This window comes from Pseudomonas sp. X4 (genome assembly GCF_040784925.1).
GTDB classification, from domain to species: Bacteria; Pseudomonadota; Gammaproteobacteria; order Pseudomonadales; family Pseudomonadaceae; genus Aquipseudomonas; species Aquipseudomonas putida_Z.
On record NZ_CP160798.1, the window covers coordinates 1,153,431 to 1,265,438 of the forward strand.

Below are 112,008 nucleotides of genomic sequence, written 5' to 3' on the forward strand. Positions count from 1 at the left end.
TTCGCTCCAGACGGGCAAGGGGAGCACTCATGCAGCCACCCGTTCGTTGTTCAACGCGTTGTTCAAATCAACATCCTGAAAGACTGTTTGGCTGTGGCCCGCCGCGATGTGCGGCGAATCTCCCGATCCCTGAGAACACAGCCTATGTCAGAAATGCATTCGGCGCTGCCTGCTGGCCAGCGCCGATGGGTATCAATGGATCAGACCGACCCGCGACAGGTTGGGCAGGTGGCTGAGCTTGGGCTCTGGCCAGCTCATCCACACCGCGAAGGCCTTGCCGACGATGTTCCGGTCCGGAACCATGCCGTGCAGTTCCTTCGGGATGTTCGGGTCATCCCAGTAACGGCTGTCGTTGGAGTTGTCGCGGTTGTCGCCCATCATGAAGTAATGGCCTGCCGGCACGGTCCATTGCTGGTCCGGCGGCATGCGGTAACGGCTCATTTCCTTGCGGATCAGGTGTTCGGCCTCGCCGAGCTTTTCCTTGTACAGCTCGGCGCTGCCCAGGGTGCCCGGCTCGGTGCCCACCAGTTGTTCGGCAATCGGCTGGCCGTTGACGAACAACCGCTTGTCGCTGGTGTAGCGCACCTGGTCACCCGGCAGGCCTACCACACGCTTGATGTAGTTGACGTTCGGGTCGCTCGGGTAGCGGAACACCATCACATCACCGCGTTGCGGGTCACCCACCTCGATGACCTTCTTGTCGATCACCGGCAGGCGAATGCCGTACGAGAACTTGTTCACCAGGATGAAGTCGCCCACTTCCAGGGTCGGCTTCATCGACCCCGAAGGGATCTGGAACGGCTCGACCAGGAACGAACGCAGCACCAGCACGATGAACAGCACCGGGAAGAACGACTTGCCGTACTCGACCAGCAACGGTTCCTTGCCCAGGCGCTCGACCACCGCCATCTCGGGCTGGCTGACGCTGCCCTGGTAGTTGGCGATTGCCGCACGCCGGCGCGGAGCCAGGAACAGCAGGTCGATCAAGCCCAGCAGGCCGCAGACGAAGACGGCGATGACTAGCAACAGCGGGAAATTTAGCGACATAGGACCTAGCTATCCAACCTGAGCACGGCGAGGAAGGCTTCCTGTGGAATCTCCACGTTACCCACCTGTTTCATGCGTTTCTTACCGGCCTTCTGCTTCTCCAGCAGTTTCTTCTTACGGCTGACGTCACCACCGTAGCACTTGGCCAGTACGTTCTTTCTGAGCGCCTTGACGGTTGTCCGCGCGATGATCTGGCCGCCGATAGCTGCCTGGATCGCTACGTCGAACATCTGCCGAGGGATCAGCTCCTTCATCTTCTCGGTCAACGCACGGCCTTTGTAGGCCGCGTTGTCGCGGTGCACGATCAATGCCAGGGCATCGACCTTGTCGCCGTTGATCAGTACATCCAGCTTGACCAGGTTGGCCGACTGGTAGCGATCGAAATGATAGTCCAGCGAAGCATAGCCGCGGCTGGTGGACTTGAGGCGGTCGAAGAAGTCCAGCACCACTTCGTTCATCGGCAGGTCGTAGCGCACCTGCACCTGGCTGCCGAGGAACTGCATGTCGCGCTGCACGCCACGCTTCTCGATGCACAGGGTGATGACGTTGCCCAGGTGTTCCTGCGGTACCAGGATGGTGGCAGTGACGATCGGCTCGCGGAAATCGGCGACCGCCGAGACGTCTGGCAGCTTCGACGGGTTGTCGACGGTGATGGTCTCGCCGGTTTTCAGTTCCAGCTCGTAGATCACGCTTGGCGCCGTGGTGATCAGGTCCAGGTCGTATTCGCGCTCCAGGCGTTCCTGGATGATCTCCATGTGCAGCATGCCGAGGAAGCCGCAACGGAAGCCGAAGCCCAGGGCGTCGGAGCTTTCCGGCATGTACTGCAGCGACGAGTCGTTCAGGGTCAGCTTCTGCAGCGCATCGCGGAAGTCCTCGAAGTCGTCGGAACTGACCGGGAACAGGCCGGCGTAGACCTGCGGCTGGATCTTCTTGAAGCCTGGTAGCACTTCGACCTCAGGGGTCGAGGACAGGGTCAGGGTGTCACCGACCGGGGCACCGTGGATGTCCTTGATGCTGGCAATGATGAAGCCCACTTCGCCAGCCTTCAGGTCGGCGGTCTGGGTGTGTTTCGGGGTGAACACGCCCACGCTGTCGACCAGGTGCACCTTGCCGGTGGACTTGACCAGGATCTTGTCGCCTTTCTTGACGCGGCCGTGGCGCACGCGCACCAGCGAGACCACGCCCAGGTAGTTGTCGAACCAGGAGTCGATGATCAGTGCCTGCAGCGGCGCCTCGATATCGCCTTCCGGCGCGGGGATGGTCTGCACCAGGCGCTCGAGCACCTCGTCCACGCCCATGCCGCTCTTGGCACTGCAGGCCACGGCGTCGGTGGCGTCGATGCCGATGATCTTCTCGATCTCGTCCTTGACGCGATCCGGATCGGCCTGCGGCAGGTCCATCTTGTTCAGTACCGGCATGACCTCAAGGCCCTGCTCGATGGCGGTGTAGCAGTTGGCTACGGACTGGGCCTCGACGCCCTGGCCGGCATCCACCACCAGCAGCGCGCCTTCACAGGCCGCCAGCGAACGCGAGACTTCGTAGGTGAAGTCGACGTGGCCGGGGGTATCGATGAAGTTCAGCTGGTAGACCTTGCCGTCCTGCGCCTTGTAGTTGAGCGTGACGCTGTGGGCCTTGATGGTGATACCGCGCTCACGCTCCAGGTCCATGGAATCGAGCACCTGGGCTTCCATCTCGCGTGCCGACAGGCCACCGCACATCTGGATGAAACGGTCGGCCAGCGTCGACTTGCCATGGTCGATGTGGGCGATGATGGAGAAATTGCGGATATGACTCAAATCACTCACGGGTCAACACTCGAAAAGGCTGCGAGCCGGACGCCCGCCGAAAAATAGCCGGGAATTGTACCTTAAGCTGCCGGGATATGGGAGATTCCTCTATCGGGCTGTACACAGCATTCGCCCCTGCAATTGTGAACTTTCATGAAAAAGGGCAGCCGAAGCTGCCCTTTTCTCCTTGCCAAGCCGCTTATTCAGCCAGCTTGAAGGTAATGAAGCTGGCACGGCCCTGACGCAGCACGCGCATCGACACCGAACGGTTCTTCGGCAGTTCCTTGGCGATTTCGGTGAATTCCTTGGCCGAACCGATGGCCTGGTTGTTCAGGTGGCTGATCACGTCACCCGGGCGCAGGCCGATCATCGCGGCCGGGCCATCCTGGACTTCCTTGATGACCACGCCACCCTTGAGCTCCAGGGCTTTCTTCTGCTCGGCGGTCAGGTCGGCCACCGAGACGCCCAGGCGGTTGCTGCTGCGCTCGGCGCTGCCTTCGGCGCCGGTACCGATGTCGGCATCGTCGTCCGGCAGTGCGCCAACGCTGATGTCGAGGTTCTGGCGCTTGCCGTTGCGGATGATCTCCAGCTTGGCCTTTTCGCCGTCCTTGAGGCTGCCGACCAGGTGCGGCAGGTCGGCCGACATGACGATCGGCTGGCCGTTCATGCTCAGGATCACGTCACCCACCTGCAGGCCGCCCTTGGCTGCCGGGCCGTTTTCCAGCACCTGGGCCACCAGGGCACCGGCCGGCTTGTCCAGGCCGAACGACTCAGCCAGGTCCTTGTTGACCTCCTGGATCACCACGCCCAGCCAGCCGCGGCTGACCTTGCCGTCTTTCTTCAGCTGGTTGGAGACATCGATCGCCACATCGATCGGGATGGCGAACGACAGGCCCATGAAACCGCCGGAACGGGTGAAGATCTGCGAGTTGATACCCACCACTTCGCCGTTCATGTTGAACAGCGGGCCACCGGAGTTGCCCGGGTTGATGGCAACGTCCGTCTGGATGAACGGTACGTAGGTGTCGTTGGGCAGGGTACGGCCCTTGGCGCTGACGATACCTTTGGTCACCGAATGGTCGAAGCCGAACGGCGAACCGATGGCCAGTACCCACTCGCCCACTTTGAGCTTCTCGGAATCACCCAGCTTGACGGTCGGCAGGTTCTTGCCCTCGACCTTGAGCAGGGCCACGTCGGTGCGCGGATCGGTGCCGACCAGCTTGGCCTGCAGCTCGCTGCGGTCCGATAGGCGGACGATGATCTCGTCGGCATCGGCTACCACGTGGTTGTTGGTCAGCACGTAGCCATCGCTGGAAATGATGAAGCCCGAACCCAGCGACTGGGCCTCGCGCTGGCGGTCGCCACGCGGCGAACGCGGCTGCTGCGGCATGTTGCGCTCGAAGAACTCGCGGAACATCGGAGGCAGGCCTTCCAGGTCGGGCATCTGCCCGGCGGCCATGCGGCGGTCCGGCAGCTTCTGCTTGGTACTGATGTTGACCACGGCTGGCGAGGCCTGCTCGACCAGGGTAGTGAAGTCCGGCAGGGCTTCCTCGGCCTGGGCGCTGAGCACCTGGCCGAGCATCAGCACGGCGGCGAACATCGATAGGTAGGATTTCAAGCGTGGTATTGACATACGGCTCCCGTCACAACGAGCGGTAGTTTAGAAAGGCCCCTGCACAAAGCAGGAAAGGCCAGGCTCCAAGAAGCCTGACCTATAGAAAATTTGCCGATGGATTGCAAATGACAATGCTTTAATTTCATTTCAGAGGCATGTCCGCACGCCTTGGCATGGCCCGCACGCCAGGCCCGCAAATGCGCGCCATCACTGGCGCGCCTGGCCATCCTGGGGGCGCATCGACAGCGCCACACGCTCTGCGGTACCCAGCGGAATCTCGCCGACCACAGTGACCATCACCTTGCCCTTGGGCGTGTTCAGCCGACGCGAGACCGCCGAAGTCGGGCCAAGCTGGGTGCGCATGTCGGTCCCGCCCTCATCCTTTACCAGCTCGAGGAACACCGAGAAGCGCGCCAGGCCATCGTCGTACATCAGGCTGCTGACCGTGCTGTCATTCTTGGGGTCGCGGCGTACCGAGCTGTTGACCAGTTCGAAACCAGGCGGCAGCCAGTCCGAACGCCAGCCGGCGACCGTGTCATTGGCGGCAGCGGCCACATGCTGCACCGGCTTGCACGCAGCGCTGGCGCGCAGGTCGTCGTCGCTGGGTGCTTTGGTATCGAGACGGATCATCTGGAAGCGCTCCAGCAACTGCCCCTTGTCGTTGACCATCAACGAGCGCAGCGGCAGGCCGGTAGCACGGTCCAGGTGCAATTCGAAGGCATAACGGTGCTGGTCGCGCGGGGTGAGCGTCACGATCACGGCATCGCGCCCGGCGACCCGTGACTTGCCCGCCACGCTCAAGTCATACCAGCCCATCAGTTTCAGCGGATCAAGCACACGCTGCGCGGCGTCCGGGGGCGTCGTCACACCACTGACCAAGACCCCGCTGACGCACTCTACCTTGCCATCCACGCGCACGATCTCCTGGGCGGCGCCATCGAGCTGCAACAGCCGCTCGCTGACCTTGCCGTCGTCGACCCTGTGCCAGATCTCGTGGGAAGAGAAGCTGCCGTTGCGTTCGTAGACAAAAGAGCCTTGGTAGCTCTGCTTTTGCTCGGCCTGTGCCAGCTTGCTCAGCCACTCGCTCGCCTCGGGCGAGGAATTGGCCGCCAATGCTGGCACCGTCATGCAGCTGCCAATCAGCAGCGACAGGAGAGGTAGCGCGCGCATGATCCTCCTTACTTAACGGTTTTCCAGGCTGGCGGCGCGGGCATACGGCAATGCGGTTTCAGTGCCCTTGAGCGCAGATTCCTGGGCATGCTGGCGCAGGTAACCTGGCAGACGCTGGTCCCAGCCGGCCTGGTTCTGCAGCACGCCGTTGGCCATCGGCCCGGTCGGTTGCTCACTGCTCTCACTATAGCCTGCCAAAACGGCCGGGCCTTGTGCTTGTGGCACAGTCAGGCCTTGCTGGGCAGGTTGCTGGGCAGCAAGCTCGGCGCCAGTGATCTCGTCCTGGTTGTACATGCGCACACCGGCCAGCACCGCTACGGTGACCGAGGCAGCTACCGCCAGGCGGCCAATGCTGCGCCATGGCCCTTTCTTGGCCTTGGCCGGCACGGCTTCGTCAGCCAGCGCTGCAGACACCGCCGAGGCGATATCCAGGTTGGGCAGCAGCAGCTCCTTGTGCATGGCTGCGCGGGCAACCTGGTAACGCGACCAGGTGGCACGGGTTTCAGCATCGTCTACGGCGTTCAACACACGACGCAGTTCAAGCTCGTCCGCTTCGTTATCCATCACCGCGGACAGCGATTCCTGCAAAGCTTCACGACTCATGGCGGTTCCTCTCTTGGCTGTCGCCGCTGTCTCAGGTTTCCTGCAGCAAAGGTTGCAGGGCTTTGTCTATGGCCTCCCGAGCGCGGAAGATTCGAGAGCGCACGGTACCCACCGGACATTGCATGACACTGGCAATGTCTTCGTAACTCAGCCCGTCGAACTCGCGCAGGGTCAGTGCCGTGCGCAGGTCTTCAGGCAGTTGCTGGATGGTGCGATGGACAGTGCCTTCGATTTCATCCCGCAACAACGAGCGTTCTGGGGACTCGAGATCCTTGAGACCATGATCGCCGTCGTAAAACTCCGCATCCTCGGAGCTCACATCACTGTCTGGCGGCCGTCTTCCACGGGACACCAGGTAGTTCTTCGCCGTGTTGATGGCGATGCGGTACAGCCACGTATAGAACGCACTGTCTCCGCGGAAGTTGCCAAGCGCACGGTAGGCCTTGATGAAGGCTTCCTGTGCTACATCCTGGGCCTCGTGGGTATCGTGAACGAACCGCACGATCAACCCGAGAATCTTGTGCTGATACTTCAGCACCAACAGATCGAAAGCTCGCCTGTCACCGCGCTGAACGCGCTCGACAAGCTGCTGATCCTCTTCCTGGGTTAGCATGAACACTCCTCAGTGAACTCGAAGGAGCGTTGCAACAGCCATCGTTCAGGCTTGCAACCATAGACTCGGGCTTTGCGCAAAAGTTCTCCCCTCCAAGCAAGTTTCCTGCAGCCCTTGGTCGGGTTGCACGGAAGACGCGGCACGGTCACGGCCGGCTACGTCGATAATCAGGTTTCGAGTACGCAGGGACAGCCCGGACAGGCCTGCCGCCCTGCGTCGCCGCGGCAAGTTGTGGCGCGTGGGCAGCCTTCATAGGATTTCCGGCCATGTCGGAAAGTTCCCACAAAGGTTGTCGCGACCAGGCAAGTGGCATGGAAATTGGCCACCAGGGGCTGCTATAAAGGCAACCCGGCCAGCTTTAACGATAGTTTCACAATGCCATCGGCGCGTGACTATTGTGCCGCGCCCCTTCCAAAGAATACTAGTGTCCCGACATGAGCCAACAATTCCAACATGATGTCCTGGTGATCGGCAGCGGTGCCGCCGGTCTCAGCCTGGCACTGAACCTCCCCAGCCACCTGCGAGTCGCCGTGCTCAGCAAGGGCGACCTGGCCAACGGCTCGACCTTCTGGGCCCAGGGCGGTGTCGCGGCAGTGCTGGACAATACCGATACCGTGCAGTCGCATGTCGAGGACACCCTCAATGCCGGCGGCGGCCTGTGCCATGAAGAAGCTGTGCGCTTTACCGTCGAGCACAGCCGCGAAGCCATCGAGTGGCTGATCGAGCAAGGCGTGCCCTTTACCCGCGACGAGCATTACAGCGTCGACGACGGTGGCTTCGAGTTCCACCTGACCCGCGAAGGCGGCCATAGCCACCGGCGCATCATCCATGCCGCCGACGCCACCGGCGCAGCCATCTTCACCACGCTGCTGGAGCAGGCCCGCAAACGCCCGAACATCCAGCTGCTGGAGCAGCGCGTGGCAGTCGACCTGATTACCGAACGTCGCCTCGGCCTGCCCGGCGAGCGCTGCCTGGGTGCCTATGTGCTCGACCGCAACACCGGCGAGGTGGACACCTTCGGTGCGCGCTTCACCGTGCTGGCCACTGGCGGCGCGGCCAAGGTCTACCTGTATACCAGCAACCCCGATGGTGCTTGCGGCGACGGCATCGCCATGGCCTGGCGGGCCGGTTGCCGGGTGGCGAACCTGGAGTTCAACCAGTTCCACCCGACTTGCCTGTACCACCCGCAGGCCAAGAGTTTCCTGGTCACCGAAGCCCTGCGCGGCGAAGGTGCCCTGCTGCGCCTGCCCAATGGCGAGCGTTTCATGCCACGCTTCGACCCCCGCGAAGAACTGGCCCCGCGCGACATCGTGGCCCGCGCCATCGACCACGAGATGAAGCGCCTGGGTGTGGACTGCGTGTACCTGGACATCACCCACAAGCCGGCCGACTTCATCAAGAGCCACTTCCCCACCGTGTACGAGCGCTGCCTGGCCTTCGGCATCGACATCACCCGTCAGCCGATCCCGGTAGTACCTGCGGCGCACTACACCTGCGGCGGAGTGATGGTCGACGACCGCGGCCATACCGACGTGCCGGGCCTGTATGCCATAGGTGAAACCAGCTTCACCGGCCTGCACGGTGCCAACCGCATGGCCAGCAATTCGCTGCTGGAATGCTTCGTCTATGGCCGTGCCGCCGCGGCCGACATCCAGGCGCACCTGGATGAAGTGGTCATGCCCAAGGCCCTGCCCGGCTGGGACGCCAGCCAGGTCACCGACTCGGACGAGGACGTGATCATTGCGCACAACTGGGACGAACTGCGGCGCTTCATGTGGGACTACGTCGGCATCGTGCGCACCAGCAAGCGCCTGCAGCGAGCGCAGCACCGCATTCGCCTGCTGCTGGACGAAATCGACGAGTTCTACAGCAACTACAAGGTCAGCCGCGACCTGATCGAATTGCGCAACCTGGCGCAGGTGGCCGAGTTGATGATCCTGTCGGCCATGCAGCGCAAGGAAAGCCGCGGACTGCATTACACCCTGGATTACCCGGGGATGCTGGACGAGGCCAAGGACACCATTCTCAGCCCGATCTGAAATCGGCGTCGCGGCCTTCGCGGGCCCGCCCGCTCCCACAGGATTCCCACTGCCTTGCAGGCTTGCGCAGTACCTGTGGGAGCGGGCAAGCCCGCGAAGAAGCCAACTCGGTATGGTTTTATACCCGGCTCACCCCTGCCCACCTGCGCCGGCTGAATTTCAACCGCACCCGCAAGCGCCTGTGCTCATCAGCCCCCAGCGCATCCCGTGGCACGCATTGGCTCTCCCCCAACCAGCGCCCCGCCCGCACAAAGCGCAATACCACCAGCGCCGGCAACGCCACGCTGTCCCGGCACAAGCGCACCGGCTGCCAGCCACGGGCACGGCTGAACACCTGCCAGCCGCGCACATCACGGCGCAGGCCAACAACGGCATGCTCATGCGTCAGCAGAATACGTCGGGGAATGGCCCAGCCAGCGTGGGCAATACAGGCGGCGACAACAGCAAGGGCCGACCACCCGGTCAGCGGGCTCGCCCATACGGCAAACCACGCCAGTACCTGGCACCCCAGGTAGGCCGCCAGCAGCAGGCGCGAGCCTTGCCAGCGGCACTCGAAGCACTCACTTGGGCTGGACACGGTCCAGGATGATGCGAACCATGCGCTGCAGCTCCGGGTCTTCGGACTCGGTGCGCTCCATGAACCAGCCGAACATGTCCTGATCCTCGCAGCTCAACAGACGCACGTAGAGTTCGCGGTCGGTTTCGTTGAGCGTGGGGTAGACTTCCTGGGTGAAAGGCACCAACAGTACGTCCAGTTCCAGCATGCCGCGGCGGCTGTGCCAGAAAAGCCGGTTGAGTTCAGTTTGTTCGACCATGGGGCCCTCCTCGAATGGCCCGCCAGTATACAGCCAGGCGAGCGAAGCGACACCGGGCGTTGGTCTAGTCACCTACCTATTTTGTTACCGGCGTTCTATGATGGCCGCCAGTCTTTAGCCACCGCGATGACCCATGGCCGATTCCGCTTTCTTCTGCCCCCTGTCCCACGAGGGCATACTCGCCGTCCGCGGCTCCGATGCAGGCAAGTTCCTGCAAGGCCAGCTGACCTGCAACATCAACTACCTCAGCCCGGAACACGCCAGCCTCGGCGCCCGCTGCATGGTCAAGGGGCGCATGCAGTCGAGTTTCCGCATCCTGCCCGAAGGCAACGGCTACCTGCTGGCCATGGCCAGCGAGCTGCTCGACGCCCAGCTGGCCGACCTCAAGAAGTACGCCGTGTTCTCCAAGGCGACGCTGACCGATGAAAGCGCTGCCTGGGCACGCTTCGGCCTGCAAGGCGGCGATGCGGCGCTGCAGGCCCTGGGGCTCGATGTGCCTGCGGCAGCTGGCAGCACCATGCGCCACGACGGGTTGATCGCCATTGCCGTGTCCGCTGGCCGCGTGGAGCTGTGGGCACCGGCAGACAAAGCCGACAGCGTTCGCCAGGCGCTGGCCGGCGCACTGCCTGAAGGTAGCCTCGACAACTGGCTGCTGGGGCAGATTCGCGCCGGGATCGGCCAGGTAATGGGGCCGACCCGCGAGCTGTTCATCCCGCAGATGATCAACCTGCAGGCCGTCGACGGCGTCAGCTTCAAGAAAGGCTGCTATACCGGTCAGGAAATCGTTGCCCGCATGCAGTACCTGGGCAAGCTCAAGCGCCGCCAGTACCGCCTGGCACTGGACCAGCAGGCCATTCCGGCCCCGGGTGCCGAGATCTTCTCGCCCACCCATGGTTCGTCGGTTGGTGAAGTGGTCATTGCTGCCAGCAACGGCACAGGCTGCGAACTGCTCGCCGTGCTCAGCGCCGAAGCGGTGGAAGACGACAACCTGCACCTGGGCAGCCTGGAAGGCCCACGCCTGCAGGTGCTGACCCTGCCCTACGAACTGGACCGCGACCGGGAAATCCAGCGTTGACCAGCCTGCCCCGCCTACGTGGCGGGGCCGCACCACCACTGCGGTAGACACGCCCATGAACAAGCTGGCCGAGATGGTTCAAGCACAGTTGCTCGATGCCATCGAAAAGGATGACCTGGTCCTGCCGACCCTGCCCGAGGTTGCCTTGAGCATCCGCGAGGCGGCGGAAGACAGCGAGATCAGTGTAGCGGCCCTGAGCAAGGTGATCGGTCGCGATGCGGCCCTTTCAGCGCGCCTGATCAAGGTCGTCAACAGCCCACTGCTGCGCGCGGCGGTCGAGGTCACCGACCTGCACACCGCCATCACGCGGCTGGGCATCAACTACAGCTGCAACCTGGCCATTGGCCTGGTGATAGAGCAGATTTTCCACGCCCGGGCGCCGGCGGTGGAGCAGAAGTTACGTGATATCTGGGCCAACAGCCTGGATGTGGCGGGCATCAGCTACGAAATCTGCCGCCGCTTTACACAGCTCAAGCCCGACCAGGCCACCCTCGGCGGGCTGGTCAACCAGATTGGCGCACTGCCGGTGCTGATCTATGCCGAAGAGCACAACGAACTGCTGTCCGACCCGGTGTGCCTGCATTATGTGATCGAGCAGATCCAGCCGGTGCTGGGCGACAAGATCCTCAAGGCCTGGGAGTTTCCGGAGCAACTGGTCAACCTGCCGAGCCAGGTGCAGGACCTGGACCGGCAGACTGACAAGATCGACTACATCGACATCGTGCAGATCGCCCGCTGCATCAGCCAGCGCGGGCGCCACCGGCCGCTGGCAGCACTACCGGCATACCGCCACCTGGGCCTGCCGTACGGCACCGAGCTTGAAGTGGGTGAACTGATCGAGGCGCGGAGCATGTTGCGCTGACCGGTGTCAGCCTGTGCCGACCTCTTCGCGGGTAAACCCGCTCCCACAGGTATAGCGCAGCCTTCAGCAGCGGCGCGGTCACTGTGGGAGCGGGTTCACCCGCGAAAGGGCGGTACAGGCAACACATCAATCCGCGATAAAACTCACCCGCACCCGCAACCCGCCCTTCGCACCGTCATGCAGGCTCACCTGTGCCAGGTGCGCCCGGCAGATCTCGCCGACAATCGCCAAGCCAAGCCCACTGCCCTGCGCACTGCGCCGGTAGAAGCGCTCGAATACCCGCTCACGCTCAGCCTCGGGAATCCCCGGCCCGTCGTCCTCCACCTCAAGCACCGCCGGCGCCAGCACCCGCAAGATCACGTTGCCGCCAGCCGGCGTATGCGCCAAGGCATTGTCCACCAGGTTGCTCAACAGCTCGTTGAGCAGCGTCGGCTCCCCCTTCAGCCACACCGGCGCCTCGGCCTCCAGGGCCAGCGCCACCCCGCGCTTGTGCGCCAGCGGTGCCATGGCCATGCCCAGCTCACGAGCCAACTGGCTCAGGTCCAGGCGCTGCGCCCCGCCTTCGGCAATCGCCCGCGCACCGTTCTCGACCCGCGCCAGCGACAGCAGCTGGTTGGCCAGGTGGGTCAGCCGGTCAGTGCCTTGGGCCGCGGACTCCAGTGTCTGCCGCCACTCCTGCGGCTCGGCCGAACGCAAGCCCAGCTCGACCCGCGCCTTCAGCGCGGCCAGTGGCGTACGCAACTCGTGGGCGGCGTCGGCGATGAACTGCGCCTGGCGCTCGAACTGGCCGCGCAAACGCTCGGTGAAATGGTTCAAAGCCCGCACCAGTGGGCCCAGCTCACGCTGCACCTGCACCACCGGCAAGGCCCGTAGGTCGTCCGGCTGGCGCTCTTCCACCGCCGTGCGCAGGCGCTCCAGCGGCCGCAACGCGGCACTCACGGCAAACCACACCATCACCAGCGCGCCCAGTGCCAGCATCCCCAGGCGCAGCAGGGTATCGGCCATCAGGCCACGGGCCATGCGCACCCGCGCTTCCTCGGTCTCGGCCACACGGATCTCCGCCATGCCGTTCATGTTCGGCTCGCTCACCGGCTTCAACAGGCTGACCACGCGCACGTCCTGGCCCAGGTAGGTGGCGTTGTAGAACCGCGCCAGCGCCGGGTAATCGTCGGTACGCGGTGTGCCCGGCGGCGGCGCTGGCAGGTTCTCGTAGCCGGAAATCAGCCGCTGCTGGATGTCCAGCACCTGGTAGTAGATGCGCCCGGCACTGTCGTAGGCGAAGGTGTCCAGGGCCACGTAGGGCACATCCGCGCTCAGCGAACCGTCACGCTGGGACAGGCCTGCGGCAATGGTCCTTGCCGAGGCCAGCAGGGTCCGGTCGTAGGCGGTGTCAGCGGCCTCGCGGCCATTCCAATAAGCGCTCAGGCCACTCGCCAGCATCAACACCACCAGCAACAAGGCCAGGTTGCCGAGCAAGCGCCCGCGCAGGCTGCCGTTGTCACGCATCGCGGTGCTCGAGCAGGTAGCCCAGGCCACGGAAGGTGACGATGGCCACCGGGTGGCCGTCGAGCTTCTTGCGCAGGCGGTGGATGTAGATTTCGATGGCGTCGGGGCTGGCTTCTTCGTCCAGGCCGAACACCTGGGCGGCCAGTTGCTCCTTGCTCATCACCCGGCCCGGTCGGGCGATCAGCGCTTCCAGTACGCTCTGTTCGCGCGAGGTCAGGGTCAGGTTTTCGCCACCCAGGGCAAAGCGCCGGGTGTCCAGGTCGTACACCAGCGGCCCGCAGCTTTGCTGGCGCTCGCCACCGAGCACGCTGCGCCGCAGCAGGGCCTTGACCCGTGCCTCCAGTTCGGTCAGCTCGAACGGCTTGGCCAGGTAGTCGTCGGCGCCCAGGTTCAGCCCGTGGACCCGGTCCTTGACGTCACTGCGCGCGGTCAGCATCAGCACCGGCAGGGTCTTGCCACGGCCGCGCAGGCGCGCCAGCACCTCGAAGCCGTCCATGCGCGGCAAGCCGACATCCAGCACGGCCACGGCGTATTCCTCGCTGGCCAGGGCCAGGTCGGCGGCCACGCCGTCATGCAGCACATCCACGGTCAGGCCATGGCTTTTCAAGGCCTGGGCCACGCTTTCGGCCAGTTGCAGGTGGTCTTCGACCAGCAGCACACGCATCGGATTCTCCCTGCTCGGGTGGGACGGTGGCGCGGAGTGTACCGCTGTCGGCAGGCCTGTGAAGCCCTGTCGACAAACCTTTCACGCTGAAAGGTTAGCGAAAGGTTGGTTACCTAGCATCGCACCACGGTCGCCCTTCGCGCCGAAAAAAGCACCAGCAAGGTGCAACGAATAAGAACAATAAACGGAGCCATCAGTGATGCTGTCATCGCAGCCGCAGGCGTTCGCGCCTACCCGTTCCTTTGCCGCACGCCCCTCCGCCATCGCCAGCGCCCTTGCGCTTGCCGGTGTCGCCCCGATGAGCCAGGCCGCCTTCTTCGAAGACAGCACGGCCACCTTCGAAACCCGCAACATGTACTTCAACCGCGACTTCCGCGACGGCACCAGTGCGCAGCAATCCAAGCGCGACGAGTGGGCCCAGGGCTTCATGCTCAACTTCGAGTCTGGCTACACCGATGGCACCGTGGGCTTCGGCCTGGATGCGCTGGGCATGCTCGGCATCAAGCTCGACTCCAGCCCCGACCGCACCGACACCGGCCTGCTGCCGACCCACGATGACGGCAAGGCCGCCGACGAGTACTCCAAGCTCGGCCTGACCGGCAAGGTGAAGGTGTCGCAGACCGAACTGAAGATCGGCACGCTGATCCCCGAACTGCCAACCCTGCAGCCCAACGATGGGCGCATCCTGCCGCAAACCTTCGAAGGCGGCCTGCTCACCTCGAAGGAGGTCAAGGGCCTGACCTTCACCGGCGGCCGACTGGACAAGGCCAAGGACCGCAACGACACCAACTGGGAAGACCTGGCCCTGAACAACAAGAACGGCCGCTTCGGTGGCTCGTTCAGCGCCGACAACCTGGACCTGGCCGGCCTCGACTACCAGTTCACCGATCGCATCACCGGCAGCTACCACTTTGCCCAGCTCGACGATATCTACCGCCAGCACTTCATCGGCATGGTCGCCACCCAGCCATGGGGCCCGGGCACCTTCGGCGCCGACCTGCGCCTGGCCGTGAGTGACGACGCTGGCGCCGCCAAGGCCGGCAACATCGACAACACCACCGTCAACGGCATGCTCAGCTACGCCCTGGGCGGGCACAAGGTCAGCGCCGCCTGGCAGCAGCTGTCCGGCGACAGCGCCTTCCCGTACGTCGATGGTGCCGACCCGTACCTGGTCAACTTCGTCCAGATCAACGACTTCGCCGGCGCCGACGAGCGCTCCTGGCAGGCACGCTACGACTACAACTTCGCCGCACTCGGCGTGCCCGGCCTGACCTTCATGACTCGCTACATCAGCGGCGACAACGTCAGCCGCGCGGCCGGCGGCGAGGGCAAGGAGTGGGAGCGCAACACCGAACTGAAGTACGTGGTACAAAGCGGCCCGTTGAAGAACGTCGCCGTGCGCCTGCGCAACGCCACCTTCCGCTCCAACTTCGCCCGCGACGCGGACGAGGTGCGGCTGCTGGTGAGCTACAGCGTGGCGCTGTGGTAACCCCATAGCGATAACTTGATAACAACAACGCTCACGGAGATAGACGATGACCTTTTCACTGCGCCGCCTCGTCCTCGCTACCGGCTGCCTGCTGTTGGCCGGCAACGCCCTCGCTGCCGAACCGAAACGCCCCGAATGCATTGCCCCCGCCTCGCCCGGCGGCGGCTTCGACCTGACCTGCAAACTGGTGCAGAGCGCTCTGGTGCAGGAAAAGATCCTCACCAAGCCGATGCGCGTCACCTACATGCCCGGCGGTGTCGGCGCGGTGGCCTACAACGCCGTGGTCGCCCAGCGCCCGGCCGATGCCGGCACCCTGGTGGCCTGGTCCAGCGGCTCGCTGCTGAACCTGGCCCAGGGCAAATTCGGCCGCTTCGACGAGAACGCGGTGAAATGGCTGGCCGCAGTCGGCACCAGCTACGGCGCCATCGCAGTGAAAAGCGACTCGCCCTACAAGACCCTCGACGACCTGGTCGCGGCGTTGAAGAAAGACCCGAGCAAGGTGGTGATCGGCTCCGGCGGTACCGTCGGCAGCCAGGACTGGATGCAGACCGCCCTGATCGCCAAGGCCGCCGGCATCAACCCGCGTGACCTGCGCTACGTGGCCCTGGAAGGCGGCGGCGAAATCGCCACGGCGTTGCTGGGCGGGCATATCCAGGTAGGCTCGACCGACATCTCCGACTCCATGCCGCACATTCAGAGCGGCAACATGCGCATCCTCGCGGTGTTCTCGGAAAACCGCCTGGACGAGCCCGAGATGAAAGACATCCCCACCGCCAAGGAGCAGGGCTACGACATCGTCTGGCCGGTGGTACGCGGTTTCTACCTGGGGCCAAAGGTGAGCGACGAGGACTACGCCTGGTGGAAACAGTCATTCGACAAGATGCTGGCCTCGGAAGACTTCGCCAAGCTGCGTGACCAGCGCGAACTGTTCCCCTTCGCCATGACCGGCGCAGAGCTGGACGGCTATGTGAAGAAGCAAGTGGCTGACTACAAGGCACTGGCCAGGGAGTTTGGCCTGATCCAGTAACACTGGCCGGAGTTACCACAATCCCTGTGGGAGCGGCCTTGTGTCGCGATGGGCCGCACAGCGGCCCCTGTCTCAGCCGATGCGATGCTTCAGACAGATCGCAGTGGCAGGTTTTGCGGCCGCTTCGCGCCCGATCGCGACGCAAGGCCGCTCCCACAGGATTTGCATCTCGCTTGAGTGATCCCAACGAGGATTCCTTCATGATCCTGCAACGCATCTTCGCCCTGGCCCTGCTGGCGGTGTGCGCCGCCCTGGCCGTGATGGCCTGGCCTTACCAGGCGGCGTTTTCCTATGAACCGGTGGGCCCGCGCGCCTACCCGCTGTTGATGCTCGGCCTGCTTTGCCTGGGCCTGCTGTACCTGGTGTTCCGCCCCACGCCCATCGTGCGCAAGGACGACGAACCGGAACTGGACCGCGAAACCCTGATCAAGATCACCGCCTGCGTCGGCCTGCTGATCGTTTTCGCCAGCACCTTCGAAGCCTTGGGCTTCATCCTCAGCGCCATCCTGGTCGGTGTGCCCATGGCCCGCCTGTACGGCGGCCGCTGGCTGCACAGCGCCATCGTGGTGGTGGGCATGAGCCTGTTCCTCTACTGGCTGTTCGACCGCGTGATGGACGTGCCCCTGCCCCTTGGCCTGCTGAGCGTACTGGAGAACTGACACATGGATACCTTGAGCTACCTGGGCCAGGGCTTCGGCGTCGCCCTGTCCCCCTACAACCTGGTCACCGCCCTCTCCGGCACGCTGATCGGCACCGTGGTCGGCCTGCTGCCGGGCCTGGGCCCGATCAACGGCGTGGCCTTGCTGATTCCCATCGCCTTCGCCCTCGGCCTGCCGCCGGAGTCGGCGCTGATCCTGCTGGCGGCGGTGTACCTGGGCTGTGAGTACGGTGGGCGCATCAGTTCGATCCTGCTGAACATCCCCGGCGAAGCCTCGACCGTGATGACCACCCTCGACGGCTACCCTATGGCCCGCAATGGCCTGGCTGGCGTAGCGCTGTCGCTGTCGGCCTGGAGTTCGTTCATCGGTGCGCTGATCGCCACCTGCGGCATGGTGCTGTTTGCCCCGCTGCTGGCGAAATGGGCAATCGCCTTCGGCCCGGCGGAGTACTTCGTGCTGATGGTGTTCGCCATCGTCGCCCTCGGTGGCATGGCCGGCGACAAGCCGCTGAAAACCTTCATTGCCGCACTGATCGGCCTGTTCCTGTCGGCAGTCGGCATCGATGCCAACAGTGGCGTGTACCGCTTCACCGGCGACAGCGTGCATCTGGCCGACGGCATCCAGTTCGTGGTGCTGGTGCTGGGCCTGTTCTCCATCAGCGAAATCCTCCTGCTGCTGGAAAAGACCCACCATGGCCACCAGGCAGTCAAGGCTACCGGGCGCATGCTGTTCAACTTCAAGGAAGCGGCCTCGGTGTTCGTGGTCAACATCCGCTGCGGCCTGCTGGGCTTCATCATGGGTGTGCTGCCTGGCGCCGGTGCAACACTGGCCAGCGCCGTGGCCTACATGACCGAAAAACGCCTGGCAGGTGACAAGGGCAAGTTCGGCAAGGGCGACGCCCGCGGCCTGGCCGCCCCGGAAACCGCCATCGGCGCCTCCTGCTGTGGCGCCCTGGTACCGATGCTGACCCTGGGCGTACCCGGCTCGGGCACCACTGCGGTTATGATCGGCGCACTGACCTTGTACAACATCACCCCGGGCCCACTGCTGTTCGAACAGCAGCCAGACATCGTCTGGGGCCTGATCGCCTCGCTGTTCATCGCCAACATCATGCTGGTGATCCTCAACATCCCGATGATCCGCATCTTCACCCGCATCCTCGCCGTGCCGAACTGGGCGCTGGTGCCGGTGATCGCCATCATCACGGGGATCGGGGTGTACGCCGTGCATGCCACCACCTTCGACCTGTTCCTGATGGTCGGCATCGGCATCATGGGCTATATCCTGCGCAAGCTGGACTTCCCGCTGTCGCCGATCCTGCTCGGCTTCATCCTCGGTGGGCTGATGGAGCAGAACCTGCGCCGGGCGCTGTCGATCTCCAACGGCGAACTGGGCATCCTCTGGTCGAGCCCGATCAGCATGTCGGTATGGGTGCTGACCATTTGCATGCTGACCCTGCCGCTGCTGCGCATCTGGCGCAAACGCAGCCAGCAGCGCCGGGCGATGGCCGATGCCTGATCGCTCGTTGCCGTTGTTTGTCGCGACCGGGCTGGTCGGCCTCGCTGGCGGTTTTGCCGCCAGCAAGGTCGGCTGGCCTTTGCCGTGGATGGTCGGCTCGTTGCTGGCGATCATCCTGGTGCGCTGCCTGACACCCTGGCAGCTGCCGGAAATCCCCAATGGTCGCAAATGCGGGCAGTGGATCATCGGCATCGGTATCGGCCTGCACTTCACCCCGGCGGTGATCGAGCAGGTGGCCAGCCATTTCGCACTGATCTTTTTCGGCGCGCTGTTCACCACCCTGTCCAGCGTGATCAGCGTATGGCTGTTGCGGCGCACCGGTGAAGACCGTGCCACGGCGTTCTTTGCCAGCATGCCGGGCGGTTCGGGGGAGATGGTCAACCTTGGCGCGCGCAACGGCGCGGTGCTCAGCCAGGTAGCGGCGGCGCAGAGCCTGCGCGTGCTGGCGGTGGTACTGTGCGTGCCGGCGCTGTTCAAGTTCCTGCTGGGTGACGGGGTACCGCTGAATCACACCGGCAGTGTGAGCTGGGGCTGGCTGGCGCTGATTGCGCCGCTGGGCGTTGCCGTCGCCCTGCTCTGGCAGCGCTTGCGCCAGCCCAACCCGTGGCTGTTCGGGCCATTGCTGGTGGCAGCCACCGTGAGCCTGGCGGGCAACCTGCAGATAACCCTGCCCAATGGCGCCAGCCAGATCGGCCAGTGGTTGATCGGCAGTGGCCTGGCCTGCCACTTCAACCGCGCGTTCTTCCGCCGCGCACCGTCGTTCCTGGGGCGTACCCTGGTGGCCACGGCGTTGTGCATGGCGATTGCCGGCAGCGCCGCTTGGGTATTGAGCGTCATGACCGCGCTGGATCTGCGCTCGCTGACATTGGGGATGATGCCGGGCGGAATTGCCGAGATGAGCCTGACGGCAGAGACCCTGCAACTGTCGGTGCCGCTGGTGACGGCGCTGCAGGTGATGCGCTTGTTGTTCGTGCTGTTTCTGGCAGAGCCGTTGTTCCGGGTGTGGAACACCAACTCGGAATAATCGCGCCGCCTGCTTCGCGGGCTTGCCCGCTCCCACAGGGATAGCACCTGCCTTGAGGGCGGTGCAGTACCTGTGGGAGCGGGCAAGCCCGCGAAGCAAGCGACGCGTTCTTTCAGGTGATCACAGCGGTGGCAACGCCCAGTTGATCGGCGCCAGCCCGCGCTGCTGGAGGAAACTGTTGGCCCGGCTGAAATGCCCGCATCCCAGGAACCCACGGTAAGCCGACAACGGCGATGGATGCACCGATTTCAGCACCAGATGCTTGGTCCCGTCGATCAGCTTCTGCTTGCTTTGCGCATGCGAGCCCCACAGCAGGAACACCACGTTCGGGCACTGCTCGCTGACCACCTGGATGACCCGGTCGGTAAAGAACTCCCAGCCCTTCTTGGCATGCGACGCGGCATTGGCGCGCTCCACGGTCATGGTCGTGTTGAGCAACAGCACGCCCTGCTCGGCCCAGCTCTGCAGGTAGCCATGGTTGGCAATCGGGATGTTCAGGTCGCGCTGCAGCTCCTTGTAGATGTTGACCAGCGACGGTGGCGTGGCCACGCCCGGCTGCACCGAGAAGCACAGGCCATGCGCCTGGCCCGGCCCGTGGTACGGGTCCTGGCCGAGGATGACCACCTTCACCTGGTCCAGCGGCGTCGAGTTGAGCGCATTGAAGATCAACGGCCCTGGCGGGTAGATCTCTTTGCCGGCGGCGTACTCGCCGCGCAGGAACTCGCGCAGCTGATGCATGTAGGGCTGGTCGAATTCGGCGCGCAAGGCGGCCTTCCAGCTGGGTTCGAGTTTGATGCGATCGTCGTCAGTCATGGGGCCTTCCATAAACAATGGCGCGACACTAGGTAAGCCCTTCCCGCTTGTCAAACGATCCGACCGACGACCGGCATGTTCGGCCAGGCAAGCCATACTTGTCCGATGACTTGCGCGAGGTAGTCCATGACCATTCATTGCGAGGTACTCACCGGCGCCGATGGCGCCCGCATCGGCATCGCCACCCTGGATGCGCCCAAGGCGCTCAATGCCCTGAACCTGCCGATGATCGAGGTATTGGGCGAACAGTTGCACGCCTGGGCTCGCGACCCCGGGATCGTCTGCGTGCTGCTGCGCGGCAACGGTGCAAAGGCCTTCTGCGCCGGCGGTGATGTGCGTGCGCTGGTGCAGGCCTGCCGCGACCACCCCGGCAGCGTACCCCCGCTGGCCGCCACCTTCTTCGCCGCCGAATATCGCCTGGACTTTTCCCTGCACACCTATCCCAAGCCGCTGCTGTGCTGGGGGCACGGGCATGTGCTGGGCGGCGGCATGGGCCTGCTGCAGGGCGCCAATGTACGTATCGTCACCCCCAGCAGTCGGCTGGCCATGCCCGAAATCAGCATCGGCCTGTACCCGGACGTGGGCGCCAGCTGGTTCCTTGCCCGCCTGCCGGGCAAGCTGGGGTTGTTCCTCGGCCTGACAGGCGCGCCGATCAATGCCCACGACGCCTTGGACCTGGGCCTGGCCGACCGCTTTCTGGGTGAGTACCAGCAAGAGGCGCTGATCGAAGAACTGCTGCAACTGAACTGGCAGGAACAAACTGCCCTGCAACTGAACAGCCTTCTCAAGGCCGAACAGCACCGCGCCTGCGCCGAGTTGCCCGAGGCCCAGTGGCTGCCGCGGCGACAGGTGATCGATCAGTTGCTCGACGTAGCCGACGCAGCCGCCGCCTGGCGTGCGCTGGAGGGGCTCAAGCACCACGACGACCCGCTGCTGGCAGATGCCGGCCAACGGTTGCATGAAGGTTGCCCGCTGACCGCACACCTGGTGTGGGAACAGATCCGCCGGGCACGGCACCTGTCGTTGGCGCAGGTGTTTCAGATGGAGTACAGCATGAGCCTGAACTGCTGCCGCCACCCGGAATTCAGCGAAGGCGTGCGTGCGCGCTTGCTGGACAAGGACAACCAGCCGCACTGGCACTGGCCCGATGTGGCGCAAGTGCCGGCGGCGGTGGTGGAGGCGCATTTTGCCAAGGTGTGGGAGGGGCGGCATCCGCTGGCGGATCTCGGGTAGCGTCGCGAAAGGGGCGCACCGCGCCCCCGATTTTCAATTCATCTACCGCTGCCAGTTCCTTCCTTGCCCATGCCCACGCCGCCCGTCCCCGCGCCGGTCACCATCCCCCCGCCCGTTGGAGTGCCAACGGTCATTCTGGTAGCGCTGGCTGCCACCGCGATAATCATGACGGTCCCGGTCGCGCCCATAGTCATACCGCTGGCGGTTGCCATAGTCATAGCGCGGGTTGCCATGCCACTGCTTCATCCCCGGCTGTGGATGAGACCGGTAGTGAGGCGCAGGCGCCGAGCGGTAGTAGTAACGCGGCGCCGGCTGGTAGTAATAGCGCTGTTGCGGCGTTACGTAATAGCGGTCATAGCGGTAATAATCCGGTGACACATAACGGTCGGAATAGTAGTGGTCCGATCGGTAATAGCCCCCGCTCTCGTAGTACGGAACGCAGGCGGAAGTCATCAGCCCCAGCAGGGCGATCAACAGGATTCGATAGGACATGGCGGCCTCCTGGACCGCTGGAGTGCCCGAACAGCGGCGCTGGCGAGCATCGATGCGAAATGCGATCATCGACATTGAATAAGACAGTGCCGCCAAGGTGCAGTGCCATTTCTGCAACAATTTGATACAAGTGAGCGGCAGCCATGCCCGATAACCAGCACTGCCCCGCTTGTGGCGCCCTCAACCAGTGCAGCCTGGCCGACCCGCGCCGGGCCACCCAGGCCTGCTGGTGTTACAGCGTGACCATCGACCCTGCCGTGCTCGAGGCCCTGCCCGCCGCGCTACGCGACAAAGCCTGCCTGTGCCCGCGCTGCGCCGCCGTCGAAGAACAACTTCGCTCCCCCGCTTCCGACTGACCGTTTGCAATGCGCCTCGACCGTTTCCTCGCCAACCTGCCCAGCCACAACCGCCAGCAAGTCCGCCTGATGCTGGCGCAACGCCGTGTGCGGTTGGATGGCCAGGTGGTCAGCGACCCGCTGGCCGAGGTGCGTGAATTCAGCCGGGTGGAGCTGGACAACCAGCTGCTGCAGGCTGGCCGCCCGGCGCGCTACCTGATGCTGCACAAGCCCGCTGGCTGCGTCAGCGCCACCCAGGACCCGCAACACCGCACCGTGCTCGACCTGCTGCCAGCCGCGTTGCGTGAGGACCTGCACATTGCCGGGCGCCTGGACTTCAACACCACCGGCCTGATGATCCTGACCAACGATGGCCAATGGTCACGGCGGCTTACCCAGCCCACGACCAAGCTGCCCAAGCACTACCTGGTGGAAACCGAGGACGAGATTGGCGAGCACTATGTGGCCAAGTTCCTGGAGGGTTTCTACTTCGCCTTCGAAGACCTCACCACCCTGCCCGCCCAGCTGGACATCCTCGGGCCGCGCCAGGCACGGCTGGCGATCGTCGAAGGGCGCTATCACCAGGTGAAGCGCATGTTCGGCCATTTCGACAACAAGGTGGTGGGGTTGCATCGGGAGAGCATGGGGGCGATCCGGCTGGACCCGGGGTTGGCGCCAGGGGCGTTTCGTGAGCTGACGGCGGATGAAATAGCGACGGTCTAGTCAGCCTGTACCGGCCTCTTCGCGGGCACGCCCGCTCCCACAGGTACACCACAGGCCTCCGGGCTGGAGTGACCTCTGTGGGAGCGGGCGAGCCCGCGAAGAGGCCGGAACAGACAGATCAGGGTCGTCATACGACCGCTCAGCGACAAAAGTCACATTTTCCCCCGAACGGCACTTGCGGGATCCCCGACCCACTGCTTGAATCCAAATCGTCAGTCTGCATGTGACTACCAAGTCACACCCGCAGTCGAAGACACCTTTTGCCGGCCACCCAGGGCCTCGATGCCTTGGGGCACGGCAAATTGCCCGCCAAAAACAATACCGTCGACGCAAGTGCCAAGGATCGACACAGGGCCCCCCGGTATCTCTTCAGGCAAATGCCTACCTGTCATAAAGAACGTGCACCCTAGGTGACGCGAATACCCTTTTTGCGCCAGGAGTCGATGACATGAGGCCAGAAATCGCTGTACTTGATATCCAAGGTCAGTATCGGGTTTACACGGAGTTCTATCGCGCGGATGCGGCCGAGAATACGATCATTTTGATCAATGGCTCGCTGGCCACCACGGCCTCGTTCGCCCAGACGGTACGTAACCTGCACCCGCAGTTCAACGTAGTACTGTTCGACCAGCCATACGCGGGCAAATCCAAGCCGCACAATCGCCAGGAACGCCTTATCAGCAAGGAGACCGAAGCACATATCCTCCTCGAGCTGATCGAGCACTTCCAGGCAGACCACGTGATGTCGTTCTCGTGGGGTGGCGCAAGTACGCTGCTGGCGCTGGCGCACCAGCCGCGGCACGTGAAGAAAGCTGTAGTGAGTTCGTTCTCACCGGTGATCAACGAACCGATGCGCGACTACCTGGACCGTGGTTGCCAGTACCTGGCCGCCTGCGACCGCTATCAGGTCGGCAACCTGGTCAACGACACCATCGGCAAACACCTGCCGTCACTGTTCAAGCGCTTCAACTACCGCCACGTAAGCAGCCTGGACAGCCACGAGTACGCGCAGATGCACTTCCACATCAACGAGGTGCTGCAACATGACCTGGAGCGGGCGCTGGATGGTGCACGCAATATCGACATCCCGGTGCTGTTCATCAACGGCGACCGCGACGAGTACACCACGGTCGAAGATGCGCGGCAGTTCAGCAAGCACGTGGGCCGCAGCCACTTCAGCGTGATCCGCGACGCAGGCCACTTCCTGGATATGGAACACAAGGCCGCTTGCGAAGACACCCGCAGCGTCATGCTGGGGTTCCTGAAGCCAACCATGCGTGAACCTCGTCACCGTTACCAGCCTGTAAAACAGGGGCAGCATGCATTGGCCATCTGAGCAGCTCGGCGTCCTGTGGTTGAGACCCGCAAGCCAGGGGGCGCCGACAAGCTTTTTTATAACTTGGGCTTCTAATTCGTTGAGGGTTCTGGTAAAAAGTGCTGCGCAAACGCGGGTATAGTTTAGTGGCAAAACGAAAGCTTCCCAAGCTTTAGTTGAGGGTTCGATTCCCTCTACCCGCTCCACATCGCATTCCCGCATGACGTTCCCGCAACGTCATCGCTGTCAAAAGGAGCCCAGGTTCCTTTTTTCGTTTCTCCCCCTCCCTTTGATCTGCCCCATGGCCATTTGCCTGCCGATCCGCTTCAATGCGTGGATGGATTCGTGAAGCATTTCGAAAGGACGACGCATGTTTCTCTCCCGCTGGCTACCGGGCCTTGCCAACCTGCTGCACTACCGCCGAGAGTGGTTCCACGCCGACCTGCAGGCCGGCCTCTCGGTGGCAGCGATCCAGATTCCCATAGCCATCGCCTACGCGCAGATCGTCGGCCTGCCGCCGCAGTACGGCCTGTACGCCTGTGTGCTGCCGATGATGGTCTACGCCCTGATCGGCAGCTCGCGCCAGTTGATGGTCGGCCCTGACGCCGCCACCTGCGCGATGATCGCTGGCGCCGTGGCGCCGTTGGCCATGGGCGAGCCGCACCGGATTGCCGAACTGTCGGTGATCGTCACCTTGCTGGTCGGGGTAATGCTGATCGCGGCCGGGGTGGCCCGGGCCGGGTTCATCGCCAGCTTCTTCTCGCGGCCTATCCTGATCGGCTATCTCAACGGTATCGGCCTGAGCCTGATCGCCGGGCAGTTGTCCAAGGTGGTGGGGTTCAAGATCGAGGGCGACGGCTTCATCCTCAGCCTGATCAACTTCTTCCAGCGCCTGGGTGAAATCCACTGGGTGACGCTGCTCATCGGCCTCGCCGCACTGGGCCTGCTGATCTGGCTGCCACGGCGCTACCCCCGCCTGCCTGCGGCGCTAACGGTAGTGGCGCTGTTCATGCTGCTGGTCGGCCTGCTCGGCCTCGACCGCTTCGGCGTCGCCATTCTCGGCCCGGTGCCTGCCGGCATCCCGCAGCTGGCCTGGCCACACAGTAACCTGGCAGAAATGAAAAGCCTGCTGCGCGACGCCCTGGGTATCGCCACCGTCAGCTTCTGCAGCGCCATGCTTACCGCACGCAGCTTTGCCGCCCGGCACGGCTACGCGATCAACGCCAACCACGAATTCGTCGCCCTGGGCGTAAGCAACCTGGCTGCCGGCGTTTCCCAGGGTTTTGCCATCAGCGGCGCAGACTCGCGCACGGCGGTCAACGACATGGTCGGTGGCAAGAGCCAGCTGGTGGGCATCATCGCCGCGCTGGTCATCGCCCTTATCCTGCTGTTCTTCACCGCGCCGATGGCGTGGATCCCGCAGGCCGCGCTGGGTGCCGTGCTGCTGATGGCCGGCTGGGGGCTTATCGACATCAAGTCGCTGGGGCACATTCGCCGCCTGAGCCGCTTCGAGTTCTGGCTGTGCCTGCTGACCACGGTCGGCGTTCTGAGCCTGGGTGTGCTGCCCGGCATCGTGTTTGCCGTGACCCTGGCGATCCTGCGCCTGCTGTACAGCATCTATCAGCCCACCGACGCGGTGCTGGGCTGGCTGCCGGGCACCGAAGGCCAGGTGGACATCCGCAAACACAAGGATGCCCGCACCGTGCCAGGCCTGGTGGTGTACCGCTTCGACGACGCGATCCTGTTCTTCAACGCCGACTACTTCAAGATGCGCCTGCTCGAGGCGGTGCAGAGCCAGGACCAGCCCAAGGCCGTGCTGTTCGATGCCGAAGCGGTAACCAGCATCGACGTCAGCGGCATCGCCGCCCTGCGCGAAGTGCGCGACACCCTGGCCGCCCAGGGCATCTTCTTCGCCATCGCCCGCGCCCGCGGCACCTTCCTGCGCATGCTGGTGCGCTCGGGGATGGCCCGCGAGATGGAAGACAAACTGCTGTTCGGCTCGGTGCGGGCGGGCATTCGCGCCTATCGGGTTTGGCGTAACAGGAGTCGTAGTGTGAAGGTGACTGAACAAGGCTGACGGGCGAGTTGATGCCACAAATTTGCCTCCTACAGAGAAAAGGACTACTCGGCATTCGGAAAGGGATGATGGGCTAGCGACAACCTTGTTCGCTAGCCTCGTTTTCCCGCTCTGAAAACACGGCCGGGCACTCCCTTATCTGTAGCGCTGGATAACCGGCAGCTACGCCAATGGCGTACACTCTGCTATGCTTTTCACTGAAACAACCTTGTTCACCAAACGAGTCAGAGAACTCCTTGATGATGACACCTATCGCTTGCTGCAAGTCAGGCTCATGGCTTCACCTGAAACAGGAGACCTGATTGAGGGAACCGGTGGCCTACGCAAAATACGAGTGCCCGCTAACGGGCATGGAAAACGCGGTGGTGCCAGGGTTATCTACTACCACTTCATATCCAGATCACAGATAGCCATGCTCTACATCTACGGCAAAAATGAGCAGCCCGATCTGTCCAGCGAGCAGCGCAAGGCATTGAAGTCCATCATTGAACACTGGAGGCATGCATGAACCGCTTTTTTGACGAACTGATGGAGAGCGTTCAACAGATGGACGACATCGTCCAGGGCAAGTGCGCGCCGTCTCGCGAATTCGCAATCGATGCTCTTCAGGTACGAAGCATCCGCAGGGCAACAGGGCTTTCACAAGTACGCTTTGCCGAGATGATCGATGTTCAGGTCGCCACGCTGAGAAATTGGGAACAAGGCCGACGAGAACCGACCGGGCCAGCCAAGGCATTGTTACGTGCGATACGCAACGATCCAGATCATGTACTGAAGGCCCTTGCTCACTGACATAGGCCCGCCTGACCAGCATGATCACCTGTGGCAGACTGTTCAGCGCTTTGGCCGCTACAAACCGTCCGCCTGCAACCATTCAGTATCCCAACCTCTCCAGCATCACCACCTCAGGCTCCGCCGGACGCTGATAGAACCGTAGCAACGCCCCCGTGCGGTTGGTAAAGATCCCGTCGACACCTGCCTTCATCGCCTTGTCGAAGTCCACCGGTTCGTCGAGGGTGTACGCATGCACCAGCAAATCCCGCGCCTGGCTGGCCTGGTTCATCCAGGGCTGGATCAGGTCGGCATAGCTCTGTTCGCCCAGATGAGTGCGTATGGCAGAAGGCCCCGTACCGACCGCACCGCCCTGCCTGGCCTGATCGAGCCAGCGCAGGAACTCTGCCTGGTCCTTCGGCTGCTGACGGGCATAGAACGCGGCCTTGTCGGTTTCACCCGAGTCAGCGAAATCCTGCCCGGAAGCGGGCTCGATGGTTTTTGTCCCCACCCACAGCAGGAGTACCTTCGGCACCTGCGGCATGGCCTCGTGCAGCAACGCCAGGCTGTTGCGGTCGAAGGTCTGCAACACCACACGGCCTGGCTGGTCGAGCCAGCCGCGGGCTGCGAGGCGCGCCTTCAGGTCCTGCTCGATACCCGGGAACTGCTTGGGGACCTTGGTCTCGATGTACAACCCGGGGTGCCGCTCGGGGTTGCCTTCAGCGATGTCGATGACCTCGTCCAGGGTGAGGATCGGCAGTTTGCGGAAAGAAGCCCGGGCACGCGCCGGGTAGGCCTGGTTGAACCAGCTGCCAGCATCCAGCGACTTCAGCTCGGCGAGCGTGAAGGCGCTGACCGGGCTGTCCTTTCGCTCTGGGAAGCGCTCGGCGACATCGCTGGTACGCGACAGCACATCGTCATGGACCACCACCAGCACGCCGTCACTGCTGCGTTGCAGGTCGAGTTCCAGGTAGTCGGCGCCCTGGTCGCGGGCCAGCAGGTATGCAGGGGTGGTGGATTCCGGGGCATCGTACGAGGCGCCGCGGTGGGCGATCACCGCCGGGTGCGCAATGCCGTGGGCGGTGGCCAGGGCCTTGCCATTGCTGGCGGAAGCGGCCGACACAGTGAACAAAGCGGTCAAAGCCAAGAAACTGAACATGGGATTGCGCATGGATAAGTCCTTTATCGTCCTGTGAACCTTGCGCTGCCTGTTCTGGCCCCTTCGCGGGCACGCCCGCTCCCACAGGTACTGCACTGAATTCAAGGGCACTGCAATTCCTGTGGGAGCGGGCGTGCCCGCGAAGGGGCCGGCATTGCCGACACAAGGCCCTTGCCTGGATACAACCCTCGCACACCTTGCATGACATGCTAAAGTCGCCCCCGTTCCCGCTCCACCCAACGGACCCCAGCATGCCCGCACTAGACGCCACTCTCACCCCCTGGCCGGAACTCGCCGCCCGCCACCCTTGCGACGCCCTGCTGCTGGGCAACGGCGCCAGCCGCGTGCTGTGGAAGCCGTTCGGCTACTTCTCGCTGTTCGAGGAAGCGCAACGTGCCGGCCGCAAGAAAGGCCTGGCCGTGAGCGATCAGGCACTGTTCAAGTCGCTGGGTACGGAACTGTTCGAGCCGGTGCTCAGCGCCCTCAACACCACCGTGCGCACCAACGCCGCGCTGGCCATCAACTCCACCGCACCGCTGAACCGCTACTACTCGATCAAGGAAGCGCTGATACACGCCGTACGCACGGTGCACCTGCCGTGGCCACTCATGCCGGCCACGACCCTGGCAACCCTCAACCAGGCCCTGCGCGGCTACCGCAGCGTCTACACCAGCAACTACGACCTGCTGCTACCGTGGGCCGTGCAACACGCACCGCACGGCTTCGCCGAACTGTTCGACGAGCAAGGCTTCTTCGACGTGCGCCGCACCAACGGCGAAGGCACGCGGGTGCTGCATCTGCATGGCGGCCTGCACCTGCTCAAGCTGCCGGACGGCACCACCCGCCAACGCAGCGCCGACAGCGCCGAACTGCTCGATGGTTTTGCCGTGAACATCCCGGGCGAAGTGCCGCTGTTCGTCAACGAAGACCGCAGCGACGAGAAACTGCGCGCCATCCGCAACTCTGACTACCTGGGCTGGTGCCTGGGGCAACTGGCGCGGGAAAGCCAGGGGCTATGCCTGTTCGGGCTGCACCTGGACAGCAGTGACCAGCATCTGCTCGAAGCCATCCGACAGGCCCGGCCGATGCATCTGTCGATTGCCATACGGCCGTTGAGCGAGGCATCGGTGATCAACCAGAAGCAGCATTTTGTCGACAGGTTCGGGGATATGCCGGGGGCGGTGCTGCATTTCTTTGATGCCAGTACGCATCCGTTGGGGCAAGCAGCGTTGGCTATTGAAGCACCACTCACCCACAGGTGAAGTGGACCAATTGGGGGCCGCTTTGCGGCCCATCGCCGGCAAGCCAGCTCCCACAGGGATCGCGCAACGCCTGAATTCTGCGCGGTACCTGTGGGAGCCGGCTTGCCGGCGATGGGCTGCGTAGCAGCCCCGTTTACGCTATCTGTCAGGCATCAAGGCGCCGACGCGGTTGTCACCTGCACGGCCGGGCCAACTGCAACCGGCTCGGGCATCGCTACATCGCCGCCCAGCTGGCGGATTTGCCGAATCTGCTGGACCCTGTTCAGGTTTTCCCAGGCGACGGGATAGTGCCCCGGCGACAACTCGATCGCGCTGCGGAAGAACTGCTCAGCCACATCCAGCTTGCCTTCCACCAGGCAGACATAGCCGACATCATTGCTGGCCTCTGCACGCTTTTCGACCTGTTCGAAGGCAGACACCGCTTCTTCATAGCGCCCCATGCGAGCCAGCAGCAACCCATAGTTGCGCCAAAGCGGTTTGTACGTGCCGTCGTAGCTCACACCACGTTTGTACCGGAGCTCGGCATCGGCCCATTGCCCGGCCATGTAGTAGGAGTACCCCAGGCTGTTCTGCACCAACGCCGAATGTGGATCGATGAGCTCGGCCAGGCGGTAGTAGGTCTGCGCCTCGGCGAAGTTGTCGGCCAGATCCGCGAGCACCCCCAGCCCGTTGTAGGCCTTGAGTGGTGACTTGCTGTCGACCCTGAGCGCAGCCGCCCCTGTCTGGGTATTGGCTGGGTCCTTGGCAAAGCGTTTCTGATCCACGGCAACTGCCTTCAAAAGCATCACCTTGGCTTGCTCATGTTTACGCATGGACAGGTTCAGCAGGCCCATTTCCGTCAGGGCATCGGGGTTTTCAGGTGCCTTGCTCAGTACCTCGGTGAAGGCCATCTCGGCAAGCTGGTTATTGCCCCGTTCGCGGTGGATACGGCCAACCCAGACCAGGGCTTCTTGACGTTCGGGCGCCAGCTCAAGGACGCGCAGGTACTGGTACAGCGCCTGGTCCAGGTCACCGGCCTGGTAAGCCATCGCCGCCATCTGCATCGCCTGGTCGGGCGAGTTGCTTTGCGATTGCACTTGGTAGAGCACCGAATTGCCACCGGAGTAGACAGAACGCACCCCATTCAAGTCTGGCCCTGTGCTCTGGCAACCCGAGAGCACGGCGATCATGGTCAACAGCAAGCTGATCCTGTTCATGTCATGGATTCCCGAACGTTTTAAGTATCCCGATGATCACCGGGCCGATGGCAACCAGAAAAAAGCTTGGCCACAAACAGAAAATTAGCGGAAAAACCAGCTTTGTTCCGATTTTCGCGCCCATTTCCTCGGCGGCCTGCATGCGCCGGTCACGAAACTCCTCGGCATAGATGCGCAAGGTGGCCGCTACGCTGGTACCGAAGCGGATGCTCTGGGCCAACAGGCTGACCAGACCCTGGATGTCTTCCAGGCCGGTGCGGTCCGCCAGTTGTCTGAGCGCTTCGGTACTGGAAATGCCGGCGCGGATCTGCGCATTGACCAAGGCCAGTTCCTCGGCCAGCTCGGCCTGGCTGACCGACATTTCTTCAGCCACCCGCTCGATGGCCTGGGGCAACGCTAGGCCCGACTCCACGCAAACCACCATCAGGTCCAGGGCATCAGGGAAGGCTGCACGCAACCGACCTTGCCGAGCATTCTTTCGCTTGTCGACATAGATTGCCGGCAGAAGCCATCCGACGGCCGCTCCCATGGCCACCAATCCCATGCCCATCATCAGGGAAAGGTTTGGAACCAGTGGCAGTACCAACAGCGAGACGCCTACCAGCAGCAACGGCAACAGCAAACGCACCGCCCAATACACCTGTACCGCCGACGCCGAACCATAACCCGCGTGGGTCAACAGGGTTCGAGTAGCCGACACCTGCCCATCCGTAGACGGGGTAACGCGCCGACCAACCCGCTCCAGTAGAAGCTGAAGGTTGCCTGGCGCCTCTCGCCCGGCCGCAGCGCTGGAGTGATCACGCTTGATCAGTGCAAGACGACGCTGCAGTGGGCTCTGCAAACCCTGCACCAGTAACGTCACAGTGATAACGGCAATGACCGTGCTTACCCCGATCGCACCGACGATCAGCAAGCGTGCCAATGCCTCGTTGTCCGTCACCCCACTCAATAAACCGAGCAAATAGTCCATGACCGACGCCCCCATGCGAGAACTGCCTAAATCTGGATACGGATAATCTTACGAATCCAGAAAATCCCCACCAACATGGAGCCAAAAGCCCCCATGACCAACTTTTGCCCAGTAGGATCCTTGATCAGCATCGTCAGATAATTTGGGCTCGTGATAATGATCGCTGCCGCCAGCAGGAAGGGAATGGCCACCAGCACCCAAGCCGACATACGCCCTTCGGCCGACATTGTCTTGATCTTGCGCTGAAAGCGGAAACGCCCGCGTATCAAATTGCTCAAGCGCTCCAGTACCTCCGTCAGGTTGCCGCCAGTCTCACGGTGAATAAGGATCGAGGTGACCAGCATCATCACTGTCATGCTTGGCATCCGCTCTAGCAGGCCAAGCATGGCCCGGCGCACATCATTACCGTAGTTGATATCGGCGAAGGTCAGGCCAAACTCATGCGCCACCGGCCCCTTGTGCTCATCTGCCACCAGACGCAGGGTTTCATTAAAAGGGTGCCCGGCGCGCAATGCCCGGCACATAGCTTCCAGCGCATCCGGCAAGCCCTCTTCAAACTTGGCGAAACGCTTGCCACGGTCACGGGTAATTTTCAGCAGCGGCAGCCAGAACGCCACGAACGCTGCCGCCAGCGCCAGCCACCAGTAAGGAAAGAACATCCAAGCCAGCATCCCGGCAGCAGCTGCCAGCGCCAACCCCAGCAGTAGTACCCGATAGGCCCGGTACTCATGCCCGGCCTGCTCGATCATTTGAGTCAGCGTCGCCATGAAGGGCAATTGCTCGAGCCGCGCCTCCAGCGGCGACAGGCGTGTCAGGTATTTCTGCCGCAGCACGGTCTGCATGTTCGGCAGATGACTTGCCCGCTCCAGGAGCACAAGTCGACTGCGGATACGCTTGCGTACCTTGCCCGCCTCGCCGAACACTGGCACTGCCAAGCCTTGGCTGAGGAGAAACACGGCAACGAACACCATGCCAAGAAACATCAGGATGAATTCACCGGGTATCTGGCTCATGGCTGACGAGCCTCCATCCATTCAGGCCTGAACATCGTCAGCGGCAACTCGATCCCGCGCTTGGCCAAGGAATCGCGAAACGCTGGGACCATGCCGCTTGGCCGGAAGTCACCTAGCACCTGGCCCTGCTCGCCCACACCATTGCGGACAAAAGAGAAGATCTCGGTCATGGTGATGATTTCACCCTCCATGCCGTTGATCTCCTGCACGCTTACCAACCGTCGCTTGCCGTCTTCCTGCCGCTCCAACTGGATCACCACATCGATGGCCGATGCGATCTGTTGACGCATGGCCTTGATCGGGAACGTGGCACCAGACATCAAGACCATGTTCTCGACGCGACCCAATGCATCGCGCGCGGTGTTGGCGTGGATGGTAGTCAATGAACCATCGTGACCAGTGTTCATCGCCGTCAGCATGTCCAGCGCCTCGGCGCCACGCACCTCACCGATCACGATACGGTCCGGGCGCATCCGCAGGCTGTTGCGCACCAGCTCACGCTGGCCCACCTCGCCACGTCCCTCGATGTTCGCCGGCCGTGTTTCCAGGCGCACCACATGTGGCTGCTGCAGTTGCAGCTCGGCTGAGTCCTCGATGGTGACGATGCGCTCGTTATGGGGAATGAAACTGGACAGCACATTGAGCATGGTGGTCTTGCCGCAGCCGGTGCCGCCGGAGATCAGCACGTTCAGCCGCCCCCGCACGATCGCCTTGAGCAGCAACGCGATGGCCGGCGTCAGCGCGCCCGCCTGGATCAGGCTATCGGTATTGAGCAGGTCCACCGCAAAGCGGCGGATCGAGATACTCGGCCCGTCGATGGCCAGCGGCGGGATGATCGCATTGACCCGTGAACCATCCTTGAGCCGCGCATCTACCAACGGCGACGACTCGTCGATACGCCGGCCGAGGCTGGAGACGATGCGGTCGATGATGTTCAGCAGGTGCTGATCATCGCGAAAACGCACATCGGTGCGCTGCAACTTGCCGAACCGTTCGACATACACAGAGTCATGCCCGTTGACCAGGATGTCGGACACCGTATGGTCGGCCAGCAGTGGCTCCAGCGGGCCAAGGCCAAGCACTTCGTCGGTGATCTGCTTGATGATCAACTGGCGACTGGCAGAGCTCACCGGCGCCGAATGCTCATCGAGCAGACGCTGGCAGATATCGCGGATCTGCCGCACGGCCTCGGCCTGCTCGAGCGAATCGAGCAAGGACAGGTCCATGACCTTGAGCAGTTGCTGATAGGTCTTCTCCCGCCACTCGGCTTCCACCGATGTGACCTGGCTTTTCGTTTCAAACAGAACATCCGGTGCCGAATGTTCCCACGCCATCAGCGCCTCTGCCGGGTCCTTCGCGCCTCCACCCTGCTTCGACGGCGTCGATGCCTCGGGGGTGGCTGCCTGTTTGCGCAAACGGTTACGGAAATCGCTAAGCATGGTTCACCCCCGAAAAACACGCTTGAAGGCGCGTTTGAACAGTCCGTTTTCAGTGTCCACCTGCTTGCCAACCAATTCCTCGGCCAGCCCACGCAGCGCCTGGGTGATCGCGGAGCGAGGTGCTTGCAGACCTAATGGCACACCTGTGTTCTGGCTCTGGTTGATGACGCTGAAGTCATTCGGCAGTTTCACGATATTGGTGCAGCGCAGCGCCTCGCCGATATCCTTGAGGCTGACCGGTGCCGCCTTGTCGTAGCGGTTGACCACCACCTCCAGCTGATTGCCGCGTACGCCCAGGTCATCGCGCAGAATGCGCGCCAGGGAACTGGCGTCGCGCAGGTGGTTGACGCTCTGCTGCACCACGACGTACACCCGGTCGGCCTGCTCCAGCACCGAAGCGGTGATGTGATCGATCTGCCGCGGCAAGTCCGCCACTACCCAGTCATAGTTGGCCCGCGCCAGTTGCAGCAGCGCATCGAGCTGTTCGGCCTGGACATCCTGCGGCAGGCACAGCTCATTGGCGCGACTGCCAAGCACATGCAAGGACGGGCTGAAATGGCTGCAAAAGCCGCGCAGTGCAACACCATCCATTTCTTTTATCTGCTGCAACACGTCCAGTTGGCTGTGCGACTGCGCCACATCCAGATGATGCGACACGCTGCCAAACTGCAGGTCCAGGTCAAGCAACAGGGCGTTGCCCTTGAGGCTGAGCTGATGCGCCAGGTTGCAGGCCAGCACCGTGCCGCCGGAGCCACCCTTGGCATTCATCACCGCGACCAGTTTGCCTGTTGCCGTGCTGTTGGTCTGGGTTTCCAGGACCATACGGTTCAAGGCAGCGATAAGCTCCGTGGCAACGATGGGCTCCGGCAGAAAATCGCGCGCACCGGCCTGCATCGCCAGGCGCATGCCTTCCCGATCGTCCAGCAGGCCGCACACCAACAGCGGCGGGCGCTCATGGGCCGGGCGTTGCAACAGGGCCGCCAGCTCCTCACGCCACAGCTGGCCAACGCGCAGCAGCAAGAAATCGGGCATCCGGTCCAGCCCGTACAGAGGGTCGCAATGCCCATTGCTCACCTGGCGAACATTCACCTCCAGACCCGAGATGCGCTGACAGATTTCTTGCAACTGACGCAAGGCCAAGGCGTCCGAGCTGCTGATCAACAGACGCATCCCGGGCTTGATGGAGGTAGCGGATACGGAAGACTCCCTTAGATTCAGCATGGCGTGATCTCCGGTACGACATCCGCCTCGGTATGACGCCCGAGGCTCTCGCGAGGTAAGGTCGCCTTGAATACTGGCAAGGTAATGGGCACGCCAAACCCTGGAATAAACAGGCTGAATTGAAAGTTCTGCAGCGTCAGTTGGACATAGCGGACAGCGGCAAACCCGGTGGCACTTACCAGATCACCGGGGTTGGCGACCTGTGCACCGTTCTTGTCCAGGTAACGCAGAGTCAGATCCGAGGTGTCCAGGTCGGCCAGCAGGCTGCTGGCACCACTGTCGCCCGCAGTGTTGAATATCGCCCTGCGCAGCACCACCGGATCGCTGATATTGCATACCGCTGCCAGCCGTGCGCCACGCCGAACGGACTCATTCAGCACGTTCACGGTGTAGTACAGCCGGCCTATTTCAAGCACCCCGAACAACAGCGTGAACAGCAACGTACCAACGATGGCGAACTCCACCACGTAAACGCCCTGCATGCATCTGCGCTTCATCACAGTGCCCTCATCACGGTGGTGGCGACCAACGGGAAGTTCAGTGCCGTGCCGTTGCCGATAAACGCCGGAATACCGCTGGCTATCAGCGGGGAAAAGACCGCGCTGATGGTCACCTGCACGTGGTCGTTGGTGCCCGCCACCTTGGCCACCTGCACGGTGGTATTGGCCGGCATCCCGGTCAGGCTGCAGGGCGGCGCGGAAGGTGCACCGTACACCGCCACTTTCTTGGTCATGCACTCGAGGTCGGCGCTCACCTCGACCTTGCCAAGGGTCGAGTTCCAGGCCTGGCTGGCGACAAAGCGCGCTGCATCCCGGCTGCCCTGCAGCAGACTGTTGTACTGATAGAGCATGCGGCCAAATTCGCCAAAGGCCAGCAAGGTCAGGAGCAACAGTGGCAGAGTGATGGTGAACTCGACGATTGCCACCCCTTGCTGACGCTGCGCACGCTTGAGCCGATAAAGTTCCATGACACGCTCCTAGGAGTCGGTGCTCGGTGTGCCACTGCCACTGATAAAGGTTTTGTACAGCTGGATGATCTGCGGGCCGGAATCGTCTTGCGGTGTAGGTCCTGGCACGCCGTCACCCTCGCATTGCTTGACGAACTGGCCGAAGATCTGCGAATCCCCACCTGAGTTGTCGGCAGGCTGCACCACATAGAAACAACCGAAACCGATCACCGGTATCGACGATGCCCCCGAGTTCTTGCCCGAGCAGTCGCCCATTACGATTTTCAGTATCCGCCGCTCGAAAACCCCGTTTGACTGGCACCCCGTTCCCCCGCCTGCAACACATGCGGCACTCTGCGCGGCATAATCGTTGTAATCGAACAGCGGCGTGCCGCCAGCAGAGAGATTGCCATTGTTCGAAGTAACAGGCTGGCCTTGCTGTTCCACTCGCGGCGGTGTGGCGCTGTCGTTGTATTTCATCTTCGGGTTGTCATAGGTCGTCACCAGGTCGGGCGGATAGTCCGTCCCCTTGAACGACCCTGTGTAGTCGCCGAAGCGCGTATTCAAACCTTGAACGGAAGGCCCAACCGTATTACCTGGCTTGGTGTCGACGTTTTCCCCGACATTGCGACAAACCGAGCCGCCGCCGGCCATGAGTTCGCCAACCTCCTTGCCGCCCGAGCCAAAATCAAGCAGCTGAAAATTGCCTGGACCAATCGGGTCGCTGTTCTTGGCGGCTGACTTCAATACCTCCAGATCACCGAAGCGATAGCCCCAGAACATGCCTGCTTCCGGGTTGTATTGAGCCGGATTGCCACACACCAGCAGCGGCGCAAGATCGCATGGGCTGGTGGGACTCGGCCCGGCGGTGGCAATCGCCGTCACCTGCTTGGATCCTAAGGTGCCTGAACCAAATGACTGGGCGAAGTTCCAGAAAAAGCCCGCCAGTGAGTAATTCGATACCGAGACCCGCACATAGGTGGCATTGGCCGGCCCGGGGAAGGAGAAAGGCCCATAGACATTGTCTGCCAACTCCACCACGGCAAATCCGCCAGGGTTGCCGCCGATTGCCGTCAACAGCTCCGTGTTGCCAGCGGCCTTGGCATTTTCGTTAAGGGTGAAGAGCGCGGCTGCTCGCGTGGTACTGGCGGCATTGCCAGAGCCCATCACCTGGCTCAGGGTCTTGGCGCCACTGAGGGCGGCGGCGTCCACGGCATTCTGCAGTCGAGTCTTGTTCAACAGCACGTGACCGCCATCGAGCACCAACGCTGCCATCATCAGTATCGCCAACAGGGCGATCACGATGATGACAGTTACTGCCCCCCGCTGTTGGCCTGGCGGCGCGGTGAACATCCGTTGGGCTCGAGGAGTCATTGTCACGCCCTCAATCAGCGAGTTGAATCAGTGACTTGGATCTGGATCGGCTGACCGATCTGCTGCGCTTCACCAGTCGTCCCCCGGTAGCTATTGATCACCTTCTCCAGCAAAGGCCCGTCAGAGCCAGCAGCCGGCACTTCAGTGCCTGGGTTGGCGGCTACCTGCTTGTCGGCAATCTGCTGGTAGGTTGTCTGGTAGACGCTGTAGCCCAGCGGGCCAACGCGCCCTTCGTCGTACGACATGCAACCCGACAACCCCGATAGCAGCGCGCAACACACGATCATGCTTCTCATGCTGATTCTCTCCGATCAATTCAGGTCATGGCCAAAGTTGCCACCGCTGACACCGAGGCTGACGGGCACCGCGCGCCCCGGCTCACTGCCCTTGGTCTTGCCGAGCAGGTAGAAGTCCAGGTCACTGGGCTCGACGAACTTCTCAGTGGGCAGGCGCACCGCCTTGGCATCCACGGGCTTGGCGAGGTGCGGCGTCACCAGGATCACCAGTTCGGTTTCACCGTTGATGAACGATTGGCTGCGGAACAGGTGCCCGAGTATCGGCAGGTCCCCCAGACCCGGGAAACGGCTGACGAAATCGCGAGTGTTTTCGCTGATCAAGCCGGCGATGGCAATGGTCTGGCCATTGCCCAGTTCGACCGTGGACTCTGCGCTGCGCTTGGTCAGCGACGGAATAACCTGGGAAACTCCATCGCCCAGGATGCTGCTGAGGCCCGTGTCGAGTACCAGCGAGTTGGCGTTGGAAAGCTCGCTCACCGAGACATTCAGGTTGAGGTTGATACGCCCGGAGTCGAGCACTACCGGCAGGAACTTCACGCCGACACCGAATTCCTTGTATTCGATGGTGATGCCATCATCCTCGGTGATCGGCACAGGGAACTCGCCACCGGAAATGAACTCCGCCTGCTGGCCGGTCAGTGTGGTGAGGGTGGGTTCTGCCAGCACCTTGGCCGAACCATTGTCCTTGGACGCTTCAAGCACCACGTTGAACAGGAAATCGTCGGACAGGAACTGGGCGAACAAGCCTTTGCCGCCACCAATCAGCGAACCTGGCGAAAGGATCGACCCGCCGCCTGGAGTCAGGCCCAGTCCTTGACCATTGTTGAACCCGCCACCGCTCCAGTTGCCGGATGATCCAAGGGCATTGAAGCGCACGTTAAGGTTCTTGATCAGACTGCGCTGCATCTCTGCCACTTTGACTTCCAGCATCACCTGCTGGCTGCCACCGACGCTGAGCAGGTTGATCACTTCCAGCGACTGGGCCGGGGCCGCCTCGGCGGCTTCACCCTTGCCTTGCACCACACTCGAGGTTTGCGCGGCATAGGTCTTGGCCACTTTCATCGCTGTGTCCATGGCCGCGGCGCTGCGCACCTGGCCACGCAGTACCAGCGCGCCCTGGGCGCTGAACACCTCGATGTTCTCCTCGGGCAGCAGCTGGTGCAGTTTGGTCTTGAGCCCGGTGAGGTCATGCACGACCTCCACATCCATGGTCTCGATCAAGCGGTTGTTGCTGTCCCACAGCAGCACGTTGGTAGTGCCCAGGGAACGGCCGAGCAGGTAGAGCTGGGTCGGGCTGGTGATCAGGATATCGGCGATATCCGGGTTGCCGACCGAGATTTTCCTCACCGGCGTACGAGCACTGATCGTCCGCGACTTGTAGATGGGCACCTGGACCATGTTGGTGTTGGCCGCCGGCATGGCGCTGTATCCCGATCCCGGTTCTGCAGCCTGCGTCACACCGACGAACAGCAGCTGCGTACCCAGCCCGCACAACAGGTACATCCCTAGTCTCTGCAAAGTATTCATGCATAACTCCTTGCGAGGTATTCTTGTTCCTGCCGAAGGTTAGCCATTCGGACGCCAGCTGCTTTAGAACCGTGCTTTCGCAACTTCAACTTCAGTCCCGCGGATGATGGTGACCGAGCCACCTTCACTACTACGATTTACCACCGGTCTCGGTTGGGGTTTGAATGCTGGCGTTGCAGCCTTCACCGGCTCGACAGCGGCTACGGCTGGCGCCTGCTTCTGAGCGTCCAGCGGATTGCGCAGGGCCAGTTGCAACTTGCCTTCGGATTGCGCCCTGACCAGCACCTCGGCCTCTTTGGCCGACATTTCCAGGGTCACGGCACGTACCACCACCGGCTGGGTCTTGTCCGTCCCCGCAGTCTGGTCCACGGCCAATACCCGGAGGTCCTGGAGAATGGTTCTGGACTCAGCGTCATTACTACCGCCATTGCTTTGCTTGGTAGCCAGAACATCGACCCGGTTACCCGGCAACAGGAACCCGCCCACCCCGACCACGTCATCCACACGCACCGAAATGGCGCGCTTGTCTGGAGCAATCAGCGAAGCCAGGGTACTGCCACCCAGGTGTTCGGCCAGGCGAGCGCTACGCAGCACATCGCCGCGCAACAGTGCAAAAGTGGCAATCTTGCCAAGCACCTTTTCATTGCTGTCAAAGGCATCATCAGGTACCGCATCCTTGGGCATGCGCACGATGGCGACTTGCTGCGCCTCGATCATCTGCCCGAACGGGATCTCCACCGTGGCGACCACCACGTTCTTCATGTTGTCATCCGGGGCGGCGTTGAGCCGACCATTGAGCCAGTTGTTGGCCATCAAGGCGGCACCAAGTCCCAAGGTCAGGGAAACGGCAACCAGGGTCAGCGTACGGACACTCATGTCTGCATCTCCTTATCCAAGGAAGTCGATCTGCACGAAGTAGCTTTGCCAGGCCCATTTCAGCTCCTGAGGCGACAGCGGACCATCGCCGCCCAGGTAACGCTGGCGGTCGAGCGCCATGTTCAGCAGGTCGCGAGGGTGGCAGGGCACCAGCGGCACGCCTTCGGCCTCGTACAGCGCCTGTAACGCGTAACGCAACAGCAGCGGGTCGTAATCCAGGCCCAGGCGTTCGCATTCCTGGCGCCAGATGCGTTCGTACTCATCGACTTTCAGGTAGCTGAACTGCAGCTTGTAGCCGATACGTCGCAAGAAGGCTTCGTCGGCCAACTCCAGCGGGTTGAGGTTGGTGGAGAACACAAGCACCAGATCGAACGGCAGCTCGCAATGGCGCCCGCCACCCAGGTTGAGGAAGTCGCGCTTCTCTTCCATCGGCACGATCCAGCGGTTGAACAGTTCGGCCGGGGCCATGCGCTGGCGCCCCATGTCGTCGATGATGAACAGGCCATTACTGGCCTTGAGTTGCAAGGAGGCCTGGTACTGACGGGTACTGGGATCAAAGCGGACGTCCAGTTGCTCCATACCCAACTCACCGCCAGTGATCACAACCGGGCGTTTGCAGCGCACCAGCCGACGATCGATTCCTTCGTTGAGCAACAAGCTGGTAGATTGGCTTTCTTCCTCCAGGCGCTGATGCACCTGGGGGTCGTATACCTCGATGACCGACTCGTTGATCTCGATGGCATGGGGTACCCAGATGGCTTCGGCGAACAGGCGGATCAGGCGGCTGCTGACGTAGGTCTTGCCGGTGCCTGCGGGGCCATAAATCATGATGGCGCGTCCGGAGTTCAGCGCTACCCCTAGCTGGTCCAGCATGCTCTCCGACAGCACTACGCCCGCAAATGCCTTGTGCATGTCCTGCGTACTGATGCGGCCATGGTGAATGGTCTGCAGCTTGAGCAGGTCACGATAGGCACTTACCGGGAAGGGCGCCGCGCCGATGTAGCCGCTGCGCGCCAGTGCATCACGGGCGGTACCGCGGCCCCGCTCTGTCAGGCCGTAGCGCAGCACCTGCCCCCCCGTTTGCACACCGACCTGGCCCAGTACTTCAACGCGGCCATCCTTACGCAGAAAGGCCAGTACTTCCTCTACCACTGCGCCGGTCAATGCCAGACGCTCCACCAGGCGCGACAAATCCAGCGTACCGGCGTCATGCAGGTGCTTGCACAACAAATCACCGAGAAAGCTTTCCGCCAGGCCAGTCTCGCGGACTGTACGTGGCTGAGGTGCCAGGCTCTGCACTGCGTCCTTGTCACAGGCGCAGACACCACTGTCTCTTAATGCGTGCATTGTTAGCCTCCCAGGCTATAGGCCAAGCGGTTGCCAAAAAAGGCTGACAATGGTTCCGGACAGTATCGCGACGGAATAAGGGAATGGTTTACCCGCCACCTCATCCGTCCTCGGCGCAAAATATGCCTGCGCCGTCAAGATCAACCAGTAGCGTTCTAACGTCTGTTTCAACTGTCCGCGCAGGAGCACTATCAACATCCCGCACACTCCGCCGGCAATCAAACTAAGAAGTGCTGCTGAAAGTGCTTCAGGCGGTGCAAGAAAGCTACAGACCATAGCCATCAGTTTGACGTCGCCGGCCGCCATGCCCCCCAGCGCATACATTGGAATAAATACGGTAAAACCGATAACCATGCCCAGCACACCATAACCCAGCCCGGCAAGTTCTGCGGAGTAAACCTGCCCCGCCAACCCCAACCCCAACCCCAGCAAGACCAGTAAGTTGGGAATGCGGTGGTTACGAAGGTCCCCGACCACCGCAATACCCAACAACCCTAGCAGCACGACAATGGCGAACAGAGACTCTGCTGACATTGCTGCATCCCCCTTGGGGCTTAATTAAGAATTGGTTTAAGGGGCTGCTGTGCCTCCAAGCGCAGTGATCAGCCCGTTGATTTTTCCCTTGACTGCAGTTCCCAAGTTGGTGAACGCAGTAATAAGGGCGAGGGCAACCAACCCGCCTGCTACCGCATACTCCACAACAGTCAGGCCATCTTCATCTTTGACGAACTTCAGGACCGAATCCTTGATAGTTTGCAGATTCATTTCGCTCACCTCGCTAAGGACATTATTTTTCTTCCCGGGCAGTGGTGTTTTGCACTACCTGTTGCGAATCCTAGTCAGAGGGTGACAGCAGTGGTTAGGAGATTTTTGCGAATCGCTAGGACTTTTTTGCGGCCATTGGCCAGCATCGAAAAGGTGGGCGAAGACACCAGTAAACCAGGCAGGAAACCCGAATATGAGAAGCACTTTCGTACGCATTTGCAGCCGGCTCAGGGAAGGGTTCTGGCACGTTTGTTCAAAGCCGACAAGCGGTCGTCATGATCAAAGACCAGCCTGACTGCGGAACCTGTCTAACATCAGGGTTTTACAAAGCGCATAGAACCACTTAAGCCAAAACGATCTAAGGTAATAACCAAATTGATCGGCGACTTAATAGTGTTTTGACAATACTGCTGCTCGTAGGGAAACTCCCCAGCATAAGGTTAAGTCACGATGTCTAACCCGGGCACAAAGCCGCTGTTGTTGTGGTTCGATCTGACACGCGATCATTCCACCGACGCGCTGATGGCACAGTTCAGTCATGTCTGCGATTGCAAACTGGCGAAGGCCGTGGCGCATTCCGAACGCCAGCAGGCAGACATGATCTGCATGCATTTCGATCGCCCCGACACCCTCAACCTCAACCTGTTGCTGGAAGTGAAGCGCAACTCACCGTCAATCCCGGTCACCATGTTCACCGTGCAGCACTCCGAAGAGTTGGCCGTCTGGGCCATGCGTTCGCGGGTCTGGGAGTATCTGGTATTGCCGCTGACAAGCGGTGAGAAAAGTCGCTACATCGATGTCCTCAAGCAGCTTTGCGACATACGCCGCGCCAGCAAGGCCTCAGGCAATGCGCAGCGCATCGATCACCTTCCCTCCCTGCCGGACAGCATTCGCCTGACCGGCGAACACCACAAGCACCAGGCGCTCAGCAAGGTCATGCCGTACATCGACCAGCACTTTCGCGAATGTGTCGATCAAAAGGACCTCGCGCAGCGCTGCGGCATGACCACGGCCCGCTTCAGCCGCCTGTTCAAGGAAGTGAACGGCGTTGGGTTTCTGGATTACATCCTGAGCAAGCGCATGAACCTGGCCATGGACCTGCTCGTCAACAGCCAGATGCCGATTACCAGCATCGGCTATGAGGCAGGCTTCAAGGACCCGTCCTACTTCGCCCGCACCTTCAAGCAGGTGAGCAACTGCACGCCCAGCGAATACCGCCAGGCCCGCCAGCTCGAAGCGGCGGCCAGCGAAACCGAGCCCCTGAAAGATACGAATGCGCCACTTCTGGATAACGTGTTACCGAGTGCGGCGTTTCACAAGAGCCGCTGAAGAATCACACGCCAGGCAGCAACCCGTCCCCTCGCAACAACGTCTCCAGGCAATGCTCCTGCACCCCATAGAACGCCTTGAGCTGCCCGATCTTCTCCAGCAACGCGCCGTTGTCCCCTGCCTGGCGCCGCTTCACCGCAAGAATCATCTTGTTCTTGTTGGTGTGCTCCAGCGAGATGAACTCGAACACCTTGGTCTCGTACCCGCAGGCTTCCAGGTACAGCGCGCGCAGGCTGTCGGTCAGCATCTCGGCCTGCTGGCCCAGGTGCAGGCCGTACTGCAGCATCGGTTGCAACAACCCCGGGCTGTGCAGTTGCGGGCGGATCTGCTTGTGGCAGCACGGCGAGCACATGATGATCGCGGCGTTGCAGCGGATGCCGGTGTGGATGGCGTAGTCGGTGGCGATGTCGCAGGCATGCAGGGCGATCATCACCTCGATGGCCTCGGGCACCACGCTACGCACGTCACCACACTGGAACTCCAGGCCCGGATGCTCCAGACGCAAGGCGGCGGCATTGCACAAGTCGACCATGTCCTGGCGCAGCTCGACGCCGGTTACCTGCGCTTCGCGGCCCAGGCTGTTGCGCAGATAGTCGTGCATGGCAAAGGTCAGGTAGCCCTTGCCAGAGCCGAAGTCGGCTACCCGCAGCGCCTGCTCCGCCGGCACCGGGGCGCTGGCCAGGGCGTGGTCGAAGACTTCGATGAACTTGTTGATCTGCTTCCACTTGCGCGACATGGACGGGATCAGCGCGCCTTGTGCGTCAGTCACGCCGAGGTCACGCAGGAATGGCCGCGACAGCTCCAGATAGCGCTTCTTCTCGCGGTCATGGCCGCTGCTGCTGGCAGCTTCGCGCGGTGCCTGTGCGCCGTGGCGCTGGAGCATGGGCTTGCCCTTCTTGCTGAAGGTCAACTGCACTTCACCGTCGGCGTCGAACAGGTGCGCATTGCGGAAGCTGTCCGGCAGCAACTCGGCGACCAGCGCCTGGGCCTGATCCAGCGCCAGGTTGCGGGTGATGTCGCGGGTCTGGTGGCGATAGACCAGCGACAGGCACGGCTGGCCCTTGACCTGCAGCGGCTTGGCAATGATCCGTTGCAAGGTCTGGTCGGCACCGACATGGCGCGCCAATACCAGTTTGACCAGGGTATTGCCATGCAGGGCGGCGTTCAGCAGGTCGAGAAACTGGGTGCGCGCATCCGGCGCGGATGGGGCAGAAGAACTGGCGGACATGGAAAAACGGTGCCTCGGATAGCGGGGAGCGCATGGCGCAATGCGCGCATTCTACAGGGTGGCTAACTTCCTGTGGGAGATCGCCCAGTCCTTTGGGCTGCGCTGTCGCGTAGAGAACTGAATTCACAAGCGGTACGCGTACCCTGTGGGAGCGGCTTTAGCCGCGAAGAATCCAACTCGGTGCAGGGCACCGGCTGCGCCGGTGTTCGCGGCTAAAGCCGCTCCCACAGAGTCCCCGCTAATTCAATGAGTTATGTGCAGTTCTAAGGGCGCGTCAAGCCATCGGGGTTCGGCTCAATCGAGAATCACCAACCGGTTGGGCAACTCGTTACGTGCATGGGTAGGCGGCACATGCTCGCTGAGCAGTTCGCCGCACGCCTCGATGCACTCGACAAACCCCTGCAAGGTGCGGCCCTGGCGTACCTGTTCGGCAAAGCGGGCGACGATGGCCGCGCGGGCGGTGGCATCCAGGTGGTGCTCGATGCCGCGGTCAACCAGGATCTCCACATGCCGCTCCGCCTCGCTGACGAAGATCAGTACGCCCGTGGCACCAGCAGTGCGCTGCAGGTTCTGTTCGCGAAACTGCTGACGGGCCAGGCGCGAGGCGCGCCAGCGGCGCAGGGTCCGGGGGATCAGCCAGCCGGCCAGGCGTGGGCTGCGCAGCAGCAGGCACAAGCCGACGAACAGCAGCACATTGGCCACCAGCAAGCCACGCACTCCGGGCCAACCCAGCAGCCAGTGCAACAGGGCCGGCACGGCCAGCGCCAGCACGGCGGCCCAGAACAACGGCCAGTAGGCGTAATCATCGGCCCGGCGGGCCAGCACCGTCACCAGTTCGGCATCGGTGCGCCGTTCGGCACGGGCAATGGCTTCGGCGATCTGGCGCTGATGGTATTCGTCGAGGGGGGTCATGCCGTCGGTCTCTTGAGCGTTCTTATAGTTGTTGTCCCGGCATTCGGGGCTTCGTCCGCAGGCGACATATTCAGGCATAATCCGCCGCTGGAAGAAATGCCTGCAAATCGTACAACAATAGCCGCCTGAAAACTTCGGCCGCGCGCGTATCACCGTGGATACGGCAGAGGCCCCACAACGGAATTGATGATGAAACTGTCTTTGCTGGGCCTGGCCATGGGCCTTGCCAGTCAGGCGGCCCTCGCCGCCCCCTCCGCCCCGCCCCTGCAGGACAAGCAGGCGTTCATCGACCATCTGATCAGCCAGATGACCGAAGCCGAGAAGATCGGCCAGCTGCGCCTGATCAGCATCGGCCCGGAAATGCCCCGCGACAAGATTCGTGAGGAGATCGCCGCCGGCCGCATCGGTGGCACCTTCAACTCGCGTACCGCGCCCGAGAACCGGCCGATGCAGGACGCTGCCATGCGCAGCCGCCTGAAGATCCCGATGTTCTTCGCCTACGATACCGTCCACGGCGAACGCACCATTTTCCCGATCGGCCTGGGCATGGCCGCGACCTGGGACATGGACGCCGTCGCCAAGGTCGGCCGCACCGCCGCCATCGAAGCCGCGGCCGACGCCCTGGACATGACCTTCGCACCGATGGTCGACATCGCCCGCGACCCGCGCTGGGGCCGCACCAGTGAAGGCTTTGGCGAAGACACCTACCTGACCTCGAAGATCGGCCAGGTGATGGTCCGCTCGTTCCAGGGCAGCAGCCCGGCCAATCCCGACAGCATCATGGCCATCGTCAAGCACTTCGCCCTGTATGGCGCGGTGGAAGGCGGGCGCGACTACAACACGGTCGATATGAGCCTGCCGAAAATGTACAACGACTACCTGCCGCCCTACCGCGCCGCGCTTGACGCTGGTGCCGGCGGGGTGATGGTGGCGCTGAACTCGATCAACGGCGTGCCGGCCACCTCCAACACCTGGCTGATGAACGACCTGCTGCGCAAGGAGTGGGGCTTCAAGGGCGTGACCATCAGCGACCACGGCGCCATCCAGGAGCTGATCCGCCATGGCGTCGCCCGCGACGGTCGCGAAGCCGCCAAGCTGGCGATCAAGGCCGGCATCGACATGAGCATGAACGACACCCTGTACGGCGAAGAGCTGCCAGGCCTGCTGAAGTCTGGCGAAGTGACCCAGGGCGAACTGGATCAGGCGGTGCGCGAAGTGCTGGGTGCCAAGTACGACATGGGCCTGTTCAAGGACCCGTACGTGCGCATCGGCAAGGCCGAAACCGACCTGAAGGACTACTACGGCAACGACCGCCTGCACCGCGATGCCGCGCGTGACGTGGCGCGCCGCAGCCTGGTGCTGCTGGAAAACCGCAACCAGACCCTGCCGCTGAAAAAGGCCGGCACCATCGCCCTGGTCGGCCCGCTGGCCGATGCCCCGATCGACATGATGGGCAGCTGGGCTGCCGACGGCAAACCAGTGCACTCGGTGACCGTGCGCGAAGGCCTGCGCCGCGCCGTGGAGGGCAAGGCCAAGCTGGTCTACGCCAAAGGTTCCAACGTCACCGGCGACAAGGCGATGTTCGATTACCTGAACTTCCTCAACTTCGATGCCCCGGAAATCGTCGACGACCCGCGCCCGCCCGCGGTGCTGATCGACGAGGCGGTGAAGGCGGCGAAGCAGTCCGATGTGGTGGTGGCAGTGGTGGGTGAATCCCGCGGCATGTCCCACGAGTCGTCGAGCCGTACCACCCTGGAAATCCCCGCCAGCCAGCGGGAGCTGATCAAGGCCCTGAAGGCCACCGGCAAGCCACTGGTGCTGGTGCTGATGAACGGCCGCCCACTGTCGATTGCCTGGGAACGCGAGCAGGCCGACGCCATTCTGGAAACCTGGTTCGCCGGTACCGAAGGCGGCAACGCGATCGCCGATGTGCTGTTCGGCGATTACAACCCGTCCGGCAAGCTGGCCATCACCTTCCCGCGCTCGGTCGGGCAGATCCCGATGTACTACAACCACACCCGTATTGGCCGGCCCTTCACGCCGGGCAAGCCGGGCAACTACACCTCGCAGTACTTCGAGGAGCCCAATGGCCCGCTGTACCCGTTCGGCTATGGCCTGAGCTACAGCAGCTTCGAACTGTCGGGGCTGAAGCTGTCGAACAAGGACCTCAAGCGTGGCGACACGCTGGAAGCCAAGGTGACGGTGAAGAACACCGGCAAGGTGGCAGGCGAGACCGTGGTGCAGCTGTACCTGCAGGATGTATCGGCATCGATGAGCCGCCCGGTGAAGGAACTGAAGAACTTCCAGAAGCTGATGCTCAAGCCTGGCGAATCGCGCACGTTGAGCTTCCGCATCAGCGAAGAAGACCTGAAGTTCTACAATGGCCAACTGCAGCGGGTTGCCGAGCCAGGGGAATTCAATGTCCAGGTCGGGCTGGATTCCCAGGCGGTGCAGCAGCAGAGCTTTGAACTGCTGTAACTGACCGGTTTGCCTGTACCGGCCCCTTCGCGGGCTTGCCCGCTCCCACAGGTACTGCACAAGTCCATCGGGCTGTGAATCTCATGTGGGAGCGGGCAAGCCCGCGAAGAGGCCGGCCCTGATATCCCATTCATCCGGATCCGCCCCATGCCCTTTTCCGTTCGCGCCCTGCGTCTGGGGCTGATCACCCTGCTGATCGTGCTGGGCACCGCCCTCAGCGCCGGCTGGGCCATGCACCAGGCCAAGCGCCAGGCCATGGAAGCCGACGCCCAGCGTGCCAGCCAGCAGCTGGGCCTGTACGCCAATGCCCTGCACACGCTGATCGACCGCTACCGCGCCCTGCCCGCCGTGCTGGCGCTGGACCCGGAGCTGATCGCAGCCCTGCGCGGCCCGGTCAGCGAAGCGGTGCAGGACGCCCTGAACCGCAAGCTCGAACGCATCAATGGCGCCGCCAACTCCTCCACCCTCGAACTGCTCGACCGCACCGGCCTGGCCATCGCCGCCAGCAACTGGCGGTTGCCCAGCAGCTACGTGGGCTCCAACTACGGTTTTCGCCCCTATTTCAAGCAGACCCGCAGCCAGGGCAGTGGTCGCTTCTACGCCGTGGGCGTGACCAGTGGCGTGCCGGGCTACTTCCTCGCCAGCGCGGTGAACGACGAGCATGGCCGCTTCCTCGGCGCCATGGTGGTGAAGCTGGAGTTCCCCGAGCTGGAACGCGAGTGGCGCCAGGGCAGCGACATCCTGCTGGTCAGCGATGCCCGCGGCATCACTTTCATCGCCAACCAGGACGGCTGGCGCTACCGCGAACTGCAGCCACTCAATGGAGCCGACCGTGCCGAACTGGCCGAAACCCGTCAGTACGACAAGCAACCGCTGGTGCCGCTGCAGCACCAGGTGCTGACCCGCTTTGCCGCCAACAGCACCCTCAGCCGGGTGCAAGGCCCGGAGGGCAGCGCCGAATACCTGTGGGAAAGCCTGCCGCTGGAAGGTGAAAACTGGACCTTGCACCTGCTGCGCAAGCCGCAGGTGGCCGCCGACGGTCGCAATGCCGCCCTCGGCGCCGCCGCCGTGTGGCTGAGCCTGGTGTTCGCTGCGCTGTTCGTCAGCCAGCGCCTGCGCCTGGCCCGCCTGCGCCAGCGCAGCCGGGAGGAGCTCAAGCGCCAGGTCGAGGAGCGCACCCGTGAGCTGCGCACCGCCCAGGAGGGGCTGGTGCAATCGGCCAAGCTGGCGGCGCTGGGGCAGATGTCGGCAGCCATGGCCCATGAAATCAACCAGCCGCTGACCACCCAGCGCATGCAGCTGGAAACCCTGCGCCTGCTGCTCGACCATGGCCGACATGACGAAGCACGCCAGGCACTGGAGCCGCTGGAGCAGATGCTCACACGCATGGCCGCGCTCACCAGCCACCTGAAAACCTTCGCCCGCAACAGTCCGGTCGGCCTGCGCGAGCGCCTGGACCTGGCCACGGTGGTCGACCAGGCCCTGCACCTGCTGGAAGCGCGCATTCGCAGCGAAGAAGTAGAAGTAGCCCTGTACCTGGCGCGCCCGGCCTGGGTGCGCGGCGATGCCATTCGCCTGGAGCAGGTGCTGATCAACCTGCTGCGCAATGCCCTCGACGCCATGGCCGACAAGCGCTACAAACGCCTGGAGATCCGCATCGAGCCCGACGGCGAGCTGTGGCGCCTGAGCGTGCTGGATTCGGGTGGCGGCATTGCCGAGGCCGACCTGGCCAAGGTCTTCGACCCGTTCTTCACCACCAAGCCGGTGGGCGAAGGCCTGGGGCTGGGCCTGGCCATTTCCTACGGCATCGTCCACGAGGCCGGTGGCCAGCTGCAGGCCGAAAACCTGCCTGGCGGCGCGCGCCTGAGCCTTACCCTGCCCCGTGACCTGGAGCCTGTATGTTGAATTCAGTGATCGTCGTCGATGATGAAGCCAGTATCCGCACTGCGGTCGAGCAATGGCTGAGCCTGTCCGGCTTCAGCGTGCAACTGTTCGCCCGCGCCGAAGAATGCCTGGCACACCTGCCACAGCACTTTCCCGGAGTAATCATCAGCGATGTACGCATGCCGGGCATGGATGGCCTGCAGTTGCTCGAACGCCTGCAGGCGGACGACCCCGACTTGCCGGTGATCCTGCTGACCGGCCACGGCGATGTGCCCATGGCAGTGGAAGCCATGCGCAGCGGGGCCTACGACTTCCTGGAAAAACCCTTTACCCCGCAGCACCTGCTGGGCAGCCTGCGTCGGGCCCTGGAAAAGCGCCAGCTGGTCCTGGAAAACCGCAGGCTGCACGAGCAGGCCGACCTCAAGTCACGCCTGGAAGGCACGCTGCTTGGCATGTCCCAAGGCCTGCAACAGCTACGCCGGCAAGTGCTGGACCTGGCCAGCCTGCCGGTCAATGTGCTGATCCGCGGCGAAACCGGCAGTGGCAAGGAGCGCGTGGCCCGCTGCCTGCACGATTTTGGCCCGCGCGCCGGCAAGCCGTTCGTCGCCCTCAACTGTGCAGCCATCCCCGAGTCGCTGTTCGAGGCCGAGCTGTTCGGCCATGAAAGCGGCGCTTTTACCGGTGCCCAAGGCAAGCGCATCGGCAAGCTGGAGTACGCCAACGGCGGCACGGTGTTCCTCGACGAAATCGAAAGCATGCCACTGGCCCAACAGGCCAAGCTGCTGCGGGTGATTCAGGAACAGAAGCTGGAGCGCCTGGGGGCCAACCAGAGCATCAGCGTCGACCTGCGCATCATTGCCGCGACCAAGCCCGACCTGCTCGAAGAAGCCCGCGCCGGGCGCTTCCGCGAAGACCTTGCCTATCGCCTGAACGTGGCCGAGCTGCGCCTGGCGCCATTGCGTGAACGGCGTGAGGACATTCCACTGCTGTTCGAGCACTTTGCCCGTGCCGCCGGCGAAAAGCTTGGCCGCGCAGCCCCACCACTGTCGGGCGCGCAACTGGCGCAGCTGCTGTCGCACGACTGGCCGGGCAACGTGCGTGAACTGGCCAATGCCGCGGAACGCCATGCGTTGGGGCTGGGCTCACCGAACATCGAGGTGGCGCCTGCCGGGCAGTCGCTGAGCGAGCAGATGGAAGCGTTCGAGGCGCAATGCCTGCGCGCGGCGCTGCGCCAGCACGGGGGCGCGATCAATGCTGTGATGGAAATGTTGCAGCTGCCGCGGCGCACGCTGAACGAGAAGATGCAACGGCATGGATTGGTGCGCGAGGACTTCATTGGGCGGGAATGAGCGGAAATCCGCCTATCGCGCTTGGTCGCTAAGCAAATAACCGCTCATTAGCAGGATTCTTTTGGGGCTGCCTTGCAGCCCTTCGCGGGCACGCCCGCTCCCACAGGGAAACGCGAAGAGTCAGACATCACGCGGTCCCTGTGGGAGCGGGCGTACCCGCGAAGGGGCGCGCAGCGCCCCAACTTGAAGCCCAACGCACCCATTTGGCACACCTTCTGCAATTGCCTTGGCAAGCTGCGCCACGGCGCGCTCCACAAAAACAACGAGAAGGTATCCCTGATGGATAATGCCACCTCCCTGCCAGCCGGGGCGGCCACCGCGCCTGCCACAGAAAAAACCACCGCCAGCCGCCTGAAGTCGATCTTCAGCGGGTCCATCGGCAACATGGTCGAATGGTACGACTGGTACGTCTACGCCGCATTCTCGCTGTACTTCGCCAAGGCCTTCTTCCCAGCCGGCGATTCCACCGCACAATTGCTCAATACCGCCGCGATCTTCGCCGTGGGCTTCCTCATGCGCCCGATCGGTGGCTGGCTGATGGGCCTGTACGCCGACCGCAAAGGCCGCAAGGCCGCATTGATGGCCTCGGTGCTGCTGATGTGTGCAGGCTCGCTGGTCATCGCCCTGACCCCGGGCTACGAAACCATCGGCGTCGCCGCGCCAATCCTGCTGGTCATCGCACGCCTGCTGCAGGGCTTGTCGGTGGGTGGTGAATACGGCACCTCGGCCACCTACCTCAGCGAAATGGCCAGCAAGGACCGCCGTGGCTTCTTCTCCAGCTTCCAGTACGTGACCCTGATCTCCGGCCAGCTCATCGCCCTGGCGGTACTGATCGTCCTGCAACAGACCCTGACCACCGAGCAGCTGTATGCCTGGGGCTGGCGCGTACCGTTCGTGATCGGTGCGCTGTGCGCCGTGGTGGCCCTCTACCTGCGTCGCGGCATGGAAGAAACCGCCTCCTTCACCAAGAAGGAAAAGGCCAAGGAAAGCCTGATGCGCACCCTGCTGCGCCACCCCAAGGAGCTGATGACCGTGGTCGGCCTGACCATGGGCGGCACCCTGGCCTTCTACACCTACACCACCTACATGCAGAAGTACCTGGTCAACACCGTGGGCATGAGCATCAGCGACTCGACCACCATCTCGGCCGCCACGCTGTTCCTGTTCATGTGCCTGCAGCCGGTGATCGGCGGCCTGTCCGACAAGATCGGTCGACGCCCGATCCTGATCGCCTTCGGTGTACTCGGCACCCTGTTCACCGTACCGATCCTCAGCACCCTGCACACCATCCAGACCTGGTGGGGCGCGTTCTTCCTGATCATGGCGGCGCTGATCATCGTCAGCGGCTACACCTCGATCAACGCCGTGGTCAAAGCCGAGCTGTTCCCCACCGAAATCCGCGCCCTGGGCGTGGGCCTGCCGTACGCCCTGACCGTGTCGATCTTCGGCGGCACCGCAGAGTACGTGGCCCTGTGGTTCAAGAGCGCCGGCATGGAGAGTGGCTTCTACTGGTACGTCACCGCCTGCATCGCCTGCTCGCTGCTGGTTTACGCGACCATGAAGGACACCAAGCAGCACTCGCGGATTACCACTGAGTGATGCTGGCCTGGCAGTACTGAAAAGGGGCGCTCCAGTGCATGGGGCGCCCCTTTTTTGTGATACGCGGCAGCCTGTGAGCCGATTGACGGCCTTATTCGGCTCACAGAATGAGCCGAATAGCGCTATTATTCGGCTCACAAGATGAGCCGAATAGCCGGCTCATTCGGCTCATGGGACGGATCATGAATAGCCCCTTATGGATCTGGCAGCAACCTGCCTGGCCACGCTTCACCTGGCAAAACGAAGCCATCGCGCCAACGCTACGCAATTGCATCGACATGCAAGGACGCCTGCTGGGCAAGATCGGCAGCGTCGATGCACTCAGCGAGCGCCAGAACATCCTCGATACGCTGCTGCAAAACATCGTCACCTCTTCGGCAATCGAAGGTGAGCAGTTGAACGTGGGTTCTGTCCGCTCTTCCCTAGCTCGCCGGCTGGGCATCGAGGAGCAAGGACCTACCAATGCCCGCAGTGAAGGGCTGGCGGAGCTGATGCTGGATGCAACGCAAGGGTATGACCGACCGCTGACCCTGCAGCGCCTGTACACCTGGCACCAGTGGCTGTTCCCACTGGCACAAGGCGCCTTGAGCAAAGCGATACTGGTCGGCCAGTTGCGTGATGAAATGCCCATGCAGGTGATCTCCGGCCGGCTCGACAAGCCTACCGTGCATTTCGAAGCACCACCGCGCGATGGCCTGGAAGCCCAACTCAACGAGTTTCTCGACTGGTTTGCCAACAGTCGCGATTCCACCAGCCTGGACCCACTGCTACGTGCCGGAATCGCCCACTTCTGGTTCGTCACCCTGCATCCGTTCGACGATGGCAATGGCCGTCTGACTCGGGCAATCACCGACCTGGCGCTGGCGCAAGGTGAGCGACAGGCCATTCGTTTCTATGCCATGTCTGCCAGCATCCTCGAAGACAGGGCCGGATATTACCAAGTGCTGGAGAACAGCCAGAAAGGCGACCTGGATATCACCCGCTGGCTATCCTGGTTTCTTGCTACCCTGCTGCGCAGCCTGGAACAGGCCCTGGCCAATATCGACCGGATACTAGCCAAGGCCAGGTTCTGGCAAGCACATCGCTCAGATGGTTTGCTGCCCGAACAGGTAAAGGTGCTCAACAGGTTGCTCGATGGCGGCCCCCGAGGATTCGAGGAAGGCATCAACGCAGCGCAATACCAGGCGGTGGCGAAGGTATCAAAGGCCACTGCGACCCGCCACCTGTCCGATCTGCTCGACAAGGCCTGCCTGGTTCGCCTGCCTGGCGGGGGCCGCAGTACCCGCTACCGCATCAACACTCAGGACATCTCCAACGCCTGACGCGGCTCACGGCGCTGGTACCAGGTGGCCATCAGCACCAGTACCAGCAACACCCCGCCCAGCACTGCCGAAGAGCCGACCGTGCCGAAGTCTAGGCCGCCCTTCTCGTGGGGCTTGGTGAGGAAGTCGCCCAAGGTGGCGCCGAACGGGCGGGTAAGCACGAACGCAACCCAGAACAACACCACGCCAGGGATGCGTGTCCAGTAGCGGGCCACCACTACCAAGGCGATGGCACTGCCGATCAACAGTGCGCCACCGGCAAAACCGAGCCCCGAGTCATCGGCCAGGTAATCGCCCAGCGCCGTGCCGAGGGTGTTGGAAAACAGGATCGCCACCCAGTAGAACAATTCGCCCGTGCGGTTCTTGATGCGGGTGACATCCAGCGGGTTGCCGCTCAGGCGCCATACCAGGAAGGTCAGCAGCAGGATGCCGATTAGGATGGCCGAACCCGCGGCGTAGCCCAGGCCCAGTGTGCGGTCCATGAAGTCGGACATGGTAGTGCCGGCGGTGCTGGTGGAGAGGATCACCAGCCAGTACAGCATCGGGTGGTAGCGGCGCGAGTACAGCTGGCCGAGCAAGGTCAGCAGGAACACGCTGATCAGCAGCAGCGAGCTGAGGGCATAGCCGATGTTCAGGGTCATCGACAGCAAATCACCCGCCGTTTCGCCAAGGGTAGTAGCGCAGATCTTCATGACCCAGAAGGCCAAGGTGATTTGCGGAAGTTTGTTCATTGTTGTGCCGCTCCGGTTTGAGGTGCGGCGATGGTGCTGAGCAGCATTTGAAAAATCGGTTGGTGATGTATGAAAAATGCGTTGAGCAGCCTTCAATGACAGATTTTTCATCCTTAACGCCCCATTAATTCCACCCCCTCAAGCTGCAATGGCTGTCAGAACGTCGGCGCATGGGCAGACACATCCTGAGCCAGAACCGCTGCCAGAGCCCCAAGATGCGCGCCAATACATATCTAATTATTCGATTTTTAAGCGCTATTATTTGCGCTTTTTAATCAAGTTAATCGGCGTAGGATTAAACCCATAGAAACAAAACAACCTCAAGAACCCCTGGAGCAACGACCATGAAAAACAAACTGATCCTCACCCTGGCCCTCTCGGTTTTCGCTGCTGGCGCCTTCGCCGAAGATGGCTTCAACCGCACCAACGCCCACACCTTCGCAGCGACCCAGAGCCAATCCGCTGCCTACGCCGAAGATGGCTTCGACCGCACCGGTGGCCAGCGCTTCGCCGAAGACGGCTTCGACCGCACTGGTGGCCAGCGCTTCGCTGAAGACGGCTTCGACCGCACCGGTGGCCAGCGCTTCGCTGAAGACGGCTTCGACCGCACCGGTGGCCAGCGCTTCGCTGAAGACGGCTTCGACCGCACCGGTGGCCAGCGCTTCGCTGAAGACGGCTTCGACCGCACTGGCGGCCAACGTTTCGCCGAAGATGGCTTCGATCGCACCAACGCCCACCGCATCAGCTGATCTCTGATGCGAGCACCCAGCCCGGCTTCGGCCGGGCTTGATCATTTGCAGGCGGGCACAGGCTTGGCACACTAGGCGCCTTGTCCACCAGGAGGTAGGGCCAGCAAGCCCAGCACAGATGTATTACTACGAACCCGCCAAAGGCCACGGCCTGCCCCACGACCCGTTCAACGCCATCGTCGGCCCCCGCCCTATCGGCTGGATCTCCTCACAGGACCGCGAAGGCCGCCTGAACCTGGCGCCCTACAGCTTCTTCAACGCCTTCAACTACATTCCGCCGATCATCGGTTTCTGCAGCGTCGGGCGCAAAGACAGCCTGAACAACATCGAGCAGACCGGCGAATTCGTCTGGAACCTGGCAACCCGCCCGTTGGCCGAACAGATGAACCAGAGCTGCGCACCGGTTGCCGCCGAGATAAACGAATTCGAACTGAGCGGCCTCACCGCCAAGCCGTCGAGCATCGTCAACGTGCCGCGTGTCGGCGAAACCCCGGTGGCCTTCGAGTGCAAGGTCAGCCAGATTGTCCAGCTCAAGCGGGCCGACCAGGAACTGGTGCCCAGCTGGCTGATCCTGGGTGAAGTGGTGGCGGTGCACATTGCCGAGCACCTGTTGAAGAACGGTATCTACGATACCGCTGCTGCCGAGCCGATCCTGCGTGGCGGTGGCCCGGCAGACTATTTCGAGCTGGGCAACCTGTTCAAGATGGCCCGCCCGCCGGCCTGATCACCAGATCAGCTCACCCTCTTCGCTGACGCCCTGCAAGCGTTGCAGCTCGGCCGTGGCCGCTTCATCGGCGGCCACGGCGCCCTTGAACACCTGGCCGTCGAGAATCTTGTGAAAGCGCGGCGCGCCGCCCATGCCCAGGGCCTTGACCGCGATGGCCGCGTTGTAGCCCCCACCTTCCACCGGGACCATCGCCGAAACCGCTTCGAAATGCGGGAATTCTCTACGTGCCATGTTGCTATCTACCTGGTTGATCAAGGGCAGCATCTTACCCTATTCACCTGTACCGGCCCTATCGGCGGCAAGCCAGCTCCCACAGGTACTGCACCGCCCTCAAGACCTGTGATAACCCTGTGGGAGCTGGCTTGCCGGCGATGAGGCCAGAACAGGCAATAGCTCAATCAAAGGTATGCAGATCCAGGCTGCTGACCACCTGTTCCTGCACCAACTCACCAAACACTTCCAGCGTCGGCGAAGCAAAGTAGCCAGTCATCGCCTGCTGGTCTTGCCAGCTGCCACTGAGCAACCATAAATCGGCATCAGCCTGCGAACGCTGCACCGTGAAACTCAGGCAGCCCGGTGCCCGCAACGAGGGCTCGAGCAGATCACGCAGGCGCGCGCCCAGCTCCGCCGAGCGCCCGCTGCTGGCACGGATGAAAGCAAGGTGGGTGACCGGTTGTGTCGGGGTCATTGCACAATCTCCTTGAAGCAGGCGGACGGAAAAGCCAGGCTGCCAAGGTTAGGGCCTCACCCGCGCGACGCGTTAGGCCATTACTGCTCGCCGATTGCCTGATCCTGCAGCGCGGCAGGATCAGGCAATCGGCGTGCAGCTTTTGACTAGCGCCCGCCATTGCCCAAACCTATGCTGCGTCGGTCAGCAGAGGAAAGCCATAATGACCACCGCCACGTCCATCGACCCGAGCCTGGAACTGCAACGCCAGGAGCTGGCCGAGCTGATCCGCCGCCACGCCGGGGAGCCCCACGGCCCGGCATCGGCCATCGATGACCTGTACCTGGTGCGCTACACCGAAAACGTGCGCTCGGTACCCACCCTGGCGCAACCCGCGCTGTGCATCCTCGCCCAGGGCAGCAAAAGCCTGTTCCTCGGTGACGAGCAGTACGCCTACGACCCGCTGCACTACATGGTGGTCTCGGTAACATTGCCGCTTAGCGGCGTAAAGCTCGACGCCAGCCCCGAGCACCCGAGCCTTGGCTTGCGCATGGACCTGGACCCGGCCGAAATCAGCCAGCTGATCGCCGAAAGCGGGCCGATGCTGGTGCCCAACCGGCCTTCCGGTCGTGGCTTGTACGTGGAAAGAACCGATGCCGCGTTGCTCGACGCCCTGCTGCGGCTGATACGCCTGCTGGACACCCCTCGCGACATCGCGATGCTCGCGCCGCTGTTCCGCCGGGAGATTCTGTACCGCCTGCTGCGCGGGCCGCAGGGCTATCGGCTGTACGAAATCGCCTTGGCCAACAGCCAGACCCACCGGGTTTGCCAGGCCATCACCTGGCTCAACCAGAACTACCAGCTGCCTTTGCGCATCGAGGACCTGGCGAGGGAGGTCAACCTCAGCACCTCGACCTTGCACCACCGGTTCAAGGCCGTGACGTCGATGAGCCCGTTGCAGTATCAGAAGCAACTGCGCCTGCAGGAGGCGCGGCGCTTGATGCTGAATGACGGGCTCGAGGCGGCGGTGGCGGCCTACCGGGTGGGGTATGAAAGCCCGTCACAGTTCAGCCGTGAATACAGCCGGCTGTATGGCGCGCCGCCGATTCGTGATGTGGCGAGGTTGCGGGCGACTGCTGGCTGAGTTTGGCTTTGCCTGTGCCGGCCCTTTCGCGGGTGAACCCGCTCCCACAGGTTTTGCACAGATACTGAAAACTGTGCAGTACCTGTGGGAGCGGGTTCACCCGCGAAAGGGCCGGTACAGGCAATAGCTTCACTTCAACCCAACACAGCCCCCTGCCACTGATTCTGGTCAACCTGGATCAAGGTCGGCCCCTTGCGCTCCACTGCCTGCCCCAACGCCACCTGCAACTGCGCCACATCTGCCACCTGCTCCGCCGCCGCGCCCAGGGCCCGCGCCACACCGATGAAGTCCGGCGTATGGATATCCACCCCGACTGGCTCGATGGCCCGGTTGACCATGTACTTCTTGATTTCCTCGTACCCCTGGTTATTCCACAGCAGCACGATCAGCGGCACCTGCGCTTCCACCGCGCTGGCCAGCTCCGGCAAGGTGAACTGCAAACCGCCATCACCAATCAGGCACACCGCAGGCGCACGCTCACCGACCTGCTCCGCGCTGCCCAGCCAGGCGCCCATGGCCGCCGGCAATGCATAACCCAAGGTGCCGTAGCCGGTCGAGGCATTGAACCAACGGCGTGGCTGGTCCATGTCCAGGGTCAGGTTGCCGGTGTACACCGGTTGGGTCGAATCGCCCACCAGAATGGCATTGGGCAGGCGCTCGATAATTGCATTCAGCAAACGTGTCTGGCTCAGAGTCGGCTGGTCCCAACCCGCCGCCAGTGCCTGGCGCAGCTTGGCCACCCGGGCCGCGCCCCACGTACTTTCACGCACGGGTTGCGGCAATGCTTGCAAGGCGCCGAGCAGCGCCTCGGCGGCCAGTTCGGCATCGGCCACCAGCGACAGCTCCGGCAGGTAATTGCGCACGGTCTGGTCCGGGTCGATGTCGATGCGCAACAGGCTGCCCGGGATCTCGAAACCACCTTTGAAGGTGACGTCATAGTCGGTTTCGGCCAGTTCGGTGCCGATCGCCAGCACCACATCGGCCTCGGCCACCAGCGCCCGCGTGGCTGGCAGTGACTGGGTCGAGCCAATCTGCAGCGGGTGGCTGGCCGGCAGCAGCCCCTTGGCATTGATGGTCAGCGCCACCGGCGCCTGCAGGTATTCGGCCAGGCGCGCCAGCGCAGCGCCAGCGGCCAATGCGCCGCCCCCGGCCAGGATCAATGGCCGCCGTGCATTGGCCAGGCGCTCGGCCATCTGCGCCACGGCCTGCGGCGCTGCCCCCGCCCGGCTGCTGCGCACCACGCGCCCCGGCAGCAGGTGATCGGCCGGTTCGACCAGCACGTCGAGCGGGATCTCGATATGCACCGGGCGCGGTCGGGCGCCTTCGAATACGGCGAATGCCCGGGCCAGCACCTGCGGCAGGTCATCGGCACTCATCAGGGTGTGGGAAAACGCCGCCACACCCGACACCAGCGCTGCCTGGTTGGGCAACTCGTGCAGCTTGCCGCGGCCACCGCCCAGCTGATCGCGGGCCTGCACGCTGGAAATCACCAGCATCGGGATCGAGTCGGCATAGGCCTGGCCCATGGCGGTGGTGATGTTGGTCATGCCCGGGCCGGTGATGATGAAGCACACCCCGGGCTTGCCGCGGGTCCGCGCATAGCCGTCGGCCATGAACCCGGCCCCCTGCTCGTGGCGCGGGGTGACATGGCGGATGGACGAGCCCGCCAGGCCGCGGTAGAGCTCCACGGTATGTACACCAGGAATGCCGAAGACATGGTCAACGCCATAGCCTTCAAGGAGTTTTACCAGTACTTCGCCGCAGGTTGCCATCGGGTTTCACCATGAATCTCGGTTGGGTTATGCCCCTATTGGACCCAGCCACGGCTATCGCCACAATGCAAAAAAACACATACTAGCCATGTCCTGCAATCATGGCTCAGCACAATGAAACGCCTCCCGCCCTTGCCCGCCCTGCATACCTTTCTGGTAACCGCCCAGCACTGCAATTTCACCCGTGCCGGGCAGCAGTTGCATATCACCCAGGGCGCCGTCAGCCGACAGATCGCGGCCCTCGAAGAGCATCTGGGTTATGCCTTGTTCCAGCGCCAGGCCCGTGGGCTGAGCCTGACCCGTGAAGGCCAGGACTGGCTGCCAAGGGTGCAGCAGGTGTTCGCGCTGATCGAACAAGGGGTGCGCGAGGTGGGTGGGCGCAGCACTACCTTGCAGCTCAAGGCACCGACCTGCGTGATGCGCTGGCTGCTGCCACGCCTGATGGAATGGCAGGCGCTACGCCCGGATGTGCCTGTAGAGCTGACCACTACGGTGCAACATGGAGTGGACTTTCGCCGCGAGGGTTTCGATGCGGCGGTGGTGTATGGCGATGCGCCGAACCATGGGCTGCGCGTGCGCAAGCTGTTCGATGAGCAACTGACGCCGGTTTGCGCGCCGTCATTGCGCCAAGGGCCGGTACCGTTGCAGCAGGTCGAAGACCTGGCGCAACACATGCTACTGCACCCGTCGCGGGATGAGCATGACTGGCGGTTGTGGCTGCAGGCAGCCGGGGTGACGCTGGGCACTCAAGGGCCGAAGCAGCATTTCGAGACACTGGACATGGCGATGGCCATGGCCTCGCAGGGCACCGGCGTGGCCATCGGCGACTGGTCGCTGATCGGCGATGACTTGCGCGGGGGGCGGTTGTGCATGCCGTTTGCGCTGAAAGTGATGACCGGCAAGGGGTATTACCTGGTGAGCCAGGCCAAGAGCTTGCCGCCGGGGCTTGTGGAGTTGCTGGATTGGCTGGAACACCAGGCCAGCCAGTGAGGGCCTCTTCGCGGGCACGCCCGCTCCCACAGGTACAGCACAGATTCCAAGACCTGTGCTTTACCTGTGGGAGCGGGCGTGCCCGCGAAGCAGGCGACTCAGTACCCGACCGTGAACCGCTGCCGCGAGTGCTGCGGCTTTTCCAGTTCGTCGAGCATGGCAATCGCGTAATCGGCAAAGGTGATCCAGCTCTTGCCATCCGCGCCGATCAACAGATGATCCTTGCCCAGCTTGTAATGCCCGCTGCGATCACCTTCAACGAACTCCGCCGACGGCGACAGGAAGGCCCAGTCCAGGTTCGGCTCCCGTTGCAACGCTTCCAGAAAACGCACCCCGGCAGTGGCCTCGGCCTTGTATGCCTCGGGGAAGTCCGGGCTGTCGATCACCCGATGTCCCGACGGCAGCAACAGGCTGCCGGCCCCACCTACCACCAGCAGGCGCTTGACCCCGGCCCGCTTGACCGGCTCGATGATGGCGTGTGGCTCGATGGTAGAGAAATGTGCCGCACTCAGCACCGCATCCACACCCGCGACCGCCGCTTGCAAGGCCGCGCTGTCCTTGGCATCCAGCGCCTTGACCGTCACCCCGTCCCGCCCCTGCAACCGCGACGGGTCGCGGGCGATGGCCAGCACACTGTGGCCACGGCGCAGGGCCTCTTCCAGCAACTGGCTGCCAGCGCGGCCAGTGGCACCGATGATTGCAATCTTGCTCATGGGATACTCTCCATCAGTTGAACGGAATTACCACTTCATCTCGCCCTTGGCGACCTTGGCCCCCAGCTCCAGCGAGCTTTCATCGGCCAGCCCTGGGTAACGTTGCTTCATCGCCGCGATCAACGCACCGGCGTCTTTCGCCTTGTCGGTCTCGGCATCGAAATCACAAATGTACTTCGCCGTGAAACGCACGGCCTCCAGCGATCGGCTGCTGTCCCCCAGGTAATGCCCGGGGATGACCGTGCGCGGCGCCAGCGCTTCGATGTGCGCCAGAGTGCCGAGCCAGTCGGCGTGGGACTTGGCCGTTTGCGTGTCGGCCATCCATACATGAATGTTCTCTGACACCACCACGCCACCGACCACCGCCTTGATCGACGGGATCCACACAAAACTGCGGTCAGGTTGCGGGCCGTCGAGGCCGACCACCTCGAGGGCCTGCCCTTCCAGCGTCAGGCGGTTGCCTTCGAGCACTTGCGGCAGCACCAGCCGCGCCGGCTTGTCCGCGCCCATCTGCGGGCCCCAGTAGGCCAGCTTGGCATCCATGGTCTGGCGGATATGGGCAACCGTGGCGGCCGACGCCAGCACCTTGGCCTCGGGGAAGGCATGGGTCAGGGTATCCAGGCCGAAGTAGTAGTCCGGGTCGCCATGGCTGATGTAGATGCTGGTCAGCTGCTTGCCGCCTGCCCGCAGGCGCTGCACCAGCTGCTCGGCCTGGGCCTTGCCGAACTGGGCATCGACGAGGATGGCGTCGTGCTCGCCGCTGACGATCACCGAACTGACCGGGAAGATCGCCTCATGCCCGGGGTTGTAAACCTCCAGCCGCAAGGGGTCGGCAGCCAGCGCCGGGCCGGCCAGGGTCACACAGGCCAGCAGCAGGCCACGCAAGGGAGTGAAAAGAGACATCGCAAACGCCCGTCAGATGAACAATGCCCAACAGCTTAGTTGCCCAATCCGTGCCAAAAAATGCGATGCTCGAACATAGTTTGTTTCTGAAACCGGGCAAATCATGGACCGTCTCAACGCCATGCGCGTTTTCGTCACCGTCGTCGACCTGGGCAGCCAGTCGGCGGCGGCGGATCATCTGCAACTGTCGCGGCCGGTGGTGTCGCGCTACCTGGCAGAGCTGGAAGACTGGGTTGGCGCACGGCTGATGCAGCGCACCACACGCAAGCTCAGCCTCACCGCCGCCGGCCAGGAAACCCTGCCCCGCTGCCGGCAACTGCTGGAACTGGCCGGCGACCTGCAGGCCGCGGTGCAGCAGCCGGATGACGCGCCCAAGGGCGCACTGCGCATCAGCGTCAGCACCTCGTTCGGCCAGGCCCAGCTGGTGGATGCAGTGGCCGCCTACGTCCGGCGCTACCCCGGAGTGAAGGTGGAACTGCAGATGCTCGATCGCACGGTCAACCTGGTGGACGAGCGCATCGACCTGGCCATCCGCACCAGCAATGACCTGGACCCCAACCTGATCGCCCGGCGCCTGAGCGTGTGCCGCTCGGCAGTGTGTGCGGCACCGGCCTACCTGCGCGAGCACGGCACGCCGCAACGGGTCGAGGAGCTGAGCCGGCACAACTGCCTGACCCATGCCTACTTCGGCCACAGCCTGTGGCATTTCGAGGTGGCCGGCCAGCAAGTCGCCGTGCCAGTGGCGGGGAACATCAGTGCCAACGAGGCGATGACACTGCAGAAGGCGGCGCTGGCCGGCGCAGGTATCGCCATGCTGCCGACCTACCAGGCCGCGGAGGCCCTGCGCCGGGGTGAACTGGTGCGCCTGCTGCCCGAAGCCAGCCCACGCGAGCTGAACCTGAATGCGGTATACACCTCACGCAAGCACATGCCGGCGACCTTGCGCAGCATGCTGGATTTTCTGGTGCAGCGGTTCAAGGACGAACCGGAGTGGGATCAGGACTTGTAAGGCCCATGTGGGAGCGGCCTTGCGTCGCGAAAGGACCGCGCAGCGGTCCCGGGATCTTGGCCACATCAAATATTGTCGGGGCTGCTACGCAGCCCTTTCGCGACACAAGGCCGCTCCTACAGGGATGGCGTTGTCACTCCTCGACGCTCATGTATTCCTTGGCCCAACGGATGTAGTCCTCGGGCTGGGTGTAGGTGTGCGAGAGTTCGGTGGCGCTGAGGTTTTCCGACTTGTTCTGCTGGCCGCGCTGCAACCGCAGGCAATCGTAGGTGGCCTTGATCGCGGCAAAGTAGGCGGCGTGACCATCGACCACGATGCGCACGCCCAGGCGTGCCAGGCGCTCGTCGTCGCGCAGGCTCGGGTTGCCGTAGGTCACCAGCATCAGCGGCACCGTCAGGTGCTCGGCAATCTGCTCGAGTTGCTCGAAGTCCTTCACCCCAACCATGCAGATACCGTCGGCTCCGGCCTTCTGGTAGCTCTGGGTACGCACGATGATTTCTTCGGTGGTGAGCACGCCAGCGTTGGTCCGGGCAATTATCGACAGCGACGAATCGACCCGCGCCTCCAGCGCCGCACGGATCTTGCCGACGCCCTCTTCAACCGGGATCAGGTCGGTGGACTTGCGCCCGAACTGGGCAGGCAGCAGGGTGTCCTCGATGGTCAGCGCAGCCACGCCGGCGCGCTCCAGTTCGATGACCGTGCGCATGACATTCAGCGCGTTGCCATAGCCGTGGTCGGCGTCAGCCAGCACCGGCAGTTGCGCCACGCGACCAATACGGGTGGCCTGCTCGACGAACTCGCTGAGGGTGATCAGGGCGAAGTCCGGTGCAGCCAGTACCTGCAACGAAGCGACCGAACCACCGAGGATGCCGACCTCGAAGCCCAGGTCTGCGGCAATGCGTGCCGACATCGGGTCGAACACCGATGCGGTGTGATAACAGGAACCTGAAGCGAGCAGCTCGCGGAAGGCAAAACGCAGATCTTGATGGGAAGCCTTGGGCATGATCACTCCGCAAAATAAGTTGAAATTCGAACGGTAACTACCGACCCCTGTAATCGGGTCTACCTGGCCTGTTCCAACCGTCGCCATCTGGGCGGTCATGCTCGACATGCAGGCAGAGGAATAAAAGGTGTGGGAGACAGCGGCGCGAAAACCTGCGGCATAATGTTGCACCAAGCTGGTGCAAGCCCCCGGTTTTCAGCCTCTGTGGCATACCAACGATATCACGCAGCCATGCAGCACTGGATGAATGCGCCAATGCCGATCTTGCATAGGGGATGCAGATAGTACATAGGAAGCTACCTAACTCAGGTTACAATCCGGGGACTTCATGCTGGCCTCTTCGCGGGTAAACCCGCTCCCACAGGGACCGCGCCGTCCTCAGGAGCGACACCGGACCTGTGGGAGCGGGTTTACCCGCGAAGAAGGCCGCCACCGTCATACAAGGTATCCCCGTGACCGCCGCCCTGCCCCCCACCACCCTGCGCAACGTGCTCACCGCCCTGATGTTGGCGATCTTCCTCGGCGCCCTGGACCAGACCATCGTTGCCGTCTCGCTGCCGGCGATCTCGGCGCAGTTCAACGATGTCGGCCTGCTGGCCTGGGTCATCTCCGGCTACATGGTGGCGATGACCGTGGCCGTGCCGATCTACGGCAAGCTGGGCGACCTGTACGGGCGGCGCAGGATGATCCTCACCGGCATCAGCCTGTTCACCCTGGCCTCGATCGCCTGCGCCCTGGCACAGGACATGCAGCAACTGGTGCTGGCCCGGGTACTGCAGGGCATTGGCGCCGGCGGCATGGTCTCGGTGAGCCAGGCGATCATCGGCGACTTCGTGCCCCCGCGAGAGCGCGGCCGCTACCAGGGCTATTTCAGCAGCATGTACGCGGTGGCCAGCGTCGCCGGGCCGGTGCTGGGCGGCTGGCTGACCGAATACCTGTCATGGCGCTGGGTGTTCTGGATCAACCTGCCGCTGGGGCTGGTTGCACTGTGGGCGATCCGCCGCGTCCTCGGCGGCATGCCGGCGCAGCGCCGCGAGGCGCAGGTGGACTACCTTGGCGCCGTGCTGCTGATCCTCGGCCTGGGTAGCCTGTTGCTGGGCATTACCCTGGTCGGCCAGGGCCACGCCTGGGCCGACCCGGCCGTGCTGGCCCTGTTCGCCTGCGCCGCGCTGGGCCTGGTGCTGTTCATCGCCCATGAACGCCGCTGCCGGGAACCACTGCTGCCACTCGGCCTGTTCGGCAACCGCGTGGCGGTGCTGTGCTGGGGCGTGATCTTCTTCGCCAGTTTCCAGTCGATCTCCCTGACCATGCTCATGCCGTTGCGCTACCAGGGCATCACCGGCGCCGGTGCCGACAGCGCGGCCTTGCACCTCCTGCCGCTGGTGATGGGGCTGCCCATGGGTGCCTTCACCGGCGGGCGCATGACCAGCCTGACCGGGCGCTACAAGCCGCAGATCCTGGCCGGCGCACTGCTGATGCCGCTGGCCATTTTCGCCATGGCGCTGACCCCGCCGCAGTCGGCCTTGCTCAGTGCACTGTTCATGCTGCTGACCGGCATCGCTTGCGGGCTGCAGTTCCCGACCTCGCTGGTAGGCACGCAAAGCGCGGTGGACAGCAAGGACATCGGCGTGGCCACCAGCACCACCAACCTGTTCCGCTCGCTGGGCGGGGCCATGGGGGTGGCGTGCATGTCCAGCCTGCTGCTGGCGCTGCTGCACCAGGGCGGGTTCGAGTCGCTGGGTAATCCGTTGCTGGGGAGCCTGAAGGCCGGAGAAGTGGACCTGGTGACACAGGGGCGGTTGCTGGAGACGTTCCGGCAACTGTTGATGGGGAGTGCCGGGGTAGCCGTGCTGGGACTGTTTGCAGCGTTTGCATTGCCCGACCGGCAACTGCGCGGACGCTAGAAGCTACGCGATCTCTGTGGGAGCGGCCTTGTGTCGCGAAAGGGCCGCGAAGCGGCCCCAGGATTTCAGCAGTGATGCACAAATTGCCGGGGCTGCTGCGCAGCCCTATCGTGACACAAGGCCGCTCCCACAGGATCGGTGATTTGTTCAAGGTCATCCGAAAGCATTAATCCCCCCTTAACACAAAGGGGTAACACTCCCTCACAATCCTTAACAAAGTGTCATTTGCGCAGAGCCGGGCTCAAGCGCAGCATATCCAGCCCGGTGTCGACCCATTTTTCGACATCCTTCAACAGATCGACACTGTCAGGCAGCAACAACCAGCGCCCGATCAGGCCATCGACATAGGCAAACATGGCCACCGCCGCGCGCTCGACATCCAGCTCGCCTGGCAACTGGCCCCGGCGCACGGCATTGGCCAACGCCAGGGTGATGCCCTTGTGGCAATCCAGCACCGCACCCTGGCGCTGCTGGCGAATTTCACACATGTCATCGGTGAACTCGCACTTGTGATGCAGGATTTCATTGATACGCCGGGTTCGGGCATCGAGCACCAGCTCGTTGAACACTTGCAGCAACAGCTTGCGCATGCAGCCAAGCGGGTCCACTTCGTCCTCGCTTTCGCTCGCCCGCGCCAGGTGGTCATGGGTTTCATGCAGGCTGTCGAGCAGCGCCTGCACCAACTCGGCCTTGTTGTTGAAGTGCCAGTAGATCGCCCCCCGCGTCACACCCGCCAGTTCGGCGATGTCGGCCAGGGTGGTTCGCGCAACCCCGCGCTTGTAGAAGGCCTTTTCCGCCGCCTCGATGATCTGGGCGCGGGTTTCCTGGGCTTCTTCTTTGGTTCGACGGACCATGGCAGTACAAACCTCATCTGCCCCGAACGCGCGGCGCGTGCGGGGAACACTCCGGGGGCACCTCTGCAGGGTGCCTCGCGGAGGAGCTAATCAAGGGCTGTGGCAGTACCCGAGTACAACCCAGCGGTATTTACAAACAACCATGAATGTAAGTATATTCCTTAGCAAGCTATTTATCCACCGGATAGCAATTTTTCCAGATCAAGACTCTTCCATTACTCTTGAGCGTCTCCCAGCTCCAGCGACCCGAGGATCCTCATGCAATTCAAGCCAGCCGTTACCGCTCTGGTTTCCGCCGTCGCCCTGGCAACCCTGCTCAGTGGCTGTAAGAAAGAAGAAGCAGCGCCAGCGGCGCAGGCTCCTCAGGTCGGCGTCGTGACCATCCAGCCCCAAGCCTTCACCCTGACCTCGGAATTGCCGGGGCGTACCAGTGCCTACCGCGTCGCCGAAGTGCGCCCGCAGGTCAACGGCATCATCCTCAAGCGCCTGTTCAAGGAAGGCAGTGAGGTCAAGGAAGGCCAGCAGCTGTACCAGATCGACCCTGCCGTGTACGAAGCCACCCTGGCCAATGCCCAGGCCAACCTGCAGGCCACCCGCTCGCTGGCCGAGCGCTACAAGCAGCTGATCGACGAACAGGCTGTCTCCAAGCAGGAATACGACGACGCCAATGCCAAACGATTGCAGGCCGAGGCTTCGCTCAAAAGCGCGCAGATCGACCTGCGCTACACCAAGGTCCTGGCACCGATCAGCGGCCGTATCGGCCGTTCTTCGTTCACCGAAGGTGCACTGGTGAGCAATGGCCAGGCCAACGCCATGGCCACCATCCAGCAACTCGACCCGATCTACGTCGACGTCACCCAGTCCACCGCCGAGCTGCTCAAGCTGCGCCGTGACCTGGAAAGCGGCCAGCTGCAAAAGGCCGGCGACAACGCCGCCTCGGTGCAGCTGGTGCTGGAAGACGGCAGCCTGTTCAAGCAGGAGGGCCGCCTGGAGTTCTCCGAGGTCTCGGTCGACGAGACCACCGGCTCGGTCACCCTGCGCGCCCTGTTCCCCAACCCCGATCACACCCTGCTGCCAGGCATGTTCGTGCATGCGCGGCTCAAGGCCGGGGTCAACGCCAACGCCATCCTGGCCCCGCAACAGGGCGTGACCCGCGACCTGAAAGGCGCGCCGACCGCGCTGGTGGTCAACCAGGAGAACAAGGTCGAACTGCGCCAGCTCAAGGCCAACCGTACCCTGGGCAGCGACTGGCTGATCGAGGAAGGCCTGAACCCGGGTGACCGCCTGATCACCGAAGGGCTGCAGTACGTGCGCCCGGGCGTCGAGGTCAAGGTCAGCGAAGCCACCAACGTCAAGAAGCCGGCCAGCCCTGTTCAGGCCAACGCGGCGAAAGCAGACGCCAAAGCGGAGTAAACCATGTCGAAGTTCTTTATCGATCGCCCGATCTTCGCCTGGGTGATCGCCTTGGTGATCATGCTGGTCGGCGCCTTGTCGATCCTGAAGCTGCCGATCAACCAGTACCCCAGCATCGCGCCGCCGGCCATCGCCATCGCCGTGACCTACCCGGGCGCCTCGGCGCAAACCGTGCAGGACACCGTGGTACAGGTGATCGAGCAGCAGCTCAACGGTATCGACAACCTGCGTTATGTGTCGTCGGAAAGTAACTCCGACGGCAGCATGACCATTACCGCCACCTTCGAGCAGGGCACCAACCCAGACACCGCACAGGTGCAGGTGCAGAACAAGCTGAACCTGGCCACCCCGCTGCTGCCGCAGGAAGTGCAGCAGCAAGGTATCCGCGTCACCAAAGCAGTGAAGAACTTCCTGCTGGTGATCGGCCTGGTGTCCGAAGACGGCAGCATGACCAAGGACGACCTGGCCAACTACATCGTCTCCAACATGCAGGACCCGATCTCGCGTACCGCGGGTGTGGGTGACTTCCAGGTGTTCGGTGCGCAGTACGCCATGCGTATCTGGCTCGATCCGGCCAAGCTGAACAAGTTCCAGCTGACCCCGGTCGACGTCAAGACCGCCGTGGCCGCGCAGAACGTGCAGGTGTCCTCCGGCCAGCTCGGCGGCCTGCCGGCCATGCCGGGTACCCAGCTGAACGCCACCATCATCGGCAAGACCCGCCTGCAGACTGCCGAGCAGTTCGAGAAGATCCTGCTCAAGGTCAACAGCGACGGTTCGCAGGTGCGTCTGGGTGATGTCGCCCAGGTTGGCCTGGGTGGTGAAAACTATGCCGTCAGCGCCCAGTTCAACGGCAAGCCGGCCTCCGGCCTGGCAGTAAAACTGGCCACCGGTGCCAACGCCCTGGACACCGCCAAGGCCCTGCGCCAGACCATCGCCGACCTGGAACCATTCTTCCCGCCTGGGGTGAAAGCGGTATTCCCGTATGACACCACCCCGGTGGTCACCGAATCGATCAGTGGCGTTATCCACACCCTGATCGAAGCCGTGGTCCTGGTGTTCCTGGTGATGTACCTGTTCCTGCAGAACTTCCGCGCCACCATCATCACCACCATGACCGTACCGGTTGTGTTGCTGGGTACCTTCGGCATCCTTGCCGCTGCCGGCTTCAGCATCAACACCCTGACCATGTTCGCCATGGTCCTGGCCATCGGCTTGCTGGTGGACGACGCCATCGTCGTGGTGGAGAACGTCGAGCGGGTGATGTCCGAGGAAGGCTTGCCGCCCAAGGAGGCGACCAAGCGCTCGATGGAGCAGATCCAGGGTGCCCTGGTGGGTATCGCCCTGGTGCTGTCGGCGGTACTGCTGCCCATGGCGTTCTTCGGCGGCTCCACGGGTGTAATCTACCGGCAGTTCTCCATCACCATCGTCTCGGCCATGGGCCTGTCGGTGCTGGTGGCGCTCATCTTCACCCCGGCCCTGTGCGCCACCATGCTCAAGCCGCTGAAGAAGGGCGAGCACCATGTGGCCAAGCGTGGCTTCTTTGGCTGGTTCAACCGCAACTTCGACCGCAGCGTAACCGGCTACGAGCGCAGCGTGGGTACCATCCTGCGCAACAAGGTACCGTTCCTGCTGGCCTACGCGCTGATCGTGGTCGGCATGATCTGGCTGTTCGCCCGCATCCCTACCGCGTTCCTGCCGGAAGAAGACCAGGGCGTATTGTTCGCCCAGGTACAGACCCCGGCCGGCTCCAGTGCCGAGCGCACCCAGGTGGTGGTCGACCAGATGCGTGAGTACCTGCTCAGCGAAGAGGCCGACACCGTGGCTTCGGTGTTCACCGTCAACGGCTTCAACTTCGCCGGCCGTGGCCAGAGCTCGGGTATGGCGTTCATCATGCTCAAGCCGTGGGATGAGCGCTCCAAGGAAAACAGCGTGTTCGCCCTTGCCCAGCGCGCCCAGCAGCACTTCTTCACCTTCCGCGATGCGATGGTGTTCGCCTTTGCCCCGCCTGCGGTGCTCGAACTGGGTAACGCCACCGGCTTCGACGTGTTCCTGCAGGACCGCGGCGGTGTCGGCCATGCCAAGCTGATGGAAGCGCGCAACCAGTTCCTGGCCAAGGCCGCGCAGAGCAAGATCCTCAGCGCCGTGCGCCCGAACGGCCTGAACGACGAGCCGCAGTACCAGCTGACCATCGATGACGAGCGTGCCAGCGCCCTGGGCGTGACCATCGCCGACATCAACAACACCCTGTCGATTGCCCTGGGTGCCAGCTACGTCAACGACTTCATCGACCGTGGCCGGGTCAAGAAGGTGTACATCCAGGGCGAGCCGAACGCGCGGATGAGCCCGGAAGACCTGCAGAAGTGGTACGTGCGCAATGGCGCCGGCGAAATGGTGCCGTTCTCCTCCTTCGCCAAGGGCGAATGGACCTACGGTTCGCCGAAGCTGTCGCGTTACAACGGCGTCGAGGCAATGGAAATCCTCGGTGCTCCGGCCCCGGGCTACAGTACCGGTGAAGCCATGGCCGAGGTCGAGCGCATTGCTGGCGAACTGCCAAGCGGCATCGGCTTCTCCTGGACCGGCATGTCCTACGAGGAAAAACTCTCCGGTTCGCAGATGCCGGCACTGTTCGCCCTCTCGGTACTGTTCGTGTTCCTGTGCCTGGCAGCCCTGTACGAAAGCTGGTCGATCCCGATCGCCGTGGTACTGGTAGTACCGCTGGGTATCATCGGTGCCCTGATCGCCACCAGCCTGCGCGGGTTGTCCAACGACGTGTACTTCCTGGTCGGCCTGTTGACCACCATCGGCCTGGCGGCGAAAAACGCCATCCTGATCGTCGAATTCGCCAAGGAACTGCACGAGCAAGGCCGCAGCCTGTACGACGCGGCGATCGAGGCGTGCCGCATGCGTCTGCGCCCGATCATCATGACCTCGCTGGCGTTCATCCTCGGCGTGGTACCGTTGACTATCGCCAGCGGCGCCGGCGCCGGCAGCCAGCACGCCATCGGTACTGGCGTGATCGGCGGCATGATCAGTGCGACCGTGCTGGCTATCTTCTGGGTACCACTGTTCTTCGTCGCAGTGTCGTCACTGTTCGGCAGCAAAGAGCCGGAAAAAGACGTCACCCCTGAAACTCCACGTTATGAGGCTGGGCAATGACCAAGTCTTTGTTGTCCCTGGCAGTAACCGCTTTCATTCTTGGCGGCTGCTCGCTGATCCCTGACTACCAGACCCCGGAATCGCCGGTGGCTGCGCAGTGGCCGCAGGGCCCTGCGTACTCGCCGACGCAATCGGCGGAAGTTGCCGCCGCCGAGCAGGGCTGGCGCCAGTTCTTCCACGACCCGGCACTGCAGCAGCTGATCCAGACTTCGCTGGTCAACAACCGCGACCTGCGCGTTGCCGCGTTGAACATCGACGCCTACCGTGCGCAGTACCGCATCCAGCGTGCCGACCTGTTCCCGGCGGTTTCGGCCACCGGCAGCGGCAGCCGCCAGCGCGTACCGGCGAACATGTCGCAGACGGGCGAAGCGGGCATCACCAGCCAGTACTCGGCCACCCTGGGCGTCAGCGCCTATGAGCTGGACCTGTTCGGCCGCGTGCGCAGCCTGACCGAGCAGGCCCTGGAAACCTACCTGTCCAGCGAGCAGGCGCGTCGCTCCACGCAGATCAGCCTGGTGGCCAGCGTGGCCAACGCCTACTACACCTGGCAGGCCGACCAGGCGCTGTTCAAGCTGACCGAAGAAACGCTGAAGACCTACGAGGAAAGCTACAACCTCACCCGTCGCAGCAACGAAGTCGGCGTAGCCTCGGCACTCGACGTCAGCCAGGCGCGTACCGCCGTGGAAGGCGCCCGGGTCAAGTACTCGCAGTACCAGCGCCTGGTCGCCCAGGACGTCAACAGCCTGACCGTGCTGCTGGGCACCGGCATTCCCGCCGACCTGGCCAAGCCTCTGGAGCTCAATGCCGACCAGCTGGCCGAAGTACCGGCCGGCCTGCCGTCGGACATCCTCCAGCGTCGCCCGGACATCCAGGAAGCCGAGCACCTGCTCAAGGCCGCCAATGCCAACATTGGCGCGGCCCGCGCAGCGTTCTTCCCGAGCATCAGCCTGACCGCCAATGCCGGCAGCCTGAGCCCCGACATGGGCCACCTGTTCTCGGGCGGCCAGGGCACCTGGCTGTTCCAGCCGCAGATCAACCTGCCGATCTTCAACGCCGGCAGCCTGAAGGCCAGCCTGGACTACTCGAAGATCCAGAAGGACATCAACGTCGCCAAGTACGAAAAGACCATCCAGACCGCCTTCCAGGAAGTCTCCGATGGCCTGGCGGCGCGCAAGACCTTCGAAGAGCAGCTGCAGGCGCAACGCGACCTGGTGCAGGCGAACCAGGACTACTACCGCCTGGCCGAACGCCGCTATCGCATCGGTATCGACAGCAACCTGACCTTCCTCGACGCCCAGCGCAACCTGTTCAGCGCCCAGCAGGCACTGATCGGCGACCGCTTGTCGCAGCTGACCAGCGAGGTCAACCTGTACAAGGCGCTTGGCGGTGGCTGGTACGAGCAGACCGGGCAGGCCAACAACCAGCAGGCAGCGGTGGAAGCACCGAAGAGCTGATTGAAGCTGTCAAAGCATCAAGCCCACCCTCGCGGTGGGCTTTTTGTTTTGTGTTGCCTGAACCGGCCTCTTCGCGGGTGAACCCGCTCCCACAATGTTTTGCATAAATGCTGAAGGCTGTGCAGTACCTGTGGGAGCGGGTTTACCCGCGAAGAGGCCAGTGCAGGAGAACAATTAACCAACCAGAACATTCCGTTCGATTATCGCCCGCTTCCGTTTGTGGCGAATTGCCTCACCCCAGCCCTACCCCGCACCATCCCCCCACGCAACGTTGCCCCGGTTCATCCCAAAAGACCCGCACCTGCAGGCCGCATCCTGCAGCGTACCGGCTCGCCCATAAAAACAAGAGATCCACGACAGATGAGCACTTTGCAACCCGCACGCCAGCTGCTGCCCGGCCTGTTGGCCATGTCCTGCGCACTCCCCGTGTTCGCCGCCGACCAAGGTGGTTTCCTGGAGGACGCCAAGGCCACCCTCAACCTGCGCAACTTCTACATCAACCGCAACTTCGTCGACCCGGCCCACCCGCAGGCCAAGGCCGAAGAGTGGACGCAGAGCTTCATCCTCGACGCCCGCTCCGGCTTTACCCAAGGCACCGTCGGTTTCGGCGTGGACGTACTGGGCCTGTACTCGGTCAAGCTCGACGGCGGCAAAGGCACCACCAACACCCACCTGCTGCCGGTGCACGACGACGGCCGCCCGGCCGATGACTTTGGCCGCCTGGGCGTGGCACTGAAAGCCAAGCTGTCCGAAACCGAGCTGAAAGTGGGTGAATGGATGCCGGTACTGCCGATCCTGCGCTCGGACGATGGCCGCTCGCTGCCGCAGACCTTCCGCGGCGGCCAGCTGACCTCGAAGGAAATCGCCGGCCTGACCCTGTACGCCGGCCAGTTCCGCGGCAACAGCCCGCGCAACGACGCCAGCATGGAAGACATGTCGCTGAACGGTAAGGCCGCATTCACCTCCGACCGTTTCAACTTTGGCGGCGGCGAGTACACCTTCAACGACAAGCGCACCATGATCGGCCTGTGGGATGCCCAGCTCAAGGACATCTACCGCCAGCAGTACCTCAACCTGGTGCACAGCCAACCCCTGGGTGACTGGACCCTGGGCGCCAACCTGGGCTACTTCATCGGCAAGGAAGACGGCGCCGAACGCGCTGGCGAACTGGACAACCGCACTGCATCGGCCATGCTCTCGGCGCGCTATCAGGGCCACACCTTCTACGTCGGCCTGCAGAAAGTCAGCGGCGACGACGCCTGGATGCGGGTCAACGGTACCAGCGGCGGCACCCTGGCAAACGACAGCTACAACTCCAGCTTCGACAACGCCAAGGAGCGCTCCTGGCAGGTGCGCCATGACTTCAACTTCGCCACCGTCGGCGTGCCAGGCCTGACCCTGATGAATCGCTACATCAAGGGTGACAACGTCACCGCAGGCGGCGTGGACGATGGCAAGGAATGGGCGCGGGAAACCGAATTGGCCTATGTGGTGCAGTCGGGCAGCTTCAAGGACCTGTCGGTGAAGTGGCGCAACTCCACCATGCGCCGGGACTTCAGCACCAACTCGTTCGATGAGAACCGGTTGATCGTGAGTTACCCGCTGAATCTCCTCTGAGTTCTTCGCGGGACCGCACCAGCCTTGAAACCTGTGCGGTCCCTGTGGGGGCGGGCATGCCCGCGAAGAGGCCAGAAGCCACGCAAATAACCATAAGCTATAAACAAATCAATAAGCCTTCTTTGACGACATATGCAGCAACCGCTTGAATAGGCCCCTGATCCCCGCCCCAGAGCCGTGACATGGACCTCCGTCAGCTGCGCTACTTCATCGCCCTCACCGAATACCGCAGCTTCGTCCGTGCCGCCGAGGCCATGGGCATCACCCAACCCGCCTTCAGCCGTGCCATCCAGAGCCTGGAACACAGCTTCGGCTGCCCACTGGTCGACCGCGCCAGCAAAGCCCTGCCGCCCACCCCCGAAGGCCTGGTGGTGCTGCAACATGCCCGGCGCCTGGTACAAGGTGCCGCGCAGCTGAGCAACGAAGTGCTGCAGATGACCAAGCTCGACGCCGGCGAGCTGCATTTCGGCAGCGGCCCGGCGCTGGCTGTGCGCCTGGTGCCCGACGCCCTGCGCCACTTTCTCGAACGCCACCCGGGCATCCGCACCTCGCTGCTGGTGGACAACGCCGAACGCCTCGGCCAGGCCCTGCGCCGCGAGCAGATCGAGTTTTTCGTCGACGATATCCGCCCGTTCGAAGCTGACCCCAACTTCCACACCGAGCCCCTTTCACCGCGCCCCGGCCTGTTCTTCTGCCGCCCAGGGCACCCATTGCTGGCCAAGGACAGCCTGTCGACCAACGATCTGTTCAGCTACCCGCTGGCCAGCGCCCTGCTCGCCCCCGGCGTGCGCAAGCGCCTGGCCAACCTGAGCGGGCGCAGCGATTTCACCCCGCACCTGCAAACCGAGCACCTGGCCGTGCTGCGCAGCGTGGTGCAGGCCAGCGATGCCATCGGCACCGCCAGCGAGGAAGCCGTGGCCGAAGACCTGGCCAGCGGCCGCCTGGTGCGCCTGCACTGGCGCAACCTGCCACCGGCGCTGGAAGTGCTGAGCGTGCGCTGTGGCGTGGTCAGCCGCAGCGGTTACCGGCTGTCGCCGGCGGCGCGAGCGATGATCGAGACGCTGGTGGGGCTGGATATGCCAGTGCGGGCTGCTGCCATTCGCTGAGCTGATGATGGTGGCAGGGGCGGGCTATCCTGAGCTATATCGGTCGCCTGTACCGGCCCTTTCGCGGGTGAACCCGCTCCCACAGGTACAGCGCAGCTCTCAGGAGTTGTGGTGCCCCCTGTGGGAGCGGGTTTACCCGCGAAGAGGCCAGAACAGGCAATACACCTCGATCAGGCAACCAGGGAGGCACAACAATGAAAACCCTCGTCGACCACCTGAGCCAATACGCCAGCTACCACCGCGACCCACGCAACATCGCCACCCATTTCGTCGGCATCCCGATGATCGTGCTGGCGGTCACCATCCTGCTGTCGCGCCCTGGCTGGGAGGTAGCCGGCATGTGGCTGTCCCCTGCCCTGCCGGCGGCCGCAGCCTCGGTCTGGTTCTACCTGCGCCTGGACCTGCGCTTCGGCCTGGTGATGGGGTTGTTGCTTGGGCTATGCCTGTGGGTCGGCCAGATGCTGGCGATGCAGACGACAGCGCTGTGGCTCGGTGCCGGGCTGGGGGCGTTCGTGGTGGGCTGGATCATCCAGTTCATCGGCCATTACTACGAAGGCCGCAAGCCGGCGTTTGTCGACGATGTCAGCGGATTGATCATCGGGCCGTTGTTCGTGGTGGCAGAAGCGGCATTCATGCTCGGCCTGTGCCCGGCCCTGAAGCAAGCCGTGGAAAGCAACGCCGGCCCAGTGGCCATGCGGCAGAAGAATGCGGCCATGTAAACATTCCATGGCCCTATCGCCGGCAAGCCAGCTCCCACAGGGACTGCACTGCCCTCAAGCCTGATGCTATCCCTGTGGGAGCTGGCTTGCCGGCGATAGGGCCGGTACAGGCATTACTGCTGTCGCGACTCCACGCCCAGCTCATCCCACACCGACTCAGCCATGTGGAAGGTGGCATTGGCCGCCGGAATGCCGCAATAGATCGCGCTCTGCATCAGCACTTCCTTGATCTCGTCGCGGGTCACGCCGTTGTTGGCTGCCGCGCGCAGGTGCAGCTTCAGCTCGTCGTTGCGGTTCATGCCAATCAGCATGGCGATGGTGATCAGGCTTCGGGTATGGCGCGGCAGGCCCGGGCGAGTCCAGATGTCACCCCAGGCGTGGCGGGTGATCATTTCCTGGAACTCACCGTTGAAGTCGTTGAGCTTCTCCAGGCTGCGGTCCACGTGGGCATCGCCAAGCACTGCGCGGCGTACTTGCATGCCGGCGTCGTAACGTTGTTTCTCGTCCATGGCGGTACCCTCAGTGAGCCAGCAGGAAGTCGAGCACGCGGCGGCTGAACGCCTCGCCGATCTCGACGTTGGACAGGTGCGCCGCCGGGAAGTCGACGTACTCGGCACCCGCAATACCGGCCTGCATGAAGCGGCCGTGCTCCGGAGTGGTCACCACGTCCTCGGTACCGGCAACGATCAGCGCCGGCACCTGGATACGGCCCAGTTGCTCGCGGTAATCGGCATCACGCACCGCCGCGCAGTTGCCGGCATAACCCTGCGGACTGGTTTGCGCCAGCATCTGGCAGATGCGCTGGGCCTGCGCTGGCTGGGCCTGGGCGAAGCCCGGGGTGAACCAGCGGGCGATGGAGGCATCGCGCAGGTCGACCATGACCTGCTGGCCGCCCTTGAGCACGGTGTCGATACGGGTGTTCCACACCTCGTCGTTGGCGATCTTGGCGGCGGTATTGCACAGGGTCAGGCTGTGCAGGCGCTCGCCGGCATTGATGCCCAGCCACTGGCCGATCAGGCCACCCATCGACAGGCCGACGAAGTGCGCCTTGGCAATATCCAGCCCATCGAGCAGGGCCAGCACGTCACGGCCCAGCTGTTCGATGCTGTAAGGGCCTTCAGTGACCAGCGACCCACCGTGGCCACGGGTGTCGTAGCGCAGCACGCGCAAGTGCTGGCTCCACAGTGGAATCTGCGTGTCCCACATGCCCAGGTCGGTACCGAGCGAGTTGGACAGGACCAGCACCGGGGCGTTTTCCGGGCCATCGATCTGGTAATTCAAAACGCCATCGGCCAGTTGCAAGTGCGCCACAGCGGTCTCCTTCAGGCAGTGAAACGTTGATGTTCGGACACGGCGCGCGCCACCCAGACGCGGGCCTGGCCCAGGTAATGGGCAGGGTCGAGCAAGCGATCGAGTTCTTCGGCGGACAGCTCGGCGCTGACTTGCGGCTCTTCACCCAGCACAGTGCGCAGGTGGCGCTGTTCGGCCACCGCGCGCTGGCAGCACTGCTCCAGCAGGTGGTGGGCGTGGTCGCGGCCCAGGCGCTGGGCAAGGACGATGCTCACCGCTTCGGCCAGCACCAGGCCCTGGGTCAGGTCGAGGTTACGGCGCATGCGCGCGGCATCCACTTCCATGCCCTCGGCAATCACCTGGGCCTGGCGCAGCGCACCAGATACCACGCAGCAGATGTCCGGCAGGGTTTCCCATTCGGCATGCCACAGGCCAAGGCTGCGCTCATGCTCCTGGGGCATGGCGGCGAACAACGTCGAAACCAGCCCCGGCACGCGGGTCGCGGCACCGATCAGCACCGCGGCGCCGACAGGGTTGCGCTTGTGCGGCATGGTCGAAGACCCACCCTTGCCCGGCGCGGAAGGCTCGAACAGTTCCCCCGCCTCGGTCTGCATCAGCAGGCTGACATCACGGCCGAACTTGCCCAGGCTACCGGCGACCAGGCCCAGCACCGAGGCAAATTCCACCAGGCGGTCGCGTTGGGTGTGCCAGGGCTGCTCGGGCAGGGTCAGCTTGAGCTGCTCGGCCAAGGCTTCGGCCACCGGCATCGCCTTGCTGCCCAAAGCCGCCAGGCTGCCCGAGGCACCGCCGAACTGCAGCACCAGCAAGCGTGGGCGCAGCTCCTGCAGGCGCTGGCGGTGACGGGTCAAGGCGCCCAGCACACCGGCCAGTTTCATGCCCAGGGTCACCGGGGTGGCATGCTGCAGCCAGGTGCGCCCCACCAGCGGCGTGTCGGCGTGCTGCAAGGCCTGGCGCGACAAGGTATCGGCCAGCTTGCCGAGGTCGGCTTCGATCAGGTCGAGGGCAGCGCGCAGCTGCAGGACCAGCCCGGTATCCATCGCGTCCTGGCTGGTGGCGCCCAGGTGCACATAGCGCTCGGCTTCGGGCACGCCACTGGCAATCACCTTGCCCAACGCCTTCACCAGCGGGATCGCCGAGTTGCCAGCAGTGGCGATGGCATTGGCCAGCGCGCCAACGTCATAGCGCTCGGCGTGGCACGCCGCCTCGATGGCCGCTACCGCGCTATGCGGGACCAGCCCGGCAGCCGCCTCGGCCCGCGCCAGCGCCGCTTCGAAATCGAGCATGCCCTGCAGGCGGCCACGGTCGGAGAAGATCTCGCGCATGGCCGGTGCGGTGAAGTAGGCGTCGAACAGTTGGTTGGTCATGCCACGTCCTTAATCATCGTGGTGCAGGTACGCGGCCTGCTTCGGCAAGCGCAGGCTGAACAGGAAGGCAATCGCCATCATCGCTGTCACGTACCAGTAGAAAGTGTTTTCCATGCCCAAGGTCTTCAGGCCCAGGGCAACGTATTCGGCCGAACCACCGAACGCCGCGTTGGCCACTGCATAGGCCAGGCCCACGCCCAGCGCACGCACCTGCGGCGGGAACATCTCGGCCTTCACCAGGCCGCTGATCGAGGTGTAGAAACTGACGATACACAACGCCAAGGTAATCAGCACGAAGGCCATGAACGGGCTGCTCACGGTTTTCAGCGCCATCAGCAGTGGCACTGTGAACAGCGTCCCCAGGGCGCCGAACAGCATCATCGAATTACGCCGGCCGATGCGGTCGGAGAGCATGCCGAAGAACGGCTGCAGCACCATGAACAGGAACAGCGCGCCAGTCATCACGTAACTGGCGTTTTTTGCGGTCATGCCGGCGGTGTTGACCAGGTACTTCTGCATGTAGGTGGTGAAGGTGTAGAAGATCAGCGAACCGCCCGCGGTATAGCCGAGCACGGTGATGAAAGCCGCCGCGTGGTTGCGGAACAGGCCCTTGATGGTGCCGGCGTCCTTGTCCTGGCGGGTTTCGGCGCTGCTGGTCTCATGCAGCGAGCGGCGCAGCATCAGCGAGATCAGCGCGGCAATGGCGCCGACCACGAACGGAATGCGCCAGCCCCAGGCGCGCAGTTCATCTTCAGTGAGCAGCTGCTGCAGAATCACCACCACCAGCACCGCCAGCAACTGGCCGCCGATCAGGGTCACGTACTGGAACGAGGCGAAGAAGCCGCGCTGGCCGCGCAGGGCCACTTCACTCATGTAGGTGGCAGTGGTGCCGTATTCGCCGCCTACCGACAGGCCCTGGATCAGCCGGGCCAGCAACAGCAGCGCCGGGGCCCAGGTGCCGATGCTGGCATAGGTGGGCAGGCAGGCGATCATCAGGGAGCCGAAGCACATCATCAGCACCGAGATCATCAGGGAATTCTTGCGACCATGGCGGTCAGCGAGGCGGCCGAAGATCCAGCCACCGATGGGGCGCATCAGAAAGCCCGCGGCGAACACGCCTGCCGTGTTCAACAACTGCACGGTGGGGTCGTCGGAGGGGAAGAAAGCCGGGGCAAAGTAGATCGCGCAGAAGGCATAGACGTAGAAGTCGAACCATTCCACCAGGTTGCCTGAAGAGGCACCAACGATAGCGAAGATGCGTTTGCTGCGTTCTTCGCCGGTGTAATAGGCTGAGGTCATGGTGAGTTTACTCCTGGAGGGTCGCAGGTAATTCTAGACACACCTGGTAACACACTCGTTCCGCTATCTGGCTGGCAATTAGCCTTGAGTCGCATGTGCCGGCCTCTTCGCGGGTAAACCCGCTCCCACAGGGGATGCGTGGTTCCCTGTGGGAGCGGGTTTACCCGCGAAGAGGCCGGTACAGGTCAAACCCGCTCGATGGCCAGCGCCAAACCTTGGCCTACGCCCACACACATGGTCGCCAGGCCTTTACGCCCACCGCTCTTCTCCAGCTGGTGTAGCGCAGTCAGCACCAGGCGTGCACCGCTCATGCCCAGGGGGTGGCCCAGGGCGATGGCACCGCCGTTGGGGTTCACCTGCGGTGCATCGTCAGCCACACCCAGCTCACGCAGCACCGCCAGACCTTGGCTGGCAAAGGCTTCGTTGAGCTCGATCACATCGAAATCATTCACCGCCACACCCAGGCGCTCGGTCAGCTTGCGCACTGCCGGCACCGGGCCAATGCCCATCACCCGCGGTGCAACACCGGCACTGGCCATGCCCAGTACCCGGGCACGTGGGGTCAGGCCGTGTTTTTTCACCGCCTCGGCCGAGGCCAGGATCAACGCCGCGGCACCGTCGTTCACGCCCGAGGCGTTGCCGGCGGTGACGGTCTTGTCCGGGCCGTTGACCGGCTTGAGCTTGGTCAGGGCTTCCAGTGTGGTTTCCGGGCGCAGGTGCTCGTCATGCTCGACGATGGTCTCGCCCTTCTTGTGCGCGATACGCACCGGCACGATTTCTTCGGCGAAGAAACCGGCGGCCTGGGCGGCAGCCGCCTTCTGCTGGCTGCGCAGGGCGAAGGCGTCCTGGTCAGCACGCGAAACCTGGTAATCGTCGGCCACGTTGTCGGCGGTTTCCGGCATGGAATCCACACCGTACTGGCTCTTCATCAGTGGGTTGATGAAACGCCAGCCGATGGTCGTGTCTTCGAGCTTCATGTTGCGCGAATAGCCGCTTTCGGCCTTGCCCATGACGAACGGGGCACGCGACATCGACTCGACGCCGCCGGCAATCGCCAGCTCCATTTCGCCGCTGGCAATGGCGCGGAAGGCAGTGCCGATGGCATCCATGCCCGACGCGCACAGTCGGTTCAGGGTAACGCCCGGGATGCTCTGCGGCAGGCCGGCCAGCAGCAGCGCCATGCGCGCCACGTTGCGGTTGTCTTCACCGGCCTGGTTGGCGCAGCCGAAGAACACTTCGTCAACCTGATCCCACTGCACGCTCGGGTTGCGCTCGATCAGCGCCTTCAGCGGCACGGCGGCCAGGTCGTCGGCCCGCACGCCGGCCAGGGCGCCGCCGAAGCGGCCGATCGGGGTACGGATGGCGTCACAGATGAATACGTCGCGCATCAGGCTTCTCCTGCCACCTGGCCATGGGCCGCGGCGGTACGGGCTTCGAGGTCACGCAGGGCGGACAGCTCGACTTCGGTAGGTTCGGCAGTGGTCTGCACATCGTCGGCAAAGCGGATCGCCCAGCCAGTGGCGGCGATGATCTGCTCGCGGGTCACACCCGGGTGGATCGCGGTGACGACGAATTCGTGGGTGCCGGCTTCCGGCTCCATGATGCACAGGTCGGTGATGATGCCGACCGGGCCGTCGCCTGGCAGGCCAAGGCGTTTGCGCGAGTCGCCGCCTTCACCGTGGCCAACCGAGGTGATGAAGTCCAGCTTGTCGACGAAGGCACGCGGCGACTGCTTGAGGATGATCAGCACCTGCTTGGCGGAACCGGCGATTTCCGGTGCGCCACCGGCACCCGGCAGGCGGGTTTTCGGGGCGTGGTAGTCACCGACCACAGTGGTGTTGATGTTGCCGAAGCGGTCGACCTGAGCGGCGCCGAGGAAGCCGACGTCGATGCGCCCACCTTGCAGCCAGTAGCGGAAGATCTCGCCGGTCGGCACCACGGTGTCAGCGGTTTCGGCCAGCTCGCCGTCGCCGATCGACAGCGGCAGCACGCTGGGCTTGGCGCCGATCGGGCCGGATTCGTAGATCAGCACCACGTCTGGCGACGAGGTCAGGCGCGCCAGGTTGGCAGCCTTGGATGGCAGGCCGATGCCGACGAAGCACACAGCACCGTTGCGCAGGCGACGGGCTGCGGCGACGGTCATCATTTCGGAAGTGGAGTAGCTCATTGTGCGGCCTCCGCAGTGCTGGCCAGCTTGGCCTTGAATTCGTTGAAATCGGCAGTGCCACGGATGTAGGTGTCGATCCAGGCGGTGAACGATTCGCGGCTACGCGCGATCGGGTCCCAGGCCTGGTAGAAGCGGTTGTCACGCTCGTAGTAGCCGTGGGCATAGGACGGGTGCGCACCACCTGGCACCAGGCACACCGCGCTCAGCGCCCAGGTCGGCAACACGCAGGCGTTCATCGGGGCCTGCAGGTCGTCGACGATTTCCTCGACGGTGACGATGCAGCGCTTGGCGGCCAGGGCGGCTTCCTTCTGCACACCGAGGATGCCCCACAGCAGCACGTTGCCTTTACGGTCGGCCTTTTGCGCGTGGATCACGGTCACGTCCGGGCGCACCGACGGCACGGCTGCCAGCACTTCACCGGTGAACGGGCAAGTGACACTCTTGATCAGCGGGTTGACCTTCGGCAGGTCGGAGCCGGCGTAGGCACGCAGCACGGCGAACGGCAGGCCAGAAGCACCGGCGACATAGGCGTTGGCCAGGTCGGCGTGGCTGTGTTCTTCGATTTCGATGGCGTGTGGCCACTGCTTCTCGACGGCATCACGCAGGCGGTGCAGCGAACCGACACCCGGGTTACCACCCCAGGAGAAGATCAGCTTGCTGGCGCAACCGGCGCCGATCAGCTGGTCGTAGATCAGGTCCGGAGTCATGCGCACCAGGGTCAGGTCGCGCTTGCCCTGACGGATGATCTCGTGGCCGGCGGCAGTCGGGATCAGGTGGGTGAAACCTTCGAGGGCGACGGTATCGCCATCCTGGATGAACTGCTTCACGGCTTCGTGAAGCGGGAGAATTGCAGCCATTTGGAGACTCCTGGTCAGGGTGCTTCGGTGAGCTCAGATTAAGGAGACTGGTGGGTGGCTTACAATCCGATAATCGACTATTTGTGCGATTATCGAACCGATTATTGCATCCCTACCTATCTCCCCTCACTACCTGTAATGGCCTCATCGCCGGCAAGCCAGCTCCCACGGTTACCGCACCGGCTCGGGGCCTGATGCACTCCTGTGGGAGCTGGCTTGCCGGCGATGAGGCCATTGCGTCAGGTTGCGTCAGCGTGGCTCACCAGCCCTTTCACGATCACACCCACGGTCGCCAGCCCCGCCGGCACCAGCAACGCCGTCAGCACCTGTTCGAAGTTCCAGCCCAGCCCCAGCAGCGTCGCGCCACTCCAGGCCCCGAGAATCGCCCCGAAGCGGCCGATACCCAACATCCACGATACCCCTGTGGCGCGGCCCTGTGTCGGATAGAAGCGCGCCGCCAGCGAAGGCATCGCCGACTGGGCGCCGTTCACGCACATGCCGGCAATGAGCACCAGGGTGGCCAATACGGTGATGTTGCCCAGGCTCTGCCCCACGGCGTAGGCGAACACCCCGGCCAGCAGGTAGAAAATGCCGATCACCTTGTGCGGATTGAAGCGGTCCATTGCCCAGCCCACGCCGACGGCACTCAGCACGCCACCGAACTGGAACAGCGCGCCGATGAAGGCAGCCTGCTCCATGCTCGCGCCGCTGTCGCGCATCAAGGTTGGCAGCCAGCTGGTCAGCAGATAGACGATCACCAGGCCCATGAAGTAGGTCAGCCACAACAGCATGGTGCCCATGCCGTAGGTACCGGAGAAGATCAGCGCGAACACGTTGCGCGCCGCCACCGCCTTCTGCTCCGGCACGCTGAAGCTGCCCGCCTCGGCCACCACCTGCGGCGCGATGGGCGACAAGGTCTGGCGCACCTTGTCGGTGCCCCGATTGCGCACCACCAGGAACCGCGCCGACTCCGGCAGCCATACCATCAGCACCAGCGCCAGCAGCAACGGCAGCACGCCACCGATCACCAGCAGGCTGTGCCAGCCGTAAGCCGGGATCATCTTGGCGGAAATGAAACCACCACCGGCCATGCCCAGGTTGAAGCCGCAGAACATGCTGGTCACCAGCAGCGACTTGAGGCGCTCGGGGGTGTATTCAGACAACAGCGTCGTGGCGTTGGGCATGCCTGCGCCAAGGCCCAGGCCGGTCAGGAAGCGCAACACCAGCAACTGGTCGACGTTGGTGGCATAGGCCGAGGCCAGGCTGAAGCCGCCGAATACCAGCACCGCGCCCACCAGCACGCCCTTGCGGCCAAACCGGTCCGCCAGCGGGCCGGAGCCGAGGGCACCGAAAACCATGCCGATCAATGCAGCACTCATGACCGGGCCTAGGCTGGCGCGGTCAATCCCCCACTCCTGCGACAGGGCCGGGGCGATGAAGCCCATGGCGGCGGTGTCCAGGCCATCGAGGAAGACGATCAGGAAGCACAGCAACACCACCCGCCATTGGTAGCGGGACAGCGGCTGCTGATTGATGAACGACTGGACGTCGAGGCTTTTGCCGACGTTGGTTTGCGCTTGGTTCATTGTTGTTATCCAGAATGAGGGGCACAGCCAGGCCACTGCACGCGATAAACCGGTACAGAGGACAATAGTTTGAGGGAATGCGGCCGGCGTCAGCCTGGATATAACGGTACTGCGCGCGGGTGCGGCCGCGGCAGCGAGGGGACAGTATTCATGTAAGTGCCTCTTATTATGTTTTTCTTGTTCGGTCGGCACAGCCGACCGTTGCGAGAGACATTAATCAGCGGGCGGTGGTGGCGCAATTGACCGCGAACGACACTGTGCGTTTATCGCACAGGAAACGGTTTTGCCTGTTCCAGATTTGAAAGGGGGCGCTGTGCGCCCCAATCGCGACACAAGGCCGCTCCCACAGGTATCGCACAATATTTGATATATGCGAGGCCCTTGTGGGAGCGGCCTTGTGTCGCGATTGGGCCGCAAAGCGGCCCCCAGCAGGCTCAGCCAAACAACTGATGGCAAAGGTCCCGGCTGGCCGCCAGCAGGATCGGCAAGAACCGCTGCTCCAGTTCACTGCGCGTCACCCGCCCGACATGGGTACTCACATTCAACGCCGCCAACACCTGCCCCGAGGCGTCATACACCGGCACCGCAATCGAACGCAGCCCCTGCTCCAGCTCCTGGTCTACCACGCACCAGCCCTGGGCGCGCACCTGCTGGATACAGGCGAACAGCGACTCGGGGTCATGCAAGGTACGGCTGGTTCGCGCCTTCAGGTCGGCACGTTCCAGGTATTCCCGCAGGCTGGTGTCGTCCATGGCCGCCAACAGAATGCGCCCCATCGATGTGCAATAGGCCGGCAGGCGCCCGCCCACCGACAGGTCGACCGAAATCAGCCGCTCCACGGTGGCCGAACGGGCTATATAAAGAATGTCGTCACCTTCGAGCGTGGCCATGTTGGCCGCCTCGTGCAGCTGGTCGCTGATACGGTCCAGGTAAGGCTGGGCGGAAATCGCCAGCGGCGTCGACGACAGGTACGCATGCCCCAGCGTCAGCACTTTGGGCAACAGCGAATAGGTGCGCCCGTCGGTGGTGGCGTAACCCAGCTTGATCAACGTGTGCAGGCAACGGCGTACCGCCGCACGGGGGATTTCGGTGCGGTGGCTGATCTGGGCGATGGTCAGGTGACGCTTGCGTTCCTGAAAGGCCTGGATGACTGCCAGGCCTCGGGCCAAGGAGGTCATGAAGTCCGGGTCGCCAGTAAAGGCCTGGATGCGCTTTGCCGGGGAAGCCACGATCGGCGGTGCCAGGGCTGCCGAGGCAGATCGCCCCTGCTCCGGGTTGCCCGACTCTGGATTGACGGAATCGTTGGCCAGGGTTTCGTCACTCATCGCACACCTCAAAAAAAACGCCCACTCGTGCGATTATCGAACAAACGGCCGATAATCGCAATTGACCGCTGACACTTTTACTTATACCTTTCTCATGCCACTTGTGGCTTCTTTGGAGAGACTGGTCAGGTACCCACCGTAGAAGTCCCCAGGCAACGGCCTCGCCTTTTGGCGAGGCCGTTTTTCATTACCCTCCCGCTCGACGGTCCCGCTGCTGCACTGCAACGAACTTTTGTCCGTCTTGCCTTTCAAACTTGTACGAAAGGCCCAAACTGTTGTCGGATGCATTCCGTTACTTGCGTCTGGTGATGTCAGGGTTGGGTAAATAACGATGTTCGGCGAAATATCGGTTGCTATAATCGATTGCGCAGGCCTCGACGATGCCGTGGCAATGGAACCTTCCGCTGTATCAAGCCGTTGCGGCCAGCAAGGCATGTGCACGCTGCACAGCGCATAACAACACTCATCAAACTTAATTCAGGTACTACTGTGACGAAAGATGAACTGCGCGCGGAACTCGAGCGCCAGGCTGAACGTTACAAGGATGTTTACGGTGGCGAAGTCACCACTTACGCCGCACAACCGGATCCGGAACGCAAACCTTGGCGCAAGCGCGCAAGCGTGCGCGACCAGGCCTTCAGCCAGGAACTGGAACGTATGGAAAAGGAACTGCGCAGCGACACTCCCTGACCCCGGGACCACGCCAGCGCGTCGTCGCCCGGCCAGCCCGGGCGCGGTCGATCTTTACTGTCTGGCCGAAGGTGAAATGGAATTACACAAATTTCATACGGCCGTTTGAACAGAAGCGAAGCGGCTTTTTCTCTAGCTTTTTGCCGGTTTTCGCCAGGTTTTGCGCGTTTTAGCGGACATTTCCCTTCCTGCACGCCCCACCGTGCACATCCCGCTCCCGACAGGAAGATTGCCGTCGGTCTGTCGCGGATGCATCGATTGCCAAGGTTTTCTGGCATAATCCCGCCCCCCTAAGACCGCCAGACAACCTTCATGATCGAATTATTCAGCGGACTGGATGCCTGGGTGTTGGTGAGCCTGCTGCTCGCCTTGACCTTCGTGCTCGCCTTCGAGTTCATCAATGGCTTTCATGACACCGCCAACGCGGTAGCTACCGTCATCTATACCAAAGCCATGCCGCCGCACCTCGCCGTGTTCTTCTCCGGCGTGTTCAACTTCCTTGGCGTTCTGCTCGGCGGTGTCGGGGTGGCCTATGCCATCGTGCACCTGCTGCCGGTAGAGCTGCTGATCAATGTGAACACCGGACACGGCCTGGCCATGGTCTTCTCGCTGCTGGCTGCGGCCATCACCTGGAACCTGGGCACCTGGTACTTCGGTATCCCCGCCTCCAGCTCGCACACGCTGATCGGCTCCATCCTCGGCGTCGGCCTGGCCAATGCCCTGATCAACGACATCCCGCTGGGCGACGGCGTCAACTGGCAGAAGGCGATCGACATCGCCATGTCGCTGGTGGTCTCGCCGATGGCCGGCTTCGCCGTTGCCGCCCTGGTACTGATCGGCCTGAAGTGGTGGCGCCCGCTGTCGAAGATGCACAAGACCCCCGAGCAGCGCCGCAAGCTCGACGACAAGAAGCACCCGCCGTTCTGGAACCGCCTGGTACTGGTGGTTTCGGCCATGGGCGTGAGCTTCGTGCACGGCTCCAATGACGGCCAGAAAGGCATCGGCCTGATCATGCTGGTGCTGATCGGTATCGTCCCGGCCAAGTTCGTCCTCGACCTGAACAGCACCACCTATCAGATCGAGCGTACCCGCGACGCGACCCTGCACATGAGCCAGTTCTACCAGCGCAACGCCGCCACCCTGGGCGAGTTCCTGGCACTGGGCAAGGCCAAGGCCAGCGACCTGCCGGAGCAGTTCAGCTGCAACCCGCAGCAGACCGAGCCGACCATTGCCGCGCTGCAATCCTCGCTGCAGGGCGTGACCGACTACCACAGCCTGAGTGCCGACAAGCGTGTCGAAGTGCGCCGCTACCTGCTGTGCCTGGACGACACGGCGAAGAAGGTCGGCAAGCTGCCAGGCCTGGAAGCCCGTGAAAAGGCCGACCTGGAAAAACTGCGCAAAGACCTGACCGCCACCACCGAGTACGCCCCGTTCTGGGTGATCGTGGCCGTCGCCCTGGCCCTGGGCCTGGGCACCATGGTCGGCTGGAAGCGCGTGGTACTGACCGTTGGCGAGAAGATCGGCAAGCAGGGCATGACCTATGCCCAGGGCATGTCGGCGCAGATCACCGCGGCTTGCGCCATCGGCATGGCCAACATCTTCGCCCTGCCGGTATCGACCACCCACGTGTTGTCGTCCGGTGTGGCCGGCACCATGGTCGCCAACAAGAGCGGCCTGCAAGGCGGCACCGTGAAGACCATCCTGCTGGCCTGGGTACTGACCCTGCCTGCGTCGATGGGTCTGGCGGCCGGCCTGTTCTGGCTGGCGTCCAAAGCCATTGGCTGAGTGATACCGCAATAGAAAAAGGCGCCTGACGGGCGCCTTTTTCATAGGTGTCATTCCTGTACCGGCCCTATCGCCGGCAAGCCAGCTCCCACAGGTATTGCACCGCCCGCAAGGCCTGTGCAGTACCTGTGGGAGCTGGCTTGCCGGCGATAGGGCCGGTACAGGCAAACTACCTTTTCTTGCCCCCCAGCAACGACCCCATCAACCCACGCACCAACTGCCGCCCCAACTGGTTGGCCGCCTGGCGCACCGCCGACTTGATTGCCTGCCCTGCCGCACTCTGCAAGAACTCACCAGCCTTGTCGGCAAAGCTTTCTTCATCTGCCTTGGGTTGCGGCGCGGGCTCCACCGGCTCACCCTTGCGCTGGGTCAGCATCTCATACGCCGACTCACGGTCCACCGGCTTGTCGTAACGCCCCGCCAGCGGAGAATCGGCAATCAGCGCACTGCGCTCAGCCGCACTCAACGGCCCGATACGCGACTGCGGCGGTGCAATCAGCACCCGTTGCACCATCGCTGGCGTGCCCTTCTCTTCCAGCGTCCCCACCAGCGCCTCGCCAATGCCCAGTTCGGTCAGCACCGCCAGGGTGTCGAACGCCGGGTTGGGGCGGAAGCCATCGGCCACGGCGCGCAGCGACTTCTGCTCTTTGGCGGTAAACGCCCGCAAGCCATGCTGAATGCGCAAGCCCAACTGGGCCAGCACCGCATCCGGCAAATCCCCCGGCGACTGGGTAACGAAGTACACACCCACACCCTTGGAACGAATCAGCCGCACCACCTGCTCCAGGCGATCCTGCAATGCCTTGGGCGTATCGTTGAACAACAAGTGCGCTTCATCGAAGAACAACGCAAGCACCGGCTTGTCGGCATCACCGCGCTCAGGCAGTTGCTCGAACAACTCGGCCAGCAGCCACAACAGGAAGGTCGCGTACACCTTCGGTGCATCGTGAACCAACCGGCTGGCGTCCAGCAGGTGGATACGCCCACGGCCATCCGGGTCTGGCCGCAGGAGGTCCTCGAGCTGCAGCCCCGGTTCACCGAACAACGCCTCGGCGCCCTGCTGCTCCAGGGTCGCCAACCGGCGCAACAGCGCCTGGGTGGAGGCCGTGGTCATCAGCGCGCTGTCCTCACCCAGCAGTTGCGGGTTGTCCTTCAGGTGCGCGAGCAGCGCCTTGAGGTCCTTGAGGTCGAGCAGCAGCAGGCCTTCACGGTCGGCCACCTTGAACGCCGCATACAGCGCCGCCTGTTGGCTGTCGGTCAGTTCCAGCAGGTTGCCCAGCAGCAGCGGCCCCATTTCACTGAGGGTGGTGCGCAGCGGGTGGCCGGACTGCCCGGCAATGTCCCACAGGCTCACCGGGTAAGCCTGGGGCCTGTGCCCCAGCCAGGGCATGCCGGCGATGCGCTCGGCCACCTTACCCTGCGGCGCACCAGCAGCGCCCAGGCCGCAAAGGTCACCTTTGACATCGGCGGCGAACACCGCAACCCCCGCGTCACTGAACGCTTCCGCCAGATGCTGCAGGGTGACGGTCTTGCCAGTACCCGTCGCGCCCGCCACCAGGCCATGGCGGTTAGCCAGCCTCATCGCTTGCCCAACTGGCTGGCCATCCGGGCCAGCACCTACAACGATGGTCGAAATTTCCGACATCTCTTTAATCCTCTGCTCAAGCTTTACCGTAATTCGGCCGATACCTGTGGGTGATATTCGCCTTAATAGAGAGGAACAACCGAAAAGGGACTTTTCGGGATGTTGCACTGCTTTGCGACTCCACGCGTGCAAACGCCTGATATGAAACCTTAGCGGAACCGATTACGCCATGAACAAAAGCCTTCGTTTCAGCCACAAGATTCTTTTGGCAGCGTCACTGATCGTGATACTCGCCTTCAGCCTTTTCACGCTCTACAACGATTACCTCCAGCGTAATGCGATCCGCGAGGACCTCGAAAACTATCTGGCTGAAATGGGCGCTTCCACTTCGACCAATATCCGCAACCTGTTCGAAGGCCGTATCAAGCTGGTGGAAAACCTGGCACAGAACATAGCCCAGGACCCGACCAACGCCGAAACCCTGATGGGCCAGAATGCGCTGGTTTCCAGCTTCCTCACCGTCTACCTGGGCAAGGTCGACGGTGGCTTCAGCGTGCGCCCTGATTCGAAAATGCCCGACGGCTACGACCCGCGCACCCGCCCCTGGTACAAGGACGGCATGAATGCCGCCGGCGCGACCCTGACCGAGCCGTACATCGACATGACCACCAACAAGATGGTCATCGGCATCCTCAGCAAGGTTTCCGCCAGTGTCGGCGTGGTCGGTGGCGACCTGGCCCTGGACGGCCTGGTACAGATCATCAACTCGCTGAACTTCGGCGGCATGGGCTACGCCTTCCTGGTCAACGACCAGGGCAAGATCCTGGTGCACCCGGACAAAGACCTGGTGATGAAGTCGCTGTCGGACCTGTTCCCGCAGCACACGCCGAAACTGACCGGTGAGCTGACCGAAGTGCAGAGCGAAGGCCAGACCCGCCTGCTGACCTTCACCCCGATCACCGGCCTGCCTTCGGCCAACTGGTACATCGGCCTGTCGGTGGACAAGGACAAGGCATTCTCGATGCTCAGCACCTTCCGCACCTCGGCGGTGATCGCCACGCTGGTGGCGGTGGTGATCATCATCGGCCTGCTCGGCCTGCTGATCCGTGTGCTGATGCAGCCGCTGCACACCATGACCCGCGCCATGGAAGACATCGCCGAAGGTGAAGGCGACCTGACCAAGCGCCTGCGTATCCACAACCACGACGAATTCGGCATCCTGGGCAGCGCCTTCAACCGTTTCGTCGAGCGTATTCACAGCTCGATCCGCGAAGTGTCCTCGGCTACCGAGCAGGTCAACGAAGTAGCCCTGCGGGTCATCAGTGCCTCGAACTCGTCGATGACCAACTCCGACGAACAGTCCAACCGCACCAACAGCGTGGCCGCTGCCATCAACGAACTGGGCGCCGCCGCCCAGGAAATTGCCGGCAACGCCGCCCAGGCTTCGCAGCACGCCAGTTCGGCGCGGTTGCTGGCCGAAGAAGGGCAGCAGGTGGTGGAACGCAACATTGCGGCAATGAACCGCCTGTCCGACCTGATCGTCACTTCCAGCGCGCACATCGAGACGCTGAACAGCAAGACCGTCAACATCGGCCAGATCCTCGAAGTGATCACCAGCATTTCCCAGCAGACCAACCTGCTGGCGCTGAACGCGGCCATCGAAGCGGCCCGTGCCGGTGAAGCCGGGCGTGGTTTTGCGGTTGTAGCCGATGAAGTACGCAACCTGGCGCACCGCACCCAGGAGTCGGCGCAACAGGTGCAGACCATGATCGAAGAACTGCAGGTCGGCGCGCGCGAATCGGTCGAGACCATGGACCAGAGCCAGCGCCACAGCCAGGACAGCATGCAGATCGCCAACCAGGCCGGTGAGCGGCTGGACAGCGTTACCGTGCGCATCGGCGAGATCGACGGCATGAACCAGTCGGTGGCCACCGCCACCGAAGAGCAGACCGCCGTGGTCGAGGCGATCAACATGGACATCAACGAGATCAACATGCTCAACCAGGAAGGCGTGGAAAACCTGCAGGCCACCCTGCGTGCCTGCTCCGACCTGGAGCAGCAGGCCGGCCGCCTGAAGCACCTGGTGGGCAGCTTCCGCATCTGATCGCAAACCGCGTCGCCTGCTTCGCGGGCTCGCCCGCTCCCACAGGAACTGCACACCCCCTGAGGCCTGTGTAACTCCTGTGGGAGCGGGCAAGCCCGCGAAGAAGCCCACACCGCTCCCCCGCCGTCCCCGCCCCGCCCAACCCCGATCGAACAAACTATCCTTCTGATAGGTCAACCTTTAGGCGCGTCATCGCCGGCCCGTTAGCGCCGGATGACAGACCCGAAGACGATCCCGGAGGGATGCTGATCGTGCACATCGCCGACATCACCATGTTCTACGCCCCCGCCAGCGGCGGCGTACGTACCTATCTTGATGCCAAACACCACCGCCTCGACGCCATCCAGGGCGTCCGCCACAGCTTGCTGATACCCGGTGCCAGCGCCCAGCACGCCGATGGCATCTACCAGGTGCCCGCACCGCCGCTGCCGTTCGGCAATGGCTACCGCTTCCCGGTACGCCTGGCCCCCTGGTGCAATGTGCTGCGCAGGCTCAAGCCCGACCTGATCGAAGTCGGCGACCCCTACCTGACCGCCTGGGCTGCGCTGGAAGCGCGGCGCAAGCTCGATGTGCCGGTGATCGGCTTCTACCATTCCGACCTGCCGCTACTGGTCAGCAACCGCATGGGCAACTGGTTCACCCCCAATGTAGAGGCCTATGTCAGCAAGCTGTACGGCAATTTCGACCGGGTCCTGGCCCCCAGCCAGGTCATGGCCGACAAGTTGCGCCGCCTGGGGGTGCGCGATGTGCACGTGCAGCGCCTGGGCGTCGACCTGGCCACCTTCCACCCCAGCCAGCGCGACCCGCAACTGCGTGCCGAACTGGGCATTGCCGACACCAGTCGCCTGCTGATCTACGCCGGCCGTGGCTCGCGGGAAAAGAACCTGCCGGTGCTGCTCGAGTGCATGCAGCACCTGGGCCACCCCTACCACTTGTTGCTGGTGGGTTCGAACATGCCGGCCAACGTGCCGCAGAACGTCAGTGTCATCGATCACTTCTGCCCGGCTCCGGAAGTTGCCCGGCTGATGGCCAGCGCCGACCTGCTGGTGCACGCCGGCGACCAGGAAACCTTCGGCCTGGTCATTCTCGAAGCGATGGCCAGCGCCACGCCAGTGGTGGCCGTGCGCGCCGGTGCTTTCGGCGAAATCGTCAACGAACAGTGCGGGCGCCTGTGCCGCCCCAACGATAGCAAAGCCATGGCGACGGCCGTGCAGGAGGCGTTCGAGGCCGGCGTGCGCAAGCTCGGGGCTCAGGCCCGTCGCCATGCCGAGCAGCAGTATTCGTGGGACCACGTGGTCGCCGGCCTGCTGCAGCACTACCAGGCCGTGCTTGGCCACCAGCCGCAGGTCCGTGCCCATGGCTGAGCCACTGCCGCCAGCGCGCAGCCTGATGCTGGTGCTGCACGATGTCGCGCCCGAGACCTGGCCCGACTATCAACCCTTCGTCCAGGCCGTCGACGCCATCGGCGGCATCCCCATGACCTGGCTGGTGGTGCCGGACTTTCACCACCGCAACCCGCTGCAGCGCTCGCCCACCTTCTGCCGCTTGCTCGACCGGCGCCTGGCCCAGGGCGACGAGCTTGCCCTGCACGGCTTCTACCATGCCGACAACGGCCCGCCACCACGCACGCCAGGCGAATACTTCATGCGCCGCATCTATACCCATGAAGGCGAGTTCTACGCCCTGGACCAGCAGCAGGCCCTGCAACGTCTGGAGCACGGCCTGGCCCTGTTCGCCCAGCAGGGCTGGCCGGTGGCCGGCTTCGTCGCGCCTGCCTGGTTGATGAGCGAAGGCACCCGCCAGGCACTGCGCCGCCTGCCGCTGCGCTACACCAGCACGCCACAGCACTTGTACCGTTTACCAGACTTCACCGCGATCAAGGCCCCGGGGCTGGTCTGGAGTGCCCGCAGCGCCTGGCGTCGCGGCCTGTCACGGGTGCTGTGCGACTGGCAATGCCGGCGCTGGCGTGACGCCCAGACCCTGCGCCTGGGCCTGCACCCGGTGGACATGCGCCATCGCGCGTCCCGCGACTATTGGCTGAACACCTTGCACACGCTACTGGCACAGGGCCGCGAGCCCCTGACCAAGTCCACCTGGCTCGACCGCCAGGCCAACGCATGAACCGCCTGGCCTGGCTGGCCCTGGCACTGCTCGGTGCCGTGCTGGTGCCGGCCCTGCTCGGTGGCAGCGAGCTGCTACCGAGGCTGCAGCGCTTCGCCCCCAGCCTGATGCTGACCCTGCTGGGCATGATCCTGCTGTGCTGGGTCATCAACGCCATCCGCCTGCGCCTGTTGCTCGGCCAGCAAGGAACAAGGCTTGGGCACCTGCGCAGCCTGGGTGTGGTGATGGCTACCGAGTTCGCCATCTGTACCACCCCCGGCGGCAGCGGCGGCCCCTTGACCCTGATGGCCCTGCTGGCACGTGACCGGATTGGCCCGGCGCGCAGCGGCGCGGTGTTTGCCATGGATCAGCTGAACGACCTGGTGTTCTTTTTCTGCGCGATGCTGGCGATTGCCGGCTATGCACTGTTCCACAGCCTGGGCCGCAGCCAGGAAAGCATGTTGCTGGGCAGCGCGTTGCTGCTGTGCACGGCACTGGCCGGGGTGATCGGCCTGCTGCGCTATCGGCGCACGGTGATGCGCGTGAACGGCAGGTTGCTGCGCCGCCTGGGCATGAGCCGCCAGCGCAAGTGGCGCTGGGCGCGCAAGCTGCTGCGCTTCATCGACGCACTGGCGCAGACCTGGCGCCTGCCCAAGCGCACGCTGACCCTGGTGTTCACCCTGACCTGCGCCCACTGGGGCCTGCGCTACAGCGTGTTGTATCTGGTATTGAGGGGGTTGGGGGTAGACCTGGCGTGGATCCCCAGCTTTTTGGTGCAGATGCTCTCGCTCAGTGCCGGCCAGTTCAGCCTGCTGCCTGGCGGTGCCGGTGCCGCCGAGCTGACTTCGGCCAGCCTGCTGACGCCACTGGTGGGCAGTTCGACCGCGGCTGCGGCGATCCTGATATGGCGGGCGGTCACTTACTACTTTTATCTGCTGGCGGGTGGGCCGGTGTTTGTGTGCCTGCTGGCGCGCCCGCTGCTGGAGCGTTGGCGGCGTCAGGCGGGTTGAGCTGCTGCCAGAGTTCGGCGGCGCCGGGGAAATCGGTGCCATCGGTGTCGGCCAGGGCTTCGGGGTCATAGCGGGCCAGGCAGCCTTCACCGAGGGTGGGTGGGGGTGAGGCGGTGGGGTTATTGCGGGTCTTGGCCATTGCGTATGCCTCAGGATTGCCGGGGGCGCCTTGCGCCCCTTTCGCGACACAAGGCCGCTCCCACATGGAACGGGGTACACCTTACCCTTGTGGGAGCGGCCTTGCGTCGCGAAAGGGCTGCGCAGCAGCCCCAAGATCCCACCGACAACCCGACTCTGTCAGTCAAACACCACAGTCTTGTTGCCATGCACCAGCACCCGGTCTTCCAGGTGATAACGCAGGCCACGGGCCAGCACCATCTTCTCCACATCACGGCCAAAGCGGACCATGTCGTCAATGCTGTCGGCATGGCTGACACGCACCACGTCCTGCTCGATGATCGGGCCGGCGTCCAGCTCTTCGGTGACGTAGTGGCAAGTCGCGCCGATCAGCTTCACACCACGCAGGGCGGCCTGGTGATACGGCTTGGCGCCGACGAACGACGGCAGGAAGCTGTGGTGGATGTTGATCACCTTTTCAGCATAGTCCTGGCACAGTTGCGGCGGCAGGATCTGCATGTAGCGGGCCAGCACCACCACGTCGGCGGCGTGCTCCTGCACCAGGCGCGACACTTCGGCAAAGGCCGGGGCCTTGTCCTTGGGGTCGACCGGTACATGGAAGAACGGAATACCGTGCCACTCGACCATGCTGCGCAGGTCGTTGTGGTTGGAGATCACGCAAGGGATCTCGCAGTCCAGTTCATCGGTGTGCCAGCGGTGCAGCAGGTCGGCCAGGCAGTGCGACTCGCGGCTGGCCATCAGCACCACGCGCTTTTTCTGCGCCGAGTCGGTAATGCGCCAGGTCATGGAGAACTCTTCGGCGATCGGCGCAAACGCCTCGCGGAAGGCTTCGATACCGAATGGCAGCGATTCGGCGCGGATTTCATGGCGCATGAAGAACCAACCGCTCTGCTCATCGGAGTGGTGGCTGGCTTCGTTGATCCAGCCATTGTACAAGGCCAGGAAATTACTGACTTTCGCCACGATGCCAACACGGTCGGGGCAGGCGATCACCAGACGATAGGTGCGCATGAATGAGACTCCAGAACTTCGCAAAGGCGCTCATTCTAGCGGCCCGCCAGGAAAAACGCAGTATTGATCGCAGCGGCCGTGGCCTGTGTTCCTGACGAGATGCACTGCCGGCATTCTCTGACAGACATGACGAAATGCAGGGTTAATTGTAAATTTTTGTTCACGTAGAGAAATGGTTGTCACAGCTTAGTTAACAGTTAATTGCCCAACAATATGTTTACTTGCGAGTATTGCCTGTCTATTATTGCCCCACACATTTCTGAACACGCATTAAGGAACACTCCATGTCCCTGATCAACGAGTACCGCGCTACCGAAGAAGCCATCAAGGAACTTCAGGCCCGCCTGGCCAACCTGTCGCAGGATGACAAGCTGAAGAAAGAACTGGAGTTCGAAGGCAAACTGCGCACACTGATGGGCGAGTACTCCAAGTCGCTGCGCGACGTGATTGCCCTGCTCGACCCAGAGTCGAAACTGAGCAAGGCACCTCGTGGTGCGGTCAAGACTACCGCCACCAAGCGTGCACGCAAGGTCAAGCAATACAAGAACCCGCACAACAATGAAGTGATCGAAACCAAAGGCGGCAACCACAAGACCCTGAAAGAATGGAAAGCCAAGTGGGGTGGCGATGTGGTTGAAAGCTGGGCGACCCTGCTGGACTGATTGTCCGCACACGCCTGCTGCTTATCGCAACAAGAACGCCGGCATATTGCCGGCGTTTTTGTTTGTCCGCGTTTTGTGTCAGCGCTCAGCCAATTGCAAACTGTGCCTGCAATTGCCGGGCATGTACCTGCCACGCGTCCAGCACACGCCGCCCCACCTCGTCGGCGCCCTCCCAGGCCTGCTGCCGCGCCTGTTCGAAGTCGCCCAGCGTATTCGGCGCGCCCCAATGCGGGTCGCTCAGGCGCTGCTGGCAGAAGCTGAACCAGCGTTGCCGCTCTTCGCCGGTCAGGGTCTCGGGGAAGTTGCGCGCCCGATAGCGGAACAACAGTTCAGGCAGGCGCGGGTCATCGAACATCCACTGCCCACGGCCCAACTGCGCCGGTTCCAGTGCACGAACTTGCTCACATAAGCGGCGGTCACGGTCCCCCAGAAAACCGTCATACAACTGTTGTTCCGGGTCTTCACTCGGGGCGAAGTCTTCCTTGGCGTAGATGTGTTCCAGCTTGTCTTGCCATTGCGCCTGTTGCTTGGCCAATTCTTCGCCGCGCAATTGTAACAACGTCAAGTCCAGACCCAACCGTTGTTGATCGGCCGGACGCAATACCGAAAGTGGCGCCAGTACCGGGCAGCGATTGATCTGCACCAGTTTGAGCGGCACGGGTAATTCGCCTTCGGCCAGTTCTTCATGGCGGGTATACAAACGCTGGCGTAGAACTTCAGCACTTTCCCGTAGTAACGGTAGGGTTTCCTGATGCAGGTCGCACACAATCAGTGCATTGCGATTACGCGGGTGCCAGGCCAGTGGCAATACGACACCAAGGTAATTGCGTGCCGCCGAGAAGCGCCCGGATATATGCACCAGTGGCTGCAACAAACGGATCTGCTCCATCACTTTATGCTTGCTGCGCAACTGGAACAGCCAGTCATACAACTTGGGCTGTTTCTGCCGGATCAGGCGGGCCAGGGCGATGGTTGCCCGCACGTCGGAAAGCGCTTCGTGGGCATGCCCATGGTCGATGCCATTGGCCTTGCTCAGCAGCTCCAGGCGCAGGCTGGTGCGCCCGTCCTGCTGCGGCCACTCGATGCCGTCCGGGCGCAATGCATAGGCCGTGCGTACGATGTCGATCAGGTCCCAGCGGCTGTTGCCACCCTGCCACTCTCGGGCATAAGGGTCGAAAAAGTTGCGGTACAGGCTGTAGCGGGTCACTTCGTCGTCGAAGCGCAGGGTGTTGTAGCCGGCGCCACAGGTACCAGGGTGCGCCAGTTGTGCGTGCACCCGGGTCATGAACTCGGCTTCGCACAGGCCCTGCTCGGCCAGCAGTTGCGGGGTGATGCCGGTCACCAGGCAGGCGGCCGGGTGCGGCAGGATATCGTCGGAGGGCCGGCAATAAAGGCTGATCGGCTCGTCGATTTCGTTGAGGTCGAAGTCGGTGCGCACGCCGGCCACCTGCAGCGGCCGGTCGCAGCGCGGGTTGATGCCGGTGGTTTCGTAGTCGTGCCAGAAAATGCTGGAGGTCACGGGGTCGTCCTGTATCGAGGTCGACCCGATTCTAGCGCGATTCTGGCGCGACTCCAGCGAGCCTGGGCCCGAGGCTCAGGCAGAGGCGTTGGCGGGGCGGAAACTGAAATAGTCGCGCAACGAGCGGACGAATTCGTCGTACTCGCGGGGCGCCTGCAGCAGCATGAAGCCCGAATCGTAGTGCCCGGGCGTCTGGTCTTCACGGCACCACAGGCAGCTGGCGGTAAGGTTGACGAATTGATGCCCGCCACCAACCAGCGGCAGGCGTAATTGCAGATCGTAGTCGGGCCCGACCAGCACAGGTAGCTGGCTTATCAGCATCAGCCCGTCTTCGGAGGCGTTGCCCAGCTGGCCGATGGCCTGGCCGGTAATGCGGTTGAACACCTTGAGAACACAAGGCAGCTGATGGCGTTCGATGTGGCGCTTGTTGAACATGATCGCAAGTGCAGTCCGTATCCGATGCCAGGAATACGTGAAACTGGCGGTTGTTGTAACAGCTGAGTTACAGATTAGCGCAGCACGCGCGGCAAATCCCGTGAAATAAATCACACCTTGGTGTTAACGCCAAGGTGCGGCGCTCACCGGGTTTGCCACGGCGGCTTCGGCGCCGCGCAAATGGCCGAGTTTCTCCAGGGTCTGCAGGCGAGCCTGGGCGCGATAGGCGTATTCATTGCCCGGGTACTGCTGAATCAGGTACTGGTAGGTCTGCGCCGCATCCACGTACAAGGCCTGGCGCTCCAGGCACTGGCCGCGCAGCAGCGACACCTCGGGGTGGATGAACGGTCGCGCACGGCTGGTGCGGTCGACCTGCGACAGCTCGAGCATGACCCGTGCGCAATCGCCACGGTCGTAGGCGCGGTAGGCATTGTTCAGGTGGTGGTCCATGGACCAGCGGGTGCAGCCGACGGCGCTGGCCGCCAGGGCTAAAACGATCAGGGCTCGCATGGGGGTCTCCTTTGATGCCAGTGTATCGGCCTTTGCCGGCAAATCTTCACACCCTTTTGCAAGGATACCCTGCCCGTTCAAATGCCACCCTGCCTTGGTCGCAGGTAGTGCAACGGAACAATGACTACAGCGAGATTCAGGAGTAGCCTTTCGCTGCGCTTCACTATAGGAGTCTGTGCATGAGCATCCGCCGTACCAAAATCGTCGCCACCCTTGGCCCCGCCAGCAACTCGCCGGAAGTGATCGAACAGCTGATCCTCGCCGGCCTGGACGTGGCACGCCTGAACTTCTCCCACGGCACTCCGGACGAGCACAAGGCCCGCGCGCGCCTGATCCGTGACATCGCCGCCAAGAACGGCCGCCATGTTGCACTGCTGGGCGACCTGCAGGGTCCGAAGATCCGCATCGCCAAGTTCGCCAACAAGCGCATCGAATTGAAGATCGGTGACAAGTTCACCTTCTCCACCGCCCACCCGCTGACCGAAGGCAACCAGGACATCGTCGGTATCGACTACCCCGACCTGGTCAAGGACTGCGGCGTTGGTGACGAGTTGCTGCTCGACGATGGCCGCGTGGTGATGCGCGTCGAGACCGCCACCGCAGATGCCCTGCACTGCGTGGTGATCATCGGTGGCCCGCTGTCGGACCACAAAGGCATCAACCGTAAAGGTGGCGGCCTGACCGCACCGGCCCTGACCGAGAAAGACAAGGCCGACATCAAGCTGGCCGCGGAAATGGACCTGGACTACCTGGCCGTGTCCTTCCCGCGTGACGCCAGCGACATGGAATACGCACGCAAGCTGCGTGACGAAGCCGGCGGCAGCGCCTGGCTGGTGGCCAAGATCGAACGCGCCGAAGCGGTGGCCGACGACGAAACCCTCGACAAGCTGATCCTCGCCTCCGACGCCGTCATGGTCGCCCGTGGCGACCTGGGCGTGGAAATCGGCGACGCCGAGCTGATCGCCATCCAGAAGAAGATCATTCAGCACGCCCGCCGCAACAACAAGGCGGTGATCGTGGCGACCCAGATGATGGAGTCGATGATCCAGAACCCGATGCCGACCCGTGCCGAAGTGTCCGACGTGGCCAACGCCGTGCTGGACAACACCGACGCGGTGATGCTGTCGGCCGAGAGTGCCGCCGGTGCCTACCCGATCGAAGCCGTCCAGGCCATGGCCCGCATCTGCCTGGGTGCCGAAAAGCACCCGACCAGCCAGAAGTCCAGCCACCGCCTGCACACCACCTTCGAGCGCTGCGACGAGAGCATCGCGCTGGCGGCCATGTACACCGCCAACCACTTCCCGGGCGTGAAGGCGATCATCGCCCTGACCGAGAGTGGCTACACCCCGTTGATCATGTCGCGCCTGCGTTCGCACGTGCCGATCTTCGCCCTGTCGCCGCACCGCGCTACCCAGGCCCGTGCCAACATGTTCCGCGGCGTGTACCCGATCGCCTTCGACCCGGCCTCGCTGCCGGCCGACAAGGTGAGCCAGGCAGCGGTCGACGAACTGCTCAAGCGTGGCCTGGTGGAGCAAGGTGACTGGGTAATCCTGACCAAGGGTGACAGCTACCACACCATCGGTGGCACCAATGGCATGAAGATCCTGCATGTCGGTGATCCGCTGGTCGGTTGATCTGCTTCAGAGGGGGCCGCTCTGCGGCCCAATCGCCGGCAAGCCAGCTCCCACAGGTACCGCGCAGGCCCAGGTCTGATGCAATCCTGTGGGAGCTGGCTTGCCGGCGATGAGGCCAGCCCAGGCTACACAAATGCCTCAGGCATGCTCGACAAACACATCGGCAAAGACCTGCCCCCGCGGCACCCCGGCAATGAACAGCCGCCGGGCAAACCGCTCGACACTCCCCGGCGCCCCGCACACCAGCGCCACCGTCTGCCGCGATGACGGCCGCAACCCGGCCAACGCCTCATCCAGCTGCTCTGCCAGTACCAACTCGACATTCACATCCGCCATCTCCCGCAACGGCTCGGCCAGATAATGCCCAACGCCCGCGCGCGCCACATGCATGACCCTGATTTCCCCTTGGTGCCCCTGCCGCAGAGCCTCGCGCAAGATGCCCCACAACGGCGCCAGCCCGGTCCCCGCCGCCAGCAACCACAGCGGCCGCTGCTGCCAGTCCGGGTCGTAATGCAAGGCCCCACCCCTTAGCTCGCCCAGGCGCAGCACATCACCCAGCTGCAAGCCACGGGCCTTGTCACAAAAGGCGCCGGGGCGCTGGCAGTCGATATGAAACTCGAGGAAATCATCTTCGCCCGGCAGGCTGGCCAAGGAGTAAGGCCGCGCCACCGCGCCATTCCACAGCACCACATGCTGCCCCGCCTGGTAACGCATTGCCCGTTCGGGCCGCAGCCGCACGCGCAGCACATCGCCGAACCAGTCCAGGGCACAGACCTGCGCAGGCACGCCATCCTGCTGCGGGTCGAACAGCGCCACGCGCAGGTCCTCGACTACCCGGCACTGGCAGGCCAGGCGCCAGCCCTGGGCGTGCTTGTCCTGCGCCAGGGCCTCGGGCATGGCATCCAGCGGTTGCCCGCCCAGGCAGTGCACCAGGCAGGCATGGCAACTGCCGGCGCGGCAACTGTAGGGCACGTTCAGCCCGGCCTCGTTCAAGGCATCGAGCAGGTTGCTGCCGGTCGGCACCGCCCAGCGGCGCTCGCCCACGCAAAGTTCGGGCATTTTCAGCTATCTCTTCCAGCTCTTGAGTTTCTGGGGCCGCTTTGCGGCCCTTCGCCGGCAAGCCAGCTCCCACAGGTAATGTGCAGGCTTCAGGCCTGGTGCAATCCTGTGGGAGCTGGCTTGCCGGCGAAGGGGCTGCAGGGCAGCCCCCTCAAAGCATCCTATCTCTACAACAAGTCAGCAAGAACAATGCCTGCCAGCTGCCGACCATGGTCCCAGACCGGCCGCAGGTGTGCCCGGCACGGATGCGCGCTATACTGCCGCGCCTTTTTCCGTCGGCCTGACCTGCCGGCGCCTTGCAAGGCGCTTCGACACGCTGGTCGGCACCGTCGAGCGCCGTAATGAATGTTCCCGTCTTTAAGAGGAGCGCGCTGCATGACCGTGATCAAGCAAGACGACCTGATTCAGAGCGTCGCCGACGCCCTGCAATTCATCTCGTACTACCACCCCGTCGATTTCATCCAGGCCATGCACGAGGCCTATCTGCGTGAAGAGTCGCCTGCTGCGCGCGATTCCATCGCCCAGATCCTGATCAACTCGCGCATGTGCGCCACCGGCCATCGCCCGATCTGCCAGGATACCGGTATCGTCACCGTGTTCGTGCGCGTGGGCATGGACGTGCGCTGGGACGGCGCCACCCTGAGCGTCGACGACATGATCAACGAAGGTGTGCGTCGCGCCTACAACCTGCCTGAAAACGTCCTGCGCGCTTCGATCCTGGCCGACCCGGCCGGTGCCCGCAAGAACACCAAGGACAACACCCCGGCAGTGATCCACTACTCCATCGTCCCCGGCGACAAGGTCGAGGTCGATGTCGCAGCCAAGGGCGGCGGCTCGGAGAACAAGTCGAAGATGGCCATGCTCAACCCGTCCGACTCGATCGTCGACTGGGTACTGAAGACCGTCCCGACCATGGGCGCTGGCTGGTGCCCGCCTGGCATGCTCGGCATCGGCATCGGCGGTACCGCCGAGAAGGCCGCCGTGATGGCCAAGGAAGTGTTGATGGAGTCCATCGACATCCACGAACTGAAAGCCCGTGGCCCGCAGAACCGCCTGGAAGAAATCCGCCTGGAGCTGTTCGAGAAGGTCAACCAGCTGGGCATTGGCGCCCAGGGCCTGGGTGGCCTGACCACCGTGCTCGACGTCAAGATCATGGACTACCCGACTCACGCCGCTTCGCTGCCGGTGTGCATGATCCCCAACTGCGCCGCCACCCGCCACGCCCACTTCGTGCTCGATGGCTCCGGCCCGGCCGAACTGGAAGCGCCGTCGCTGGACGCCTACCCGGAAATCGTCTGGGAAGCCGGCCCGAGCGCCCGTCGCGTCAACCTCGACGCCATCACCCCGGAAGAAGTCGCCAGCTGGAAGCCGGGCGAGACCATCCTGCTCAACGGCAAGATGCTGACCGGCCGCGATGCCGCGCACAAGCGCATGGTCGAAATGCTCAACCGTGGCGAAGAGCTGCCGGTGGACCTGAAAGGCCGCTTCATCTACTACGTCGGCCCGGTCGACCCGGTCGGTGACGAAGTGGTAGGCCCAGCCGGCCCGACCACCGCCACCCGCATGGACAAGTTCACCCGCCAGATCCTCGAGCAGACCGGCCTGCTGGGCATGATCGGCAAGTCCGAGCGCGGCCCTGCCGCCATCGAAGCGATCAAGGACAACAAGGCCGTGTACCTGATGGCCGTCGGCGGCGCTGCCTACCTGGTGGCCCAGGCCATCCGCAAGTCGAAGGTCCTGGCCTTCGCCGAGCTGGGCATGGAAGCGATCTACGAGTTCGAGGTCAAGGACATGCCGGTGACCGTCGCCGTGGACAGCAACGGTGAGTCGGTACACATCACTGGCCCTGCCCTGTGGCAGAGCAAGATTGCCCAGAGCCTGGCAGTCGAAGTGAAGTAAGCCTGATGTAACAGTGTCGCCTTCTTCGCGGGTAAACCCGCTCCCACAGGGACAGCGCAAGCCTGGGGCTACGCGCTACCTGTGGGAGCGGGTTCACCCGCGAAGAGGCCGCCCCTGTTCTACACAATTCTTTCGAACTGCTCCGGCCAGTCCCTTCGGGTAAACACCTGCCCTTCCCGCCTCACCCGCCGTACTTCCTCAAGGTCCACCTCACAGACCAGCCACTGACTGGTTGCAGGGCTCGATTCTTCACTCAAGGCCACCACCCCATCCCCCGGCATCCCATGATCCGGCGGCACGAACAGCCCTGCCCGGCCGATATTCTCGTCCAGCGCCGGCGACCAGGGCGCCCGCCCGACCGTAGGGCTCTGCAACACCGCAATCTGGTTCTCCAGCGCCCGCGCCTGGGCACCGATACGCACCCGGTGGTAACCCGCCTCGGTGTCGGTACAGCTCGGGGCGAGGATCAGGTCGGCACCACCCTCGGCCAGACGCCGTGCCAGCATCGGGAATTCGTTGTCGTAGCAGATCAGGATGCCCAGGCGCCCCAGTTCGGTGTCGAACACCTGCAACCCCTGGCCTGCGGCTATATCCCATTGCTCCCGTTCGAAACGGGTCATCATCAGCTTGTCCTGATAACCCAGTACACCCTTGGGGCCGAACAGCCAGGCACGGTTGCGGTAGCGCCCATCGCGGTCCAGCACCGGTAAGCTACCCGGTTGCAGGTAGATTCCCCAGCGCCGGGCAAGTCTCTCGCACAAGGCCTTCCAGGGCTCGATCAGCGGCTGGATACCGGCGATGGAGGCCTTCAGGTCACCCCGCTGCTCGGCACTCAGCTGCCCGCTGAGCACCAGCCCGGCGTACTCCGGCAACAGCAGCAGGTGGGCCCCCGCCTCCACCGCTTCGGCACACAGGCCTTGCAGGTGGTCGGCGTAGGCCTCCCAGGTTTCATGCAGCTCGATGGCGTACTGGCAGGCCGCCAGACGGATCATATCGGCAGTTCCTTGAGCCAGAACGACATCAGCTTGTCGGAGCTTTCCTGCTCGTCCAGGTCGCGCCAGGCGTAGCTGGTGCGCAGCGACGGGTCGTGCAGGAAGCCGCGGTTACGCCAGAAGCCATGCAATGGCTTGTAGTCCGCTGGCCGCCGTGGATGCACGCCTGGCCGCTCGACCGCACAGAACGCGCAGTAGTCGAACTCGGCCAGCTTGTGGGCGTAGGACTCGCGCTCGATGAAAAAGCGCACCCCCAGGCCCTGGCCACGGTACTCGGGCAGTACCACCGATTCACCGAAGTAGTACACGCTGGCCGGGTCGCGCCCCTGGGCCAGGAACGGCTGCTGGAACTCGGGGGCGACATCCACCAGCGGCAGGCCGGTAGAGGCGCCAACGACCTTGCCGTCGTCCAGTGCCAGCACCACCAGGCTGCGCCCGGAGCGGGCATAGGTGGCCAGGTAGTCGGCCTCGTACTCCGGGGTGCCGTCGTAAAGGTAGGGAAACTCGCGGAACACGGTAAGGCGCAGGCGAGCGAGGTCATCGATGTAAGGCGCGATAGCGGCGCCGTGCAACAGGCGTATTTCCATGCTTGGCGGTCGTTTTGTCGATGTGGATGACGCGCTCGGCTAAGCCGGGCTTGAGGGGAAACCCTATCATCCGGAGCAACGACCCGCCTTTTCCCTCCACGACAGGTATTGTTCCATGACCGCTACCGAACTGGTAAATGCTTACTACGCCGCCTTCAATGCTGGCGACATGCCGGCCTTTCTCGCCCTGCTCAGCGAGGATGTGATCCACGACATCAATCAGGGCGAGCGGCAGATGGGCAAGGCCCGGTTTGCAGCGTTCATGGACAAGATGAACCGCTGCTACCGCGAGCGTCTGGCCGATATCGTGGTGATGCAGAACGCCGACGGCAGCCGCGCGGCGGCGGAGTTCACCGTGCATGGGGAATATCTGGCCGATGACGAAGGGTTGCCGGCGGCCAACGGGCAGACCTATGTACTGCCGGCGGGGGCGTTCTTCTATATCCATTGCGGGAAGATTGCCCGGGTGACCAACTACTACAACCTCAAAGACTGGGTTGAGCAGGTGGCCTGATTAGAGTGTATTGCCTGTACTGGCCTCTTCGCGGGCACGCCCGCTCCCACAGGGATCCCACACGACTTGAGAGCAGTGAGGTACATGTGGGAGCGGGCATGCCCGCGAAGAGGCCCTGTCAGGCAATATGGGTACCAAGCACCTTGAGGAATGCCGCCAACCACGCCGGATGCGCAGGCCATGCCGGTGCCGTCACCAGGTTGCCGTCCACATGCGCCTGGTCCACCGCGATATCGATGAATGTCCCGCCCGCCAAGCGCACTTCCGGGGCGCACGCTGGGTACGCACTGCATTCGCGCCCTTCCAGCACGCCGGCCGCCGCCAGCAACTGGGCACCATGGCATACCGCCGCGATCGGCTTGCCGGCCTGGTTGAATGCGCGCACCAGCTCTAGGACCTTTTCATTCAGGCGCAGGTACTCCGGTGCACGTCCACCCGGGATCAGCAACGCGTCGTAACCCTCGGCACGCACCCGCACGAAATCGTAGTTCAGGGCAAAGTTGTGCCCCGGCTTTTCGCTGTAGGTCTGTTCGCCCTCGAAATCATGAATCGCGGTACGCACGGTCTGCCCCGCGACCTTTTCCGGGCATACCGCATGCACCGTGTGCCCGACCATGCTCAGCGCCTGGAACGGCACCATGACTTCGTAATCTTCGACGTAGTCGCCGACCAACATGAGAATTTTCTTCGCCGTCATCGCACCCACTCCTTCGATTGCCTTGAGACAGTCACTGCACGATAGCCGGTCTCAGTCGCGACGGTCGAGCAAGTTGACCACCAACCGGTCCAGCCAACCCCACAACCGCTGCTTCACCCGGCGCCACAGCGGCCGGGCATTCCAGTGGCCCAGGTCGACCACCTCGCTCAAGGCGAAATCACGCTCGAAACTGGCCTGCACGGCAGCCGTCAGCGGCGGGTCGAGTGCCTCGATATTGGCCTCGAGGTTGAAGCGCAGGTTCCAGTGATCGAAGTTGCATGAGCCGATACTGACCCAGTCGTCGATCAGCACCATCTTCAGGTGCAGGAAACACGGCTGGTACTCATAGATGCGCACCCCGGCGCGCAGCAGACGCGGGTAATAGCGGTGCCCGGCGTAACGTACCGAGGGGTGATCGGTGCGCGGCCCGGTCAGCAGCAGCCGCACATCGACCCCCTTGCCGGCAGCCCGGCGCAGCGACCGGCGCACGCTCCAGGTCGGCAGGAAGTAAGGCGTGGCCAGCCAAACTCGCTGCTTGCCGCTGTTGATCGCCCGCACCAGCGAATGCAGGATGTCCTGGTGCTGGCGGGCGTCGGCATAGGCCACCCGGCCCATGCCCTGCCCCTGCGCAGGCACCTTGGGCAGGCGCGGCAGGCCAAAGCCCTCGGCGGGGCGCCAGGCGGTGCGACGGTTGTTGGCGTGCCACTGGCGGTCAAACAGCAACTGCCAGTCGCTTACCACCGGCCCCTGCATCTGCACCATCACCTCGTGCCATTCACTGGTCGCCTCGCCCGGTGTCCAGAACTCGTCGGTGACGCCCGTGCCGCCCACCACTGCCCAGCGCTCGTCCACCAGCAGCAACTTGCGGTGATCGCGGTACAGGTTGCGCAGGCCACGCTTCCAGCGCAGGCGGTTGTACCAGCGCAGGTACACACCTGCGTCCAGCAGGCGCTGACGCAACTGGCTGTTGAAAGCCAGCGAGCCATAGTCGTCGAACAGGCAGCGCACCCGCACGCCACGTCGGGCAGCCTGCTCCAGCGCTTCGACCACCGCATCCGCGCAGTCACCGGCCTCGACCAGGTACAGCTCCAGGTCGACCTGGAACTCGGCACGCATGATCGCCAGGAGCATGCGCGGAAAAAACTCGGGGCCGTCGATCAGCAGTTCGAACTGGTTGCCATCCCGCCAGGGAAAGACCGGCCCCGGCATGTCAGCGGGCGGTGAAGATCAGCACCGCGCTAACCGGCACCGACGGGTTGATGGACTTGAGCCCGGCGAGCTTGCGCAGGCGTTGCAGCCCCGGCAGCAGGCCGAAATCCTCTGCACGCAGCACCAGGGGCTCAAGGGTCACCACCTGGAAGCGCCGCTCGTCCAGGCGGGTGGCCAGCAGCAAGGCGTTGTAGCTGTGGGACTGGCCATGCAGGGTCACGGTCAATGGCAGGCGCAGTTCGATCTGGGCACCGTTGGCCAGGTCGTTGATCGGCCGCAGGTCCAGTTGCGCCTGCACCTTGGCTTCGGCAAAGCGCTCGACCTCGAACAGGTCCTCGCGCATGCGCTCATCACGCAGCGGAATACCGCTGCTCACCGAGTCCATCTCGATGCTCAACCCGGCCATACCCTTGCGGTCGACCGTGCCATGCAGTACCAGAAAGCGGTGCACTTCGGCGGTGTTACCGTTCTTGCCGGTAATGAACGAAAGGCGCGAAGACTCGCCATCGAGGTGCCAGTTGGCATGGGCGGGCAGGCAAAAAGCCAGCAACAAGGCGGGCAGCAGGCGGGGCAGCTTGAACATGACAGATCTCGTGAAACCAGGCCGCCAACCTTACCCGCCCGCCTTCACGGCAGCAAGCGGCAGCCCTCGCGCGGGCCTTGCCAGGCGGCCTGGTTGCGTCGGCCCAGGCCTTCGGCGGTGACCTGCCGCTGTTGGCTGTCTTCCTCCAGCAGGCTCAGCGGCAGCCATTGCTTCACGTAGCCTTGGCAATACGCCGGCTCGAACCCCATGACGAAGCGGCACGAGCAATATTCCTTGGCCGAGTAGGCCGAAAGGATACCGGGGAAGTCCGCCAAGGCCTGGCGCTCGTGCCAGGCCCAGTACACCAGCCCCAGCAACACCACCAGCAGCACCCGCTTCATGCCCCCTCCCCGGCCAGCGCCGCGAGTATCCGCTTGAGCAGTTCGTCGTGCTGGTAGCTGCCGTCGCGGTCATCGGCGTAACGCACGATCACCAGCTTTTGCGCGGGCAGCACGTACAGCGCCTGGCCCCAGTGGCCAAGGGCTGCGTAGGTGTCTGCGGGTGCACTCGGCCAAGGCCGTGCAGCGCCGGCCAGCGGCTGGTTGAGCCACCAGTGGCCACCGGGGTTGGCCTCGCCGGGCAGCGCTTGGGCCGCGGCAAACGGCGTGCGGTTGAAAGCCACCCAGGGCTTGGGCAGCAATTGCCGATCCTGCCAGCGCCCGTCGCGCTGCATCAGCAGGCCGATGCGCGCCAGGTCGCGAGCGCTGAGGTACAGGTAGGACGAACCCACGTAGGTACCTGAGCGGTCACGCTCCCATACCGCGCTGTCGATCCCCAACGGGGTGAACAGTGCATGCCAGGGGTAGTCGGCGTACTGACCGGCATCGAGCATGCCGCGCAACGCGGCGGCCAGCAGGTTGCTGTCGCCACTGGAATAGAGAAACCGCTGGCCCGGGCTGACCACCGCTTCCCGCGCCGCCGTATAGGCCGCCATGTCCTCACGGCCACGGGTATACAGCATGGCCACCACCGAGGACTTGAGCGGGGCGTACTCGTAGTCTTCCTGCCAGTCCAGGCCGCTGGCCCAATGCAGCAGATCGGCCATGCGCACGCCGGGATGGGCGTGCATGGCCGGGTAGAAGCGGGTGACCGGGTCCTGCAGCTGGAAGCGGCCTTCGCCCTGGGCTACGCCCAATAGCGTGGCGAGTACGCTCTTGCTGATCGACCAGGTCAGGTGGGCGGTGACGGCGGTGCTGGGGGCGGCGTAGCGTTCGTGGAGGATGCGGCCGTCGCGGATGATCAGCAGGGCATCGGTGCGGATGCCGCTGCGTTCGGGGGTGGTGTGTGCGGGGAAGGCGTAGGCGTCGACGGCTTGCCAGTCGAGGGGGGCAGGCTCGTCATGCCAGTCAGGGTCAGGCCAGACCTCAGCCTTGGCAGGGACCATGGCCATGCAAAAAAACAGTAGCAGACCTTTCAGCATCCCAGTACAGGCTCGCGTTTTTGGGGCTGCCTTGCAGCCCTTCGCGGGCCCGCCCGCTCCCACAGGGATCGCACCATTCATGGGGTAGGCGACATACCTGTGGGAGCGGGCAAGCCCGCGAAGGGCCGCAAAGCGGCCCCAGGATTCATCGGATCACACAAACCTATCAGACATTCATGACAATCCCGCAGCAGCCCAAGCCTTGTTCAGCCGCTTCTCCCGCGCCGCCGCCGCCAGCGCCATCACCCCCTGGTCACGCTGCCAGATCTGCGCCCACTGCGCCGGCCCCGCCGCCAACGCAGCATCGATCTCCCCTCGCAGCGCCTGGAACTGTGCAAACAATCCCCCCAGCAACAAATGGCAGCCAACGCTATCGGCGCACTGCCGGCTACCTTCGGCACACCCGGCCAGCAGCCCAAGCAACTGCAGGCGCAGGGCCTGCGGCCAGGCGCACTCCTGCCCCACGCCATACAGCCAGGCCGTCAACGCCGTAAGCACATACAAGTCCTCCAGCGAACGGAACGGCTTCACATAGGCATCCCAACCATCACCGGCCAGCAA

General features: G+C 63.3%; 105 protein-coding genes and 1 tRNA gene (2 of these 106 running past the window's edge). 45 read left to right on the forward strand and 61 right to left on the reverse strand.

Annotation, left to right across the window (positions count from 1 at the left end; genetic code table 11):
• The 7 genes from rnc to rpoE form a co-directional block, all read right to left on the reverse strand.
• Positions 1–31: the beginning of a ribonuclease III gene (gene rnc / locus ABX298_RS04960; protein ID WP_003258487.1), read on the reverse strand. Its footprint begins 659 nt before the window's first position; the window shows 31 of its 690 coding nt (coding positions 1–31); the start codon lies at positions 29–31; its stop codon lies beyond the left edge, outside the window.
• 161 nt (positions 32–192) lie between these two features.
• Positions 193–1,047: a signal peptidase I gene (gene lepB, locus ABX298_RS04965; RefSeq protein WP_003258486.1), complete on the reverse strand. Its 855-nt coding sequence runs from the start codon at positions 1,045–1,047 to the stop codon at positions 193–195.
• Between the two features lie 5 nt (positions 1,048–1,052).
• On the reverse strand, positions 1,053–2,852 hold the full coding sequence (gene lepA / locus ABX298_RS04970) for a translation elongation factor 4 (protein ID WP_025340425.1): 1,800 nt from the start codon (positions 2,850–2,852) through the stop codon (positions 1,053–1,055).
• A gap of 181 nt (positions 2,853–3,033) precedes the next feature.
• Positions 3,034–4,467, reverse strand: coding sequence for a DegQ family serine endoprotease (locus ABX298_RS04975; protein ID WP_025340426.1), 1,434 nt, complete (start codon positions 4,465–4,467; stop codon positions 3,034–3,036).
• Between the two features lie 189 nt (positions 4,468–4,656).
• Entirely contained in the window at positions 4,657–5,619 is a 963-nt protein-coding gene (locus ABX298_RS04980) for a MucB/RseB C-terminal domain-containing protein (protein ID WP_075046172.1), read from the reverse strand.
• 12 nt (positions 5,620–5,631) lie between these two features.
• The gene (locus ABX298_RS04985) at positions 5,632–6,222 is read right to left on the reverse strand and encodes a sigma-E factor negative regulatory protein (protein ID WP_075046173.1); all 591 of its coding nucleotides are present in this window, start codon (positions 6,220–6,222) and stop codon (positions 5,632–5,634) included.
• Between the two features lie 31 nt (positions 6,223–6,253).
• Positions 6,254–6,835, reverse strand: a complete 582-nt coding sequence (gene rpoE, locus ABX298_RS04990; protein WP_003252049.1) for an RNA polymerase sigma factor RpoE — start codon at positions 6,833–6,835, stop codon at positions 6,254–6,256.
• 434 nt (positions 6,836–7,269) lie between these two features.
• Between rpoE and nadB the strand changes: the two genes are divergently transcribed.
• Positions 7,270–8,874, forward strand: a complete 1,605-nt coding sequence (nadB, locus tag ABX298_RS04995) for an L-aspartate oxidase (RefSeq protein ID WP_075046174.1) — start codon at positions 7,270–7,272, stop codon at positions 8,872–8,874.
• A gap of 118 nt (positions 8,875–8,992) precedes the next feature.
• Here nadB and ABX298_RS05000 read toward each other — a convergent pair whose 3' ends face one another.
• Together ABX298_RS05000 and ABX298_RS05005 are read right to left on the reverse strand one after the other, a co-directional pair.
• Complete coding sequence (locus ABX298_RS05000) at positions 8,993–9,451, reverse strand: protein YgfX (RefSeq protein WP_075046175.1); 459 nt, start codon at positions 9,449–9,451, stop codon at positions 8,993–8,995.
• Positions 9,435–9,689 carry a succinate dehydrogenase assembly factor 2 gene (locus ABX298_RS05005; RefSeq protein WP_003252043.1) on the reverse strand — a complete coding sequence of 85 codons (255 nt, stop codon included), beginning with the start codon at positions 9,687–9,689 and terminating at the stop codon, positions 9,435–9,437. The genes ABX298_RS05000 and ABX298_RS05005 overlap by 17 nt, the downstream gene beginning before the upstream one ends.
• 133 nt (positions 9,690–9,822) lie before the next feature.
• Here ABX298_RS05005 and ABX298_RS05010 point away from each other — a divergent pair, with 133 nt between their 5' ends.
• Complete coding sequence (locus tag ABX298_RS05010) at positions 9,823–10,764, forward strand: folate-binding protein YgfZ (protein WP_367394146.1); 942 nt, start codon at positions 9,823–9,825, stop codon at positions 10,762–10,764.
• A gap of 55 nt (positions 10,765–10,819) precedes the next feature.
• Positions 10,820–11,626, forward strand: coding sequence for an HDOD domain-containing protein (locus ABX298_RS05015; protein ID WP_015271603.1), 807 nt, complete (start codon positions 10,820–10,822; stop codon positions 11,624–11,626).
• Between the two features lie 126 nt (positions 11,627–11,752).
• Here ABX298_RS05015 and ABX298_RS05020 read toward each other — a convergent pair whose 3' ends face one another.
• Positions 11,753–13,132 (reverse strand): sensor histidine kinase, encoded by a 1,380-nt coding sequence (locus ABX298_RS05020; RefSeq protein WP_025340432.1) that lies wholly within the window; start codon positions 13,130–13,132, stop codon positions 11,753–11,755.
• The gene (locus ABX298_RS05025) at positions 13,125–13,796 is read right to left on the reverse strand and encodes a response regulator (protein ID WP_075046177.1); all 672 of its coding nucleotides are present in this window, start codon (positions 13,794–13,796) and stop codon (positions 13,125–13,127) included. The genes ABX298_RS05020 and ABX298_RS05025 overlap by 8 nt, the downstream gene beginning before the upstream one ends.
• A gap of 199 nt (positions 13,797–13,995) precedes the next feature.
• On the opposite strand from ABX298_RS05025, the gene ABX298_RS05030 reads away from it, so the two are divergent.
• The 5 genes from ABX298_RS05030 (at position 13,996) to ABX298_RS05050 (ending at position 19,513) form a co-directional block, all read left to right on the forward strand.
• Positions 13,996–15,285 (forward strand): OprD family porin, encoded by a 1,290-nt coding sequence (locus ABX298_RS05030; protein ID WP_025340434.1) that lies wholly within the window; start codon positions 13,996–13,998, stop codon positions 15,283–15,285.
• Positions 15,286–15,331: 46 nt separating this feature from the next.
• On the forward strand, positions 15,332–16,312 hold the full coding sequence (locus ABX298_RS05035) for a tripartite tricarboxylate transporter substrate binding protein (RefSeq protein ID WP_025340435.1): 981 nt from the start codon (positions 15,332–15,334) through the stop codon (positions 16,310–16,312).
• A gap of 200 nt (positions 16,313–16,512) precedes the next feature.
• The gene (locus ABX298_RS05040; protein WP_085590285.1) at positions 16,513–16,971 is read left to right on the forward strand and encodes a tripartite tricarboxylate transporter TctB family protein; all 459 of its coding nucleotides are present in this window, start codon (positions 16,513–16,515) and stop codon (positions 16,969–16,971) included.
• Positions 16,972–16,974: 3 nt separating this feature from the next.
• Positions 16,975–18,489 carry a tripartite tricarboxylate transporter permease gene (locus ABX298_RS05045; protein ID WP_025340437.1) on the forward strand — a complete coding sequence of 505 codons (1,515 nt, stop codon included), beginning with the start codon at positions 16,975–16,977 and terminating at the stop codon, positions 18,487–18,489.
• A complete protein-coding gene (locus ABX298_RS05050; protein WP_085590287.1) occupies positions 18,482–19,513 on the forward strand; it encodes an AbrB family transcriptional regulator in 1,032 nt (343 codons plus the stop codon). The genes ABX298_RS05045 and ABX298_RS05050 overlap by 8 nt, the downstream gene beginning before the upstream one ends.
• Before the next feature lie 120 nt (positions 19,514–19,633).
• Here the strand turns inward: ABX298_RS05050 and ung are convergent, their stop codons facing one another.
• On the reverse strand, positions 19,634–20,326 hold the full coding sequence (gene ung / locus ABX298_RS05055) for a uracil-DNA glycosylase (RefSeq protein WP_075046180.1): 693 nt from the start codon (positions 20,324–20,326) through the stop codon (positions 19,634–19,636).
• Between the two features lie 126 nt (positions 20,327–20,452).
• On the opposite strand from ung, the gene ABX298_RS05060 reads away from it, so the two are divergent.
• Positions 20,453–21,559, forward strand: coding sequence for an enoyl-CoA hydratase/isomerase family protein (locus ABX298_RS05060; RefSeq protein WP_367394147.1), 1,107 nt, complete (start codon positions 20,453–20,455; stop codon positions 21,557–21,559).
• Positions 21,560–21,601: 42 nt separating this feature from the next.
• On the opposite strand, the gene ABX298_RS05065 is transcribed toward ABX298_RS05060, so the two are convergent.
• Complete coding sequence (locus ABX298_RS05065; RefSeq protein WP_367394148.1) at positions 21,602–22,051, reverse strand: hypothetical protein; 450 nt, start codon at positions 22,049–22,051, stop codon at positions 21,602–21,604.
• A 143-nt stretch (positions 22,052–22,194) separates the two neighbouring features.
• Between ABX298_RS05065 and ABX298_RS05070 the strand changes: the two genes are divergently transcribed.
• The 7 genes from ABX298_RS05070 to nadS all read left to right on the forward strand — a co-directional run bounded on the left by ABX298_RS05070 (position 22,195) and on the right by nadS (position 27,293).
• Positions 22,195–22,407, forward strand: coding sequence for a cysteine-rich CWC family protein (locus ABX298_RS05070; protein WP_274078334.1), 213 nt, complete (start codon positions 22,195–22,197; stop codon positions 22,405–22,407).
• 9 nt (positions 22,408–22,416) lie between these two features.
• Positions 22,417–23,109, forward strand: coding sequence for a pseudouridine synthase (locus ABX298_RS05075; protein ID WP_286918930.1), 693 nt, complete (start codon positions 22,417–22,419; stop codon positions 23,107–23,109).
• A 448-nt stretch (positions 23,110–23,557) separates the two neighbouring features.
• Positions 23,558–24,445 carry a (R)-3-hydroxydecanoyl-ACP:CoA transacylase gene (gene phaG / locus ABX298_RS05080; RefSeq protein WP_274078332.1) on the forward strand — a complete coding sequence of 296 codons (888 nt, stop codon included), beginning with the start codon at positions 23,558–23,560 and terminating at the stop codon, positions 24,443–24,445.
• Positions 24,446–24,556: 111 nt separating this feature from the next.
• Positions 24,557–24,630 (forward strand) — tRNA-Gly (locus ABX298_RS05085).
• A 164-nt stretch (positions 24,631–24,794) separates the two neighbouring features.
• Positions 24,795–26,501 (forward strand): SulP family inorganic anion transporter, encoded by a 1,707-nt coding sequence (locus ABX298_RS05090; RefSeq protein WP_367394149.1) that lies wholly within the window; start codon positions 24,795–24,797, stop codon positions 26,499–26,501.
• A gap of 187 nt (positions 26,502–26,688) precedes the next feature.
• A complete protein-coding gene (locus ABX298_RS05095) occupies positions 26,689–27,009 on the forward strand; it encodes a type II toxin-antitoxin system RelE/ParE family toxin (protein ID WP_075046186.1) in 321 nt (106 codons plus the stop codon).
• Positions 27,006–27,293 carry a NadS family protein gene (gene nadS / locus ABX298_RS05100; RefSeq protein ID WP_075046187.1) on the forward strand — a complete coding sequence of 96 codons (288 nt, stop codon included), beginning with the start codon at positions 27,006–27,008 and terminating at the stop codon, positions 27,291–27,293. The genes ABX298_RS05095 and nadS overlap by 4 nt, the downstream gene beginning before the upstream one ends.
• Positions 27,294–27,375: 82 nt before the next feature.
• Here nadS and ABX298_RS05105 read toward each other — a convergent pair whose 3' ends face one another.
• Complete coding sequence (locus tag ABX298_RS05105) at positions 27,376–28,443, reverse strand: glycerophosphodiester phosphodiesterase family protein (RefSeq protein ID WP_367394150.1); 1,068 nt, start codon at positions 28,441–28,443, stop codon at positions 27,376–27,378.
• A gap of 239 nt (positions 28,444–28,682) precedes the next feature.
• On the opposite strand from ABX298_RS05105, the gene ABX298_RS05110 reads away from it, so the two are divergent.
• Positions 28,683–29,693, forward strand: coding sequence for a DUF4917 family protein (locus ABX298_RS05110; protein WP_075046189.1), 1,011 nt, complete (start codon positions 28,683–28,685; stop codon positions 29,691–29,693).
• A gap of 152 nt (positions 29,694–29,845) precedes the next feature.
• On the opposite strand, the gene ABX298_RS05115 is transcribed toward ABX298_RS05110, so the two are convergent.
• From ABX298_RS05115 to ABX298_RS05180, 14 genes are all read right to left on the reverse strand, one after another.
• Positions 29,846–30,889: a lipopolysaccharide assembly protein LapB gene (locus ABX298_RS05115; protein WP_075046190.1), complete on the reverse strand. Its 1,044-nt coding sequence runs from the start codon at positions 30,887–30,889 to the stop codon at positions 29,846–29,848.
• A gap of 1 nt (position 30,890) precedes the next feature.
• Positions 30,891–31,859, reverse strand: coding sequence for a type II secretion system F family protein (locus tag ABX298_RS05120; protein ID WP_075047036.1), 969 nt, complete (start codon positions 31,857–31,859; stop codon positions 30,891–30,893).
• Positions 31,860–31,885: 26 nt separating this feature from the next.
• Positions 31,886–32,872, reverse strand: a complete 987-nt coding sequence (locus ABX298_RS05125; RefSeq protein ID WP_075046191.1) for a type II secretion system F family protein — start codon at positions 32,870–32,872, stop codon at positions 31,886–31,888.
• Complete coding sequence (locus ABX298_RS05130; RefSeq protein WP_075046192.1) at positions 32,869–34,311, reverse strand: CpaF family protein; 1,443 nt, start codon at positions 34,309–34,311, stop codon at positions 32,869–32,871. Before ABX298_RS05130 ends, ABX298_RS05125 begins: the two co-directional genes overlap by 4 nt.
• A 3-nt stretch (positions 34,312–34,314) precedes the next feature.
• Entirely contained in the window at positions 34,315–35,532 is a 1,218-nt protein-coding gene (locus ABX298_RS05135; protein WP_367394151.1) for an AAA family ATPase, read from the reverse strand.
• Positions 35,526–36,029: a pilus assembly protein gene (locus tag ABX298_RS05140; RefSeq protein ID WP_317409646.1), complete on the reverse strand. Its 504-nt coding sequence runs from the start codon at positions 36,027–36,029 to the stop codon at positions 35,526–35,528. Before ABX298_RS05140 ends, ABX298_RS05135 begins: the two co-directional genes overlap by 7 nt.
• Positions 36,029–36,499, reverse strand: a complete 471-nt coding sequence (locus ABX298_RS05145) for a TadE/TadG family type IV pilus assembly protein (RefSeq protein WP_075046194.1) — start codon at positions 36,497–36,499, stop codon at positions 36,029–36,031. Before ABX298_RS05145 ends, ABX298_RS05140 begins: the two co-directional genes overlap by 1 nt.
• Positions 36,500–36,508: 9 nt before the next feature.
• On the reverse strand, positions 36,509–37,831 hold the full coding sequence (locus tag ABX298_RS05150; protein ID WP_367394152.1) for a TadE/TadG family type IV pilus assembly protein: 1,323 nt from the start codon (positions 37,829–37,831) through the stop codon (positions 36,509–36,511).
• 35 nt (positions 37,832–37,866) lie between these two features.
• Positions 37,867–38,148 (reverse strand): hypothetical protein, encoded by a 282-nt coding sequence (locus tag ABX298_RS05155; protein ID WP_317409648.1) that lies wholly within the window; start codon positions 38,146–38,148, stop codon positions 37,867–37,869.
• Between the two features lie 15 nt (positions 38,149–38,163).
• Entirely contained in the window at positions 38,164–39,651 is a 1,488-nt protein-coding gene (locus tag ABX298_RS05160; protein WP_330872953.1) for a type II and III secretion system protein family protein, read from the reverse strand.
• Positions 39,652–39,738: 87 nt separating this feature from the next.
• On the reverse strand, positions 39,739–40,551 hold the full coding sequence (gene cpaB, locus ABX298_RS05165) for a Flp pilus assembly protein CpaB (RefSeq protein WP_317409649.1): 813 nt from the start codon (positions 40,549–40,551) through the stop codon (positions 39,739–39,741).
• Positions 40,552–40,563: 12 nt separating this feature from the next.
• Entirely contained in the window at positions 40,564–41,898 is a 1,335-nt protein-coding gene (locus ABX298_RS05170) for an AAA family ATPase (protein WP_317409650.1), read from the reverse strand.
• A 15-nt stretch (positions 41,899–41,913) separates the two neighbouring features.
• The gene (locus ABX298_RS05175; protein ID WP_367394153.1) at positions 41,914–42,432 is read right to left on the reverse strand and encodes a prepilin peptidase; all 519 of its coding nucleotides are present in this window, start codon (positions 42,430–42,432) and stop codon (positions 41,914–41,916) included.
• A gap of 36 nt (positions 42,433–42,468) precedes the next feature.
• Positions 42,469–42,663 (reverse strand): Flp family type IVb pilin, encoded by a 195-nt coding sequence (locus ABX298_RS05180; RefSeq protein ID WP_317409652.1) that lies wholly within the window; start codon positions 42,661–42,663, stop codon positions 42,469–42,471.
• A gap of 450 nt (positions 42,664–43,113) precedes the next feature.
• Here ABX298_RS05180 and ABX298_RS05185 point away from each other — a divergent pair, with 450 nt between their 5' ends.
• Entirely contained in the window at positions 43,114–43,992 is an 879-nt protein-coding gene (locus ABX298_RS05185; protein WP_367394154.1) for a helix-turn-helix domain-containing protein, read from the forward strand.
• Between the two features lie 4 nt (positions 43,993–43,996).
• Here ABX298_RS05185 and ABX298_RS05190 read toward each other — a convergent pair whose 3' ends face one another.
• A complete protein-coding gene (locus tag ABX298_RS05190) occupies positions 43,997–45,220 on the reverse strand; it encodes an SAM-dependent methyltransferase (protein WP_286100500.1) in 1,224 nt (407 codons plus the stop codon).
• A 294-nt stretch (positions 45,221–45,514) separates the two neighbouring features.
• The gene (locus tag ABX298_RS05195; protein ID WP_367394155.1) at positions 45,515–46,132 is read right to left on the reverse strand and encodes a TPM domain-containing protein; all 618 of its coding nucleotides are present in this window, start codon (positions 46,130–46,132) and stop codon (positions 45,515–45,517) included.
• Positions 46,133–46,318: 186 nt separating this feature from the next.
• Between ABX298_RS05195 and bglX the strand changes: the two genes are divergently transcribed.
• From bglX to ABX298_RS05220, 5 genes are all read left to right on the forward strand, one after another.
• A complete protein-coding gene (gene bglX / locus ABX298_RS05200) occupies positions 46,319–48,610 on the forward strand; it encodes a beta-glucosidase BglX (protein WP_025340465.1) in 2,292 nt (763 codons plus the stop codon).
• Positions 48,611–48,757: 147 nt separating this feature from the next.
• Positions 48,758–50,515 carry an ATP-binding protein gene (locus ABX298_RS05205; RefSeq protein WP_367394156.1) on the forward strand — a complete coding sequence of 586 codons (1,758 nt, stop codon included), beginning with the start codon at positions 48,758–48,760 and terminating at the stop codon, positions 50,513–50,515.
• Positions 50,509–51,843: a sigma-54 dependent transcriptional regulator gene (locus ABX298_RS05210; RefSeq protein ID WP_075046205.1), complete on the forward strand. Its 1,335-nt coding sequence runs from the start codon at positions 50,509–50,511 to the stop codon at positions 51,841–51,843. The genes ABX298_RS05205 and ABX298_RS05210 overlap by 7 nt, the downstream gene beginning before the upstream one ends.
• 279 nt (positions 51,844–52,122) lie before the next feature.
• A complete protein-coding gene (locus tag ABX298_RS05215) occupies positions 52,123–53,442 on the forward strand; it encodes an MFS transporter (RefSeq protein ID WP_075046206.1) in 1,320 nt (439 codons plus the stop codon).
• A 182-nt stretch (positions 53,443–53,624) separates the two neighbouring features.
• Entirely contained in the window at positions 53,625–54,764 is a 1,140-nt protein-coding gene (locus tag ABX298_RS05220; protein WP_367394157.1) for a Fic family protein, read from the forward strand.
• Here the strand turns inward: ABX298_RS05220 and ABX298_RS05225 are convergent.
• Positions 54,743–55,495 (reverse strand): membrane protein, encoded by a 753-nt coding sequence (locus ABX298_RS05225; protein ID WP_025340470.1) that lies wholly within the window; start codon positions 55,493–55,495, stop codon positions 54,743–54,745. The two genes, ABX298_RS05220 and ABX298_RS05225, sit on opposite strands and share 22 nt — an antisense overlap.
• A gap of 344 nt (positions 55,496–55,839) precedes the next feature.
• Here ABX298_RS05225 and ABX298_RS05230 point away from each other — a divergent pair, with 344 nt between their 5' ends.
• Positions 55,840–56,244, forward strand: coding sequence for a heme utilization protein (locus ABX298_RS05230; protein ID WP_215520800.1), 405 nt, complete (start codon positions 55,840–55,842; stop codon positions 56,242–56,244).
• A 118-nt stretch (positions 56,245–56,362) separates the two neighbouring features.
• The gene (locus ABX298_RS05235) at positions 56,363–56,968 is read left to right on the forward strand and encodes a flavin reductase family protein (RefSeq protein ID WP_085614260.1); all 606 of its coding nucleotides are present in this window, start codon (positions 56,363–56,365) and stop codon (positions 56,966–56,968) included.
• On the opposite strand, the gene ABX298_RS05240 is transcribed toward ABX298_RS05235, so the two are convergent.
• On the reverse strand, positions 56,969–57,235 hold the full coding sequence (locus tag ABX298_RS05240) for a hypothetical protein (protein ID WP_015271637.1): 267 nt from the start codon (positions 57,233–57,235) through the stop codon (positions 56,969–56,971). It abuts the gene before it with no gap.
• Positions 57,236–57,365: 130 nt separating this feature from the next.
• Positions 57,366–57,659 carry a putative quinol monooxygenase gene (locus tag ABX298_RS05245; RefSeq protein ID WP_075046210.1) on the reverse strand — a complete coding sequence of 98 codons (294 nt, stop codon included), beginning with the start codon at positions 57,657–57,659 and terminating at the stop codon, positions 57,366–57,368.
• Between the two features lie 202 nt (positions 57,660–57,861).
• On the opposite strand from ABX298_RS05245, the gene ABX298_RS05250 reads away from it, so the two are divergent.
• On the forward strand, positions 57,862–58,782 hold the full coding sequence (locus ABX298_RS05250; RefSeq protein ID WP_025340474.1) for an AraC family transcriptional regulator: 921 nt from the start codon (positions 57,862–57,864) through the stop codon (positions 58,780–58,782).
• A gap of 134 nt (positions 58,783–58,916) precedes the next feature.
• On the opposite strand, the gene ABX298_RS05255 is transcribed toward ABX298_RS05250, so the two are convergent.
• Positions 58,917–60,554, reverse strand: coding sequence for a 5-guanidino-2-oxopentanoate decarboxylase (locus ABX298_RS05255; RefSeq protein WP_286100506.1), 1,638 nt, complete (start codon positions 60,552–60,554; stop codon positions 58,917–58,919).
• A 114-nt stretch (positions 60,555–60,668) separates the two neighbouring features.
• Between ABX298_RS05255 and ABX298_RS05260 the strand changes: the two genes are divergently transcribed.
• Entirely contained in the window at positions 60,669–61,544 is an 876-nt protein-coding gene (locus tag ABX298_RS05260) for a LysR substrate-binding domain-containing protein (RefSeq protein WP_367394158.1), read from the forward strand.
• Between the two features lie 98 nt (positions 61,545–61,642).
• On the opposite strand, the gene ABX298_RS05265 is transcribed toward ABX298_RS05260, so the two are convergent.
• On the reverse strand, positions 61,643–62,257 hold the full coding sequence (locus tag ABX298_RS05265) for an NAD(P)-dependent oxidoreductase (RefSeq protein WP_075046213.1): 615 nt from the start codon (positions 62,255–62,257) through the stop codon (positions 61,643–61,645).
• A 27-nt stretch (positions 62,258–62,284) separates the two neighbouring features.
• The gene (locus tag ABX298_RS05270) at positions 62,285–63,160 is read right to left on the reverse strand and encodes an MBL fold metallo-hydrolase (protein ID WP_075046214.1); all 876 of its coding nucleotides are present in this window, start codon (positions 63,158–63,160) and stop codon (positions 62,285–62,287) included.
• Positions 63,161–63,263: 103 nt separating this feature from the next.
• On the opposite strand from ABX298_RS05270, the gene ABX298_RS05275 reads away from it, so the two are divergent.
• A complete protein-coding gene (locus ABX298_RS05275; protein WP_075046215.1) occupies positions 63,264–64,169 on the forward strand; it encodes a LysR family transcriptional regulator in 906 nt (301 codons plus the stop codon).
• A gap of 133 nt (positions 64,170–64,302) precedes the next feature.
• Here ABX298_RS05275 and ABX298_RS05280 read toward each other — a convergent pair whose 3' ends face one another.
• Positions 64,303–65,172, reverse strand: coding sequence for an oxaloacetate decarboxylase (locus tag ABX298_RS05280; protein WP_025340480.1), 870 nt, complete (start codon positions 65,170–65,172; stop codon positions 64,303–64,305).
• Positions 65,173–65,624: 452 nt separating this feature from the next.
• Between ABX298_RS05280 and ABX298_RS05285 the strand changes: the two genes are divergently transcribed.
• Positions 65,625–67,076, forward strand: coding sequence for an MDR family MFS transporter (locus tag ABX298_RS05285; protein ID WP_367394159.1), 1,452 nt, complete (start codon positions 65,625–65,627; stop codon positions 67,074–67,076).
• 221 nt (positions 67,077–67,297) lie between these two features.
• On the opposite strand, the gene ttgR is transcribed toward ABX298_RS05285, so the two are convergent.
• On the reverse strand, positions 67,298–67,930 hold the full coding sequence (gene ttgR / locus ABX298_RS05290; RefSeq protein ID WP_025340482.1) for an efflux transport transcriptional regulator TtgR: 633 nt from the start codon (positions 67,928–67,930) through the stop codon (positions 67,298–67,300).
• A 258-nt stretch (positions 67,931–68,188) separates the two neighbouring features.
• On the opposite strand from ttgR, the gene ttgA reads away from it, so the two are divergent.
• From ttgA to ABX298_RS05320, 6 genes are all read left to right on the forward strand, one after another.
• A complete protein-coding gene (ttgA, locus tag ABX298_RS05295; RefSeq protein ID WP_075046218.1) occupies positions 68,189–69,343 on the forward strand; it encodes a toluene efflux RND transporter periplasmic adaptor subunit TtgA in 1,155 nt (384 codons plus the stop codon).
• Positions 69,344–69,346: 3 nt separating this feature from the next.
• A complete protein-coding gene (gene ttgB / locus ABX298_RS05300) occupies positions 69,347–72,499 on the forward strand; it encodes a multidrug efflux RND transporter permease subunit TtgB (RefSeq protein WP_075046219.1) in 3,153 nt (1,050 codons plus the stop codon).
• Positions 72,496–73,953: an AdeC/AdeK/OprM family multidrug efflux complex outer membrane factor gene (locus ABX298_RS05305; RefSeq protein WP_025340485.1), complete on the forward strand. Its 1,458-nt coding sequence runs from the start codon at positions 72,496–72,498 to the stop codon at positions 73,951–73,953. The genes ttgB and ABX298_RS05305 overlap by 4 nt, the downstream gene beginning before the upstream one ends.
• A gap of 360 nt (positions 73,954–74,313) precedes the next feature.
• Positions 74,314–75,570, forward strand: coding sequence for an OprD family porin (locus tag ABX298_RS05310; RefSeq protein ID WP_075046220.1), 1,257 nt, complete (start codon positions 74,314–74,316; stop codon positions 75,568–75,570).
• 182 nt (positions 75,571–75,752) lie between these two features.
• Positions 75,753–76,676 carry a LysR family transcriptional regulator gene (locus ABX298_RS05315; RefSeq protein WP_085692306.1) on the forward strand — a complete coding sequence of 308 codons (924 nt, stop codon included), beginning with the start codon at positions 75,753–75,755 and terminating at the stop codon, positions 76,674–76,676.
• Between the two features lie 194 nt (positions 76,677–76,870).
• Positions 76,871–77,395 (forward strand): DUF962 domain-containing protein, encoded by a 525-nt coding sequence (locus ABX298_RS05320; protein WP_075046222.1) that lies wholly within the window; start codon positions 76,871–76,873, stop codon positions 77,393–77,395.
• Positions 77,396–77,508: 113 nt separating this feature from the next.
• Here the strand turns inward: ABX298_RS05320 and pcaC are convergent, their stop codons facing one another.
• The 9 genes from pcaC to pcaR all read right to left on the reverse strand — a co-directional run bounded on the left by pcaC (position 77,509) and on the right by pcaR (position 87,304).
• Positions 77,509–77,904 carry a 4-carboxymuconolactone decarboxylase gene (pcaC, locus tag ABX298_RS05325; RefSeq protein WP_003259581.1) on the reverse strand — a complete coding sequence of 132 codons (396 nt, stop codon included), beginning with the start codon at positions 77,902–77,904 and terminating at the stop codon, positions 77,509–77,511.
• A gap of 10 nt (positions 77,905–77,914) precedes the next feature.
• The gene (pcaD, locus tag ABX298_RS05330; RefSeq protein ID WP_367394160.1) at positions 77,915–78,706 is read right to left on the reverse strand and encodes a 3-oxoadipate enol-lactonase; all 792 of its coding nucleotides are present in this window, start codon (positions 78,704–78,706) and stop codon (positions 77,915–77,917) included.
• 11 nt (positions 78,707–78,717) lie between these two features.
• Positions 78,718–80,070 carry a 3-carboxy-cis,cis-muconate cycloisomerase gene (locus ABX298_RS05335; protein ID WP_367394161.1) on the reverse strand — a complete coding sequence of 451 codons (1,353 nt, stop codon included), beginning with the start codon at positions 80,068–80,070 and terminating at the stop codon, positions 78,718–78,720.
• Positions 80,071–80,079: 9 nt separating this feature from the next.
• Positions 80,080–81,369 (reverse strand): MFS family transporter, encoded by a 1,290-nt coding sequence (locus tag ABX298_RS05340; protein ID WP_025340491.1) that lies wholly within the window; start codon positions 81,367–81,369, stop codon positions 80,080–80,082.
• Between the two features lie 185 nt (positions 81,370–81,554).
• On the reverse strand, positions 81,555–82,760 hold the full coding sequence (gene pcaF, locus ABX298_RS05345) for a 3-oxoadipyl-CoA thiolase (RefSeq protein WP_170978873.1): 1,206 nt from the start codon (positions 82,758–82,760) through the stop codon (positions 81,555–81,557).
• Positions 82,757–83,536 carry a CoA-transferase subunit beta gene (locus ABX298_RS05350; RefSeq protein WP_015271653.1) on the reverse strand — a complete coding sequence of 260 codons (780 nt, stop codon included), beginning with the start codon at positions 83,534–83,536 and terminating at the stop codon, positions 82,757–82,759. Before ABX298_RS05350 ends, pcaF begins: the two co-directional genes overlap by 4 nt.
• Entirely contained in the window at positions 83,533–84,393 is an 861-nt protein-coding gene (locus ABX298_RS05355) for a CoA transferase subunit A (protein ID WP_015271654.1), read from the reverse strand. The genes ABX298_RS05350 and ABX298_RS05355 overlap by 4 nt, the downstream gene beginning before the upstream one ends.
• 239 nt (positions 84,394–84,632) lie before the next feature.
• Positions 84,633–85,979 (reverse strand): MFS transporter, encoded by a 1,347-nt coding sequence (locus ABX298_RS05360; RefSeq protein WP_367394162.1) that lies wholly within the window; start codon positions 85,977–85,979, stop codon positions 84,633–84,635.
• A 434-nt stretch (positions 85,980–86,413) separates the two neighbouring features.
• Positions 86,414–87,304: a pca regulon transcriptional regulator PcaR gene (pcaR, locus tag ABX298_RS05365; RefSeq protein WP_025340494.1), complete on the reverse strand. Its 891-nt coding sequence runs from the start codon at positions 87,302–87,304 to the stop codon at positions 86,414–86,416.
• Between the two features lie 489 nt (positions 87,305–87,793).
• Between pcaR and ABX298_RS05370 the strand changes: the two genes are divergently transcribed.
• On the forward strand, positions 87,794–87,994 hold the full coding sequence (locus tag ABX298_RS05370; protein ID WP_003259583.1) for a hypothetical protein: 201 nt from the start codon (positions 87,794–87,796) through the stop codon (positions 87,992–87,994).
• A gap of 312 nt (positions 87,995–88,306) precedes the next feature.
• On the forward strand, positions 88,307–89,779 hold the full coding sequence (locus tag ABX298_RS05375) for an inorganic phosphate transporter (RefSeq protein WP_025340495.1): 1,473 nt from the start codon (positions 88,307–88,309) through the stop codon (positions 89,777–89,779).
• Positions 89,780–89,948: 169 nt separating this feature from the next.
• Here ABX298_RS05375 and ABX298_RS05380 read toward each other — a convergent pair whose 3' ends face one another.
• A complete protein-coding gene (locus ABX298_RS05380) occupies positions 89,949–91,424 on the reverse strand; it encodes a helicase HerA-like domain-containing protein (RefSeq protein WP_085706234.1) in 1,476 nt (491 codons plus the stop codon).
• Between the two features lie 169 nt (positions 91,425–91,593).
• On the opposite strand from ABX298_RS05380, the gene ABX298_RS05385 reads away from it, so the two are divergent.
• From ABX298_RS05385 to ABX298_RS05400, 4 genes are all read left to right on the forward strand, one after another.
• Complete coding sequence (locus ABX298_RS05385; RefSeq protein WP_317409338.1) at positions 91,594–93,468, forward strand: methyl-accepting chemotaxis protein; 1,875 nt, start codon at positions 91,594–91,596, stop codon at positions 93,466–93,468.
• Positions 93,469–93,710: 242 nt separating this feature from the next.
• On the forward strand, positions 93,711–94,832 hold the full coding sequence (locus ABX298_RS05390; RefSeq protein WP_025340498.1) for a glycosyltransferase family 1 protein: 1,122 nt from the start codon (positions 93,711–93,713) through the stop codon (positions 94,830–94,832).
• On the forward strand, positions 94,825–95,589 hold the full coding sequence (locus ABX298_RS05395; RefSeq protein WP_367394163.1) for a DUF2334 domain-containing protein: 765 nt from the start codon (positions 94,825–94,827) through the stop codon (positions 95,587–95,589). The genes ABX298_RS05390 and ABX298_RS05395 overlap by 8 nt, the downstream gene beginning before the upstream one ends.
• On the forward strand, positions 95,586–96,578 hold the full coding sequence (locus tag ABX298_RS05400; RefSeq protein WP_075046226.1) for a lysylphosphatidylglycerol synthase transmembrane domain-containing protein: 993 nt from the start codon (positions 95,586–95,588) through the stop codon (positions 96,576–96,578). Before ABX298_RS05395 ends, ABX298_RS05400 begins: the two co-directional genes overlap by 4 nt.
• A 297-nt stretch (positions 96,579–96,875) precedes the next feature.
• Here the strand turns inward: ABX298_RS05400 and purU are convergent, their stop codons facing one another.
• A complete protein-coding gene (purU, locus tag ABX298_RS05405) occupies positions 96,876–97,727 on the reverse strand; it encodes a formyltetrahydrofolate deformylase (RefSeq protein WP_023662871.1) in 852 nt (283 codons plus the stop codon).
• 284 nt (positions 97,728–98,011) lie between these two features.
• Between purU and mvaT the strand changes: the two genes are divergently transcribed.
• Positions 98,012–98,389, forward strand: coding sequence for a histone-like nucleoid-structuring protein MvaT (gene mvaT / locus ABX298_RS05410; protein WP_003259590.1), 378 nt, complete (start codon positions 98,012–98,014; stop codon positions 98,387–98,389).
• Positions 98,390–98,474: 85 nt separating this feature from the next.
• Here the strand turns inward: mvaT and sbcB are convergent, their stop codons facing one another.
• The 3 genes from sbcB to ABX298_RS05425 all read right to left on the reverse strand — a co-directional run bounded on the left by sbcB (position 98,475) and on the right by ABX298_RS05425 (position 100,853).
• Positions 98,475–99,908 (reverse strand): exodeoxyribonuclease I, encoded by a 1,434-nt coding sequence (sbcB, locus tag ABX298_RS05415; RefSeq protein ID WP_286100521.1) that lies wholly within the window; start codon positions 99,906–99,908, stop codon positions 98,475–98,477.
• Between the two features lie 75 nt (positions 99,909–99,983).
• Positions 99,984–100,343, reverse strand: coding sequence for a PilZ domain-containing protein (locus ABX298_RS05420; RefSeq protein ID WP_025340502.1), 360 nt, complete (start codon positions 100,341–100,343; stop codon positions 99,984–99,986).
• 123 nt (positions 100,344–100,466) lie between these two features.
• The gene (locus ABX298_RS05425; RefSeq protein ID WP_084785259.1) at positions 100,467–100,853 is read right to left on the reverse strand and encodes a hypothetical protein; all 387 of its coding nucleotides are present in this window, start codon (positions 100,851–100,853) and stop codon (positions 100,467–100,469) included.
• Between the two features lie 179 nt (positions 100,854–101,032).
• Between ABX298_RS05425 and pyk the strand changes: the two genes are divergently transcribed.
• Positions 101,033–102,487 carry a pyruvate kinase gene (gene pyk / locus ABX298_RS05430; RefSeq protein WP_013974057.1) on the forward strand — a complete coding sequence of 485 codons (1,455 nt, stop codon included), beginning with the start codon at positions 101,033–101,035 and terminating at the stop codon, positions 102,485–102,487.
• 138 nt (positions 102,488–102,625) lie between these two features.
• Here pyk and ABX298_RS05435 read toward each other — a convergent pair whose 3' ends face one another.
• Entirely contained in the window at positions 102,626–103,546 is a 921-nt protein-coding gene (locus tag ABX298_RS05435; protein WP_367394164.1) for an iron-sulfur-binding ferredoxin reductase, read from the reverse strand.
• A gap of 375 nt (positions 103,547–103,921) precedes the next feature.
• Between ABX298_RS05435 and ABX298_RS05440 the strand changes: the two genes are divergently transcribed.
• A complete protein-coding gene (locus ABX298_RS05440; RefSeq protein ID WP_025340505.1) occupies positions 103,922–105,445 on the forward strand; it encodes a fumarate hydratase in 1,524 nt (507 codons plus the stop codon).
• A gap of 119 nt (positions 105,446–105,564) precedes the next feature.
• Here the strand turns inward: ABX298_RS05440 and ABX298_RS05445 are convergent, their stop codons facing one another.
• Together ABX298_RS05445 and ABX298_RS05450 are read right to left on the reverse strand one after the other, a co-directional pair.
• Positions 105,565–106,437, reverse strand: a complete 873-nt coding sequence (locus ABX298_RS05445; RefSeq protein ID WP_367394165.1) for a carbon-nitrogen hydrolase family protein — start codon at positions 106,435–106,437, stop codon at positions 105,565–105,567.
• Complete coding sequence (locus ABX298_RS05450) at positions 106,434–107,024, reverse strand: GNAT family N-acetyltransferase (RefSeq protein WP_013974061.1); 591 nt, start codon at positions 107,022–107,024, stop codon at positions 106,434–106,436. The genes ABX298_RS05445 and ABX298_RS05450 overlap by 4 nt, the downstream gene beginning before the upstream one ends.
• A gap of 115 nt (positions 107,025–107,139) precedes the next feature.
• Between ABX298_RS05450 and ABX298_RS05455 the strand changes: the two genes are divergently transcribed.
• Positions 107,140–107,538 (forward strand): nuclear transport factor 2 family protein, encoded by a 399-nt coding sequence (locus tag ABX298_RS05455; RefSeq protein ID WP_367394166.1) that lies wholly within the window; start codon positions 107,140–107,142, stop codon positions 107,536–107,538.
• 118 nt (positions 107,539–107,656) lie between these two features.
• Here the strand turns inward: ABX298_RS05455 and ABX298_RS05460 are convergent, their stop codons facing one another.
• From ABX298_RS05460 to ABX298_RS05485, 6 genes are all read right to left on the reverse strand, one after another.
• Positions 107,657–108,235 carry a DJ-1/PfpI family protein gene (locus tag ABX298_RS05460; protein ID WP_084785260.1) on the reverse strand — a complete coding sequence of 193 codons (579 nt, stop codon included), beginning with the start codon at positions 108,233–108,235 and terminating at the stop codon, positions 107,657–107,659.
• Positions 108,236–108,286: 51 nt separating this feature from the next.
• Positions 108,287–109,444, reverse strand: a complete 1,158-nt coding sequence (locus tag ABX298_RS05465) for a phosphatidylserine/phosphatidylglycerophosphate/cardiolipin synthase family protein (RefSeq protein WP_025340509.1) — start codon at positions 109,442–109,444, stop codon at positions 108,287–108,289.
• 1 nt (position 109,445) lies between these two features.
• Positions 109,446–110,027 carry a YceI family protein gene (locus ABX298_RS05470; RefSeq protein ID WP_075046234.1) on the reverse strand — a complete coding sequence of 194 codons (582 nt, stop codon included), beginning with the start codon at positions 110,025–110,027 and terminating at the stop codon, positions 109,446–109,448.
• Between the two features lie 44 nt (positions 110,028–110,071).
• Positions 110,072–110,368: a hypothetical protein gene (locus ABX298_RS05475; RefSeq protein ID WP_025340511.1), complete on the reverse strand. Its 297-nt coding sequence runs from the start codon at positions 110,366–110,368 to the stop codon at positions 110,072–110,074.
• Complete coding sequence (locus ABX298_RS05480) at positions 110,365–111,447, reverse strand: serine hydrolase domain-containing protein (protein ID WP_367394167.1); 1,083 nt, start codon at positions 111,445–111,447, stop codon at positions 110,365–110,367. Before ABX298_RS05480 ends, ABX298_RS05475 begins: the two co-directional genes overlap by 4 nt.
• A gap of 174 nt (positions 111,448–111,621) precedes the next feature.
• On the reverse strand, positions 111,622–112,008 hold the final stretch of the coding sequence (locus tag ABX298_RS05485; protein ID WP_075046236.1) for an acyl-CoA dehydrogenase. Its footprint extends 501 nt past the window's final position; 387 of the gene's 888 nt are visible here — the last part of the coding sequence; the start codon falls outside the window, past its right edge — the gene reads right to left on this strand; the stop codon is at positions 111,622–111,624.

Excerpts from the sequence above, each read along its gene's own strand:
- ABX298_RS05210 (WP_075046205.1), top strand. The coding sequence starts at position 50,509 with ATGTTGAATTCAGTGATCGTCGTCGATGATGAAGCCAGTATCCGCACT.
- ABX298_RS05245 (WP_075046210.1), bottom strand. The coding sequence starts at position 57,659 with ATGACCCCGACACAACCGGTCACCCACCTTGCTTTCATCCGTGCCAGC.
- ABX298_RS05315 (WP_085692306.1), top strand. The coding sequence starts at position 75,753 with ATGGACCTCCGTCAGCTGCGCTACTTCATCGCCCTCACCGAATACCGC.
- ABX298_RS05180 (WP_317409652.1), bottom strand. The coding sequence starts at position 42,663 with ATGAATCTGCAAACTATCAAGGATTCGGTCCTGAAGTTCGTCAAAGAT.
- ABX298_RS04980 (WP_075046172.1), bottom strand. The coding sequence starts at position 5,619 with ATGCGCGCGCTACCTCTCCTGTCGCTGCTGATTGGCAGCTGCATGACG.
- ABX298_RS05385 (WP_317409338.1), top strand. The coding sequence starts at position 91,594 with ATGAACAAAAGCCTTCGTTTCAGCCACAAGATTCTTTTGGCAGCGTCA.
- ABX298_RS05465 (WP_025340509.1), bottom strand. The coding sequence starts at position 109,444 with ATGCCGGGGCCGGTCTTTCCCTGGCGGGATGGCAACCAGTTCGAACTG.
- ABX298_RS05160 (WP_330872953.1), bottom strand. The coding sequence starts at position 39,651 with ATGTACCTGTTGTGCGGGCTGGGTACGCAGCTGCTGTTCGTCGGTGTG.
- ABX298_RS05335 (WP_367394161.1), bottom strand. The coding sequence starts at position 80,070 with ATGACCAACCAACTGTTCGACGCCTACTTCACCGCACCGGCCATGCGC.
- ABX298_RS05440 (WP_025340505.1), top strand. The coding sequence starts at position 103,922 with ATGACCGTGATCAAGCAAGACGACCTGATTCAGAGCGTCGCCGACGCC.
- ABX298_RS05140 (WP_317409646.1), bottom strand. The coding sequence starts at position 36,029 with ATGAAGCGCAGATGCATGCAGGGCGTTTACGTGGTGGAGTTCGCCATC.
- ABX298_RS05355 (WP_015271654.1), bottom strand. The coding sequence starts at position 84,393 with ATGGCTGCAATTCTCCCGCTTCACGAAGCCGTGAAGCAGTTCATCCAG.
- ABX298_RS05460 (WP_084785260.1), bottom strand. The coding sequence starts at position 108,235 with ATGACGGCGAAGAAAATTCTCATGTTGGTCGGCGACTACGTCGAAGAT.
- phaG (WP_274078332.1), top strand. The coding sequence starts at position 23,558 with ATGAGGCCAGAAATCGCTGTACTTGATATCCAAGGTCAGTATCGGGTT.
- ABX298_RS05255 (WP_286100506.1), bottom strand. The coding sequence starts at position 60,554 with ATGGCAACCTGCGGCGAAGTACTGGTAAAACTCCTTGAAGGCTATGGC.
- ABX298_RS05225 (WP_025340470.1), bottom strand. The coding sequence starts at position 55,495 with ATGAACAAACTTCCGCAAATCACCTTGGCCTTCTGGGTCATGAAGATC.
- ABX298_RS04985 (WP_075046173.1), bottom strand. The coding sequence starts at position 6,222 with ATGAGTCGTGAAGCTTTGCAGGAATCGCTGTCCGCGGTGATGGATAAC.
- ABX298_RS05045 (WP_025340437.1), top strand. The coding sequence starts at position 16,975 with ATGGATACCTTGAGCTACCTGGGCCAGGGCTTCGGCGTCGCCCTGTCC.
- ABX298_RS05050 (WP_085590287.1), top strand. The coding sequence starts at position 18,482 with ATGCCTGATCGCTCGTTGCCGTTGTTTGTCGCGACCGGGCTGGTCGGC.
- ABX298_RS05155 (WP_317409648.1), bottom strand. The coding sequence starts at position 38,148 with ATGAGAAGCATGATCGTGTGTTGCGCGCTGCTATCGGGGTTGTCGGGT.
- ABX298_RS05275 (WP_075046215.1), top strand. The coding sequence starts at position 63,264 with ATGGACCGTCTCAACGCCATGCGCGTTTTCGTCACCGTCGTCGACCTG.
- ABX298_RS05350 (WP_015271653.1), bottom strand. The coding sequence starts at position 83,536 with ATGAGCTACTCCACTTCCGAAATGATGACCGTCGCCGCAGCCCGTCGC.
- ABX298_RS05280 (WP_025340480.1), bottom strand. The coding sequence starts at position 65,172 with ATGCCCAAGGCTTCCCATCAAGATCTGCGTTTTGCCTTCCGCGAGCTG.
- ABX298_RS05025 (WP_075046177.1), bottom strand. The coding sequence starts at position 13,796 with ATGCGTGTGCTGCTGGTCGAAGACCACCTGCAACTGGCCGAAAGCGTG.
- pcaC (WP_003259581.1), bottom strand. The coding sequence starts at position 77,904 with ATGGACGAGAAACAACGTTACGACGCCGGCATGCAAGTACGCCGCGCA.
- ABX298_RS05060 (WP_367394147.1), top strand. The coding sequence starts at position 20,453 with ATGACCATTCATTGCGAGGTACTCACCGGCGCCGATGGCGCCCGCATC.
- ABX298_RS05215 (WP_075046206.1), top strand. The coding sequence starts at position 52,123 with ATGGATAATGCCACCTCCCTGCCAGCCGGGGCGGCCACCGCGCCTGCC.
- ABX298_RS05305 (WP_025340485.1), top strand. The coding sequence starts at position 72,496 with ATGACCAAGTCTTTGTTGTCCCTGGCAGTAACCGCTTTCATTCTTGGC.
- rpoE (WP_003252049.1), bottom strand. The coding sequence starts at position 6,835 with ATGCTAACCCAGGAAGAGGATCAGCAGCTTGTCGAGCGCGTTCAGCGC.
- ttgA (WP_075046218.1), top strand. The coding sequence starts at position 68,189 with ATGCAATTCAAGCCAGCCGTTACCGCTCTGGTTTCCGCCGTCGCCCTG.
- ABX298_RS05190 (WP_286100500.1), bottom strand. The coding sequence starts at position 45,220 with ATGTCCGCCAGTTCTTCTGCCCCATCCGCGCCGGATGCGCGCACCCAG.
- ABX298_RS05170 (WP_317409650.1), bottom strand. The coding sequence starts at position 41,898 with ATGCACGCATTAAGAGACAGTGGTGTCTGCGCCTGTGACAAGGACGCA.
- ABX298_RS05240 (WP_015271637.1), bottom strand. The coding sequence starts at position 57,235 with ATGCTGCCCTTGATCAACCAGGTAGATAGCAACATGGCACGTAGAGAA.
- ABX298_RS05145 (WP_075046194.1), bottom strand. The coding sequence starts at position 36,499 with ATGGAACTTTATCGGCTCAAGCGTGCGCAGCGTCAGCAAGGGGTGGCA.
- ABX298_RS05450 (WP_013974061.1), bottom strand. The coding sequence starts at position 107,024 with ATGGAAATACGCCTGTTGCACGGCGCCGCTATCGCGCCTTACATCGAT.
- ABX298_RS04975 (WP_025340426.1), bottom strand. The coding sequence starts at position 4,467 with ATGTCAATACCACGCTTGAAATCCTACCTATCGATGTTCGCCGCCGTG.
- ABX298_RS05075 (WP_286918930.1), top strand. The coding sequence starts at position 22,417 with ATGCGCCTCGACCGTTTCCTCGCCAACCTGCCCAGCCACAACCGCCAG.
- ABX298_RS05435 (WP_367394164.1), bottom strand. The coding sequence starts at position 103,546 with ATGCCCGAACTTTGCGTGGGCGAGCGCCGCTGGGCGGTGCCGACCGGC.
- ttgR (WP_025340482.1), bottom strand. The coding sequence starts at position 67,930 with ATGGTCCGTCGAACCAAAGAAGAAGCCCAGGAAACCCGCGCCCAGATC.
- ABX298_RS05020 (WP_025340432.1), bottom strand. The coding sequence starts at position 13,132 with ATGCGTGACAACGGCAGCCTGCGCGGGCGCTTGCTCGGCAACCTGGCC.
- ABX298_RS05390 (WP_025340498.1), top strand. The coding sequence starts at position 93,711 with ATGCTGATCGTGCACATCGCCGACATCACCATGTTCTACGCCCCCGCC.
- ABX298_RS05480 (WP_367394167.1), bottom strand. The coding sequence starts at position 111,447 with ATGCTGAAAGGTCTGCTACTGTTTTTTTGCATGGCCATGGTCCCTGCC.
- ABX298_RS05420 (WP_025340502.1), bottom strand. The coding sequence starts at position 100,343 with ATGTTCAACAAGCGCCACATCGAACGCCATCAGCTGCCTTGTGTTCTC.
- ABX298_RS05220 (WP_367394157.1), top strand. The coding sequence starts at position 53,625 with ATGAATAGCCCCTTATGGATCTGGCAGCAACCTGCCTGGCCACGCTTC.
- ABX298_RS05185 (WP_367394154.1), top strand. The coding sequence starts at position 43,114 with ATGTCTAACCCGGGCACAAAGCCGCTGTTGTTGTGGTTCGATCTGACA.
- ABX298_RS05455 (WP_367394166.1), top strand. The coding sequence starts at position 107,140 with ATGACCGCTACCGAACTGGTAAATGCTTACTACGCCGCCTTCAATGCT.
- ABX298_RS05005 (WP_003252043.1), bottom strand. The coding sequence starts at position 9,689 with ATGGTCGAACAAACTGAACTCAACCGGCTTTTCTGGCACAGCCGCCGC.
- ABX298_RS05260 (WP_367394158.1), top strand. The coding sequence starts at position 60,669 with ATGAAACGCCTCCCGCCCTTGCCCGCCCTGCATACCTTTCTGGTAACC.
- ABX298_RS05110 (WP_075046189.1), top strand. The coding sequence starts at position 28,683 with ATGCCCGCACTAGACGCCACTCTCACCCCCTGGCCGGAACTCGCCGCC.
- ABX298_RS05015 (WP_015271603.1), top strand. The coding sequence starts at position 10,820 with ATGAACAAGCTGGCCGAGATGGTTCAAGCACAGTTGCTCGATGCCATC.
- lepB (WP_003258486.1), bottom strand. The coding sequence starts at position 1,047 with ATGTCGCTAAATTTCCCGCTGTTGCTAGTCATCGCCGTCTTCGTCTGC.
- ABX298_RS05470 (WP_075046234.1), bottom strand. The coding sequence starts at position 110,027 with ATGTTCAAGCTGCCCCGCCTGCTGCCCGCCTTGTTGCTGGCTTTTTGC.
- ABX298_RS05070 (WP_274078334.1), top strand. The coding sequence starts at position 22,195 with ATGCCCGATAACCAGCACTGCCCCGCTTGTGGCGCCCTCAACCAGTGC.
- ABX298_RS05380 (WP_085706234.1), bottom strand. The coding sequence starts at position 91,424 with ATGTCGGAAATTTCGACCATCGTTGTAGGTGCTGGCCCGGATGGCCAG.
- ABX298_RS05425 (WP_084785259.1), bottom strand. The coding sequence starts at position 100,853 with ATGCGAGCCCTGATCGTTTTAGCCCTGGCGGCCAGCGCCGTCGGCTGC.
- mvaT (WP_003259590.1), top strand. The coding sequence starts at position 98,012 with ATGTCCCTGATCAACGAGTACCGCGCTACCGAAGAAGCCATCAAGGAA.
- ABX298_RS05320 (WP_075046222.1), top strand. The coding sequence starts at position 76,871 with ATGAAAACCCTCGTCGACCACCTGAGCCAATACGCCAGCTACCACCGC.
- bglX (WP_025340465.1), top strand. The coding sequence starts at position 46,319 with ATGATGAAACTGTCTTTGCTGGGCCTGGCCATGGGCCTTGCCAGTCAG.
- ABX298_RS05130 (WP_075046192.1), bottom strand. The coding sequence starts at position 34,311 with ATGCTTAGCGATTTCCGTAACCGTTTGCGCAAACAGGCAGCCACCCCC.
- ABX298_RS05090 (WP_367394149.1), top strand. The coding sequence starts at position 24,795 with ATGTTTCTCTCCCGCTGGCTACCGGGCCTTGCCAACCTGCTGCACTAC.
- pcaR (WP_025340494.1), bottom strand. The coding sequence starts at position 87,304 with ATGAGTGACGAAACCCTGGCCAACGATTCCGTCAATCCAGAGTCGGGC.
- ABX298_RS05010 (WP_367394146.1), top strand. The coding sequence starts at position 9,823 with ATGGCCGATTCCGCTTTCTTCTGCCCCCTGTCCCACGAGGGCATACTC.
- ABX298_RS05375 (WP_025340495.1), top strand. The coding sequence starts at position 88,307 with ATGATCGAATTATTCAGCGGACTGGATGCCTGGGTGTTGGTGAGCCTG.
- nadS (WP_075046187.1), top strand. The coding sequence starts at position 27,006 with ATGAACCGCTTTTTTGACGAACTGATGGAGAGCGTTCAACAGATGGAC.
- ABX298_RS05065 (WP_367394148.1), bottom strand. The coding sequence starts at position 22,051 with ATGTCCTATCGAATCCTGTTGATCGCCCTGCTGGGGCTGATGACTTCC.
- ABX298_RS05125 (WP_075046191.1), bottom strand. The coding sequence starts at position 32,872 with ATGAGCCAGATACCCGGTGAATTCATCCTGATGTTTCTTGGCATGGTG.
- cpaB (WP_317409649.1), bottom strand. The coding sequence starts at position 40,551 with ATGAGTGTCCGTACGCTGACCCTGGTTGCCGTTTCCCTGACCTTGGGA.
- ABX298_RS05360 (WP_367394162.1), bottom strand. The coding sequence starts at position 85,979 with ATGAACCAAGCGCAAACCAACGTCGGCAAAAGCCTCGACGTCCAGTCG.
- ABX298_RS05150 (WP_367394152.1), bottom strand. The coding sequence starts at position 37,831 with ATGTTCACCGCGCCGCCAGGCCAACAGCGGGGGGCAGTAACTGTCATC.
- ABX298_RS05230 (WP_215520800.1), top strand. The coding sequence starts at position 55,840 with ATGAAAAACAAACTGATCCTCACCCTGGCCCTCTCGGTTTTCGCTGCT.
- ABX298_RS05395 (WP_367394163.1), top strand. The coding sequence starts at position 94,825 with ATGGCTGAGCCACTGCCGCCAGCGCGCAGCCTGATGCTGGTGCTGCAC.
- ABX298_RS05340 (WP_025340491.1), bottom strand. The coding sequence starts at position 81,369 with ATGACCTCAGCCTATTACACCGGCGAAGAACGCAGCAAACGCATCTTC.
- ABX298_RS05095 (WP_075046186.1), top strand. The coding sequence starts at position 26,689 with ATGCTTTTCACTGAAACAACCTTGTTCACCAAACGAGTCAGAGAACTC.
- ABX298_RS05115 (WP_075046190.1), bottom strand. The coding sequence starts at position 30,889 with ATGAACAGGATCAGCTTGCTGTTGACCATGATCGCCGTGCTCTCGGGT.
- ABX298_RS05310 (WP_075046220.1), top strand. The coding sequence starts at position 74,314 with ATGAGCACTTTGCAACCCGCACGCCAGCTGCTGCCCGGCCTGTTGGCC.
- ABX298_RS05235 (WP_085614260.1), top strand. The coding sequence starts at position 56,363 with ATGTATTACTACGAACCCGCCAAAGGCCACGGCCTGCCCCACGACCCG.
- pyk (WP_013974057.1), top strand. The coding sequence starts at position 101,033 with ATGAGCATCCGCCGTACCAAAATCGTCGCCACCCTTGGCCCCGCCAGC.
- ABX298_RS05175 (WP_367394153.1), bottom strand. The coding sequence starts at position 42,432 with ATGTCAGCAGAGTCTCTGTTCGCCATTGTCGTGCTGCTAGGGTTGTTG.
- ABX298_RS05270 (WP_075046214.1), bottom strand. The coding sequence starts at position 63,160 with ATGTCTCTTTTCACTCCCTTGCGTGGCCTGCTGCTGGCCTGTGTGACC.
- ABX298_RS05205 (WP_367394156.1), top strand. The coding sequence starts at position 48,758 with ATGCCCTTTTCCGTTCGCGCCCTGCGTCTGGGGCTGATCACCCTGCTG.
- ABX298_RS05040 (WP_085590285.1), top strand. The coding sequence starts at position 16,513 with ATGATCCTGCAACGCATCTTCGCCCTGGCCCTGCTGGCGGTGTGCGCC.
- ABX298_RS05135 (WP_367394151.1), bottom strand. The coding sequence starts at position 35,532 with ATGCTGAATCTAAGGGAGTCTTCCGTATCCGCTACCTCCATCAAGCCC.
- ABX298_RS05265 (WP_075046213.1), bottom strand. The coding sequence starts at position 62,257 with ATGAGCAAGATTGCAATCATCGGTGCCACTGGCCGCGCTGGCAGCCAG.
- ABX298_RS05030 (WP_025340434.1), top strand. The coding sequence starts at position 13,996 with ATGCTGTCATCGCAGCCGCAGGCGTTCGCGCCTACCCGTTCCTTTGCC.
- nadB (WP_075046174.1), top strand. The coding sequence starts at position 7,270 with ATGAGCCAACAATTCCAACATGATGTCCTGGTGATCGGCAGCGGTGCC.
- ABX298_RS05475 (WP_025340511.1), bottom strand. The coding sequence starts at position 110,368 with ATGAAGCGGGTGCTGCTGGTGGTGTTGCTGGGGCTGGTGTACTGGGCC.
- ABX298_RS05120 (WP_075047036.1), bottom strand. The coding sequence starts at position 31,859 with ATGGACTATTTGCTCGGTTTATTGAGTGGGGTGACGGACAACGAGGCA.
- ABX298_RS05105 (WP_367394150.1), bottom strand. The coding sequence starts at position 28,443 with ATGCGCAATCCCATGTTCAGTTTCTTGGCTTTGACCGCTTTGTTCACT.
- purU (WP_023662871.1), bottom strand. The coding sequence starts at position 97,727 with ATGCGCACCTATCGTCTGGTGATCGCCTGCCCCGACCGTGTTGGCATC.
- ung (WP_075046180.1), bottom strand. The coding sequence starts at position 20,326 with ATGACTGACGACGATCGCATCAAACTCGAACCCAGCTGGAAGGCCGCC.
- ABX298_RS05250 (WP_025340474.1), top strand. The coding sequence starts at position 57,862 with ATGACCACCGCCACGTCCATCGACCCGAGCCTGGAACTGCAACGCCAG.
- ABX298_RS05035 (WP_025340435.1), top strand. The coding sequence starts at position 15,332 with ATGACCTTTTCACTGCGCCGCCTCGTCCTCGCTACCGGCTGCCTGCTG.
- ABX298_RS05445 (WP_367394165.1), bottom strand. The coding sequence starts at position 106,437 with ATGATCCGTCTGGCGGCCTGCCAGTACGCCATCGAGCTGCATGAAACC.
- ABX298_RS05400 (WP_075046226.1), top strand. The coding sequence starts at position 95,586 with ATGAACCGCCTGGCCTGGCTGGCCCTGGCACTGCTCGGTGCCGTGCTG.
- ttgB (WP_075046219.1), top strand. The coding sequence starts at position 69,347 with ATGTCGAAGTTCTTTATCGATCGCCCGATCTTCGCCTGGGTGATCGCC.
- ABX298_RS05195 (WP_367394155.1), bottom strand. The coding sequence starts at position 46,132 with ATGACCCCCCTCGACGAATACCATCAGCGCCAGATCGCCGAAGCCATT.